This is a genomic window from Hydrogenivirga sp. 128-5-R1-1, from assembly GCF_000171895.1.
The window spans coordinates 1-109,183 of sequence record NZ_ABHJ01000002.1 but is presented as its reverse complement, the minus strand read 5'-3'; the positions used below and the strand labels follow the sequence as shown (position 1 = coordinate 109,183).

General features: G+C 51.5%; 125 protein-coding genes, 4 tRNA genes and 1 pseudogene (1 of these 130 cut by a window edge). 66 read left to right on the top strand and 64 right to left on the bottom strand.

Annotated features, from left to right (window positions below):
- On the top strand, window positions 1–1,692 hold the 3' portion of the coding sequence (gene recG / locus HG1285_RS18085; protein ID WP_008286340.1) for an ATP-dependent DNA helicase RecG. Its footprint begins 321 nt before the window's first position; the window shows 1,692 of its 2,013 coding nt (coding positions 322–2,013); the start codon falls outside the window, past its left edge; its stop codon occupies window positions 1,690–1,692.
- A gap of 30 nt (window positions 1,693–1,722) precedes the next feature.
- Here the strand turns inward: recG and HG1285_RS14480 are convergent, their stop codons facing one another.
- The 3 genes from HG1285_RS14480 to HG1285_RS14490 form a co-directional block, all read right to left on the bottom strand.
- Window positions 1,723–2,202: a TlpA disulfide reductase family protein gene (locus HG1285_RS14480; protein ID WP_008286339.1), complete on the bottom strand. Its 480-nt coding sequence runs from the start codon at window positions 2,200–2,202 to the stop codon at window positions 1,723–1,725.
- 13 nt (window positions 2,203–2,215) lie between these two features.
- On the bottom strand, window positions 2,216–2,863 hold the full coding sequence (thiE, locus tag HG1285_RS14485; RefSeq protein WP_008286338.1) for a thiamine phosphate synthase: 648 nt from the start codon (window positions 2,861–2,863) through the stop codon (window positions 2,216–2,218).
- A gap of 15 nt (window positions 2,864–2,878) precedes the next feature.
- Window positions 2,879–2,970 (bottom strand) — tRNA-Ser (locus HG1285_RS14490).
- Window positions 2,971–2,993: 23 nt separating this feature from the next.
- Here HG1285_RS14490 and HG1285_RS14495 point away from each other — a divergent pair.
- Window positions 2,994–4,067, top strand: coding sequence for an LptF/LptG family permease (locus HG1285_RS14495; protein WP_008286336.1), 1,074 nt, complete (start codon window positions 2,994–2,996; stop codon window positions 4,065–4,067).
- Here HG1285_RS14495 and tpiA read toward each other — a convergent pair.
- On the bottom strand, window positions 4,026–4,766 hold the full coding sequence (tpiA, locus tag HG1285_RS14500) for a triose-phosphate isomerase (protein ID WP_032496336.1): 741 nt from the start codon (window positions 4,764–4,766) through the stop codon (window positions 4,026–4,028). The genes HG1285_RS14495 and tpiA overlap by 42 nt on opposite strands.
- Before the next feature lie 28 nt (window positions 4,767–4,794).
- Between tpiA and HG1285_RS14505 the strand changes: the two genes are divergently transcribed.
- A complete protein-coding gene (locus HG1285_RS14505; RefSeq protein ID WP_008286334.1) occupies window positions 4,795–6,078 on the top strand; it encodes an APC family permease in 1,284 nt (427 codons plus the stop codon).
- 3 nt (window positions 6,079–6,081) lie between these two features.
- A complete protein-coding gene (locus tag HG1285_RS14510) occupies window positions 6,082–6,432 on the top strand; it encodes a hypothetical protein (RefSeq protein WP_008286333.1) in 351 nt (116 codons plus the stop codon).
- A 3-nt stretch (window positions 6,433–6,435) separates the two neighbouring features.
- On the opposite strand, the gene mog is transcribed toward HG1285_RS14510, so the two are convergent.
- The 7 genes from mog to HG1285_RS14540 are packed head-to-tail and all read right to left on the bottom strand — an operon-like array spanning window position 6,436 to window position 13,065.
- A complete protein-coding gene (gene mog, locus HG1285_RS14515) occupies window positions 6,436–6,966 on the bottom strand; it encodes a molybdopterin adenylyltransferase (RefSeq protein ID WP_008286332.1) in 531 nt (176 codons plus the stop codon).
- 14 nt (window positions 6,967–6,980) lie between these two features.
- Window positions 6,981–8,240 (bottom strand): pitrilysin family protein, encoded by a 1,260-nt coding sequence (locus HG1285_RS14520; RefSeq protein ID WP_008286331.1) that lies wholly within the window; start codon window positions 8,238–8,240, stop codon window positions 6,981–6,983.
- Window positions 8,237–8,404: a hypothetical protein gene (locus HG1285_RS19385; protein ID WP_008286330.1), complete on the bottom strand. Its 168-nt coding sequence runs from the start codon at window positions 8,402–8,404 to the stop codon at window positions 8,237–8,239. Before HG1285_RS19385 ends, HG1285_RS14520 begins: the two co-directional genes overlap by 4 nt.
- A 1-nt stretch (window position 8,405) precedes the next feature.
- On the bottom strand, window positions 8,406–9,716 hold the full coding sequence (locus tag HG1285_RS14525; protein ID WP_198005419.1) for a pitrilysin family protein: 1,311 nt from the start codon (window positions 9,714–9,716) through the stop codon (window positions 8,406–8,408).
- On the bottom strand, window positions 9,713–10,105 hold the full coding sequence (locus HG1285_RS14530; RefSeq protein ID WP_008286328.1) for a thioesterase family protein: 393 nt from the start codon (window positions 10,103–10,105) through the stop codon (window positions 9,713–9,715). The genes HG1285_RS14525 and HG1285_RS14530 overlap by 4 nt, the downstream gene beginning before the upstream one ends.
- A gap of 4 nt (window positions 10,106–10,109) precedes the next feature.
- The gene (locus HG1285_RS14535) at window positions 10,110–10,565 is read right to left on the bottom strand and encodes a Fur family transcriptional regulator (protein ID WP_008286327.1); all 456 of its coding nucleotides are present in this window, start codon (window positions 10,563–10,565) and stop codon (window positions 10,110–10,112) included.
- 37 nt (window positions 10,566–10,602) lie between these two features.
- On the bottom strand, window positions 10,603–13,065 hold the full coding sequence (locus HG1285_RS14540; protein WP_008286326.1) for an AMP-binding protein: 2,463 nt from the start codon (window positions 13,063–13,065) through the stop codon (window positions 10,603–10,605).
- Window positions 13,066–13,080: 15 nt separating this feature from the next.
- Here HG1285_RS14540 and HG1285_RS14545 point away from each other — a divergent pair, with 15 nt between their 5' ends.
- The 9 genes from HG1285_RS14545 to csx2 all read left to right on the top strand — a co-directional run bounded on the left by HG1285_RS14545 (window position 13,081) and on the right by csx2 (window position 22,960).
- Entirely contained in the window at window positions 13,081–13,536 is a 456-nt protein-coding gene (locus tag HG1285_RS14545; RefSeq protein WP_032496335.1) for a Mut7-C RNAse domain-containing protein, read from the top strand.
- Between the two features lie 10 nt (window positions 13,537–13,546).
- Complete coding sequence (locus HG1285_RS14550; RefSeq protein ID WP_008286324.1) at window positions 13,547–14,158, top strand: phosphoribosylanthranilate isomerase; 612 nt, start codon at window positions 13,547–13,549, stop codon at window positions 14,156–14,158.
- A complete protein-coding gene (era, locus tag HG1285_RS14555) occupies window positions 14,155–15,069 on the top strand; it encodes a GTPase Era (protein WP_008286323.1) in 915 nt (304 codons plus the stop codon). The genes HG1285_RS14550 and era overlap by 4 nt, the downstream gene beginning before the upstream one ends.
- A 68-nt stretch (window positions 15,070–15,137) precedes the next feature.
- Window positions 15,138–18,002 (top strand): type III-A CRISPR-associated protein Cas10/Csm1, encoded by a 2,865-nt coding sequence (gene cas10, locus HG1285_RS14560; RefSeq protein ID WP_008286322.1) that lies wholly within the window; start codon window positions 15,138–15,140, stop codon window positions 18,000–18,002.
- 1 nt (window position 18,003) lies between these two features.
- Window positions 18,004–18,579 (top strand): type III-A CRISPR-associated protein Csm2, encoded by a 576-nt coding sequence (csm2, locus tag HG1285_RS14565; RefSeq protein WP_008286321.1) that lies wholly within the window; start codon window positions 18,004–18,006, stop codon window positions 18,577–18,579.
- 14 nt (window positions 18,580–18,593) lie between these two features.
- Complete coding sequence (csm3, locus tag HG1285_RS14570) at window positions 18,594–19,418, top strand: type III-A CRISPR-associated RAMP protein Csm3 (protein WP_008286320.1); 825 nt, start codon at window positions 18,594–18,596, stop codon at window positions 19,416–19,418.
- Window positions 19,411–20,397, top strand: a complete 987-nt coding sequence (gene csm4, locus HG1285_RS14575) for a type III-A CRISPR-associated RAMP protein Csm4 (RefSeq protein ID WP_008286319.1) — start codon at window positions 19,411–19,413, stop codon at window positions 20,395–20,397. Before csm3 ends, csm4 begins: the two co-directional genes overlap by 8 nt.
- A complete protein-coding gene (gene csm5 / locus HG1285_RS14580; RefSeq protein WP_008286318.1) occupies window positions 20,397–21,758 on the top strand; it encodes a type III-A CRISPR-associated RAMP protein Csm5 in 1,362 nt (453 codons plus the stop codon). The genes csm4 and csm5 overlap by 1 nt, the downstream gene beginning before the upstream one ends.
- Entirely contained in the window at window positions 21,755–22,960 is a 1,206-nt protein-coding gene (csx2, locus tag HG1285_RS14585; RefSeq protein WP_008286317.1) for a TIGR02221 family CRISPR-associated protein, read from the top strand. Before csm5 ends, csx2 begins: the two co-directional genes overlap by 4 nt.
- Window positions 22,961–23,001: 41 nt before the next feature.
- Here the strand turns inward: csx2 and hypD are convergent, their stop codons facing one another.
- Both hypD and HG1285_RS14595 read right to left on the bottom strand, forming a co-directional pair.
- Entirely contained in the window at window positions 23,002–24,153 is a 1,152-nt protein-coding gene (gene hypD / locus HG1285_RS14590; protein ID WP_008286316.1) for a hydrogenase formation protein HypD, read from the bottom strand.
- Window positions 24,122–24,391, bottom strand: coding sequence for a HypC/HybG/HupF family hydrogenase formation chaperone (locus tag HG1285_RS14595; protein ID WP_008286315.1), 270 nt, complete (start codon window positions 24,389–24,391; stop codon window positions 24,122–24,124). The genes hypD and HG1285_RS14595 overlap by 32 nt, the downstream gene beginning before the upstream one ends.
- A gap of 148 nt (window positions 24,392–24,539) precedes the next feature.
- Between HG1285_RS14595 and HG1285_RS14600 the strand changes: the two genes are divergently transcribed.
- Together HG1285_RS14600 and HG1285_RS20190 are read left to right on the top strand one after the other, a co-directional pair.
- Window positions 24,540–24,616: transfer RNA gene (locus tag HG1285_RS14600), tRNA-Met, on the top strand.
- 134 nt (window positions 24,617–24,750) lie between these two features.
- The gene (locus HG1285_RS20190; RefSeq protein ID WP_232219443.1) at window positions 24,751–24,933 is read left to right on the top strand and encodes a hypothetical protein; all 183 of its coding nucleotides are present in this window, start codon (window positions 24,751–24,753) and stop codon (window positions 24,931–24,933) included.
- A gap of 326 nt (window positions 24,934–25,259) precedes the next feature.
- Here HG1285_RS20190 and HG1285_RS14605 read toward each other — a convergent pair whose 3' ends face one another.
- Window positions 25,260–26,345 (bottom strand): DEAD/DEAH box helicase, encoded by a 1,086-nt coding sequence (locus tag HG1285_RS14605; RefSeq protein ID WP_008286313.1) that lies wholly within the window; start codon window positions 26,343–26,345, stop codon window positions 25,260–25,262.
- A 90-nt stretch (window positions 26,346–26,435) separates the two neighbouring features.
- Between HG1285_RS14605 and HG1285_RS14610 the strand changes: the two genes are divergently transcribed.
- Window positions 26,436–26,990, top strand: coding sequence for a DUF996 domain-containing protein (locus HG1285_RS14610; RefSeq protein ID WP_008286312.1), 555 nt, complete (start codon window positions 26,436–26,438; stop codon window positions 26,988–26,990).
- Here the strand turns inward: HG1285_RS14610 and mqnE are convergent.
- Complete coding sequence (gene mqnE / locus HG1285_RS14615; protein WP_008286311.1) at window positions 26,981–28,096, bottom strand: aminofutalosine synthase MqnE; 1,116 nt, start codon at window positions 28,094–28,096, stop codon at window positions 26,981–26,983. The two genes, HG1285_RS14610 and mqnE, sit on opposite strands and share 10 nt — an antisense overlap.
- Before the next feature lie 87 nt (window positions 28,097–28,183).
- On the opposite strand from mqnE, the gene HG1285_RS14620 reads away from it, so the two are divergent.
- Complete coding sequence (locus tag HG1285_RS14620; protein ID WP_008286310.1) at window positions 28,184–29,170, top strand: ADP-ribosylglycohydrolase family protein; 987 nt, start codon at window positions 28,184–28,186, stop codon at window positions 29,168–29,170.
- Between the two features lie 5 nt (window positions 29,171–29,175).
- A complete protein-coding gene (hfq, locus tag HG1285_RS14625) occupies window positions 29,176–29,418 on the top strand; it encodes an RNA chaperone Hfq (protein WP_008286309.1) in 243 nt (80 codons plus the stop codon).
- Window positions 29,419–29,429: 11 nt separating this feature from the next.
- On the opposite strand, the gene HG1285_RS14630 is transcribed toward hfq, so the two are convergent.
- The 4 genes from HG1285_RS14630 to purE all read right to left on the bottom strand — a co-directional run bounded on the left by HG1285_RS14630 (window position 29,430) and on the right by purE (window position 32,088).
- Window positions 29,430–29,762, bottom strand: coding sequence for a (2Fe-2S) ferredoxin domain-containing protein (locus tag HG1285_RS14630; protein ID WP_008286308.1), 333 nt, complete (start codon window positions 29,760–29,762; stop codon window positions 29,430–29,432).
- A gap of 70 nt (window positions 29,763–29,832) precedes the next feature.
- The gene (locus tag HG1285_RS14635; protein WP_008286307.1) at window positions 29,833–30,513 is read right to left on the bottom strand and encodes an N-glycosylase/DNA lyase; all 681 of its coding nucleotides are present in this window, start codon (window positions 30,511–30,513) and stop codon (window positions 29,833–29,835) included.
- Window positions 30,510–31,604, bottom strand: a complete 1,095-nt coding sequence (locus tag HG1285_RS14640; RefSeq protein WP_008286306.1) for a 5-(carboxyamino)imidazole ribonucleotide synthase — start codon at window positions 31,602–31,604, stop codon at window positions 30,510–30,512. The genes HG1285_RS14635 and HG1285_RS14640 overlap by 4 nt, the downstream gene beginning before the upstream one ends.
- A gap of 1 nt (window position 31,605) precedes the next feature.
- Window positions 31,606–32,088, bottom strand: a complete 483-nt coding sequence (gene purE / locus HG1285_RS14645; protein ID WP_032496333.1) for a 5-(carboxyamino)imidazole ribonucleotide mutase — start codon at window positions 32,086–32,088, stop codon at window positions 31,606–31,608.
- A gap of 15 nt (window positions 32,089–32,103) precedes the next feature.
- Here purE and HG1285_RS14650 point away from each other — a divergent pair, with 15 nt between their 5' ends.
- The 12 genes from HG1285_RS14650 to HG1285_RS14705 all read left to right on the top strand — a co-directional run bounded on the left by HG1285_RS14650 (window position 32,104) and on the right by HG1285_RS14705 (window position 41,238).
- Window positions 32,104–32,682: a hypothetical protein gene (locus tag HG1285_RS14650; RefSeq protein ID WP_008286304.1), complete on the top strand. Its 579-nt coding sequence runs from the start codon at window positions 32,104–32,106 to the stop codon at window positions 32,680–32,682.
- 4 nt (window positions 32,683–32,686) lie between these two features.
- A complete protein-coding gene (gene murB / locus HG1285_RS14655) occupies window positions 32,687–33,574 on the top strand; it encodes a UDP-N-acetylmuramate dehydrogenase (protein WP_008286303.1) in 888 nt (295 codons plus the stop codon).
- A complete protein-coding gene (locus HG1285_RS14660; RefSeq protein WP_232219445.1) occupies window positions 33,546–34,403 on the top strand; it encodes a D-alanine--D-alanine ligase in 858 nt (285 codons plus the stop codon). Before murB ends, HG1285_RS14660 begins: the two co-directional genes overlap by 29 nt.
- Window positions 34,404–34,419: 16 nt before the next feature.
- Window positions 34,420–35,127 (top strand): hypothetical protein, encoded by a 708-nt coding sequence (locus HG1285_RS14665; protein WP_008286301.1) that lies wholly within the window; start codon window positions 34,420–34,422, stop codon window positions 35,125–35,127.
- 6 nt (window positions 35,128–35,133) lie between these two features.
- A complete protein-coding gene (gene ftsA / locus HG1285_RS14670) occupies window positions 35,134–36,387 on the top strand; it encodes a cell division protein FtsA (RefSeq protein WP_008286300.1) in 1,254 nt (417 codons plus the stop codon).
- Window positions 36,388–36,399: 12 nt separating this feature from the next.
- A complete protein-coding gene (gene ftsZ / locus HG1285_RS14675; RefSeq protein WP_008286299.1) occupies window positions 36,400–37,491 on the top strand; it encodes a cell division protein FtsZ in 1,092 nt (363 codons plus the stop codon).
- 9 nt (window positions 37,492–37,500) lie between these two features.
- On the top strand, window positions 37,501–37,767 hold the full coding sequence (locus HG1285_RS14680) for a hypothetical protein (protein ID WP_008286298.1): 267 nt from the start codon (window positions 37,501–37,503) through the stop codon (window positions 37,765–37,767).
- Window positions 37,764–38,705, top strand: a complete 942-nt coding sequence (hslO, locus tag HG1285_RS14685) for an Hsp33 family molecular chaperone HslO (RefSeq protein WP_008286296.1) — start codon at window positions 37,764–37,766, stop codon at window positions 38,703–38,705. Before HG1285_RS14680 ends, hslO begins: the two co-directional genes overlap by 4 nt.
- Window positions 38,706–38,802: 97 nt before the next feature.
- Window positions 38,803–39,375 (top strand): nucleotide exchange factor GrpE, encoded by a 573-nt coding sequence (locus HG1285_RS14690; protein WP_008286294.1) that lies wholly within the window; start codon window positions 38,803–38,805, stop codon window positions 39,373–39,375.
- Entirely contained in the window at window positions 39,375–39,575 is a 201-nt protein-coding gene (locus tag HG1285_RS14695) for a hypothetical protein (protein WP_008286293.1), read from the top strand. The genes HG1285_RS14690 and HG1285_RS14695 overlap by 1 nt, the downstream gene beginning before the upstream one ends.
- Window positions 39,572–40,069 (top strand): NYN domain-containing protein, encoded by a 498-nt coding sequence (locus tag HG1285_RS14700; protein WP_008286292.1) that lies wholly within the window; start codon window positions 39,572–39,574, stop codon window positions 40,067–40,069. Before HG1285_RS14695 ends, HG1285_RS14700 begins: the two co-directional genes overlap by 4 nt.
- A complete protein-coding gene (locus tag HG1285_RS14705; RefSeq protein WP_008286291.1) occupies window positions 40,066–41,238 on the top strand; it encodes an ATP phosphoribosyltransferase regulatory subunit in 1,173 nt (390 codons plus the stop codon). The genes HG1285_RS14700 and HG1285_RS14705 overlap by 4 nt, the downstream gene beginning before the upstream one ends.
- On the opposite strand, the gene metK is transcribed toward HG1285_RS14705, so the two are convergent.
- Genes metK through kdsA form a run of 4 tightly spaced genes read right to left on the bottom strand, consistent with a single transcriptional unit; the run spans window position 41,212 to window position 44,158 of the window.
- Window positions 41,212–42,339, bottom strand: a complete 1,128-nt coding sequence (metK, locus tag HG1285_RS14710) for a methionine adenosyltransferase (RefSeq protein WP_032496332.1) — start codon at window positions 42,337–42,339, stop codon at window positions 41,212–41,214. The two genes, HG1285_RS14705 and metK, sit on opposite strands and share 27 nt — an antisense overlap.
- Window positions 42,340–42,357: 18 nt before the next feature.
- A complete protein-coding gene (locus HG1285_RS19380) occupies window positions 42,358–42,498 on the bottom strand; it encodes a hypothetical protein (protein WP_008286289.1) in 141 nt (46 codons plus the stop codon).
- Between the two features lie 28 nt (window positions 42,499–42,526).
- Window positions 42,527–43,333 (bottom strand): hypothetical protein, encoded by an 807-nt coding sequence (locus tag HG1285_RS14715; protein WP_008286288.1) that lies wholly within the window; start codon window positions 43,331–43,333, stop codon window positions 42,527–42,529.
- Window positions 43,334–43,357: 24 nt separating this feature from the next.
- The gene (gene kdsA / locus HG1285_RS14720; protein ID WP_008286287.1) at window positions 43,358–44,158 is read right to left on the bottom strand and encodes a 3-deoxy-8-phosphooctulonate synthase; all 801 of its coding nucleotides are present in this window, start codon (window positions 44,156–44,158) and stop codon (window positions 43,358–43,360) included.
- A gap of 48 nt (window positions 44,159–44,206) precedes the next feature.
- On the opposite strand from kdsA, the gene HG1285_RS14725 reads away from it, so the two are divergent.
- The 7 genes from HG1285_RS14725 to HG1285_RS14755 are packed head-to-tail and all read left to right on the top strand — an operon-like array spanning window position 44,207 to window position 48,925.
- Window positions 44,207–44,512 carry a hypothetical protein gene (locus HG1285_RS14725; RefSeq protein ID WP_008286286.1) on the top strand — a complete coding sequence of 102 codons (306 nt, stop codon included), beginning with the start codon at window positions 44,207–44,209 and terminating at the stop codon, window positions 44,510–44,512.
- Window positions 44,509–45,294 carry a tetratricopeptide repeat protein gene (locus HG1285_RS14730; RefSeq protein WP_008286284.1) on the top strand — a complete coding sequence of 262 codons (786 nt, stop codon included), beginning with the start codon at window positions 44,509–44,511 and terminating at the stop codon, window positions 45,292–45,294. The genes HG1285_RS14725 and HG1285_RS14730 overlap by 4 nt, the downstream gene beginning before the upstream one ends.
- A gap of 5 nt (window positions 45,295–45,299) precedes the next feature.
- The gene (uppS, locus tag HG1285_RS14735) at window positions 45,300–45,989 is read left to right on the top strand and encodes a polyprenyl diphosphate synthase (RefSeq protein WP_032496331.1); all 690 of its coding nucleotides are present in this window, start codon (window positions 45,300–45,302) and stop codon (window positions 45,987–45,989) included.
- Complete coding sequence (locus HG1285_RS14740) at window positions 45,982–46,698, top strand: phosphatidate cytidylyltransferase (RefSeq protein WP_008286282.1); 717 nt, start codon at window positions 45,982–45,984, stop codon at window positions 46,696–46,698. Before uppS ends, HG1285_RS14740 begins: the two co-directional genes overlap by 8 nt.
- A 9-nt stretch (window positions 46,699–46,707) precedes the next feature.
- Window positions 46,708–47,616: a DUF4931 domain-containing protein gene (locus HG1285_RS14745; protein WP_008286281.1), complete on the top strand. Its 909-nt coding sequence runs from the start codon at window positions 46,708–46,710 to the stop codon at window positions 47,614–47,616.
- A 17-nt stretch (window positions 47,617–47,633) separates the two neighbouring features.
- Entirely contained in the window at window positions 47,634–48,251 is a 618-nt protein-coding gene (locus HG1285_RS14750; RefSeq protein WP_008286280.1) for a segregation/condensation protein A, read from the top strand.
- Between the two features lie 38 nt (window positions 48,252–48,289).
- Complete coding sequence (locus HG1285_RS14755; protein WP_008286279.1) at window positions 48,290–48,925, top strand: class I SAM-dependent methyltransferase; 636 nt, start codon at window positions 48,290–48,292, stop codon at window positions 48,923–48,925.
- Here the strand turns inward: HG1285_RS14755 and HG1285_RS14760 are convergent.
- The 4 genes from HG1285_RS14760 to ligA all read right to left on the bottom strand — a co-directional run bounded on the left by HG1285_RS14760 (window position 48,900) and on the right by ligA (window position 53,389).
- Window positions 48,900–49,655, bottom strand: a complete 756-nt coding sequence (locus HG1285_RS14760) for a DUF72 domain-containing protein (RefSeq protein ID WP_008286278.1) — start codon at window positions 49,653–49,655, stop codon at window positions 48,900–48,902. The genes HG1285_RS14755 and HG1285_RS14760 overlap by 26 nt on opposite strands.
- A complete protein-coding gene (locus HG1285_RS14765; protein ID WP_008286277.1) occupies window positions 49,639–49,917 on the bottom strand; it encodes a ubiquitin-like small modifier protein 1 in 279 nt (92 codons plus the stop codon). Before HG1285_RS14765 ends, HG1285_RS14760 begins: the two co-directional genes overlap by 17 nt.
- A 12-nt stretch (window positions 49,918–49,929) precedes the next feature.
- The gene (thrC, locus tag HG1285_RS14770; RefSeq protein ID WP_008286276.1) at window positions 49,930–51,159 is read right to left on the bottom strand and encodes a threonine synthase; all 1,230 of its coding nucleotides are present in this window, start codon (window positions 51,157–51,159) and stop codon (window positions 49,930–49,932) included.
- An 82-nt stretch (window positions 51,160–51,241) separates the two neighbouring features.
- The gene (gene ligA / locus HG1285_RS14775; protein ID WP_008286275.1) at window positions 51,242–53,389 is read right to left on the bottom strand and encodes an NAD-dependent DNA ligase LigA; all 2,148 of its coding nucleotides are present in this window, start codon (window positions 53,387–53,389) and stop codon (window positions 51,242–51,244) included.
- A 17-nt stretch (window positions 53,390–53,406) separates the two neighbouring features.
- Here ligA and HG1285_RS14780 point away from each other — a divergent pair, with 17 nt between their 5' ends.
- Both HG1285_RS14780 and HG1285_RS14785 read left to right on the top strand, forming a co-directional pair.
- The gene (locus HG1285_RS14780; RefSeq protein WP_008286274.1) at window positions 53,407–54,285 is read left to right on the top strand and encodes an FAD:protein FMN transferase; all 879 of its coding nucleotides are present in this window, start codon (window positions 53,407–53,409) and stop codon (window positions 54,283–54,285) included.
- 51 nt (window positions 54,286–54,336) lie between these two features.
- Entirely contained in the window at window positions 54,337–55,545 is a 1,209-nt protein-coding gene (locus HG1285_RS14785) for a class I SAM-dependent methyltransferase (protein WP_008286273.1), read from the top strand.
- Here the strand turns inward: HG1285_RS14785 and HG1285_RS14790 are convergent.
- Genes HG1285_RS14790 through HG1285_RS14810 form a run of 5 tightly spaced genes read right to left on the bottom strand, consistent with a single transcriptional unit; the run spans window position 55,519 to window position 60,251 of the window.
- Window positions 55,519–56,289, bottom strand: coding sequence for an ATP-binding cassette domain-containing protein (locus tag HG1285_RS14790; RefSeq protein ID WP_008286272.1), 771 nt, complete (start codon window positions 56,287–56,289; stop codon window positions 55,519–55,521). The two genes, HG1285_RS14785 and HG1285_RS14790, sit on opposite strands and share 27 nt — an antisense overlap.
- Entirely contained in the window at window positions 56,286–56,924 is a 639-nt protein-coding gene (locus tag HG1285_RS14795; RefSeq protein ID WP_008286271.1) for an MBL fold metallo-hydrolase, read from the bottom strand. Before HG1285_RS14795 ends, HG1285_RS14790 begins: the two co-directional genes overlap by 4 nt.
- Window positions 56,925–56,938: 14 nt before the next feature.
- On the bottom strand, window positions 56,939–59,212 hold the full coding sequence (locus HG1285_RS14800; RefSeq protein WP_008286270.1) for an endonuclease MutS2: 2,274 nt from the start codon (window positions 59,210–59,212) through the stop codon (window positions 56,939–56,941).
- The gene (dapB, locus tag HG1285_RS14805) at window positions 59,209–60,006 is read right to left on the bottom strand and encodes a 4-hydroxy-tetrahydrodipicolinate reductase (protein WP_008286269.1); all 798 of its coding nucleotides are present in this window, start codon (window positions 60,004–60,006) and stop codon (window positions 59,209–59,211) included. The genes HG1285_RS14800 and dapB overlap by 4 nt, the downstream gene beginning before the upstream one ends.
- Complete coding sequence (locus tag HG1285_RS14810; protein ID WP_008286268.1) at window positions 60,006–60,251, bottom strand: hypothetical protein; 246 nt, start codon at window positions 60,249–60,251, stop codon at window positions 60,006–60,008. The genes dapB and HG1285_RS14810 overlap by 1 nt, the downstream gene beginning before the upstream one ends.
- Before the next feature lie 46 nt (window positions 60,252–60,297).
- Between HG1285_RS14810 and HG1285_RS14815 the strand changes: the two genes are divergently transcribed.
- Window positions 60,298–60,942, top strand: a complete 645-nt coding sequence (locus tag HG1285_RS14815; RefSeq protein WP_008286267.1) for a lysophospholipid acyltransferase family protein — start codon at window positions 60,298–60,300, stop codon at window positions 60,940–60,942.
- Here the strand turns inward: HG1285_RS14815 and HG1285_RS14820 are convergent.
- From HG1285_RS14820 to dtd, 6 genes are read right to left on the bottom strand one after another with little or no spacing between them, the layout of a single operon-like run.
- Window positions 60,884–62,071 (bottom strand): cation:proton antiporter, encoded by a 1,188-nt coding sequence (locus tag HG1285_RS14820; protein WP_008286266.1) that lies wholly within the window; start codon window positions 62,069–62,071, stop codon window positions 60,884–60,886. The two genes, HG1285_RS14815 and HG1285_RS14820, sit on opposite strands and share 59 nt — an antisense overlap.
- 3 nt (window positions 62,072–62,074) lie before the next feature.
- Complete coding sequence (locus tag HG1285_RS14825) at window positions 62,075–62,566, bottom strand: cation:proton antiporter regulatory subunit (protein ID WP_008286265.1); 492 nt, start codon at window positions 62,564–62,566, stop codon at window positions 62,075–62,077.
- Window positions 62,567–62,570: 4 nt separating this feature from the next.
- Window positions 62,571–64,043, bottom strand: coding sequence for an IMP dehydrogenase (gene guaB / locus HG1285_RS14830; protein ID WP_008286264.1), 1,473 nt, complete (start codon window positions 64,041–64,043; stop codon window positions 62,571–62,573).
- 18 nt (window positions 64,044–64,061) lie between these two features.
- Complete coding sequence (locus tag HG1285_RS14835) at window positions 64,062–64,652, bottom strand: hypothetical protein (RefSeq protein WP_008286263.1); 591 nt, start codon at window positions 64,650–64,652, stop codon at window positions 64,062–64,064.
- Window positions 64,618–65,049: a hypothetical protein gene (locus HG1285_RS14840; RefSeq protein ID WP_008286262.1), complete on the bottom strand. Its 432-nt coding sequence runs from the start codon at window positions 65,047–65,049 to the stop codon at window positions 64,618–64,620. The genes HG1285_RS14835 and HG1285_RS14840 overlap by 35 nt, the downstream gene beginning before the upstream one ends.
- A gap of 27 nt (window positions 65,050–65,076) precedes the next feature.
- A complete protein-coding gene (gene dtd, locus HG1285_RS14845) occupies window positions 65,077–65,523 on the bottom strand; it encodes a D-aminoacyl-tRNA deacylase (protein ID WP_008286261.1) in 447 nt (148 codons plus the stop codon).
- Window positions 65,524–65,568: 45 nt separating this feature from the next.
- Between dtd and HG1285_RS14850 the strand changes: the two genes are divergently transcribed.
- Complete coding sequence (locus tag HG1285_RS14850; protein WP_008286260.1) at window positions 65,569–65,847, top strand: hypothetical protein; 279 nt, start codon at window positions 65,569–65,571, stop codon at window positions 65,845–65,847.
- A gap of 3 nt (window positions 65,848–65,850) precedes the next feature.
- On the opposite strand, the gene HG1285_RS14855 is transcribed toward HG1285_RS14850, so the two are convergent.
- Together HG1285_RS14855 and HG1285_RS14860 are read right to left on the bottom strand one after the other, a co-directional pair.
- Window positions 65,851–66,756 carry a WD40 repeat domain-containing protein gene (locus HG1285_RS14855; RefSeq protein ID WP_008286259.1) on the bottom strand — a complete coding sequence of 302 codons (906 nt, stop codon included), beginning with the start codon at window positions 66,754–66,756 and terminating at the stop codon, window positions 65,851–65,853.
- Between the two features lie 57 nt (window positions 66,757–66,813).
- Complete coding sequence (locus HG1285_RS14860; protein WP_008286258.1) at window positions 66,814–68,169, bottom strand: RNA-guided endonuclease TnpB family protein; 1,356 nt, start codon at window positions 68,167–68,169, stop codon at window positions 66,814–66,816.
- Window positions 68,170–68,298: 129 nt separating this feature from the next.
- Between HG1285_RS14860 and thrS the strand changes: the two genes are divergently transcribed.
- Together thrS and HG1285_RS14870 are read left to right on the top strand one after the other, a co-directional pair.
- Window positions 68,299–70,224: a threonine--tRNA ligase gene (gene thrS, locus HG1285_RS14865; protein ID WP_008286257.1), complete on the top strand. Its 1,926-nt coding sequence runs from the start codon at window positions 68,299–68,301 to the stop codon at window positions 70,222–70,224.
- Window positions 70,225–70,863: a lysophospholipid acyltransferase family protein gene (locus HG1285_RS14870; protein WP_008286255.1), complete on the top strand. Its 639-nt coding sequence runs from the start codon at window positions 70,225–70,227 to the stop codon at window positions 70,861–70,863. It begins immediately after the preceding gene.
- Here HG1285_RS14870 and cimA read toward each other — a convergent pair.
- The 5 genes from cimA to HG1285_RS17150 form a co-directional block, all read right to left on the bottom strand.
- On the bottom strand, window positions 70,832–72,415 hold the full coding sequence (cimA, locus tag HG1285_RS14875; RefSeq protein ID WP_008286254.1) for a citramalate synthase: 1,584 nt from the start codon (window positions 72,413–72,415) through the stop codon (window positions 70,832–70,834). The two genes, HG1285_RS14870 and cimA, sit on opposite strands and share 32 nt — an antisense overlap.
- Window positions 72,416–72,431: 16 nt before the next feature.
- Window positions 72,432–73,409, bottom strand: a complete 978-nt coding sequence (locus HG1285_RS14880; protein ID WP_008286253.1) for a hypothetical protein — start codon at window positions 73,407–73,409, stop codon at window positions 72,432–72,434.
- 1 nt (window position 73,410) lies between these two features.
- Window positions 73,411–73,860, bottom strand: coding sequence for a thioredoxin family protein (locus HG1285_RS14885; RefSeq protein WP_008286252.1), 450 nt, complete (start codon window positions 73,858–73,860; stop codon window positions 73,411–73,413).
- Window positions 73,861–73,917: 57 nt separating this feature from the next.
- Window positions 73,918–73,989 (bottom strand) — tRNA-Gly (locus HG1285_RS14890).
- Window positions 73,990–74,009: 20 nt separating this feature from the next.
- Window positions 74,010–74,672: a thermonuclease family protein gene (locus HG1285_RS17150; protein WP_050777661.1), complete on the bottom strand. Its 663-nt coding sequence runs from the start codon at window positions 74,670–74,672 to the stop codon at window positions 74,010–74,012.
- Here HG1285_RS17150 and rfaD point away from each other — a divergent pair.
- Window positions 74,671–75,591 (top strand): ADP-glyceromanno-heptose 6-epimerase, encoded by a 921-nt coding sequence (gene rfaD / locus HG1285_RS14895; RefSeq protein ID WP_008286249.1) that lies wholly within the window; start codon window positions 74,671–74,673, stop codon window positions 75,589–75,591. The two genes, HG1285_RS17150 and rfaD, sit on opposite strands and share 2 nt — an antisense overlap.
- Here the strand turns inward: rfaD and HG1285_RS14900 are convergent.
- Together HG1285_RS14900 and HG1285_RS18080 are read right to left on the bottom strand one after the other, a co-directional pair.
- On the bottom strand, window positions 75,588–77,297 hold the full coding sequence (locus tag HG1285_RS14900; protein ID WP_008286248.1) for an FAD-dependent oxidoreductase: 1,710 nt from the start codon (window positions 77,295–77,297) through the stop codon (window positions 75,588–75,590). The genes rfaD and HG1285_RS14900 overlap by 4 nt on opposite strands.
- A 54-nt stretch (window positions 77,298–77,351) precedes the next feature.
- The gene (locus HG1285_RS18080) at window positions 77,352–78,548 is read right to left on the bottom strand and encodes an RNA-guided endonuclease TnpB family protein (RefSeq protein ID WP_198005417.1); all 1,197 of its coding nucleotides are present in this window, start codon (window positions 78,546–78,548) and stop codon (window positions 77,352–77,354) included.
- An 86-nt stretch (window positions 78,549–78,634) separates the two neighbouring features.
- On the opposite strand from HG1285_RS18080, the gene gspC reads away from it, so the two are divergent.
- On the top strand, window positions 78,635–79,408 hold the full coding sequence (gene gspC / locus HG1285_RS18665; RefSeq protein ID WP_008286245.1) for a type II secretion system protein GspC: 774 nt from the start codon (window positions 78,635–78,637) through the stop codon (window positions 79,406–79,408).
- Here gspC and HG1285_RS18660 read toward each other — a convergent pair.
- The 5 genes from HG1285_RS18660 to HG1285_RS14920 all read right to left on the bottom strand — a co-directional run bounded on the left by HG1285_RS18660 (window position 79,395) and on the right by HG1285_RS14920 (window position 85,273).
- Window positions 79,395–81,404 (bottom strand): M6 family metalloprotease domain-containing protein, encoded by a 2,010-nt coding sequence (locus HG1285_RS18660; protein WP_008286244.1) that lies wholly within the window; start codon window positions 81,402–81,404, stop codon window positions 79,395–79,397. The genes gspC and HG1285_RS18660 overlap by 14 nt on opposite strands.
- A gap of 74 nt (window positions 81,405–81,478) precedes the next feature.
- Window positions 81,479–82,297: a ribonuclease HIII gene (gene rnhC, locus HG1285_RS14905; protein WP_008286243.1), complete on the bottom strand. Its 819-nt coding sequence runs from the start codon at window positions 82,295–82,297 to the stop codon at window positions 81,479–81,481.
- Window positions 82,257–83,150, bottom strand: coding sequence for an alpha/beta hydrolase (locus tag HG1285_RS14910; RefSeq protein ID WP_083793024.1), 894 nt, complete (start codon window positions 83,148–83,150; stop codon window positions 82,257–82,259). Before HG1285_RS14910 ends, rnhC begins: the two co-directional genes overlap by 41 nt.
- Window positions 83,077–84,837, bottom strand: a complete 1,761-nt coding sequence (locus HG1285_RS14915) for a DUF4105 domain-containing protein (RefSeq protein ID WP_008286241.1) — start codon at window positions 84,835–84,837, stop codon at window positions 83,077–83,079. Before HG1285_RS14915 ends, HG1285_RS14910 begins: the two co-directional genes overlap by 74 nt.
- The gene (locus HG1285_RS14920) at window positions 84,824–85,273 is read right to left on the bottom strand and encodes a DUF3015 family protein (RefSeq protein WP_032496327.1); all 450 of its coding nucleotides are present in this window, start codon (window positions 85,271–85,273) and stop codon (window positions 84,824–84,826) included. Before HG1285_RS14920 ends, HG1285_RS14915 begins: the two co-directional genes overlap by 14 nt.
- A gap of 75 nt (window positions 85,274–85,348) precedes the next feature.
- Between HG1285_RS14920 and mnmG the strand changes: the two genes are divergently transcribed.
- The 5 genes from mnmG to HG1285_RS14945 all read left to right on the top strand — a co-directional run bounded on the left by mnmG (window position 85,349) and on the right by HG1285_RS14945 (window position 90,099).
- Window positions 85,349–87,199: a tRNA uridine-5-carboxymethylaminomethyl(34) synthesis enzyme MnmG gene (gene mnmG / locus HG1285_RS14925; RefSeq protein ID WP_008286239.1), complete on the top strand. Its 1,851-nt coding sequence runs from the start codon at window positions 85,349–85,351 to the stop codon at window positions 87,197–87,199.
- On the top strand, window positions 87,196–87,810 hold the full coding sequence (locus HG1285_RS14930; protein WP_008286238.1) for a metallophosphoesterase family protein: 615 nt from the start codon (window positions 87,196–87,198) through the stop codon (window positions 87,808–87,810). The genes mnmG and HG1285_RS14930 overlap by 4 nt, the downstream gene beginning before the upstream one ends.
- Window positions 87,811–87,815: 5 nt before the next feature.
- On the top strand, window positions 87,816–89,084 hold the full coding sequence (locus HG1285_RS14935; protein WP_008286237.1) for a nicotinate phosphoribosyltransferase: 1,269 nt from the start codon (window positions 87,816–87,818) through the stop codon (window positions 89,082–89,084).
- A gap of 3 nt (window positions 89,085–89,087) precedes the next feature.
- A tRNA-Arg gene (locus HG1285_RS14940) sits at window positions 89,088–89,161 on the top strand.
- A gap of 11 nt (window positions 89,162–89,172) precedes the next feature.
- Window positions 89,173–90,099, top strand: coding sequence for a polyprenyl synthetase family protein (locus tag HG1285_RS14945; protein ID WP_008286236.1), 927 nt, complete (start codon window positions 89,173–89,175; stop codon window positions 90,097–90,099).
- Here the strand turns inward: HG1285_RS14945 and HG1285_RS14950 are convergent.
- On the bottom strand, window positions 90,086–90,841 hold the full coding sequence (locus HG1285_RS14950; RefSeq protein WP_008286235.1) for a protein phosphatase 2C domain-containing protein: 756 nt from the start codon (window positions 90,839–90,841) through the stop codon (window positions 90,086–90,088). The two genes, HG1285_RS14945 and HG1285_RS14950, sit on opposite strands and share 14 nt — an antisense overlap.
- Window positions 90,838–91,263, bottom strand: coding sequence for a hypothetical protein (locus HG1285_RS14955; RefSeq protein ID WP_008286234.1), 426 nt, complete (start codon window positions 91,261–91,263; stop codon window positions 90,838–90,840). The genes HG1285_RS14950 and HG1285_RS14955 overlap by 4 nt, the downstream gene beginning before the upstream one ends.
- A 17-nt stretch (window positions 91,264–91,280) precedes the next feature.
- Here HG1285_RS14955 and hisA point away from each other — a divergent pair, with 17 nt between their 5' ends.
- Window positions 91,281–91,997 carry a 1-(5-phosphoribosyl)-5-[(5-phosphoribosylamino)methylideneamino]imidazole-4-carboxamide isomerase gene (hisA, locus tag HG1285_RS14960; protein ID WP_008286233.1) on the top strand — a complete coding sequence of 239 codons (717 nt, stop codon included), beginning with the start codon at window positions 91,281–91,283 and terminating at the stop codon, window positions 91,995–91,997.
- A 17-nt stretch (window positions 91,998–92,014) separates the two neighbouring features.
- Complete coding sequence (locus HG1285_RS14965) at window positions 92,015–92,686, top strand: response regulator transcription factor (protein ID WP_008286232.1); 672 nt, start codon at window positions 92,015–92,017, stop codon at window positions 92,684–92,686.
- On the opposite strand, the gene HG1285_RS14970 is transcribed toward HG1285_RS14965, so the two are convergent.
- Window positions 92,683–93,621 carry a HAMP domain-containing sensor histidine kinase gene (locus HG1285_RS14970; RefSeq protein ID WP_008286231.1) on the bottom strand — a complete coding sequence of 313 codons (939 nt, stop codon included), beginning with the start codon at window positions 93,619–93,621 and terminating at the stop codon, window positions 92,683–92,685. The genes HG1285_RS14965 and HG1285_RS14970 overlap by 4 nt on opposite strands.
- 80 nt (window positions 93,622–93,701) lie before the next feature.
- On the opposite strand from HG1285_RS14970, the gene pstS reads away from it, so the two are divergent.
- From pstS to pstB, 5 genes are read left to right on the top strand one after another with little or no spacing between them, the layout of a single operon-like run.
- Window positions 93,702–94,691, top strand: a complete 990-nt coding sequence (pstS, locus tag HG1285_RS14975; RefSeq protein WP_008286230.1) for a phosphate ABC transporter substrate-binding protein PstS — start codon at window positions 93,702–93,704, stop codon at window positions 94,689–94,691.
- 22 nt (window positions 94,692–94,713) lie between these two features.
- The gene (gene pstC / locus HG1285_RS14980) at window positions 94,714–95,664 is read left to right on the top strand and encodes a phosphate ABC transporter permease subunit PstC (protein WP_008286229.1); all 951 of its coding nucleotides are present in this window, start codon (window positions 94,714–94,716) and stop codon (window positions 95,662–95,664) included.
- Window positions 95,643–96,506: a phosphate ABC transporter permease PstA gene (gene pstA, locus HG1285_RS14985; protein WP_008286228.1), complete on the top strand. Its 864-nt coding sequence runs from the start codon at window positions 95,643–95,645 to the stop codon at window positions 96,504–96,506. The genes pstC and pstA overlap by 22 nt, the downstream gene beginning before the upstream one ends.
- Window positions 96,506–96,970, top strand: coding sequence for a hypothetical protein (locus HG1285_RS14990; protein ID WP_008286227.1), 465 nt, complete (start codon window positions 96,506–96,508; stop codon window positions 96,968–96,970). The genes pstA and HG1285_RS14990 overlap by 1 nt, the downstream gene beginning before the upstream one ends.
- A gap of 21 nt (window positions 96,971–96,991) precedes the next feature.
- Entirely contained in the window at window positions 96,992–97,765 is a 774-nt protein-coding gene (pstB, locus tag HG1285_RS14995; protein WP_008286226.1) for a phosphate ABC transporter ATP-binding protein PstB, read from the top strand.
- On the opposite strand, the gene HG1285_RS15000 is transcribed toward pstB, so the two are convergent.
- Genes HG1285_RS15000 through HG1285_RS15010 form a run of 3 tightly spaced genes read right to left on the bottom strand, consistent with a single transcriptional unit; the run spans window position 97,762 to window position 100,172 of the window.
- Window positions 97,762–98,076 (bottom strand): hypothetical protein, encoded by a 315-nt coding sequence (locus HG1285_RS15000; protein ID WP_008286225.1) that lies wholly within the window; start codon window positions 98,074–98,076, stop codon window positions 97,762–97,764. The genes pstB and HG1285_RS15000 overlap by 4 nt on opposite strands.
- Window positions 98,073–99,476, bottom strand: coding sequence for a cbb3-type cytochrome c oxidase subunit I (locus tag HG1285_RS15005; protein ID WP_008286224.1), 1,404 nt, complete (start codon window positions 99,474–99,476; stop codon window positions 98,073–98,075). The genes HG1285_RS15000 and HG1285_RS15005 overlap by 4 nt, the downstream gene beginning before the upstream one ends.
- Window positions 99,477–99,491: 15 nt before the next feature.
- Complete coding sequence (locus tag HG1285_RS15010; protein WP_008286223.1) at window positions 99,492–100,172, bottom strand: cytochrome c; 681 nt, start codon at window positions 100,170–100,172, stop codon at window positions 99,492–99,494.
- Window positions 100,173–100,250: 78 nt separating this feature from the next.
- Between HG1285_RS15010 and fba the strand changes: the two genes are divergently transcribed.
- Entirely contained in the window at window positions 100,251–101,177 is a 927-nt protein-coding gene (gene fba, locus HG1285_RS15015) for a class II fructose-1,6-bisphosphate aldolase (protein ID WP_008286222.1), read from the top strand.
- Here fba and HG1285_RS15020 read toward each other — a convergent pair.
- Complete coding sequence (locus HG1285_RS15020; RefSeq protein ID WP_008286221.1) at window positions 101,166–101,687, bottom strand: c-type cytochrome; 522 nt, start codon at window positions 101,685–101,687, stop codon at window positions 101,166–101,168. The two genes, fba and HG1285_RS15020, sit on opposite strands and share 12 nt — an antisense overlap.
- Window positions 101,688–101,737: 50 nt before the next feature.
- On the opposite strand from HG1285_RS15020, the gene HG1285_RS15025 reads away from it, so the two are divergent.
- Window positions 101,738–102,259, top strand: coding sequence for an AAA family ATPase (locus HG1285_RS15025; protein WP_008286220.1), 522 nt, complete (start codon window positions 101,738–101,740; stop codon window positions 102,257–102,259).
- On the opposite strand, the gene murG is transcribed toward HG1285_RS15025, so the two are convergent.
- Window positions 102,230–103,282, bottom strand: coding sequence for an undecaprenyldiphospho-muramoylpentapeptide beta-N-acetylglucosaminyltransferase (gene murG, locus HG1285_RS15030; protein WP_008286219.1), 1,053 nt, complete (start codon window positions 103,280–103,282; stop codon window positions 102,230–102,232). The two genes, HG1285_RS15025 and murG, sit on opposite strands and share 30 nt — an antisense overlap.
- 29 nt (window positions 103,283–103,311) lie before the next feature.
- Between murG and HG1285_RS15035 the strand changes: the two genes are divergently transcribed.
- Genes HG1285_RS15035 through HG1285_RS15050 form a run of 4 tightly spaced genes read left to right on the top strand, consistent with a single transcriptional unit; the run spans window position 103,312 to window position 105,907 of the window.
- Window positions 103,312–103,566, top strand: coding sequence for a cytochrome c (locus HG1285_RS15035; RefSeq protein WP_008286218.1), 255 nt, complete (start codon window positions 103,312–103,314; stop codon window positions 103,564–103,566).
- Window positions 103,567–103,603: 37 nt separating this feature from the next.
- Entirely contained in the window at window positions 103,604–103,966 is a 363-nt protein-coding gene (gene dksA, locus HG1285_RS15040; protein ID WP_008286217.1) for an RNA polymerase-binding protein DksA, read from the top strand.
- Window positions 103,967–103,973: 7 nt separating this feature from the next.
- Window positions 103,974–105,179 (top strand): aminotransferase class I/II-fold pyridoxal phosphate-dependent enzyme, encoded by a 1,206-nt coding sequence (locus HG1285_RS15045; RefSeq protein ID WP_232219442.1) that lies wholly within the window; start codon window positions 103,974–103,976, stop codon window positions 105,177–105,179.
- Window positions 105,176–105,907, top strand: coding sequence for an aminotransferase class IV (locus HG1285_RS15050; RefSeq protein ID WP_008286215.1), 732 nt, complete (start codon window positions 105,176–105,178; stop codon window positions 105,905–105,907). Before HG1285_RS15045 ends, HG1285_RS15050 begins: the two co-directional genes overlap by 4 nt.
- 7 nt (window positions 105,908–105,914) lie before the next feature.
- Here the strand turns inward: HG1285_RS15050 and HG1285_RS15055 are convergent, their stop codons facing one another.
- The 3 genes from HG1285_RS15055 to HG1285_RS15065 are packed head-to-tail and all read right to left on the bottom strand — an operon-like array spanning window position 105,915 to window position 107,366.
- Window positions 105,915–106,577: a phosphoribosyltransferase gene (locus tag HG1285_RS15055; RefSeq protein ID WP_008286214.1), complete on the bottom strand. Its 663-nt coding sequence runs from the start codon at window positions 106,575–106,577 to the stop codon at window positions 105,915–105,917.
- Window positions 106,574–106,927 (bottom strand): hypothetical protein, encoded by a 354-nt coding sequence (locus HG1285_RS15060; protein WP_008286213.1) that lies wholly within the window; start codon window positions 106,925–106,927, stop codon window positions 106,574–106,576. Before HG1285_RS15060 ends, HG1285_RS15055 begins: the two co-directional genes overlap by 4 nt.
- On the bottom strand, window positions 106,902–107,366 hold the full coding sequence (locus HG1285_RS15065; RefSeq protein WP_008286212.1) for a TIGR00725 family protein: 465 nt from the start codon (window positions 107,364–107,366) through the stop codon (window positions 106,902–106,904). Before HG1285_RS15065 ends, HG1285_RS15060 begins: the two co-directional genes overlap by 26 nt.
- Before the next feature lie 47 nt (window positions 107,367–107,413).
- On the opposite strand from HG1285_RS15065, the gene HG1285_RS15070 reads away from it, so the two are divergent.
- Window positions 107,414–108,097, top strand: a complete 684-nt coding sequence (locus tag HG1285_RS15070) for a YggS family pyridoxal phosphate-dependent enzyme (RefSeq protein ID WP_008286211.1) — start codon at window positions 107,414–107,416, stop codon at window positions 108,095–108,097.
- Entirely contained in the window at window positions 108,094–108,414 is a 321-nt protein-coding gene (locus tag HG1285_RS15075; RefSeq protein WP_008286210.1) for a LysR family transcriptional regulator, read from the top strand. Before HG1285_RS15070 ends, HG1285_RS15075 begins: the two co-directional genes overlap by 4 nt.
- Here HG1285_RS15075 and HG1285_RS15080 read toward each other — a convergent pair.
- Window positions 108,382–108,744: a methylated-DNA--[protein]-cysteine S-methyltransferase gene (locus HG1285_RS15080; protein WP_008286209.1), complete on the bottom strand. Its 363-nt coding sequence runs from the start codon at window positions 108,742–108,744 to the stop codon at window positions 108,382–108,384. The two genes, HG1285_RS15075 and HG1285_RS15080, sit on opposite strands and share 33 nt — an antisense overlap.
- A gap of 152 nt (window positions 108,745–108,896) precedes the next feature.
- On the opposite strand from HG1285_RS15080, the pseudogene HG1285_RS15085 reads away from it, so the two are divergent.
- Window positions 108,897–109,183: pseudogene (locus HG1285_RS15085) on the top strand (hypothetical protein); the annotation flags it as partial.

Sequence of the window (109,183 nt, the reverse complement as noted above, 5' to 3'; positions counted from 1 at the left end):
ATATTTCCAATATATTATGTGAGGACGAAGGGGGAGGTCACGAGCATATCCTCAAAGACCAGACAGAACAGGATAAGGAATGCCCTGAGGAAGACCGTGCAGAAGACGGCACCCTACCTTCCCGAGTACCTCCCTGAGTCCCTGAGGAGGAAGTACGGCTTCCCTGAGGTGGACGAGACCGTTGAGCTACTGCACATACCAAAGGGAGTTGACCTTAAGAGTCTGAATAGCTTTTCGGATCCTTACCACAGGAGGGCTATATACGATGACCTCTTCCTGTTCCAGCTGTCCCTGCTGCTTAAGAAGAAGGAGACGGAGCTTGAGAACTCCCCGAAGATAGAGGTTCCTGTGGACAGGTTCATAGCAGAGTTTCAGAGTAAGCTGAGCTTCAAACTTACCGGCGCACAGCTCAGGGTTCTGAGGGAGATACTTACAGACATGGGGAGAGAACACCCCATGAACAGGCTCCTACAGGGGGACGTGGGGAGCGGAAAGACGGTCGTAGCTATAGGGGCTGCCCTCGCTGCGGTTAAGAAGGGCTATCAGGTGGCTGTGATGGTGCCCACCGAGATACTCGCCCACCAGCACTACAGGAAGTTTAAGGAGTTCTTTGAGAAGGAAGGCGTGGAGGTTGGGTTGCTCACGGGTAGCCTGACGCCTTCTCAGAAGAAGAGCGCTTACAGGCACATAAAGGAAGGGAACATTAAGGTGGTTGTGGGAACCCATGCCCTCATACAGGAGAGGCTTGAGTTCAACAGGCTGGGTCTCGTGGTAATAGACGAACAGCACAGATTCGGGGTCATGCAAAGGAAACTTCTCCTTGAAAAGGGAGGGGGTCTATACCCTCACTGTCTCGTAATGAGTGCCACACCCATACCGAGGACGCTCGCCCTTTCAGTTTATGGAGACCTTGACATATCAGTGATAGACGAGCTACCGCCGGGCAGGAAAGAGGTAAGAACCTTACTTCTCTACGAAAGCGAAAGGGACAAGCTCCTACAGGCTATAAACAGAGAGCTATCTTTAGGCAACAAGGTTTACGTAATATACCCCCTGATAGAGGAGTCTGACAGGGTTGAGCTTAAGGCTGCCACCGAAGAGTACGAGAAGTGGAAGAGCCTCCTTCCGGATAGAAACGTTCTCCTGTTGCACGGCAGGATGAGCGACGGCGAGAAACAGGAGGTTATGGAGAGGTTCAAGGAGGAAGGTGACGTTCTCGTGTCAACGACCGTTATAGAGGTTGGTATAGACGTGCCGGAGGCTACCCTCATGGTGATTGAGGACGCCCACAGGTTCGGTCTTTCCCAATTGCACCAGTTGAGGGGCAGGGTAGGCAGGTCTGATAGACCCTCCTACTGCTACCTCGTGGTTCCAGACGACCTTAAGAGGGGCGACATTGACGCCCTTAAGAGGCTCAAAGTTCTCGTGAGAACCAACGACGGCTTTGAGGTGGCTGAGATGGACATGAAGCTGAGAGGTCCCGGAGAGCTGCTCGGTGTATCCCAGTCTGGATACTTCGGATTCAACGTTGCCAACCTTGCCAGGTCTCACGACAGGGCTGTGCTGCAGAACGCGAGGGAAGACGCCCAATCACTCCTTGAGGAAGACCCCCGCCTTGACGGGCACCCAGACCTTAAAGAGCTCCTCCTGTACAGGTACGGGGACAAACTTGACCTGAGTTATATAGCCTGAGGCGTTAACCTAACGCCTGCTCTTGGAACCTCAGCCAGCCTTGAAGGGCGGCACACTTACATCTTCAAAGAGTGGGTTGACCTCCCTGCCCGCTATCCGGGAGAGTTCCTCGTTCAGACTCTCAAGGGAGCTCCTTACAAAGGACTCCTCCACGAAGGACACTTCACCCGAAGGGTCTATCAGGTAAAGGGTAGGTACGACCTGCACGTCGTACTCTATAGAGACCCTGTACTCGGGGTCATCGCTCACCTGGGTAAAGGACAAGCCATACTCCCTCATGAAGTTCAGCGTGTCGGCACAGTTGTCCTGAGAAACTCCCACAAAGCTAACAGCATCCCCGTAATACTTGTAAAGCTTTTCTATAAAGGGGAGCGTCAGCTGGCAGGTGGGACAGCTCACCTTATAGAACACCAGGAGCCTGTAACCTTCCATGGAAGCTGTGCTCAGGCTTCCCTCGGGACAGACCTTCAAACTGAAGTCCGGCGCTTTATCTCCAGCTTTCAGGGGCATGTCCTTCCCTCCTCTATATCCGACCCAGAAGCATAAGCTGCTTCAGGGTATTCTTGTAAGCTCTCTGGATCTCTTCCGCCGCCTTTTTAACGTCCTCAAAGCCAAGTATACCGGCGGATATGGCCAAGTTCCTGCACCCAGCCTTTACAACCTCCTCCACCCTGTAGGGCATTATTCCTCCTATGCAGACTATGGGCTTTTCGGATATACGCACAGCCTCTCTGAGGGCTTCAACTCCGACGAGCTCGTAGCTCTCTTTCGTAGTGGTCGGGTATATGGAACCGAACCCTATGTAATCCACGGGTAAGTTCTGGGCTTTTCTGAGCTCCTCCAGACTATTTGCGGTGTAGCCTATGTAGAGCTTGTCACCCACAACCTTCCTTACTGCCTCCGGAGGCAGGTCTTCCTTCCCAACGTGGACACCGTCGGCTTCCACGGCAAGTGCGAGGTCAGCCCTGTCGTTCACCACGAGGTCAGCCCCGTACTTCTTAGTGAGCTCTCTCAGCTTGAGAAGTTCCTCGTACATCTCTTTGGTGTTCTTATTCTTGAACCTGTACTGGACGGCGGTAACGCCTCCTTTGAGAGCTTCCTCAACGGTGGGCAGGAACTCCCTTCCTTTGAAGTACTTGTCGTCGGTTATCAAATATATGGTAAGGTTCATTTCTGCCTCCTTTTATGGCGGAGAGGGAGGGATTCGAACCCTCGGAGCGGGAGGACCCGCCCAACGCCTTAGCAGGGCGCCGCCTTAGGCCGCTCGGCCACCTCTCCTGAGTCTTAAAATTATATACCACATGAATATCTTTGACAGATACCTGCTTCTCAACTTCCTGAAGGTGTTTTCGGCGATCAGCTTCGTGTCCGTAGGACTCATCGTTCTTTACAGCCTGACCGACTTCCTCCTCGGTTTTAAGGAGACGAACTTGGAGGTGGGGTTGAAGTATACCCTCTACCTCATACCCCTTGGCTTTTATATACTCTCCTCTCTTCTCGTCAACATAGCCCTGATAGTTCTGTTCAGGAGGTTCTTCTCCAAGGGGGTTGACTTCACCGTCCAGAGTTTCGGCATATCGCCCCTGAGGTTCTCAGCGGTTTTCGTGGGCTTCACTCTGGTTCTATCCTCCCTCTTTCTGTTTTTGAACGAGAGCTTCCTGCCAGGTCTCTTCAAGAGGGTGTGGTATATAGAAAAAACTTACAAGAAGAAGCAGGAGATAGGTCGCCTCGTGGAGAGGCTCTGGTTCGTTAAGAAGACGAGCTTCGGAAAGTACTACGTTTACATAGGGAGCCTTGACGTGACGAGCGGAAAGTTCGCCGGGCTTTTCATGTTGAGGGTGTCCTCGGAGGGTAAGGTGAAGGAGGTTGTGGAAGGTAAGAGCGGGAGGTGGAGCGGGAACGTTATATACGTGGATAGGGGCTCAGCCTATAATTTCGGAGAGGGCTACTTCGTACGTGAGTTGAAGGAGTTTTCCCTGAGCGCCGAGATAGGTATATCGGAGATAGGTCTCTTTGCGGAGAAGATACAGCACGTCAAGTCCTCATCACTCATAAATCTGTATCTTAAGGGTGGCAAGCTCGGTCTGGACACCGACCGATACATATCGGAAGTCCTGTACAGGGGAGGCATGTCCATGCTTCCGTTGGTCGTTTTACTGCCTCTGCTCAGAGACCTGTTCAGGTACAGAAGCTTAAGGGCTGGCATGCTGTCCTTCCTCGTGCACCTCGTCGTTGGGTGGATGGTGGCTGTCAGCCCGAAGCTCCTGGCGGACAAAGCGAACCTGTCCCCGGGCTACGCCCTGATAGCTTACTCCCTCTTGGTACCCTACCTATTAAAAGGAGTATACGATCTTCGCAAAGGTTTCAGGCTCTAAGCTGGCGCCCCCTACGAGGAAGCCCTCTACCTCGGAGTGCTTCATGAACTCCCCAGCGTTCGTGGGCTTCACGCTTCCACCGTAGAGGATCCTCGTCTTTCCTCCGTTCTCTGGGTTTAACTTCTTCAGAAGTTCCTTTATGAACCTATGAACGCTAACAGCGTCTTCAGGCGTCGCAAGGACACCGGTTCCTATAGCCCACACGGGCTCGTAGGCTATGTCTAAGCTGTCTGTGTACTTTTCAATACCGGAGAGGGCAAGCTTTATCTGCGTTTCTATCACCTTGAAGGTCATACCCGCCTCTCTGTCCTCCAGCTTCTCTCCCACACAGAGGATAGGTCTTATACCTTCCTCAAGGCAGGCAACGAGCTTTCTGTTTATGAGCTCGTCGTCCTCACAGAATAGGTGCCTTCTCTCGGAGTGCCCCACTATCACATACTCGCACCCCACCTCCTTGAGCATGGGTATGGATACCTCCCCTGTGAAGGCGCCCTTCTCTTCGTGGTGGCAGTTCTGGGCACCCAGTTTGACCCCGCTGCCCTCAAGGAGCTTTCCCGCAACGTACAGCGATGTGAAGGGAGGACAGATAAGGATCTCTCTGCTCTCCGGGTGTTCAACGAGCCTTAGAAAAGCCCTGATGTACTCTTCTGTTTCGCTCACGGTCTTGTGCATCTTCCAGTTAGCCGCTATCAACCTCATGGGGAGAATTTTACTATGATAGACAGAGATGAGAAAGCTCGGGCTCCTGGAAGCTACCTCCATAGGCGTGGGGACTATGATAGGGGCGGGTATATTTTCAATCCTCGGCGTAGGAGCGCAGATATGCGGTAGGAACTTCCCCCTCGCCTTCTTCTTGGCGGCTCTCTTAGCCTACCTGATAGCCTACTCGTACGCTAAGCTGAGCTCAACCTTCGTCTCAAATGCGGGACCTATAGAGTTCGTGGTGAGGGGTATGGGGGACAACGTCCTGACCGGGAGCCTCGCCGTACTTTTGTGGTTCAGCTATGTGGTCTCTCTATCCCTGTTTGTGAAAGCCTTCGGAGGATACTTCTTAGCCCTGATCGGGGCTGATATAACCGGTGTAATACTTTCCCTTGTGGAGTTGGGTGTTATCTCCTTCTTTACAGCACTAAACTTCTTCGGTTCAAAGGCTGTGGGGAGAGCAGAGTTCTGGATAGTTATGGTAAAGGTTTCAATACTCCTGGTCTTCGTCCTGCTGGGTGTATGGAGTGTAAACCCTGAATATGTGACACCCTTGCTTGAGCCCGAAGCTGTAAAGAGCACGGTATACGCATCAACGGTGCTCTTTTTAACCTACATGGGGTTCGGACTCATAACGAACGCCTCTGAAAACATAGAAGACCCTGAGAGGAATGTTCCAAGGGCTATATACCTGAGCCTCGCTGTGGTAGCCTTCATATATATCTCCGTTTCCCTCACCGCTCTGGGCAATCTGGGTGCAGACGGGCTCATAGCGGCTAAGGAGTATGCCCTTGCTGAGGCGGCGAGACCATTTCTCGGGAGCTCTGGCTTCGTGCTCGTCTCTCTTGGAGCTTTGTTCTCTACAGCCTCGGCTATAAACGCCACCCTTTACGGCGGTGCCAACGTCTCCTACGCTCTAGCCAAGGAGGGGAAGCTACCCGACATATTTGAGAGAAAGGTCTGGTTCAGAGCTCCGGAGGGACTCTACATCACAGCAGCGCTAAGCTTTACCTTCGCTCTTCTCTTTGACCTCAGCGGTATAGCGAACATCATCAGCACAGTCTTTCTGGTAATTTACGTATTCGTTCTCCTATCCCATTACAGGCTTGCAGACCTCACGGGCGGAAACAGGCTCCTGATAATTTTCAGCCTCATGGTAATCCTTGCGGTTCTTGCGACGATAATGTTTTATCAGTGGGGCAGCAACAGAGCCTCTTTTTACACTATACTTGGGGTGGTAGCGGGGGCTATGCTTCTTGAAGCCTTTTACAGAAAGCTTAGCGGACGTGAGATTACGGAGAGGGGGTGAGCCATGGCTGTGGATAGCGCTGTCAGGGCACCGGAGGTAGAGATCGATGGAGTCCTCCTTGAGAGGGCGAGAAAGGAGGGTAAGGCGATAGTGCTCTATCCCACCCTGAAGTTCAGCTGTCTTATAGCGAAGAGGTTTAAGGCTGAGCTGAGGGAGAGCGTGGAGGACTACGATGTGAAGAAGAGCATAGGGGGCGTTCCCGTCTTTATTAAGTTTAGGGCTGTGGGATCAAGGTTCTGTGGCGGAGACAGGGGGTTTGAGGAGGTGGACTTCCCCGTCCTTGAGCCCGAGAGGTTCATGCCACGGTGGATAAGGGTGTATTCCGACCTGAGCGGCGAGTTCGGCTACAAATAGAGCCTACCTGCTTCCCGGTCTGAAGGACTTCACCTTGTCCTCGTGGGTATCTATGAAGGCTCCTCCTATAAGGTCTATGCAGTAGGGTATGGCGGGAAACACGGCGTTCAGGCAGAGCCTTATGGACTGGGGCTTTCCGGGAAGATTCACTATCAGGCAGCTGCCCCTGATGCCTGCCGTCTGCCTTGAGAGTATGGCTGTGGGTACCTGTTCAAGGGAGACCTTCCTCATGAGCTCTCCAAAGCCCGGCAGCATCTTTTCACAGACGGACTCCGTAGCCTCCGGTGTTACGTCCCTGGGTGCGGGTCCCGTTCCTCCTGTGGTGAGTATAAGGCTACACTTCAGCTCGTCTGCGAGCTCCCTAAAGGTCTTCTCTATGAGTTCCCTCTCGTCGGGCACCACCCTGTACTCAACCCTGAAGGGGGTCTTTATAACCTCCTTGAGGTAATCTATGATAGCCTTTCCGCTTATGTCCTCGTACTCTCCCCTGCTCGCTCTATCCGAAACCGTTACTACACCTATTACAGCTTCCATGAAGGATATTTTAATCAGGGTTCAACCACAACGCAGTGATATTTGTCTATGTATACCGGAATAGCGTCCTCCACTTCCTTAAGGGAGACAGCCTTTATCCTATCTGGGTACTCCTCATCGGTTCTCCAGCCAAGCCCCATAACCTCGTAGAAGCCCAGATACCAAGCCTGCCTTATCCTCGTCTGGTGGTCAAGGAGGAAGTCTCCCACTATCTTGTTCTTGGCTATCTCTACCTCTTCCTCTGTAAGTCCAGGTTCTTTCACTATGGCTATCAGGTCTCTGAGGGCGTTTTCTTTCTTCTGGGGAGAGGTGCCTATGTAAGCGAAGAGACGGGGTGCGGAGTGTCTCGTGGGGTAAAAGGCATAGGTTGCGTAAGCGTAGCCTTTTTTCTCCCTGAGCTCAACGAAGAGCTTTGAGGTCATGCCGTCCCCGAGGGCACTCGCGAGAACCTTGAAGGTGTAGTAGTCTTTGGTTCCCTTCTTAGGTGCGTTGAAGGCACAGAGTATCGTAGCCTGTGTGCCTTCCCTCTTGACCCTGAGCACCTTCTCCTCTTCTATGGGGAACTCTCTCTCCTCAATGTCAAGGGCACCCGGTTCTATATCACCGAAGGTTTCCTCCAGGAGCTTAAGGGCTCTACCTGCTGGCACGTCTCCAACGAAAGAGACAACGATGTTACCTCCCTTCCTTATCTCTTCCAACCTGCGGAGCAGGTTCTCTCTGGTTATAGATGAAACGTCTTCTTCCGTTCCGAGGGGTGTGGTCTCGTAGGGAGTCCCTCTGTAGGTAAGCCTCCTGAGGTGTTCCATGGCGAACTCCATGCCCATTTCCCGCTTGGAGCGGATAGCAACTATCGTATTCCCCTTTTCCCTTTCTAAGTCTTCTTCCTTCAGGAGGGGTCTCTTGAGCACGTCCCTGACCACTGCGAGAGCCTCCTCCAGGTTGTCAGTCTTCGTTGAAAAGCCCAGCTCAGAGAAGTCATCACCCGAGGAGGTGTATATGTAACCTCCGTAGCTCTCAAAGGGTAGGGATACCTCATAGGAGGAAGGGTAATTCTCCGATCCCTTGAGGAGGAGCGTGAAGAGTAGATGCGTCTCACCCTTCAACTTCTCCCCGTTCTGACCTCCCCTGAAGAAAACAACTAAGGAGGCTATGCCCTTTCCCTTGGTCTCTTTGACTATAAGTTTAACCCCGTTGGACAGACTCTTTTCAACCACCCTGAAACCTCCAGCGAAGGATACGGACGCTATCAGAACAGCTAAGAGTAGCTTAATCACTCCTTCTCCTTCTCAACCTTCACCTTGTAACCTTCTTTGCCGGCGTAGTAGCCTATGGCTCCTCCGGCGACGACACCTGCACCCACGAGGGCAAGCTCAACACAGGAGGTAATTAAAAGAGATGAACCCAATAGCAGAGCAAGAACGAGCTTTCTCACCCTCATCTCACTTCTCCTCCTTTTTGGCAGGTATCATGAGAACCTCAACGTAGTTGTCCTTACTGAGGAATCTCTCGTAAGCTCTCATAACGTCAACCTTCCTAACCTTGCTCACATTCTTATCAAAGAAGCGGTAAAAGTCAAGGTCGCGGACTACCGTGTAGGAGTAGCCTATGTCGTAGGCTTCTCCCTCAACCTTCTCCTCTTCAAATATCCTTGCGCTCAATATCTTTTTCTTCGCAGCCTCCACCTGCTCATCCGTCAGTTCCTCGTAAACCTTCTTTATAAGGCTTAGAACCCTCTCCTTGACCTCCTCGTACCTGTCCGGCTCAAAGGTCACGCTTATGACGTACATGTTGTCCCTCGGTCTCCCGAGGTCTCCTGTGAAGAAGGAGTAAACGAGCCCCTTCTCCCTGAGCTCTCTGTAAAAGACGGATGTTCTTCCGCTCCCCAGGATCTCGTCCAGAACCACGAGCCCGTAGTAGTCCGTTTTCCCTATGGAGGGTGCCCACCAGCCTATTATCCAGTAAGCCTTCTGCACCCGTGGGTCTTCAATCCTCTCAAACCTTGCACCCTGCTGCTCTGGCTCTGAAGGTATCTGAACCTTTGGAACCGGTCTTCCCTCCTCCCTGCCGAAGGTCTTCAGCACCTCCTCCTCAACTTCCTTAGGGTCAACGTTGCCCACGATCACGACAGCCATGTTCCTCGGCTGGTAGAAGTTCCTGTAAAACCTGAGTAACATCTCCCTAGTGAACTTTCTTATCGTGTTCTCAAAGCCTATGACAGGGAACCTGTAAGGTGAGACCTTGTAGGCTGTCTTCTCAAAGGTTTCCCACAGGACTGTGGAGGGGTTGTCCTTTCCCCTCCTGAGCTCCTCAATAACTATCTCCTTCTCCTTCTCTATCATCTTCTCGTCAAGGAGAGCCTTCATGGTTATCTGGTACAGAACATCAAGGGCTTCTCTCCAGTAGGGTGCGGCTATCTCTATGTGATAGTAAGTGAAGTCCTTGGATGTGCCGGCGTTTATGTTGCCCCCGAGACTTTCAACGATCCTGTCCACCTCGCCGTAGGGGTACTTCTCCGAGCCGTTAAAGAGCATGTGCTCCAGAAAATGAGCCATACCCTTCTCCTCGTAATTTTCGTAAACGGAACCTACCCTGAACCACACGTGGAGCGCTACCGCCGGCGTATCTTCCCTCGGCTTCACTATAAGCTTTGCCCCGTTCGGTAGGTCTCTTATATAGAGCTCCTGAGCGAGCGCCAGACCCATAACACATACCTCCAGAATAGCGAGCAGTGTAAGAATATAACCTCTCATACCTTCGTCTCCGAAGCGAGCTTCTCCCTTACCTCCCGGGGTATGGAGACTATCTTTCCATCTTTGACCATGCAGTGTTTAGTCTTTCCCTCAGCCCTCAGCTCCCCCTCCACGCTCACCCTGTATACGAAGCTGAAGGTGAACCTGTCCACACCTTCAAGGAGGAGCTCTATATCCACGACTTCGTCGTAGAAGAGGGGTTTTTTGAAGTTGCAGCAGGCTTCCAGAAGAACAACCTCGTAGCCCCTTTCCCTTATGGAACTGTACGGTAGTCCTATACCCCTGAGGAGTTCGCCCCTTGCCTCCTCAAAGTAACGGAAGTAGTTGGAGTGGTGAACTATCCCCTGTGCGTCCGTATCGTAGAACTGGACGCGCCTCGTGTAAAGCATGTATCTATGTTACTCCACTCTTGTTGCACTCGGAGCAAACTCCGAATATCTCAAGCCTGTGATGCATAGGTTGAAAGTCGTATTCCTCGCAGACCTCGTCCTGCAGCTTCTCTATGTCCTCGTTCACGAACTCTATTATCTTCCCGCACTCAACGCAGACGAGATGGTCGTGATGAGCCTTTCCAGCCACGAACTCGTATATGGTTCTGTTGCTCAGCTTTATGACTTCCTTTATTACCCCGAACTCCTGCAATAGCTTTATAGTCCTGTATATGGTTGAGCGGGACACGCTTCTGTCGGTCTGGGTGGCTATCCAGTTCACGAGCTCCTCTACCTCAAAGTGTTTGCCGTAGCTCGCTATCAGGTCTATGAGGTTCAACCTGCTCTGGGTTATCTTCATGTTCCTGCGTTTTAGGAACTTGGTGAACTCCCTCTTTATGTCGTTGAGATTGACACTCATTGCGAAATAATATAGTTAGTCTCATTTTCATCTGCAACTACTTTTCAGCTCCACCGACGAGCTCTGAAACCCTTTCCCTCAGCTCTTTCGTTATGTCTTCGTAGCTCTTTCCTTCCGGGTGTAGGGGTTCTCCTATAACGACCCTGACCTTTACCGGTTTGGGGAACCTGTCGTATATAGACCAGGCTTCGTAAGTCCCGATCAGCCCCACGGGGACTATGGGCACCTTGAGCTCTTTGCTGAGTATGGCAACGCCCTTCTTGAACTCCATGAGCCCGCCGTCCCTCGTTCGTGCACCCTCGGGGAATATGACCACCACCTTTCCCTCCCTGAGGGCATGGGCTACCTTCTGGAGGGACTCCTTAAGGTTTCTGTTTATGTCCACCGTTATGACGTGAGCTAACCTTCCGAAGAGCCTCGCTACGGGATTTCTGAAGTAGGTCTCCTCGCCTAAGAAGTAGGTGTCCTTCGCTACCCTCTCGGGGAGCACGGAGGCGAGCACGAAGGCGTCCATGTAACTGGCGTGGTTGGGAGCCAATATGAAGGGAGGCTCGGGCAGGTTCTCTGTGCCCTCCACCTCAACCCTGTTGTACAGCTTGAAGAACGCTTTCAGAACAGCCCTGCCGATTTTGAACAGGAATGGGTGATCGGGCAGTTCGTAGGAGGGTGTTCTCTTAAGTATGTCCTCCCAGTTGGTCTCCTTGGTCTCTATACGTTCCTTTCTGCTCCTGACCAGCTCTATGAGCTCCCTAACGGTGCTGTGCTCGGAGAGCTCCTCCTCCGTTATAACCACGCCGAAGGCGTTCTCCAGGAAACTCAGCAACTCCACCTTTCCCAGGGAGTCAAGTCCAAGATCAAGCTCTATGTGGTGGGAGGGTAAAACCTCCTTTCTGGTCTCTCTGAAGAGGTAGTTCCTTATAAGATCGCCCTCGGGGGTGTTGAAGATGCTCAGGTCTTCTTTCTCTTTTGGTCTTTCTAAAGCCCTCTCGTAGAGCTCGGGCAGCATGAAGCGTTTGAGTTTGCCCAGCCTCGTCTTGGGAAGCTCAACCGGCGATAGTCTGAAGCCAACGATCCTCTTCCAGTCGGGAAGTTCCCTGTTCACTGGGTCTATAGCCTCCCACTTCAGGGTCTCTTCAAGGTTGACAACCCTCCTCTCCTTAGCCTTTTCAAGGTCTGGGTATATGAGGGCGTATAGCTTGCCTTCTCTCTCAAGGACTCCCACCTCCTTTATGAGCTCTGTCCTGCGCAGAAAGAGGTTTTCAATCTCCTCGGGCTGAACGTTCTTACCCGTGCCGAGAACTATGAGCTCTTTCTTCCTGCCCTTTATGTAGAGGTAACCTTCCTCGTCAAACTCTCCCAGGTCTCCCGTGTAGAGCCAGCCGTTCCTCAGCACATCCTCCGTCTCCTTTGGTTTGTTCCAGTAGCCCTTCATGACGTTGGGACCCTTCACGAGGACTTCACCGTCGTTTGCGAGCCTGACCTGGACGCCCTTTATAGGCAGACCCACAGAACCCAGCTTTATACGGTCTGGAGGGTTGAAGGTAACTATGGGCGAGGTCTCTGTGAGTCCATATCCCTCTATTACTGTGAAGCCGAGGGTAGTAAAGTCCTTAGCAACCTCCGGGTCTAACTTGGCACCCCCGCTAACGAAGTACTTTACGTTCCCTCCGAAAGCCTCGTGAACCTTTGAGAAAACCTTCCTTCTGAGGGGTTGTACTTCCAGAGACTCCATCAACTTGAACAGAAGCTTGGCCACGGGGTTAGCCTCTATCCTTTCCATGACCCTCTTGTGAAAGAGTGTGTAGAGCCTTGGAACTCCAACAACTATGGATATCCTGTACCTCTTGAGCTTGTCCACTATGTCCTCGGGTGTGAGCTTGTCAAGGAAGACCACCGTAGCGCCTATATGTATGGGGACGAGTACGGTGACCATGAGAGGATAGGAGTGGTGGAAGGGAAGTATCGCCAGGGTTGAATCCTCTCTCGTGGCTATCCCCGTCTCAGCTATGCCCTCTATGTTGGAGAATATGTTTCTGAAGGTGAGCATGACCCCCTTAGGTTTTCCCGTTGTGCCGGAGGTATACAGCAGCAGAGCTAAGTCCTCTATCTCCCTGTGGAAGACCTTCTCGTAAGGCTTGGGCAGGGCTACCTCGTCGTAGTTTATGACTTCAAGCTCCACACCAGCAAGCTCTACGGCTTTCTTCAGAGTTTCCTCGGTCTGCTGAGAGCAGAGAGCTACCTTCGGTTTTGAATCCTCTATGACGTAGGCGACCTCTTCAGGCGTTGACATGAAGTCCACTGGAACGGCTATGGAGCCTCTCCTCCATGTGGCGTAGAGCGTGTAAACCCACTCTGGTCGGTTCTCGGAGATTATAAGAACCCTCTCATCGGGCAGGGTATCAAGGAGGTTGGCGAAGGAACCAATACTCTCTATCAGCTCCGAGTAGCTTATATCCCTACCCCTGTGAATGAGGGCTGTCTTCCCGTGGTCTCTGACCATTATCTTTAAAATAGCATGAAGTTCTTGCTGGAGAGCAACCTTGCAAAGCTCGCCAAGTGGCTGAGGTTTCTCGGGCACGACGTCAAGGTTCTTGAGGGTGAGATAAACAAGGAGGAGCTCGCCCAGAACCAGGACAGAGTGTTCATAACTACCTCCAAGAGGTGGGAGGATACCCTCAAGAGGGTGGACATGAGGTATCTTATAGTTCCCCGCCACGACTGGGAGCTTCAGCTCTGCATGGTTGTAAAACACTTCAACCTGAGCCCGGAGCTTGCATTAAACAGGTGCGCTTACTGCGGTGGTGAGCTCCTTCCCGTGAAGAAGGAGGAGGTTAAGGATAGAGTTCCCCCGAAGGCTTACGATACAGCCTACGACTTTACGCTCTGTCCGAGATGCGGAGCCCTATTCTGGAAGGGAACCCACTATGAGGGCATGGTCAGAATGCTTGAGAAAGCCCTCAACAGGTGTTAGATTACCCAGAATGGTGAAGGTCAAGGTGTGCGGTATAACGAGACCCGAAGACGCCGAGTTCGCCGTTGGCAGGGGAGCCGACTACGTGGGGGTCATACTCTACCCCAAGAGCCCTAGGTTCGTTCCACCGGGGCAGAGGAAGGCTATACTGGAGGCTGCCCGCGGAGTCCCCAAGGTGGCGGTCTTCGTGAACCCAACCCTTGATGAAGTTATCTCTGCCCTTGAGGAGGGCTTTGACCTCGTCCAGCTTCACGGTGAGGAGAGCCTTGAGTTTGCCCGCCACGTTGGTATAGATAAGGTGATAAAGGCTTTCAGGGTTAAGGAGAAAACACCTGAGATAGATGAGGGCTGGAAAGACGCCTTCGGCGTGCTTCTTGATACGTATTCAAAGAAAGCTTACGGGGGCACTGGTGAGAGCTTTAACTGGGACATAGCCCGCGCGGTTGCGGACAGAGGTTTCAGGCTATTCCTTTCTGGGGGGCTGAAGCCCGAGAATGTTAGGGAGGCGGTCTCTTACGTCAAGCCCTTCGCCGTTGATGTGTCCTCTGGCGTTGAAAGGGAACCGGGTATTAAGGATAAAATGAAGGTTGAGGGCTTCATAAAGGAGGCAAAGGTTTTATGAAGGTAGGTTACGTGACGATAGTCGGTAAGCCCAACGTGGGCAAGTCCACACTTCTCAACAACATTCTCGGCAGGAAGGTGTCCATAGTTACGCCGAAGCCGGGGACGACGAGGATAAGAGTTCTGGGTGTAAAGAACATATCCGGGGAAGCTCAGATAATCTTTCTTGACACTCCGGGCATATACCAGCCGAAGGGTGCGGACGTTCTCGGTAAGTCCATGCTCCAGATGGCGAGGCAGAGCCTTGAAGATGCGGACGTGATCCTATTCATGATAGACGCGGAGGAGGGCTGGAGAAAGAGGGACGAGGAGGTCTTCCAGAGCTATGTGAAACCCTACGCTGAGCAGAAACCTGTCATACTCGTGGTCAATAAGATAGACAAGCTCGGAGCAGCCAAAAACGTTCTTCCACTCATAGAGGAGATACACAAAAAACACCCGGAGTTCAAAGAGATAGTGCCCACGAGTGCCCTCAAGGGCGCTAACTTAGAGGAGCTGGAAAAAACTCTGCTCAAGTATCTACCCGAGGGAGAGCCTCTCTTTCCGGAGGATATGCTCACAGACTTACCCCTCAGGTTGCTCGCCGCGGAGATAATAAGGGAGAAGGTCATGCTCCTTACGAGGGAGGAGGTTCCTACGGCAGTTGCCGTGGTAGTAACAGATATAAAGCCGGGGGATGCAGACCCGAACGTGCTCGTGATAAGGGCGGAGATAGTGGTGGATAGGGAGAACCTCAAGCCCATAATAATAGGTAAGAAGGGGCAGAGACTTAAGCAGATAGGGAAGCTCGCGAGGGAGGAACTGGAGCTCATAACCCAGAGAAAGGTGTACCTTGAACTGTGGGTGAAGGTCAAACCCGACTGGCGCAGGAGACCTGAGCTCGTAAGAACCTTCGGTTACATGGTGGAGTGAACGTACCTGTCAGGAATTAGCACTTCGGAGCGTTAATAGTAAAATATGGAACGGGGAGGCAAGGCAGGGTGAGAGAAAGACTCCTTATAGCCCTCGGGGGGTTGCTTCATGATATTGGAAAGTTTTTGCAGAGGGCAAGGGATAATGGGTACAAGTTTGGAGATGAGTCCATTGATGAGAAACTGAACCAGAGAAGTAAAGAGGTTTACGAAAACGATTATAAGTATGAGCATGCTTACCTATCCACTATAGTCTTTGAGTGGCTCCAGCAGAAAGGAATTATTCAAGAAGAGGAAAAACTGAAGCTCATAAATTGGGGTGCCAAGCATCACAAGCCTACTAACGAACTTGAAAGTATCGTTTGTCAGATAGCGGACTGGTATTCTTCTTCGGAAAGGGAAGCTCGTTTAAGGAGCCATATAAACCTTTTACATTCCGTTTTCGAAAGAATATCTCTCGCTCCAAAGGAAGATAGAAAGATATTTGAAGAGTATGCTCCAGAGACGACTGATGATCTCGGAAAGGACATCACCAAAAGTTTTGGATTTTATGACCTTACCAAGCTTAAAGCAGGGACAGCTATCTTTCCCATAGTGTTCAAAGGGGGTTTTATAAGGCAAGGACAGGACTTAATTATCCAAGCAAAGTATTCTTTCAAAGACCATGAAGGAAACTATAAAGAACTCTTTGAGAACTTTTTAAAGGAATTTGAGTTATTGGAAAGTATTAAGAACAACTTTGAGCAATTATTTAACGCTATTTACTATCTACTATACAAATACACATGGTGCGTGCCCGCATCTACGTATGATACAGAAGCGGGAAGCAGACATTATCCTGATATCTCCCTCTTTGACCATTCAAGAGTTCTGTCTGCAATAGCCCTCTCCATTTATGATTGGGCTGTAGCAGATGATTTGAACGTTGAAAACATAAAACCTAAAAAAGTGGGAAGTGAACTAAAGACAGATGAGGAAGAGGTTTTCCTTTTAGTTGAAGGGGACATAGGAGGGATTCAGAAATTTATCTACAACATACACAAAGCGAGCGACTCCAGACTTTCAATAGCTAAGGCTCTAAGAGGACGCTCTTTCTTCCTTACCATGCTCCCGGAGGTAATAGCTCGTTATATCCTCAAAGAGCTTAATTACCCGATTACAAATGCTTTATTCATAGGAGGGGGTAAGTTTCAACTGCTTGTAGGAAATACTAAAAACAACCTTAGAAAGCTTGAAGAAATAGAAAAGGAAGTAAACAAATGGTTCTTTGAAGACTTCCATGGAGAGCTGAGTCTCTCAATAGCAACTGTTAAGATGCGCGGAGAGGTTTTCAGGGATATAGACAGAGAGGGAAAAGAAACCTTCCTTGATAAGGTTGAACAGCTCCAGCTTGAGCTTGACAGAAAAAAGAAAAGAAGATTCAGGAAGTTAATATGGGATGGAGAATTTGTAGGAGACCAAACGGAAGCGGAGTCTATCTGTAATTCATGTAGGAGTTTGCCCGTTGTGCAGGATAAACTTTGTGAATGGTGCAATAACTCACAGAAGTGGGGAGAGGTTCTCCCAAAGGTCAAGTATATAGCTTTTGATTTCGGTGAAGATAATATTGATGTTGAAAACAGGAAAGTAATGAGCTTTGGCGATTTTGGGAAAGTATATCTGCTGGAAGATAAAGACCTTCCGAAGGTGAAAGATCTACCGGAGGTTTTAAACATTGAAAATACAGATTTAGAAATTGAAAGTGATAAGGTTGTAAATGGTTTCAAATTTATAGGACATTCTGCTCCTAGGGTTAATGACCAAGGGTTAGCTAATTGGTTCAACGAGTTATGGAAAAGAAAAAAGGAAGAACTAAGATCTTCTGAGTTTCAAGATGAGCTAAAGAGTGGTCATATCCTTCCCTTTGAACTCTTAGCTGAGTTCGCAGAAGGAGACAAAAAACTCGGCTTTTTCCGTGCAGACGTTGATTATCTTGGACTTATTCTGAGTGATGGACTAAGGTTCAACGAATTTGGAACGGAGGAGATATACACCATATCTCGCATAGCAACATTAAGCAGAATGCTTGACCTATTTTTTGCAGGATACCTAAACAAACTTGCCGAAGAGGTGTCTTCCGAATATGTAAAAAGAGCGTTGGAAGAGTATAAGGACATTGAAAAAGATAGAGAACTGACGAGCGCTGAAAAAGAAAGAAAGGAACTATTAGAAAAGGTTTACGGTGGTGATAACGCAAAGTTGAAGGTGGGCTCTCTGATTTACACAGTTTATTCGGGAGGTGATGACCTGTTTGTAATAGCTCCTTATGACCTTGCGGTTGAATTCGCCTTAAGGCTTAGAGGAGAATTTAAAAGATTTACCTGCGAAAATCCTGACTTTGGAATCTCTGGAGGTATTTATATAGGCAGACATAACACACCTATACATCTTGTTGCCAGATTTGCGGAAGACCTTGAGGGAACGGCTAAAAACCAGAGGATAGAGAAAGATATGATAGCTATTTTTGACAAAGCTCTCTTGTGGAACGCAGAAAATGACTCTGAGCAAATGAAGGGAGTTTGGGCGTGCATGGAGGACAATAGTAAAAATAATGACTTTATCAATATAAAAGCTTTATGGGAGGAAAGAGGAATAGTTAATAAGATGGTAAGCTGGCTAAAAAACGGGAAGGTCGCAAGAGGACTTTACTATAAGCTCTTACAACTTCATAAAGACTTTGTTCACATGGAAGACGGCGATTATAAGATAGACCCGAGGATATATCCTAAAATTTACTACTATATCGGAAGGAATGTTAAAGATGAAAGTGTCAGAAATGAGCTTATAGATACGTTATTAAATGGTGTGGGAGGAAAACTTGGCGCGAAAGCAGTCATAAGCAATCTTGATGTTATTCTTTATCTGGTTTTGATGAAAACGAGAGGAGGTAGGTGATATGAGTGAGGTTGCGGTAAATAGTAAGCTCGAAGAAGTGTATAAACAAGCAAAGCAAATAGTGGAAGAAATATATCCACGCATAAAAGAGTTGCAAGATAAGCAGAGAAAAACAAAGGATAAAGAAACATTGCAAAGGATAAAGAATGAATTGAAAGATTTAAGAAAAGAGCAGAGCGATGGCTACGAGTCAATTGTTGATGGAACTTTAAAATCATGGGCAGATATTAAAATATATGAAGTCCAAAATTCAAACGATATGGACTTGTTCATAAGACCTTCAGGTATCGCAGAAGCTATAGCTTGCTCAATTGATTTCAAAACTACGCAACTTAGGAAGATATTCCATCAATTAAGGTCATTGCAGTACGAGGCGAAACAGGGTGGTTTTAAAACCTATAAAGTTAAGAAAGTGATAGCCTTACTTGCTTATTCGGCAGGTAGGAAATTGATAGATCACAATTTCTTTAATCTGTCCAAGGGACTTTTATCAAAGGTAGAGGACGCAAACGACTTGAATGTCGTCGTTGAGCTGTTAGAAGCGATTGTTGCCTATAGGAAGTACTACGAGTCATAAGGGAGGTATGAGCTATGAGCTTTAACAAACCACTTAAAGGAGTTCTAAAGCTTAAAGTTGTGATCACTGCTAAAACAGGTCTTCACATAGGCGGTGCTAAGGAGAACGTTGAGATCGGAGGGATTGATAACATAGTTGAGAAACTAAAGGTTTTCTTCACAAATACGGAGATAAACGGCAAGAGAAAGTTCTTAGATATTCCTTACATTCCCGGTTCTTCTTTGAAGGGTAAGATAAGGAGCCTAATTGAGTGGATAATGAAACCTAAAAATGATGAAGGAAGGGATCAGGGTTCAATAATAGCACTATCTTTTGATGGCGATCCTTGTAAATGTGGTAAGTGTATTGTTTGCCAACTCTTCGGTGCTCATCAAGCTCAGGGTCAGGAACCTGTTAGACTGAGATTTGATGACTTCTATCCCACTGAGGACACTATAAGGCTTTGGGAGAATACTCTTGATAGTGGATACGTTGAGGTAAAGGTGGAGAACATGATAAATAGGATAAAGGGCGTGGCTGAAAACCCACGCCATACGGAAAGGGTGATAGCAGGTTCAGAGTTTGAAGGTTATATAACCGTTCGGATATTTGAAAGCGACAACTTGAATACTATTCTTGAAACACTTAAGACAGGTTTTGAGATGCTTGAGGACGATTACCTCGGTGGATCTGGCTCAAGGGGCTATGGAAGGGTAAAGATAAGAATAGAAGGTTATGAGTATAAGAAGGTAGAAAACGGCAAGTATACAGTAGCTAACTCAGAAAATGACATAAGTAATGCTGTAGAGGATAAGTTAGGTGATTTTATAAAAAGGGTAGAGGAAGCTATAAATGCTTAAAGCGTATCGTCTTAAGTTCATTTCTAAAACCACGCCCGTGAGGGCGTACACACTCTTTGGTGCTATATGCTGGGCGTACAGATTGATGGGAGAGGACTTAGAGGGTCTATTAAATAAATTCAGAGACAACGAGCTGCCGTTTCTAATATCTTCTCCTTTCCCGATCGCCGAAAGCGGTTGTGGTTTTTCCCTGGTATTTCCAAAGCCTATTCTCACAATATCAGACACAGCTGAAAAGGAAGATAATATATGCAAGAAGATAAACCGCAAGCCGATAAAGAAAGCAAAGTATGTGTCCTTTGGTGTATTCACTCATATACTTGAAGGTAAGATAAAGAATGAAAAATCTTTGGGCGATATGGAAAGATTTGAAGAGATCAAAGGGGTTATAGTTCATAAAAGTGATAAAGCATGCTTTGAGGACCATACAGAGTTGTCTGTCAGGAATTCAATAAATAGAATCACTGTGAAGTCTAAGGATTTGTTTACTGAGGAATACCATTTGCTTTCTGACCGGTGGTTCATGGTGAAGTTTTACGACGAGGGTTTTATGTCTGTACTTGAGGAGTGTTTCAAGTTAATTGAGGATATAGGGCTTGGTGCTAACAAAAATCTCGGATGGGGAAGTGTAAGAATAGAACCTTTAGAGGGGTTTGATGAAGAAGTAGATTACTTAAACTCAAAGGTCAAACCTTCAGAGAAGTTTATAACCTTGTCTCCGGTTATACCCAAAGAGGATTCTCTTGACATTGATAACAGCACCTACGAGTATGAAATATACAAGTCACCGATAGATACTACCTTTGGGGAACTTCTGATATGGAAAAAGAAGGTCTTATATCTAAAAGAGGGTTCCGTTCTGAAATGTAATGATAATGCTAATTGGGTAGGACAGGCTAAATATGTGGGAACCGACGATCTTAGTATTAAAGCCTACCAATACGGATACGAGTTTCCTGTGGCTGTTGGAGGAGAGTGATGGGTGATGTGTTTAATATTGAAATACTATCGCCTACACATATAGGAAATGGTAACACTTTAAAGCCTATGGATATAGGAGAACATGACGGCTATGTATACATATTTAATTTAGACAAGGTTATTGAAAAGATTCCAGAAAATAGACTGGATGAATTCACTGAGTTAATAGCTGATTTTGGCAGCAAAAACAAGATAACTCTTGGAGATATGCTTTCAAACCGCTTTGGTATCAAACCTGATCAATGGGATAGCATAAGTTTATATAAGGTTAAGAAAACAGACAGCGGACGAATACATGATATATATGAGGAGATGAAATTTGGGAATAGAGTTTATATGCCCGGAAGTTCTATAAAAGGGGTTATAAGGACAGCTGTAATTTATCAATTTCTAAAAGAGGAAGGCTATAGGTTTAGTATAGAACAGCATAATAGAATTAAGTATCTTCAGATGGTTAAACCAAACGGACAAAATGTAGGAAGAGTTAAAAATAATAAGGCTGATCTATCTATAATAGAGAGTGAAATCAAGAAAGACATGTTAATGGATGACGCTACTAAGGACATATTCAAGTGTTTACAAGTGTCCGATTCCTTAGGTGTTTCAGCTGAACTGTGTTTAGAGGTAAGAAAGATTTATGTTGCAAATACTACTTCATTTACTAAACACCGTGGAGGAAGGCAAATTAGTATGCACCCATTATTTGTAGAATTAATTGAGACAGAACAGGTGTTCGGCAATGTAAAAATTAAAGTTAACAATAATGTGTTAGAGCCCCTGTATAAGATTCATAAGAGTAAAAGACATATATTTGAAAAAATCATAGACCTTATTCAGAACTGGAAAGCATGCCTTGTGAATTTCTCTCAGCGGTTAATTGAATCGGAAATTTTTTTCTGGGAGGAAAACCGGCAAATTATTGAAAATAATATAAAAAATGCATATAAGAATTCCCCTCATAAATACATATCGGATAAATTTAACTCAAGTGAAGTTGTAGATCATCTGAAGGCCATAGAGCAAGAAAATCAAATTTTAATAAGGCTCGGTAAATATTCTGGCTACCTTACCCATAGCATAGGTTTACTCCTTGCTGAGGATATATCAGGTGACCTATACAATTTACGTGAGTTCGGAGAGGTCCTTTCCAAATACAATCATCCTGATCTCTTCCCTCTTACCCGCCGTCTCACTCTGGATAACCAAACCCTCGGGTGGTGCAGGTTGGTGGAGAGTAATGGTGATAAGAACTTAGATCCTGAAATTACTAAGCAGGCAGAACCAAAGAGGAGCAAGAATCTTAACAAGGAAGATATGCTAAAAGCCTTCAAATCAAAAGGTTGGAGGATAGAAGAATGAAAGTCCTCATCTCCACCCTCGGCAGAGGTCAGTACGACAAGGAGAAGAACAGATATGACTACAAAGAGAGCACTTATGTCCTTTCCGACGGTAGCGAGGTTAAGACCAAACTTGTATCAAAGGCGCTGCTGGACTATGTAAAGCCCGACGAAGTTTATATCATTGGAACGAAAGAGTCTCTCTGGAACTTAGCGGACGAGCTAATAGGCAATTACAGAAAAGTTTTAATTCCCTATGGGAAAACGCGGGAAGAGTTCTGGGAGATGTTCAGGATAATCAACGATGAGATTGATGTGTCCGGCAAGGATATATACCTTGACATAACCCACGGATTCAGAGCCATCCCTCTCTTGGTCTCAACGGTGGCAAACCTGTTTAGTAAGGTTAAAGGTGCTAATGTAAAGGGGCTGTTTTATGGAATATTTGAGGCAAAGGACGAGAAAGGCAGGACTCCTGTGGTTGACCTCCTACCCATTCTTGAACTCAACGAGTGGATAGAGGGCTTTACGTTATTCAAAAACTACGGAGAGGGAGACTTCCTTGCCGAGCTGATAGACAGGAAGCTCTCCGAGCTTGGATCCGACGAGAGGAAGAAAGCGGGCAATTTAAATAAACTTCCAAAGCTCTTAAGGAAGTATTCCCAAGCGGTAGGTTTTACAGCCCTTGATTTCATGCCAACGTTCGCAAGGCAGGTTACCGATGCTATGAGTGGTGTAGGTGAGCAATCTCCAAGTTTTACCGCTGTTGATCTCTTGAAGGACTCCTTTAAAACCGCCTACGCCGAACTTGAAAAAGAACACGAGGAGGAGTGGTTAAATCAGTATAAGCTGGCAGAGTGGTTATTTAACAAGAGGAGGTATTCTCAGGCGACTATAGCCCTTGAGGAGTGTATATTCACCTACGTGATGGAGAATTTAGGGCTTGAACCTCTCCATGAGACAAGAAAGAAGCTCGGAGGGGCTTTCCACGAAGACAGGGATAAAAACGTATTCTTCTCGCCCGAGCTAAACGCCCTCTTTAGCAAGGTGCAGGACTTGAGGAACAAGACCGGTCATGCCTTCATGCAAAAAGATGTAAGCGAAAGGCATATAAAGGAAGCGGTTGAAAACCTGAAGAGGTACATAGATGGCGTACGCGAAGTCCTTACCCGTGGAAGGGTGAGAGATGAAGAGTCTCTGAAGAGCTATCTGGGAATACCTTAACCTAAGGCTTCCGTCTTCTGATTTACCGCTTGTCGTCAAGATCAGACATTTACAAGCTCTCTTCTGTACTTGAAGTAAGCAGCGCAGGCTCCTTCGGAGGAGACCATGCAGGAGCCCAGTGGGTTGGAAGGAGTACACACCTTCCCGAAGAGTTTGCAGTCCGTTGGCACGGCGACACCCCTTATAACCTTACCGCAGATACAGGCGGGGTGTTCCTTTGGTTCTGGAAGGGAGACCCTGAAGCGTTCTTCTGCGTCATACTCCTTATATCGCAAGTTTATCTTCAGGGCGCTGTAAGGTATGTTCCCAAGACCCCTCCACTCAAACTCCTTCCTGAGCTCAAAAACGTCCGCCACGAGCCTTTGAGCTTTCACATTACCTTCGTAGCTCACGAACCTTCCGTACTGGTTCTCAACCACCGCTCTGCGGTCTCTGATCTGTCTTACTATCATAAGAACTGACTGAAGGACGTCCACAGGTTCAAAGCCGGATATCACAACGGGCTTCTGGAACTCCTCGGCAAAGTAGTGGTAGGGCTTAGTTCCAATTATCACACTCACGTGACCGGGACCTATGAAGGCGTCTATCCTCACCTTACCTATCTCCCTTATCTCGGGGGCGTTCAGTATGTGCTGTATCGCCGCGGGGGTTATGACATGGTTGGATACAACCGATAGGTTCTTGAGTCCGAGCTCCTTCGCCTTCTTTATCAGAACCGCCGTTTGAGGAGTTGTTGTCTCAAAGCCTATGGCGAAGAATACCACCTTCCTGTCGGGATTTCCCCTGGCTATCTTCAGGCAGTCAAGGCAGGAGTAAACCATCCTCACGTCAGAGCCTTCAGCCCTGAGGTTTAGTAAGTTTTTCCTACCGGAACCGGGAACCCTCAGAAGGTCTCCGTAAGAGCAGAGGATCACCCTCGGGTCTTTCGCGAGCTCAAGGGCGAGGTCTATCCTTCCCATGGGCATCACGCACACGGGGCATCCCGGTCCGTGAACGAAACGCACGATCCCCTCAAGGAGCTGGTCTATGCCGAACTTCATTATGGAATGGGTGTGCCCACCACAGAACTCCATAACGTGTAGGGGAAGCTCAATACCCTTTGTTTCAGCCTTTATAGCCTCAACGAGGCTCCTTATCCTATCCGAGTTTCTATAATCTTTCCTAAGGTCTATCTCCCTCTGCGATGTCTCCATAGGATTCCTCCGCTTCAAGCTCGGACACTATCTCCTCAAAGAGCTCAAGACTTTTAAGGGCTTCCTCCTCGTTGAGCTTCTGAATGGCAAAGCCCACGTGTATGAGAACGTAATCCCCGGGGTTTACCTCCTCTCCCATCAGTTCAAGGGAGATCTTCCTCTTAACACCCATCGTGTCCACGGTTGCCGTTCCGTCCCCGTGGATCTCTATCACCTTAGAGGGTATAGCGAGACACATACCAACCTCCGGTGAATAATCATTCATCTTTAATATACCTGAACCCTTCACTTCATCAAGGTTTTTAAAGCATACCTGCGGTGCCTCGTTGGGGAGTTAAAACTCCTTGAAGGTTGTTCCTTTCAGGAGTATAATAACTACTTGGCTACGCGGGGTGGAGCAGCCTGGTAGCTCGCCGGGCTCATAACCCGGAGGTCGAGGGTTCAAATCCCTCCCCCGCAACCATAACAAAAACCTTTTTGATAGATTCAAGGAAGTCTTCTTCGCTTATTCCAAGCTCCCTCAGTGACACTATCCTGTCTCTTAAGAGCTCTTCGGGCACACCCAGCATCTCTGCCGCTTTCTTGTAATCAAAGTCAGTGTATACGCTCCCGTGCACGAGAAAACTCCTTCTCAGGGTCCGCATAGCCATGGATACGACCTTTCTGCCGTCAACGCTCAGTTCCCCCAGCGTGGGCACCCAGAAGCAGAAGAAGTTGTCAAGGTATCTGCCTCTGAAGCGTTCAAGTTTAACTTCAACGCCGAGTTCGGAGAAGACGTGACGGAAGAGTTCCGCCACCTTTCTGTATATCTTTGAGGTCTGCGTCCCCCATCTCTCTCTTGAATCAACTATGGAGAAGGATATGTCCCAACCGTGGAGCAATGCCCCCCCACCCGTAGGGCGGCGCACAGCCGGTATTGATAGGAAGGGTTTGTCCCTCTGGAAGTATCCGAGGCTGAGACAGACTCTATCCCACCTGTAGAGCCTTACCTTCGGTGTTTTTGTAGGATTTTTTTCAAAGGAGAGGAGGGCTTCTTCGTCCCTCCTCATGTTCTCTTCCGGGGAAAGTCTCTCTACCCCTATGACCTCCACAGGAGAAAGTTTACATCAGGCTGTCTTCTCTCTGTGCTTCTCTATCCTCCAGAGATTTCTCTTTTCGGAGGGTGAGACGAGACTTATAGCCGTTCCTTCACTTCCGAACCTTCCAGTCCTGCCTATCCTGTGGGTATAGACCCTCGGGTCTTCGGGAAGGTGGAAGTTTATTATCATGCTCACACCTTCAATGTCCAGTCCCCTTGATGCCACGTCCGTGGCTATCAGAACCTTTACTCTGTTGTTTCTGAAGAGCTTCATCACCGTTTCCCTTCTCTTCTGGGTCATGTCCCCGTGGAGAGCCTCAACGTTGTAGCCCTTCTTCCTGAGGGTGTAAGCGAGCTCCTTTGCGTTTCTCTTCATCTTCACGAACACGATTATCTTCTCATCGTCGTTCTCTCTGAGGATCCTCTCAAGCTCTTCCGTTTTGTGGATCTCCGAGCGTGTCCTGACGACTATCTCGTTTATCCTCGGCTTCAACTCCTCGGACTCAACGCTTATGTGCTCAAATCCGGGCTTCATGAACTTCCTGGCTATCTCCCTTATCTCTCTGGGAACGGTCGCCGATACGAAGAAGGTCTGTCTTTCCTCGGGCAGTTTAGATACTATCCACTCTATGTCTTCCCTGAAGCCCATGTCAAGCATTATGTCCACTTCGTCCAGGACGAGGTACTTGAAGGTATCAAGTTTGAGAGCACCCCTCTCTATTAAGTCTTTTATCCTGCCAGGGGTTCCAACCACTACGTCAGGTATCCTCCTCTCCAGTAGAGATAGGTCTCTTCCGACGGAAGTGCCACCGTAGAAGGAAAAGACGCTGATCTTTGAGAACCTTGCGAGGTCCCTGAGGTGGTCTCTTATCTGGATCGCAAGCTCTCTCGTCGGAGCCAGCACGAGGGCTCTTTCACCCCTTTTGAGCTTCTCAATTATGGGGATCCCAAAGGCTCCCGTCTTTCCCGTGCCCGTCCTCGCCTGAATTAGAAGGTCTTTACCCTCAAGGGCAACGGGGATCGCCGATTCCTGAATTGGCGTGGGTTTCGTGAACTCAATCTCCTCAAGTGCATTCTGTAGCCTGTTGCTGAGTTGGTTGAAATTGAACTGCATGTGTTCCTCCTTAGTTTTTATGGTGTTCTTGAATTTAATTGCTTTTATCTCTTTTGCAAGTTAGATTTAGGTTTGAAAGGAGGGGATACCATGAGTAAACAGACAAAGCAACTTGGAAGCTGGGGGCTGGTGGTGGCTCTCGTGGGTTCTTTGCTTGGCGTTGTAATTCCCTTCGTGGGCATACTCGTGCTTCTGGGGTGGATAGCCGTCGTGGTTGGTTACATAAAGGCTTCCGACGAGCTGGGAGATCCCCAGATAAAGAGCAACGTCATCAAGGCAGTGGTCTCCGGCATACTCGCTCTGGTCGTGTTCGTGGCTGGAGGGGGAGCCATGGCTTTCAGTATGGCTTCACAGATGCGTGGCGGTGACGGCATGAATATGGGTGCTCCAGTTATCGTGGTTATGGTAGCTGCCTGGCTCCTGGGTGTTCTTGCGTCCTGGTTCTGGTACAAGGCTAACTCTCACATGGCGGAGAGGACGGGTATCAACCTCTTCAAGACCGGAGGTCTGCTCATGTTTGCCGGTACGATCCTCGCTCTGATAATGATAGGCGGGCTCGTATCTCTTGTGGGTGAGATACTCCTTATCGTAGCCTGGTTCGGCGTGCAGGAAGAGAGAAGCGATGTGGAGGTGTCTCAGTCGTAAACCTTCACCACGTTGTAGAAGGTGTCCCTTTCAACGGGGGTCTTCCCCGCCTTCTTTATCAGCTTAACGAGCCTGTCAACGGAGTGCCCGTAAGCTGACCTGGTACCCGCAGAGTGGACGATCTTCTCCTCCTCAATCGTTCCGTCCAGGTCGTCGGCACCGAAGTTGAGGGCTATCTGGGCTACTTTCTCTCCAAGGGTTACCCAGTACGCCTTCACGTGATCAAAGTTGTCTAAGAATATCCTAGACACGGCTATCGTCTTCAGGTCATCAACGGAGGAGGTTCTCCTGCCGCCGAGCCTCGTCCCTTCGGGCCAGTAAGCCAGAGGTATGAATACCTGGAACCCTCCCGTCTCATCCTGAATCTCCCTCAGCTTGGACAGGTGTTCTACCCTCTCTTCAAGAGTCTCCACATGTCCGTAAAGCATGGTGGCGTTTGTGGGTATCCCGAGCCTGTGGGCTGTGCGGTGAACCTCAAGGTACTCCTCCGCATTCGCCTTGTTTGGTGCTATTATCTGTCTCGCCCTCTCGGAGAATATCTCCGCTCCACCGCCTGGGAGAGCCTCCAATCCCGCCTCCTTCAGCTCGGTCAGAACCTCTTCGTAGCTCTTTCTGGATATCTTAGCCATGTGGTGTATCTCTATGGCTGTCCAGGCTTTGACCACAACCTCCGGGAACCTGCTCTTTATCTCTCTAACGAGCTCCACGTACCTCTCGTATCCCCAGTGGGCTGGTATACCACCAACCATGTGTACTTCCCTTCCACCTGCTTCGCAGGTCTCTTCCACCTTTCTGAGGATCTCATCAAGGCTCATCTCGTAAGCCTTCGGGTCCGACTTCTTAACCCCGAAGGCACAGAAATCGCACTGGTAAACGCAGATGTTGGTGGGGTTTATCTGCCTGTTTACTATGAAGTAGGCGTTCATTCCGTTCTTCTTCCTGTTTATGAACTCGGCGAGATGCCCTATGGCTGTAAGGTCGTTGCTGTTGAACAGGTAGAGAACCTCATCCTCCGTTACCCTGTCACCCCCGAGCACCTTCTCTGCTATGTATGAAATCTTCTTATCGGAGATGACCTTAAAGAGGTCGTCTATGAGAAGTTCCATGTCTATCCTCCTTCAATCCTGAAAGACATTATATTACCCGGCTGGACTCGTCCGATGACCGAGGGCATAAAGTCCTAAATTATTAGTATGCAAATCCTGAGGGACAAGTTCAAAGGAACCATACTGGGAGCTGCTCTCGGAGACGCTTTGGGAAAGAGCGTTGAGGATATAGTGGAGGAGGAAGTTTACGAGTTCTACGGGGGTAGGGTAGAGGGTTTTGTCCCGCCTCACCCTTCAAGCCCCGCCCACGGACAGCTCCCGGAGGAAACTTCCGATGAGACGACCATAATGGTTTTACTCCTTGAGAGCCTTGTGTCCAAAAAGGAGATAGACCTTAAGGACTTTCTTAACAGGCTCGTTCTCTGGTACGAAGATGAGGCTTCCCACAGGTATCCAGACCCGGCATTGCTCACGGCTGTAGACCTGCTTTCAAGGGGTGTAAACCCTACGACCCATGGGCTCAGCTCAACCTCTATTGAGGGTATACTCAGGAGCGTGGTGGTCGGTCTATATCACTACCACAACCCCGAGCTCGCCGCGGAAGGTTCAAAGCTTGTATCCATGCTGACTCATCGTAGCGACGCAATTTCCGAAGGGGCTGCGGTGTTGGGAGCGCTCATATCCTACCTTGTGCTTGAGGAGTTTGACCTGAGGGACTTCAACGAGCGCATAAGGCTCGTTAACGCTCTGAAGCGATTTGTAAAGGAAAGGAAATATGAGAAGACCCTTGACCTCGTTCAAGAGTTGCTCTACGAACAGGCCGACCTCTCCATGGCTATAAGGAATATAGGTAACGGTTCTTACGTGTTTGAAGCCCTTCCCCTATCCCTGTTCATATTTCTCTCCAACATAGATAACCCTCTGGAAGGTCTCTGGTGGGCTGTAAACTCCTACGGAGACTTCGGGGGAGACACAGATTCAATAGGTTTTCTCGTGGGTTCCTTCCTCGGGGCGTACTTTGGCGAGTCAGTGTTCCCCAGACATCTGATTGAAGAGCTGGAAAACTCAAATAGGTATGAAGAGCTTGCCGAAAAACTGTATGATATTACAGAAAACATGATAATAAGGAGGTAAACATAATGCCCTACAAACTACAGGAGAGCTTCTTAAATACGGCGAGGAAGAGGAGAGTTAAGGTTTCAATTTACCTCGTTAACGGCGTTAGATTGCAGGGCAAAGTCAGGTCCTTTGACATGTTTACCATACTCCTGGAGGACGGAAGACAGCAGACCCTCGTATACAAGCACGCTATCACCACCATAATACCCCACGAGAGGCTTGAGATAGAGTTTGAAGAGGCGGGGGTGCCGGGACAGGCGTAGTCCCGACTTTCTTAGAACATTCCGGGTGGCTTTCCCTTTGATACTACGAGCCTATCAACGGGTTTGCCGCCCTTGAGGTGCTCCCTTATTATCTCCTCAACGTCTTCAACCTTGACGTTCCCGTACCATATCCCCTCCGGGTAAACCACCATCGTAGGTCCCATCATGCAGGGTCCCAAGCAGCCCGTAGGTGTAACTGCCGTTGACATGAAGAGCTCTGGGTCTTCCTGGAGCTTCTCCATAAAAGCCTGATAGACTTCCCTTGAGCCCTTCTCGGCACACGAACCCTGGGGATGTCCAGGCGGTCTCTGATTAACGCATATAAATACGTGTTTAAACTCCATATTTTTCACCTCCGGAATTTTTCCGTAATTTTAACAGCCTTTTGCCTTCCGTCCCTATGAGTTTAATCAATTACTTTAGAACCTTCCTCGTCTTTATGTAGAAGATGTACAGGTCAAGCTCAGCCTGGGTTATGCCGAGCTCCCCGCAGAGTTTTTCCAGAACTGCCTCCGCCTCAAGGTACCTCTTAGGGGTCATGGTCTTGACCTCGGGGAAGAGTCCGTTTTCTGTCAGGAACCTGTAAACGTGCCTGTCTATTATCGCGACGTTCTCTACCCCGATGTTCCTGAGGAAGTGGGACGCCTCTTTGTAGCCGAAACCCTTTATCTTGAACTCTGACTTCGGATCAGCCAGAAGACTGCGCACCTCTTTCTTATCCTCCTCCTTCAGGAGGGACTTTATGCTGTCCCACCTCTCCCTGACCATCACTATTCTCTCAGCCCTCTGCTCGGGAAATCTGTGTCCGTAGCTCCTTATAACTCGGGCGAGCTCTTCGTATTTCAATTTCATGAAGCCCTCGTCACCGAGCTCCGCCTGTATCTTTATACCCATGGAGGCTGATGAGTTTGCCGTGAGGACGCAGAAACAGAGCTCCGAGAAGATACCCGCCTCGTAATCAATATCAAGGAAGGGTCTAAAGTCGTAGTGGGTTTTCCCTTCACTGCCGAGCCTCTTGAACTCACCGATCCTCTGCTTCACATACCTATCTACCTGAGGGATCACATCAATTAGCTTGCTTAACGCTATCTTCATGACGGGGTGGGCTCTCTCTCGTAAAGTATCCTGAGGAGCTTATCCAGCTTGAGCTCCATGTCCGACACACTTCTGGAGACCACGTTCACGTGCCCCATCTTTCTCCTGATTTTTTTCGTCTTTCCGTACCAATAGACCTTTGTCCCCTCAATCTTTAGTATCTCTTCTGTGGGTAGCTCCTCCTTGGACATCCCGAGTATGTTCACCATACCGGAGGGTAGCTTTAATTTCGTGGAGCCGAGGGGGAGACCCGTTATAGCTCTCAGCAGGTTCTCAAACTGTGAGGTGTAAGCGCCGTCAAGGGTGTAGTGCCCCGTGTTGTGGGGTCTCGGTGCGAACTCATTTATTAGAACCTTTCCCTCTTTGGTCACAAAGAACTCCACAGCGAGCAGACCCACGATACCAAGGTCTTCTATCAGTTGAGAGACTATCCCCACCACCTCCCTCTCGTAGGGGAGCCTCTCCGCCGTCCTGTTGTATAGAAGTATTCCTTCCTCGTGGACGTTTTCAGTCAGGGGAAATACCTTCACCCTTCCCTCAGAGTCCCTGACGCCCACCGCCGAGACCTCGCTTTGGAAATCAACGAACTCCTCAACCACGAAGCTTTCTTTCTTGGAATGTCTGGATAATATCCCTTCAACCTCACCCTCTTCATATACCCTGTACTGTCCCTTTCCGTCGTACCCAAGTCTTTCGCTCTTTACCACTGCTGGCAGTCCCACCTCTTTGAGGAGCTCCCTGAGCTGACCGAGCTTACCTCTTCTGAAGCGGGCTACGGGATACCCATTCCTGTACAGGAAGCTTTTCTCCTCGCCCCTACTCTGCTTGAGCTCAAGGGCTGTAAGGTTTGGAACTACCTTGTCTTCAACCTTACTCAGTATCTCTTCCTCTATGTGCTCAAACTCGTAGGTTATAACGTCGCAGATCCTGTGGAACTCCTCAGCCTTTTCCGGCGGAAACCACCTGTCTGCCACTCCGCTGGCGGGCGCCTTTGGGTCTTTATCAAGGACGTAAAAGTTAAATCCGAGCTTCCTGCCCTCAATTATGGTCATCCAGCCAAGCTGACCGCCTCCGAGGATACCTATGTTCATACTAACCCTCTATTCTCATGTTGAGGACCTTTTCCTTCAGCTTTTCCCTGTATTCCTTGAGTTTCTCCGAGAGCTCGGGACATTTTACGGAGAGTATCCTCACCGCCAGGAGCCCTGCGTTGGTTGAGTTCCCTATGGCAACCGTTGCCACGGGTATTCCCGCAGGCATCTGGACTATTGAGTAGAGGGAGTCAAGACCAGACATGTGCTTCGTTGGAACCGGGACGCCTATCACCGGGAGCGTGGTCAGGGAGGCAACCATACCGGGAAGGTGAGCGGCACCACCAGCTCCAGCTATTATCACCTCAAGACCCCTATCCTCTGCAGACCTGGCGTATTCGTACATTAGATCGGGGGTGCGATGGGCGGAGACCACCTTCGCCTCGTGGGGAACATCAAACTCTTTGAGCACCTCCACCGCCCCCTTCATGTGATCCCAGTCGGATATACTCCCCATAATTACCGCTACCAGAGGTTTTTCCATAAGAAAATTATATCTGTGAAGTTTGAGGAGTTTAAGAAGGAGCTTGAGAACCTGAGGGAGTTTGCAGAGGGCTGGAGGGGGAAGATATACAGGGGAGAGTGGAAGGGTGTTCCCGTCAGTCTGAAGGTAGCCAAGAACGAGCACGTGATCAGGGCTATCCGCAAGGAGGCTGACATACTGGAGAGACTGAAAGGTATGGAGGAGTTCCCCCAGCTGATACTCAAGGGTGAAGACTTCTTCATGTACAGGTTTATAGAGGGGACGCCCTTGGGAAAGCTAAACCTCAGCCCTGAGGAGGAGAAGGGGGTGTTGCGTAAGCTCCTTGAGATAGCCTACAGGCTGGACAGGCTCGGTATAGCTAAGGAGGAGTTCGCTCACATATACAAGAACGTCCTGATGGACAAGAGAGGAAGGCTCTACGTCCTTGACTTTGAGAGGGGAAAGTTCACCAAAAGACCCACGAACGTGACCCAGTTTCTTCAGCTTCTCACAAGGAGGGGTTACATCAGCCGGGACGAAGCTATTGAGCTTGGCAGGAGGCACTTAAAGAACGGGGAAGAGGTGTTTGAGACTTTAAAGGCTAAGTTAGAATAGAGGGGTGGAGCTTCTCAGGGGCTACGAGCTTTCAAGGCTGACCACCATAAGGATAGGCGGAAGGTCTGATATGTTCGCCGAGCCCTCTACTCCAGAAGAGATAAAGGAGCTCGTCGTGATGTCCAGAGACATGGACGTTCCCCTGTTCGTTGTCGGCGGAGGCTCAAACGTCATATTCGGCGACTTTAAGGGGCTTGTGATCAGCACGAGGAGGTTGTCGGGCATTGAGGTGGAGCCTGAAAATGGCAGGTTGACGGTTAAAGCCCTCGCTGGCACTCCCCTTCGTGAGCTCATAGCCCTGTCGGTGAAAGAGAACCTTAAGGGTCTTTACAGGCTCGTAGGGTTTCCCGCAACCGTCGGGGGAGCGGTATCCATGAATGCGGGAGCCTTTGGGGTTGAGGTCTCCGACTTTTTGAAGAGGGTCGTGTTCCTCAATTGGGAGGGGGAAGTTGTTGAAGCTGAAGCTTCAGAGCTATCCTTCGGCTACCGGAGTTCTCCCTTTCCCAAGATAGGGCTTGTGCTGTCCTGCACCTTTGAGTTTGAGAAGAGTGAGCATCCAATTCAGGAGGAGTTCAACAGTATAAGGGTGAGGAGGAAGAGCACCCAGCCCATAGACAAGCCTACGAGCGGCTCCACCTTCAAGAACCCGTACCCTGAGTATGCGGGGAGGCTTCTGGAGGAGGTGGGTATGAAGTCCTGCAGAGTTGGCGGTGTAGCCTTCTCGGAGAAGCACTCCAACTTTATCATTAACCTTGGGGAGGGGAGCTTTAGTGACGTTGTAAAGCTTATAGGGGAAGCCAAGAGGAGGGTTTACGAGGAGTTCGGCATAGAGCTTGAGGAGGAGGTGAAGCTAATTGAAGATAGTGGTCTTGATGGGTGGAAAGTCCTCTGAGAGGGAGATATCCCTTAAGACGGGGAGGGCTGTATCCCGTGCACTCAAGGACATGGGACACGAGGTACACGAGCTTGACCTGACCCCTGAGATAGCCTGCGAGCTACTCCGCATAAAGCCCGATAAGGTATTTATAGCTCTGCATGGACCTTACGGTGAGGACGGCAGAATCCAGGGTCTCTTGGACATACTCGGCATACCATACACGGGAGCCGGAGTTCTCGGTAGCGCCGTAGCGATGGACAAGGAAATTACCAAGAGGCTGCTCTCTTCCGAGGGCATACCGACACCACCTTGGAGGTGTGTGCGCAGGGGTGAAGAGCCTGTCTGGAGAGACTTCCCCGCCGTTGTCAAACCTGCAGATCAGGGCTCAAGCGTTGGGCTGTCGGTAGTCCACAGCGAAGCTGAGCTCGGGAAAGCTGTTAAAGAACTCTTTGAACTGACCGATAAGGTGCTTGTAGAGTCTTTTATTGAGGGGAGAGACATGACTGTAGCCATACTCAAGGGGAAGGCGCTTCCCGTCATAGAGATAAAGCCGATAAAGGGCATATACGATTACGAGAGCAAGTACACCAGGGGAAAGACGGAGTACACTTTCCTGGAAGAAGGAGAACTATCAGAGAGACTTCAGGATACAGCCCTTAGGGTTAACGAGCTCCTCGGTCTTAAGGACATGGCTCGGGTGGACTTCAGGGTTGATGGTGAGGGTAACCCTTACGTCCTTGAGGTTAACACTGTTCCGGGCATGACGGAGCTCAGCCTCTTCCCTATGGCGTGTGAGAAGGCTGGTATGAGCTTTAAAGAGATGTTGTCTATAATACTTAGTTAGGCTTTTGGAGGGAGCTGTGAAAAAAAAACACAACACGGAAAGGAGGGCTCAGAAGCTCTTTTCAGTGCTCTTGTTCGTTGCGTGGATAAGTTTCATGGCTTTCGCAGGTTTCTTTGCTCCCTCCTTCTTTGCCCAGCTGCCCTTCTTTAAGGTCAAACAGATAGAGCTCAGCGGTAACGATAAGATAGCCTTTGAAGACATAAAGGAGCTCGTTGAAGAGCTCAGCACGAGCCTGACGAGTCTGAACGAGGAGAACCTCCTCTCGGAGCTCAACGCCCGTTTTGACGGCAGGGTCAAAAAGGTATACATGACGAGGGATATAGGTATAGGGGGAACCAGCCTAAAGCTGAGGGTTGTGGAGAGGAAGCCCGTTGCTAGACTTAGGTTCGGGCAGGGTTATCTCTTGCTTGATGAGGAGGGGGTTGCATTCGCTCCCTTTGAGGGAGAGGGGAAAGGACTCGTTGAAGTAGAAACCTACGATATAGACCTGCTCAGGGAACATTTCAGCAGGCTTTACGAAGGGGTTATCTCCCTGAACATACCTCTGAAACTCATAAGGGTGAGAAGGGACAGCGTGGTTCTAATATTGAACTCAAAGAAGGTCATACTCCCACCTCTGGAGCTGTTGCCTCCTAATGTATCTGAGCGTCTGAAAATGATTTATAATTTTCCCGAGGAAAAAGTTGATTTGAGGTACGGCAGGTTTATCTTAGTAAGAAATTGAGGTGGGATGAGAACAGTTGCTTCAATAGACATAGGGACTGATAAAATCGTCGCCCTTATAGGGGAGGTTGACACCTACGGAGACCTTCACATAGTAGGGGTCGGAGAGTCAAAGGCGAGGGGTGTAGATAAGGGCACTATAACGAGACTTGAGGTCGCCGCAAGGGCGATAGCTACCTCCGTCAGGGAAGCGGAGGAGATGTCCGGACAGAAGGTAACTGAGGTCGTAATAAACGTCTCCGGTTCCACAGTGAAGAGTCAGAACGAAAAGGACACCATAAACATATCCCCGAGTCCCGTGGAGGTTGAAGAGGAACACATTCACAGACTCGTTGAGAGGAGCGTTGCGAGGGGTAAAGAGGACGGGTACGACATAGTTCACGCCATTCCGAGAAGGTACATGCTTGACGACCAGGAGGGTATAGAAGACCCGGTGGGCCTTATAGGTTCTAAGCTGACAGCCCAGGTTCACATAGTCAAGGTCGGTACTACCGTCAGCAGAAATCTTGAGAAAGCGGTAGTCTCTGCGGGCTTCCAGCCCACGATGAGGGTCGTGAGCGCCATAGCGTCGGCTAACGCAGTGTTGAGCGAGGAAGAGAAGGACGAGGGAGTCCTCCTGATAGACATGGGTGCGAGCCTGACGGACTTCGTCCTTTACCTTGAGGGCTATCCGGTCGTTACAGGATGCATAACCCTTGCGGGAAACGTCATAACGAAGGACATAAGCTCTTACATGAAGATTGACCCTGAACACGCAGAAAAGATAAAGAGGGAAGAGGGCGTGGCACTCGTAGACCTGGTGAAGGAAGGGGAGATAATAAAGATAAAGCCCCGTGGTGAGGATAGAGAGATATCCATAGAGAAGTCAACCCTCGCCGAAGTTATACAGATAAGGCTTGAGGAGATAGTTGAGAAGATAGTTGAAAAGATAGAGGGCTCAGGCTACAAGCTGGACGGTGCTAACGCCGGTGTGGTTATAACGGGCGGGTGTGCAAACCTTACAGGTATAAAGGAGTTCCTTGAGAGGTTTACAGACCTGCCTGCACGGGTCGGTGTTCCCTCGGGGCTGATAGGTCTCAAGGAGAAGATAGAGGACTCCAAGTACTCAACCGCGGTGGGACTCCTCAAATTTCGCGTATCGCCCGAAGGGGTGGCACCCGCGGGTTCAAGGATAGAGGTTCAGTCCAACGGGCTCGGCAAGGGGCTGGACTTGAAAGGTCTTATAGAGAAGTTTAAGAACTTCTTAAGGGAAATTATGTAAGGAGGGACGGCTATGGAGAGTCTGAACCCGACAAGGATAAAGGTTGTGGGCGTAGGAGGTGGAGGATGCAACGCGGTGAACAGGATGTTCAACGATGGGATAGAGGACGTTGAGATATACGCAGTAAATACGGACGTTCAACACCTCAGCTCCCTGTCGGTTCCCCACAAGATACAGATAGGTGAGAAGGTAACAAGGGGTTTAGGCGCTGGAGCAAGACCTGAGATAGGCGAGCAGGCTGCCCTTGAGGACGTTGACAAGATAAAGGACATACTCAGGGACACCGATATGCTCTTCATAGCGGTCGGTCTCGGGGGAGGAACTGGAACGGGAGCAGCCCCCGTTATAGCCCAGACGGCGAGGGAGATGGGCATACTGACCGTGGCGGTGGCAACTCTGCCCTTCAAGTTTGAGGGTCCCCGCAGGATGGAGTCCGCGCTTGCAGGGCTTGACAGACTCAAGGACAACGTTGACACATACATAGTCATACATAACCAGAAGCTTCAGGACATAGCCAACAAGGTGCTCACGGTGAAGGACGCCTTTAAAGAGGTTGACAACATTCTCTCAAAGGCTGTCAGGGGTATAACGAACATAATCTCAACCTCGGCTGTGATAAACGTTGACTTTGCGGACGTAAGAACTGTTATGGAGAGCGGTGGTCTCGCCCTCATAGGCATGGGAGAAGGTAAAGGGGAAGGCAAGATAGAGGTCGCCGTTGAACAGGCTATAAGCAACCCACTCCTGGAAGGTAACACCATAGAGGGGGCGAAGAGGCTGCTGGTAACCCTTTGGGTGAGTGAGGACATACCCTTCAACGAGGTTGAGCAGGCTATAAACGACATGATGGACAGGACTAACAACGAGCCACTCATAATATTTGGAGCAGTTCTGGAAGAGGGAGTTGAGAACTTCATGAGGGTGGCGGTCGTTGCGACGGACTTTGAGAAGTCCCAGTCCGAAGGCGTAAAGGAAGAGGGCGTCTTCAGGGTTATAAAGAGGGAGCCCCAGCCCATGAAGAGGGCTGTCCCCGAGGAGAACATAAGCCCGGTGGAGCCTGAAGAGGAGGTTCCCGCATACCTGAGAAGGAAGAGAAGGATATAGTCTTAACAGGTGAAGCCTATAAACCCTAAAAAGAGCAAGGTCTTCTCCTTCCTGATAGGTCTTATATATGGATACAGAACAGCCGATATGGAGCTCAAGGTCATGCCCCTGGAGGAGTTTGACCCAAACAACCATGAAGGTTTTGATGTTTACTTCCTTGACAAGAAGAGCGACAGGGTCAGCAAGAACGAACCCATAGAGGAGCCTTCCCATATAGTAGCCATCTTTGAGGACTTTGAAGCCAAGAAGGTCAGGCTCTATATTTATAAGTCATGATACAGAAGGAACTTACCGACGAGACGAGAAAAGACTTAAAGGATTACTTTCAGAACAGAGACTACATGGTGATAGCGGTTCCCAAGAGGGAGCCAGCCCGTGTGTACGTGGTAAAGGCTACGGGGGCGGTTGAGACCGCCCGCAGAATTCACGGGCTTTCCCCTGGTGCTACTGTTGCCCTCGGTAGGGCGTTGATAGGAGCTGCCCTGCTCACATCCCTGGTGAAACACGCGACAGATCAGAAGGTTCTCCTGAAGATAGAGGGGAACGGTCCAATAGGAACTATCGTGGCTGAGGCTGATGGTAAGGGTAGGGTCAGGGGTTTCGTTGAAAACCCTCAAGTTGAAACCTTCACCAAGGAGGCTGAAGGCAGAACTAAGTTTGACGTCTCCCGTATAGTGGGCAGCGAGGGAACTCTGACCGTGGTTAAGGAGTTGAGACTGGGGACACCCTACACCAGCGTCGTGCCTCTCGTCTCCGGGGAGATAGCCCAGGACTTAGCCTATTACTTCTCCCAGTCGGAACAGATCCCCTCTGCGGTGGGCATAGGCGTTCTCGTGGGCGAGGACGGAAGCGTAAAGCAAGCAGGAGGCTTCCTCGTTCAGACCCTCGGAGGTATAAGCGACAAGGTGGTTGATCTCCTGGAGCACAGGGTTACGGAGTTACCACCTGTCACTCAACTTATGGAGGAGGGCAAACGCCCTGAGGACATAGCCACCATGATCCTGGATGGGCTCGAGCCCCAGTTGATAGGATTGAAGGAGGTTGAGTACTACTGTCCCTGCGATGAGGACGTGGCTAAGTCAAGCCTGCTTCTGCTGACGGAGAGTGAGCTCAACGAGCTCCTTGAGGAAGGTCCAGCGGAGGTGGTATGCAAGTTCTGTGGAAGGGTTTACAGGTTCACAAGGGAAGACCTTAAGAGCGGTAAACCTCAATAGTGGAGTAGGTCGGTTTAACTACCCCGGGCTCTTGTGTTTAGTGTGCCCTGGACTTATCCTTATATACTCTGGAGACAATTAAAAACGGAGGTTAAAGATGGAAGAGAGAGAGGAATTAAAGGAAGAGATTGAAGAAATGAAAGAGGAATTGAAAAAAGAAGAGGAAGAGGTTGAGGAGCTCCACAACAAGGTAAAGGAGCTTGAGGAGAAGGTCAGCAAGCTGGAATTAATTGCAAAGAACTCAAACATAAGGGCTTCGGAGCTTCAGAGAGAACTTGAATACCTGAAGGAGCGTTACAGGAGAGACCTGGAGGAGCAGAGGAAGTTCGGGTATGAGGGCTTCGCGATAGATATCCTCAACGTCATAGACAACTTTGAAAGAGCTCTCTCCGCTGCCTCTGCAACCCGGGACTTTGAGTCCCTCCTGAAGGGCGTGGAGATGATATACGCAGAGCTGAAGAAGGTGCTTGAGAAGCACAACATCCGCGAGATAGATATTGAGGGGAAAGAGTTTGACCCTTACCTTGCGGAGGCGGTAGAGAGGGTAGTCTCCTCGGAACATCCGCCCAACACTGTGGTCAGGGTTCTTCAGAAAGGATACAGACTGCACGAAAAGGTGATAAGACCAGCCAGGGTAGCCGTGTCTGTTTCTGAGGAGGAGATAACTTGATGGAGATAAGGTTTAAGGACTTCCACAGGAAGCTCGCCCCTTTCAAAGACGAGAGTATGGAGCAATTGCTTGAGGAGCAGGTGAACGAGTGGATAAGGCTGAACAAGGTTAAGGTCATAAACGTGGAGACCCTGTGGCAGAGGAGTGCCCACGTGTCCGTGGGCGTGAGGGTATGGTACGTAGTCGGTGATGGAGAATGAAGAGAGCGGGCATATTCATAGATGGAACTAACCTATACTTCGTACAGAAGAACTTTCTTCACAGGAAGATAGATATAGTCAAGCTGGTGGAGTACTTCAAGCGCTTCTATTCCATCTACAACGTCTTCTTCTACCTCGCTTACAGGGAGGAGGACGACAAGCAGGAGAAGTTTTACAGGATGCTCGCTTTCAGCGGCATAACTGTGGTGAGGAAACCGCTCAAGCACCTGCCTGACGGAAGCCTGAAGGGAAACCTTGACGTGGAGATAGTGATAGACATGCTCCTCACAAAGGACAACTACGATGTGGCAGTCCTGTGTTCGGGGGACAGCGACTTTGAGAAGCTCATAAACGTATTGCGCTCCTTCGGGAAGGAGGTAGTTTGTGTGTCCACGAGAGACAGTTCCTCTATAGAGGTCGTCAACGCCGCCGACAGATACATAGACCTGAGGGACATAATAGAGGAAATAAAGCTGGAGGAAGCGGTGAGATGACGAGACCTCAGATACTTCCCTTTGAGAGGATCCTCACCCAGGAGGAATCAAACCTGATAAAGAGAAGCATCAGAACCGCTACCGATGTCTTTGAGAGGTGGGGGTACAACTACATAAAGCTACCTGCCTTTGACCACTACGACGTCCACTCAAGGGCTCTCGGCAGCAGGGCTTCTGAGGTAATAGTTTTCAAGGACAGCGAGGGCGGAAGCCTGGTAAGTCTGAGGGCTGACTTCACCGCTCAGGTGGTAAGGAGCGTGAGTTTCTTCAAGGTCTGGCACTACCCGTTGAGGCTCTATTACTTCGGAACACTCTTCTCCTCGGGAGGGGATACCTGGGAAACCTTTCAGACAGGAATAGAGCTCATAGGCGTGGACAACGTGGAGGGAGATGCGGAGGTCGTCTCCGCGATCTGGGACTACCTGCGCGCCTTGGGGATAAAAGAGCTGGTGGTCAGCGTCGGACACGTGAACATAGTGAACAAGCTCCTGGATAGGGTTGAGGAAGGACTCAGGGACGAGGTCAGAAGAGCCTTTAAGGAGCGGAACCTGAGCCTTTTAAAGACCGCCTTCGGCGGTGGTTTGATACCGAAGCTACCCCTAATCCAGAGTCCTGAGGAAGCCCTCGCAGCCCTCTCAGAGCTTGGACTTGAGGAGGAGAGGAGGGAGCTTGAGCTTTTAGGTAGATACCTGCGGGAAGCGGGAGTGAGATTCACCTACGACCTTTCCGAGGTGAGGGACTTCCCCTACTACACGGGTGTGGTCTTTGAGTTCTTTCATCCGGGGCTGGGCTCACCCGTGGCTGGCGGTGGCAGGTACGACCGACTTTCGGAGGCTTACGGCGGTGAATTCCCTGCCACAGGGGGTAGCGTATACGTTGACAGGCTTATGAACCTCTTTGAGCCAGAACTGGAGCCAAAGGACTACTTCGTAATTGACCTTTCTAAGGATAAGAGGTTCGGTTTTAAGCTTGCCTCCACGCTGCGTTCAAAGGGATACAGGGTCGGCAGGGACATAGTGAGCAGGGCTACCGAGCACTCCCTTGACTACGCCTTCTCCGAAGGGTACAGAAAGGCTGTGGTTGTGCTTGACGAAAGGGACGTTAAGGTCTATACAACGGTCAAGGATTACACCCTCCTCACCCTAAAGGAGTTCCTTGAGCTTGTCTAAGTAGTCCAGCCTCTCCCACGGGAACCTCTCCCTGCCAAAGTGACCGTAGCAGGCTGTATCCCTGTATATGGGCTTCCTGAGGTCTAAGAACTCTATTATGTCGCAGGGTTTAAGGGGAAAGACCTTTTGAACGATCTCCTCAATTTTTTCCTTTTCCAGCTTTTCTGTTCCGAAGGTTTCTACATCAAAGGCTATTGGCTCCGTAAGCCCGAAGGCGTAACCTATCTGGACAACACACTTGTCAGCGAGCCCGGCTGCAACCACGTGCTTGGCTATCATCCTTGCCATGTAGGAACCCGACCTGTCAGTTTTGGAAGGGTCTTTCCCGGAGAATGCGCTTCCGCCGGAAAACCCTATGTCGCCGTATGCGTCTGAAACTATCTTCCTTCCTGTGAGACCCGTGTCGGCGACTGGACCTCCTATCACAAACCTCCCCGTGGGGTTAACCTTGACGTTGGTCTCGCTCTTCAGGAACTCCTCGGGGACTTCCTTCTTCAAAACCTCCTCAATAACGAGCTCCCTCAGGTTTTGAAGGGAGATGTCCGGGTCGTGGTGCACGTATGCCACTATGTCCTTAACGTACCTGGGCTTTCCATCCTCGTAAACCATGCTTACGAGGACTTTACCGTCCGGTCTTAGGAAGGGAAACCTGCCCGTCTTTCTCAGGTCGGATACTCTGCGGGTTATCCTGTGAGCCAAGGTTATAGACCAAGGCATAAGGTTGGGAGCCTCTTTGACCGCGTAGCCCACCACTATCGCCGTGTCTCCAGCACCCTCTCCCGACACGCCGAGGGCTATCTCCGGGCTCTGTTCGTCTATGGAGGTGACTACCGCACAGGTGTCCGCGTCAAACCCGAGCTCAGGCTTTGTGTAGCCTATCTCCTTTACCACTCCCCTCACGACCTTTGGTATATCAACGAAGCTCTCCGTGGACAGCTCACCCCCAACCATGACGAGCCCGGTGGTGACGAATATCTCCATAGAAACCTTACTGTAGGGGTCTTTTCTGAGGAACTCGTCCAGAAGGGCGTCCGCGATCTGATCTGCTATCTTGTCGGGGTGACCCTCCGTCACCGACTCCGCCATACGCAGGGAATACATGCCCAATATTTTAAAGCATCAGGGCTCTGTGGGTTCGTCGGGAACGGTGTGGTCTATCTTCTGGTCTGGGCAGAGTCTCCTCGGCTCCCACTCGGGGTGGACGTCTGGGTCTATGGGCTCAACGGGAACCGTAGGTTCAACCTGGGGCTTCTCTTCCATAGCTAAACCCTCCTACCTTCTAATATAATCACCAGGAGCCAAGGTTAAAGAGGAGTTCCACAGCCTCCTCCTCAAGGGTTCTGTCCAGACCGCCACTTCCCACGCTCGTCAGCTCAATGCCCTCTATCTCCCTTGGTGGTTCCGGTAGGGGCATGTCCTCCGCCTCGTAGGGGTTTGCCATGTACACAAGCCTGTCCCCTTCTCTCTTTATGGAAAGCCCGTACGCCTTCATGAAGGCGTTCCTCCACACAACTATGAAGAGTTTGAGGAAGAAAGAGAGGCTTGTGGGTCTGTAGGAAGGGTGGGGCTTGTACTTCTCGGGCTGTCTTATTCCCTCAAGCTCCATCTTCTTTATGATCCTCTCCACCTGATTGGGTGCGGGGTGTTTGACCTCAGGCCACCCGAACACCTCCGGGGCTTTCCTGCCCAGCTTGAAAACCCAAGAGGTCAGCCTCGTAAACTCCTCCGCGGGCGGAACGAGTATGTATCTGAACTCCCTCTGTCCAAACTCCACCTGCTCGGGCAGGTCTTCAACAACCCTGAGAAGAGCCCTCGGTCCCTCCTTTCTCAGTAGGTCTTCAACCTCGTAAAAACCCAGGTACTCGCTCTTCCACAGGGATATAAGGATGGGCTCCCTACCGAGACCGAAGGGCATCAACCTTATGCCTGACAGTATCAGTCTCTCCCTGCGGGTTCTGCCCCCGAGCCACAGGTACTTGTCCAGGTATATCTTGAACTCCCTCGGGCTTGATAAGAGCTTCTCCCAACCCTCTTTGCTGACCTCAAGGGGGTCAACCAGGTCTACGAAGTTGAAGGGAAGGGTAAAGGTACCCATTATGAGTTTTCAATATAGAACTTTTCAGCGGACGGGCACATCCCTGTACTTCAGAGAAACTTCTCTTATCTCAAGCATAGCCTCAACTATGAACTCAAGGTCTTTGAGAGGAACCTGATTAGGTCCGTCGGATAGGGCTTCGTCAGGGTTCGGATGGGTTTCCATGAACACTCCGTCGCACCCCACTGCCACGGCAGCCCTTATCAGGGGGAAGACGAACTCCCTCTGACCGCCCGACCTGTTGCCCATACCCCCAGGGAGTTGGACGCTGTGGGTAGCGTCAAAGATCACCTTCGCAAAGTTTGACATTATGGGCAGGCTCCTGAAGTCAACCACGAGGTTGTTGTATCCGAAGGATACTCCCCTCTCAGTCAGGAATATCTCCTTGGCACCGCCGACCTTCAGCTTCTCCACTATGTTCTTTGTATCCCACGGGGCTAAGAACTGACCCTTCTTCACGTTCACCGCCTTGCCCGTTTTGGCGGCGGCTATGAGCAGGTCGGTCTGCCTGCACAGGAAGGCTGGTATCTGGACTATATCAACGACCTCGCCCACAGGTTCAGCCTGCCAGCTCTCGTGTATATCGGTGGTGACCTTTAGCCCGAACTCCTCCTTTACACTTCTCAGAACCTTTAGACCGAACTCAAGTCCGTGTCCCCTGAAGGAGTTGATGGAAGACCTGTTTGCCTTGTCAAAGGAGGACTTGAACACAAAATCAACCTCGTCGTACTTTTCACTCAGTTCCTTTAACTTTTGGGCTACCGGGAGGACTACCGCCTCGCTCTCTATGACGCAGGGACCGGCTATTATGGTGAAGTTTTTCATTACTTCCCTCCGTATATAATACTATTCCGAATCCCCAGGGAGGGAAGGATGATACACGAGCACCAAATAGAAAAGCTCAAGGGCAGGTTCTTTACCGAGGAAGAGCTCAAGAGGGAGGTCAAGCTCCACAGTCTTGTGAGGGACATAAGAAAAGAGATAGAGGAGGCGGTGAGAGAGCACTTCAGCAAGACAGACCAGGAGTTCAACCACCTTCAGCAGGTCAGTGACAACTACGGGATACTCGTCCGTGTGGTCAGAGACAAAGACACTGGAAGGTTATACTACTTCTATTACTTTAAGCACAGGATACCCTACAGAGAGTATTATTTTTATAAGGAGGAAGAGGAGGAATGAGGATAATTCCTTTCTTGGCTACTGTTGCACTTCTCGCGGCGTGTGCACCTGTCTCCCAGAAGCCTGACAGGGTAGCGGAGATGGAGATAAAGCTCACGCGCCTGGAACAGAAGCAAGAGGACATAGAGAAGGACGTTGAGCGCACCAACGAGAGGATAGACAGGCTCACGGAGCTCATATCGGAACTCAGGCTTGAGATTGAAAGGCTCAAGCTGAAGCTCATAACAGGTGTCGGCGACGAAACGCCAAAGGCGGGTAAAGCTGACAAGGGCGAGAAGGGTGTCGCTTATACGGAGAAACTCCCCACCACAGAGAAGATACCCCTACCCGCGACAGGCTCTCTGAAGGAACCACAGGAGAAGGCTGAGGAGGAGAAAGAGCCTGAGGTTGAAGATGCGGAAACCGCTTACAAGAAGGCTATAGAGCTTTACAGCGTCAAAAAGCTCTACGAGGCTAGGGACGCCTTCCTGAACTTCATAAAGAAGTTCCCTGAGAACAAGTACACCGACAACGCCTTCTTCTGGATAGGCAAGATATACCAAGAGCTCGGAGACCTAAAGAGGGCTGAGGAGATATACAAGAGTCTCGTGGACAAGTGCGAGAGGGGAAGGCTGCCCGACTGCAACAAGCTCCCCGACGCATACTTCCAGCTTATGAGGATAAACGTTGACAGGGGTAACGTTGAGGAAGCCAACAGGTACTACTCAATACTTATAGACAGGTTTCCCACCTCTGACGCTGCCGTCAGGGCTCGCGAGCAGAAAGTCCTCTTAGGAGAGTAATAGGTATGAGTATCCCGAGGCACGTGGCTATCATAATGGACGGGAACGGGCGCTGGGCTCGTCGTCAAGGTATGCCCAGAATAATGGGGCACTACCGGGGGGCTGAGGTTGCAGAGGAGATAACGAAAGCCTGCATAGATATTGGGGTTGAGTACCTTACTCTGTTCGCCTTCTCCACGGAGAACTGGAACAGACCCAAGGAGGAGGTTGAGCTCCTATTTGATCTCCTGAGGAACTACCTGACCGGAAAGAAGGAAGAGCTGATAGATCTCGGCGTGAGACTCAAGTTCATAGGTAGAAGGGACAGGATAGGTAAAGACCTCAGACTGCTTATGGAGGAATTGGAGAGGGACACTTCCAAAGACTACCGGATAACCGTCGTGCTCGCGGTGGACTACGGGGGCAGGGACGACATACTCAGGGCTGTGAACAAGCTCATAAGGCTTGAGTTTGACCACATAGACGAGGATACCTTCTCCCACTTCCTTGACCTTGGAGACATACCCGACCCCGACCTTCTCATAAGGACAGCCGGGGAGAGAAGGATATCCAACTTCCTTCTCTGGAACCTCGCTTACACGGAACTGTACTTCACGGAGGTGTGCTGGCCTGAGTTCACCGTGGAGGAGCTTCAGAGGGCTATAGAGGACTTCTCTAACAGGAAGAGGAAGTTCGGAAGAGTGCTTGATGAATAGAGAGCTCTACGGTGCCATCATAGGCGCACTCACCCTCCTGTCCCTGCTCCTGCCCGTACAACTGTTCGCGCTCGTTGTTGCCCTTCTCGCTCTGGCTATGGGAAGGGAGCTGTCTCAGGCTCTCGGAGTTAAAGAGTTCTCTCCTGCCGCCTTCTTCTCTCCCCTCCTGTTCGCCGTTCACCCCGCCCTGGGCGGGGTCTATGCGGGGCTAATGTCCCTCGCTTACGGCTACCGCACCTGGAGTCTTGAAGCCTTCTTTCACACCTTCTTTATCCTCTTCTACACGGGCTTTTTCACCTCCTTCCTCGTGCTTCTCAGGGAGGAGGGTGTTTACATGATCGTTGTGTTCTTCCTGAGCGTGTGGGCTAACGACGTCTTTGCCTATTACACCGGCAAGAAGTTCGGGAGGACGCCCTTCTTCCTCAAGCTCTCTCCAAAGAAGACCCTTGAAGGGTTCGCGGGAGGTCTCGTAGCGGGAACGCTCGTCTTTACATTGCTGTCGGGACTTCCACCGCTGAAGGCTCTTATTATCGGTATTCTCTTCCTTTCGGTGGGCGTGGCTGGTGATTACTTTAAGAGCTTCATAAAGAGGCAGCTCGGTATAAAGGACTTTTCCAGCGTATTGAAGGGGCACGGTGGTTTCGTTGACAGGTTTGATGCGGTCGTTTTCTCCGCCCCTGTATTCTACTGGCTTCTGTTCCGAATATAGAATATAGCCATGGACTTCTTTATACGGGAAGACCCCCTGACCGACGACAGGAAGATAATAGCCTCCGTGAGGAGCAGGAGACCACACATCCTCAAAGAGGTCACCGAGGAGGAGCCTATTCAGTGTCCCTTCTGCCGGGGCAACGAGGCGCTCACACCGAGAGAGCTGTTCGTGGTGAAAGGGGAGAAGGGGTGGTTGGTCAGGGTAATACCCAACAAGTTTCCAGCCATACCCCACATGCACGATGTAGTGATTGACTCTCCGGGGCACGAGGACGATCTGGACACGATAGAACACCTTGATAGACTGCTCTGGACGTACAAGGAGAGGCTCGTTTACTACTACAACAGGGAGGGTGTGAAGTACGTTGCCGTTTTCAGGAACAGGGGCAAGAACGCTGGAGCCTCCATACCCCACCCCCACTCCCAGGTGCTCGCCACACCCTTTTACCCGCGCAGGTTCCTTAAGGAGAAGGAGAAGTACGAGAGGGAGAACAGAGACGTCTTAGGGGACTTCCTCAGGAGGGAGACTGAGTTTCAGGAGAGGGTTCTGTCCGTGTCCAAAAACTTCGTGGTTCTCATGTCCTACGCCCCTACTACGCCCTACGAGGTGTGGATAGCCCCCAAGGAGAAGTTGAGCTCTTTCGTCTTTGAGACGAGGTTTGAGGAGCTTGCGGAGCTTATAAGGGACTCGGTAAGACTCTTGAAGAGCTATCTGGGAGAGGGTTTATCCTATAACCTGACCTTCCAGTCCGCTCCTCCCTGGGATATGGACTACCACTACTACGTCAGAGTCCTGCCGAGGGTTTCCGTCTTCGGAGGCTTTGAGCTTGAGACGGAGAACATAATAGTGAGCGTGGCGCCCGAGGAGGCTGTCATGGAGCTGAGGGCTGTAAAGTATTCCCAGAGAACCGAATAGAGTATTGGAGGTGTTTTATGGGGAGCTTTGTGTTTGAGGAGGATCACCCCTTTGCACTCGTGGTGCCTATGATAGAGGAGGGCAAGCTTGACCCCTGGAAGGTAGATATAGTTGAACTCGCCAACCTGTACATAGAGGAGCTCAGGAAGAGGGAGACCCTTGATCTGAGAGTCCCGGCGAGGGCTGTTGTGGCTGCGTCTTTCCTCCTCAGGAAGAAGGTTGAGGTGATATTCCCAAAGCCCGAGAGAAAGCCCAGACAGAGGAGAGACTATACCCTTGAAGAGATAGTGGAGATGTTTGAGGAGGAGAGCAAGGAGGTTGAAGAGAACCTCGCTGATAACCTTGAGAAGGTGAGAAAGACCCTGAAGGGCAGCTCAAAGGTGAAGAGACGCAGGAGAAAGAGGGGCAGGGTTATACCCCTCCACATCTCAAGGTTTGAGGACGTCCTGAAGGAGATGTGGGAGTTCTTCAGCGGCATGGACGTGGGTAAGAGGATAGAGTTCTTCACTTTCCTTGACAGGGTGAACTTCGTCCCTCAGTTTATGGCTCTCATGTACCTTTACTACGAGGGGAAGGTTGAGCTTTACCAGGACGAACCTTACGGTGACATTATGGTTGAGGTCAGGGAAGCGTAAACTCCTTCGTGGTATCCTCCTAACTCAGGAGGTTTCTTATGGCTCACAAGTTCAATCCGGAGAACATTAGCAGGCTTGAAGACCCATCAAGGCTTGAGCTCTTTGACCCTGAAAAGGTGCTCAAAGAGTTCGGTATAAGGGAGGGCATGACAGTTCTTGACGTGGGGACAGGTCCCGGTTTTTATCTGCCCTACCTCTCAAAGCTGGTGGGTGATAAGGGGAAGGTTGTTGCCGTTGACGTCCAGGAGGAGATGGTAAAGAGGGCTAAGGAGAAGGTTGAAAGGGAAGGTCTTAAGAATGTTGAGGTTCTCAAGTCCGAGGAGAACAAACTGCCCCTTGAGGACAGCTCCGTAGACTTTGTCTTCATGGCTTTCACCTTTCACGAGCTTGAAGACCCCAAGGCTTTCGTTGAAGAGCTCAAGAGGGTTGCGAAGCCCTTCGCCTACCTTGCAGTTGTGGACTGGAAGAAGGAGGAGAGGGACAAGGGACCACCTCCAGAGGAGGTTCTCTCCGAGTGGGAGATAGGTCTCATACTTGACGACTCCGGCGTTCGTGTGGGTAGGGTGGTTGAGATAGGTAAGTACTGCTTTGGAGTTTACGCGGTTTTTCCCCAGGAAGAGGAGGAGAACCCCCTTATGAACGTTCCCTTCAGGATACCCCCCGGTATGGTTTGACGCCGAGGAACTCCATTAACCTGAGGCAGTTGTTGGGTGCGTATGCGTTGAAGTCGTTGTTGAAGTAGGCGTAAACCTCCCCGGAAGAAACTCCCTTCAGTCTCTCAGCCCACTCCCGGAGCTCTTCGTCGCTGTAGTTGTATCTGTACCATCCCTCTTTTCCGTGAAAGCGGACATACAGAAAATCTGCAGTCTCCACGAGCCTCTCGGGCAGTTTTGGAGAGCTGACCGAGCAGAAAGCCACTCCGGACTTCCTCAGGCGGCTGAACACCTCCTCCCTCCACCAGCTCTCATGTCTGAACTCAAGGACGTTCTTGAAGTCTCCATCAAGCTGGGAGAGGATCCTATCAAGGGTCTTCTCTGAGTAGTGGAGGGAGGGCGGTAGCTGGAACAGAATACAGCCGAGCTTCTCCTTCAGGGCTTCCCTGACCACCGAGTAAAACTCCCTTAAGAGTTCCTCTGTACCCTTTAACTTCTTCATGTGGGTTATGGAGCGGTTTGCCTTCACGGAAAAGATGAACCCCGGAGGGGTCTCTCTATAAAACCTCCTGAGGTTCCCCTTCTTTGGGAAGTTGTAAAAGGTTGAGTTTATCTCAACGGTGTTGAAGAACCTGGCATAGTACCCGAGCCACTCCTTAGGCTTTAGGCTCTCCGGATAGAACCTGCCCTTCCAGCTCCAGTAGAAGTAGCCGGAGCACCCTAAGAAGTAAGCTTTATCTTCCTCCAGCAATTGCCGGAACTATGGAGAGGACGTCCCCGTCCTTGAGCTCTGTATCAGCACCCTTGAGGAACCTTATGTCCTCGTCGTTGAGGTAAAGGTTCACAAATCTCCTGAGCTCGCCCTTCTCGTCCAGAAGACGCTCCCTGAAGCCGGGGTACTGCTCCTCAAGCTTCTCTATCGCCTCTCTGACGGTACTCGCTTCAACTTCAACCTCACCCTGCCCGTCGGTGAGCCTTCTCAGGGGGGTGGGAACTCTAACTGTTACAGCCATCTTCTCACCTCCTCAAACTTTGGCAAGAACCTTCTCCTTGAAATCTTTTAGGGTTGCCTGTATCCTGACAGGCTCGGAGAGGTGCCCGTCAAGGACTTCAAGGGTCTTGTATCCGTTTCCGGTTATGTAGGCGACGACAACTTCGTCGGCGTCAAAGGCGCCCCTCTGGGCGAGCTTCTTTAGGACGGCTATCGTGGTTCCCCCAGCCGTCTCGGTGAATATACCCTCAGTCTCGGCGAGCAGTTTCATAGCCTCAATTATCTCCTGGTCGGTTGCGGTCTCCCAGTCTCCGCCGCTCTCCTTCGTGGTCTGCAGGGCGTATATGCCGTCCGCAGGGTTTCCTATAGCTATGGACTTGGCTATCGTGTCCGGTCTCACGGGCTTTATGAAGTCCCTTCCCTCCTTCCAAGCCTGGGCTATGGGCGAGCATCCTTCAGCCTGCGCTCCGTACATCCTCGTGCTGACCGAGTCTATCAGTCCTACCTCTTTGAGCTCTTTCAGACCCTTCCATATCTTCGTGTAAAGCGAACCTGAGGCGGCGGGTGCCACTACCGCATCGGGGGCTCTCCACCCGAGCTGCTCAACCACTTCGTAGGCGAGGGTCTTTGAACCCTCTGCGTAGTAAGGTCTTATGTTTATGTTGACGAAAGCCCAGCCCTGGTCGTTGGCTATCTCTGAGCAAAGCCTGTTCACGTCATCGTAGGTTCCCTCAACCGCCACTACCGTGGGGTTGAAGACGAGACTTCCGTATATCTTCTGGGTCTCCAGGTTAGCCGGTATGAAGACGAAGCAGTTAAGCCCAGCCTGAGCGCAGTGGGCTGCCACCGAGTTGGCGAGGTTTCCCGTGGAGGCACAGGCGGCGGTGTCAAAGCCGAACTCTCTCGCCTTGGATATAGCCACGGAGACTACCCTGTCCTTAAAGGAGAGCGTGGGGTGGTTTACCGAATCGTCCTTTATGTATAGGTTCCTGAGTCCGAGGAGCTCTCCCAGCTTCTCAGCCTTCTTCAGGGGCGTGAAACCGGCGGTCAGACCTACGGTGGGGTTCTCCACGGGAAGGAGGTCAACGTAACGCCAGAGACTCTTGGGTCCCTGCTCCACCTTCTCACGAGAGATATTACCCTTTATCTCATCGTAGTCGTAGACTACCTCAAGAGGTCCAAAACAGAACTCACAGACGTGGATAGGCTCCACGGGATAGTCCCTTCCGCACTCTCTACACTTGAGCCCCTTAACCTTTGCCAACTGTCCTCCTCCAGGGAAATTAAGTATTTTACATTATAAGCTAATGTCCCGACGGCTTCAGCCCTTACAGACCTGTTGGTCTTCAGAAGAGGTAGCCCTCTCTCTTCTCCTCCCTCCTGAGCTCTTCCAGATCAACGTAGTCCTTGACCATGTTCAGGAAGTCCTCCTCATTTAAGAGCTTGATGCCCAGCTGCTCTGCCCTTCTGAGCTTTGTTCTGCCGGGCTCTTCCCCAACTACGAGGTAGGTGGTCTTTGAGGTTACGCTGTTGGAAAAGGTGCCTCCAAGACTCTCCACGAGCTCGCCCGCCCTCTCTCTGGAACAGCACCTCAGCGTCCCCGTGAACACGAAGACCATACCCTTAAGGGGTCCCTCCTTCTCAAGCTTTGTTCTCCTGAGCTTCACGCCGGCTCTGTCCAGTTTCTCTATGACCTTTACGTTCTCTTCCCTTGAGAAGAACTCCTTTATACTCCTGGCGACCACGTCGCCTATCCCTTCTATAGCCTCAAGCTTCTCCACAGGCATATCCCTCAAGTCCCAGATGCTGTCTATCACCTGAGAGAGCTTCTTTGCGGTGGTTAGCCCCACGTACCTTATGCCGAGCCCGTAGAGAACCCTGTCAAGTCCCCTGTTCTTGGACTCCTGAATGGCGTTGTAAAGGTTCATTGCCGACTTCTCCGCGAAGCCCGGTAGCTTCATTAAGTCCACCACCTTCAGGTAGTACAGGTCTCCCACGTCCTTAACCAGACCCTTCTCGTAGAGCGCTTTAGAGGTGGCTTCTCCGAGACCTCTTATGTCCATCGCCTCCCTTGAGCCCCAGTGCTTTAGCCTGAGAACCACCTGGGCTGGGCAGGATATGTTTATACACCTCCAGGCGACCTCACCGGGCAACTTTACGAGCTTTGAGCCACAGGAGGGGCACCTGTCGGGAAACTCTATGGGGACCTCGTCTCCGTCCCGAGCCTCCTTTATAACCTCAACCACGTAGGGTATAACGTCCCCAGCCCTCTCAACGAGCACGAGGTCGCCTATCCTTATGTCCTTCTCCCTTATGAAGTCTTCGTTGAACAGCGAGACCGAGGAAACTACCACGCCTCCTATCTCAACGGGTTCAAGCTTGCCTACGGGGGTTATCGTTCCGACCCTTCCCACCTGAAACACCACGTCTATGAGCTTCGTCGTAGCCTGCTTTGGCTTGAACTTGAAGGCTATAGCCCATCTCGGGTGGTGAGAGGTAAAGCCCAGAACCTCATAGTACTCCTTCCTGTTGACCTTTACGACCATTCCGTCTATCTCGTAAGGATACTCCTCCCTCTTTTCCTCCCATTCCCGGCAGTACTCTATGACCTCATCTATGCCTTTGCAGAGCTTCATGTCGGGGAAGGGTGTCTTAAAGCCGAGCAGGTGAAGCATCTCTATGGCTTCGTAGTGGGTGTTCGGGTGTCTGGACTCCGGCTCAACGTAGGACACCTGGTATACAACGGCGTCAAGCTTTCTCTTCGCAACCTCGGCGGGGTTCTGGAGCCTTATGGAGCCGGCTGCGGCGTTCCTGGGGTTGGCGAAGGGAGGTAAGCCCTCCTCAAGCCTCTCCTCGTTCATCTTCCTGAACTCTTCCCTGTTTATGAGGACTTCCCCCCTCAGCTCTATGAGCCTTATGCCGAACCTGCTGAACTCAGCCTTCAGAGGTATAGTCCTTACAGTCCTCAGGTTGTTGGTTATGTCCTCTCCCGTTTCGCCGTCTCCCCTCGTTGCGCCCCTGACGAAGAGGTCGTCCCTGTAAAGGAGGGCTATGCCCGCACCGTCGTACTTGGGTTCAACGCTGTACTCCACAACGTCAAGTCCCGTTAGCTCCCTCACCCTCCTGTCAAAGTCTCTGAGCTCCTCCTCCGTGTAGGCGTTGTCCAAGGATAGCATAGGCGTGTAGTGTCTTACAGTGGGAAAGGCACCCGTTATCTCGCTGGCAACCCTCTGGGTAGGTGAGTCCGGGGTTATTAGCTCTGGATACTTCTTCTCCAGGTCTCTGAGAGCTCTGAATAGCTGGTCGTACTCGTAGTCCGATATGACGGGGGAAGCCTGGACGTAGTACTTGTAGTCGTGGTAGTTTATGACCTCCCTGAGCTCCTGGACATACTCCTGTGCCTCTTCCTTTCCAGCCTTCCTTATCCTCTCAAGCTCCGACAGGAGCTTCCTCGTTAACTCTATGAGCTCCCTTTCCCTCTCCTGGGTGTACATAATTAAAATTTTAAGCTGTGATAGTTCTCCTGTGCCTCCTGCTCGCCTTTTCCTCGGCTCTTTCCCTTGAAAGGATGTTTTACGTGATGGGCACATACGCTTACGTAGATCTGCCCTCCGAGGAGGAAGCCTATAGAGCTTACAAACTGATGCGCTCCCTTGAGGGAAAGATATCCGACTACATAGACAGCTCCGAGGTGTCCCTGATAAACAGGAACGCAGGTAGGAGGGCGGTCAGGGTCTCCGAAGAGACTATGAAGGTTCTGCGTCTTGCCCTATCAGCCTCCGAGAAAACCTACGGCTACTTTGACGTAACCGTTGGGGCTCTGACGATAAACCATAAGCGACACGGCAGACTTACCCGGGAGGAGGCTGAGGAGCTCGTGAACTTCAGGAACTTGGTGCTGGAAGACGGCTCAGCCTTCCTGAAGGAGGAGGGTATGGCTGTTGACCTCGGTGGTATAGGGAAGGGGTACGCCCTTGATCTCGTCAGGGAAAAGCTCAGCTCCCCGTGGGGCTTCGTGAGTATAGCCGGAGACATGAGCGTGTGGGGAACTGAGAGGGTCATAGCTGTGAAAGACCCCCTTTCAGGGGGTAGCCTCCTTCAGGGTGTAAATGCCGGAGACCTCTGTATATCTACCTCCGGCAACTACATAAGACAGCACATAGAACAGCGGGACGAGGACCTCCTTCAGGTGACGGTGGTTCATAGAGCCTGTGCTTTAGCGGACGCCTACGCCACAGCCCTCCTGTCCATGCCCCTGCACCTCCGCAGGAAGTTCATGGCTGAGAACCCCGATGTGGGAGTCCTTGAGCTTTACAGAGACGGCTCCCTTCACATGAACCCAGCCTTCAGAAGGAGTTTCAGGTTAATAATTTTCAAGGATAGGGAGTAACACCTACGGCGGAGCTGGATAAATTTAGATCAATAAGGAGGTCGGGGAAGAATGAGGGAGAGGATGCTAAGAAGGTTCCTTGAAGAGATCAACGCTGTGGGTGAGGAGAGTATAGGTGTCCGTCTGCCCGACGGGAGGGAAATACCAGAGGGAAGGGTTGACCATAGGGTCTCCTTTAAGAGCTGGAGCTCCCTGAGGAGAGTCCTCGCAGACCCTGAGATGGGCTTCGGAGAGGCTTACACGAGGGGAGAGGTAGAGGTTGAGGGTGAGCTTGAGAAGGTTCTCTTGGCGGGCAACAGGTACGTAAACAGGCTGGAGGGAAACAGGAACTTCTCCGCGTTCTTCTTCAAGGTTATAAATGGGGTGAGCTTTATAAACAAGCTTAAGGAGAGGGAAAACGTCAGGAGACACTACGACCTTGGCAACGAGTTCTATAGCCTCTGGCTTGATAGGTCAATGACATACTCCTGCGCCTTCTTTAGCTCGCCTGACATGAGCCTTGAGGACGCCCAGAGGGAGAAGAGGAGGATAATCTACGAGAAGTTGCAGCTCCAGGACGGAGACAGGCTTCTGGATATAGGTTGTGGCTGGGGCTCAATAATTCTGGAAGGCGCGGAGACCTACGATATTGAGTGTGTGGGTATAACCCTCTCGGAGAATCAGTACAGACATGTAGAGGAGGAGATAGATCGTAGGGGACTGAAGGGTAAGGTGAAGGTCTATCTTATGCACTACGCAGACCTTCCCGAGCTGGGAGAGAAGTTCAACAAGGTGGTGTCCGTGGGTATGTTTGAACACGTCGGTAGGGAACATTACAGAGCCTTCTTCAGGACGGTGAGTGAGGTCATGGATGAGGGAGGTCTCTTCCTTCTCCACACCATAGGTAAAGTCCATCCCGGCGTCCAGAGCAGGTGGATAAGGAAGTACATATTCCCGGGGGGGTACCTCCCCGGAATACCGGAGGTCATCTGCGCCTTTGAGGGTATGGACTTCTGTCTGATAGACATAGACGACTGGAGACTTCACTACTACCTAACCTTGAAGGAGTGGAGAAAGCGCTTCTGGGATAAGGTTGACGTTATATGGGAGCTCTACGGAGGGAAATTCGTAAGGATGTGGGATCTCTACCTTGCAGCCTCCGCGGTCTCCTTCCTAACGGGAAGCAACCACCTCTTCCAGTTCCTTCTCTCCAAGGGTGTCAAGAACGACTACCCGGTTATAAAGAGGAGCTTCTTAAGAGCTCCCGCCCTGCTTGGCTAAGCAGTCCTTCATGTCGCCTATGAACTCCTGTATGAAAGGGTCGGGCGAGTTCAGAACCTCCTCCGGCTCACCCATAGCCACCACGTTGCCCTTCTTCACAACCATCAGCCTGTCCGATATTGTGAAGGCGGATATCATGTCGTGGGTAACGACTATGGCGGTGGTTCCCGTCCTCTCTCTGAGCTGAAGTACGAGCCTGTCTATGACCCTGCTCGTTATAGGATCCAGCCCCGACGTGGGTTCGTCGTATATTATCAGCTTCGGGTCGGTGGCTATAGCCCTCGCTATGGATACCCTCTTTCTCATTCCTCCTGAGAGCTCAGAGGGCATGAGCTCCATAACGTCCTCGTCCAGGTCAACGAGCCTCAGCTTCTCAAGGGCGAGCTCCCTTATCTCTTTCCTACCCATGTTGGTGTGCTCAAGGAAGTAAAACCCAACGTTCTCCCAGACCTTAAGGCTGTCAAAGAGGGCACCCTCCTGGAAGACGTAACCTATGTTGCTCCTCAGCTCGTCCAGTTCCTGGAGGGAAAGTTTAGAGACGTCCTTCCCAAAGACGAGCACCCTACCGGAAGTCGGTTTCCAGAGACCTATTATGTGTTTCGTTATTGAGGTCTTCCCGCTACCGCTGCCGCCTATTATTGAGAATATCTCCCTCTCTCTAACCTCAAAGGACACGCCCTTGAGTATCTCCCTGCCCTCTATCTCCTTGTACAGGTTCTCAACCCGGACGACCACGTCCTTCACATCAGCCCCCCTCTCAGGTAGGGGTTAAACTTTCTCTCGTGTCCTATGGTGGTTTCCTCGTAATGCCCGCATATAACGAGTGTCTCGTCGGGAAGCTCAGTGAACACCCTCTCCAGCGACCTCCTCATCTTCTCAGGGTCTCCGCCGGGGAGGTCTGTTCTCCCTACGCTTCCTTTAAAGAGCAGGTCTCCCGCTATGAGGACACTCTCTTCCTCTATGTAGAAACAGCAGAGCCCCGGTGTGTGCCCCGGCGTGTGAAGAACCCTCATTTTAAGGTCTCCCACCTCTATCTCTATACCATCTTCCAAGAATTCGTCGGGTTCAGGGCAAGGTTCGGCGTTTATGTAGGCGGAAAATCCGCTCCATATCTCGTCCTTTATAAGGTAGACATCCTCCCTGTGAAGGTAAAAGGGCACGTCAAAGAACTCTTTAACCCTCTTCACCTGTCCCACGTGGTCTATGTGCCCGTGGGTGTTGACTATGCCTACGACCTCAAACTCCCTCGCGACCTCTATTATCCTTTCGGCGTCCGCCCCGGGATCTATTATCACCGCCTTTCCTGTGTTATCGTCAGCTACCACGGAGCAGTTCACGGCGAGAGGACCCACCGGTATGACCTCAATTACCGCACCCATGACTTCTTATCATACTACTCCTGAAGGTTGAGGTATACCACCGTCACCCCGGCGCCGCCCTCCTTTGGGTAGGCTTCCCTGTAGAACCTGACCCTGTCCGACTTAGACAGGAACTCGTGGACTACCCTCTTCAGCACCCCCTTGCCTATGCCGTGAACCACCTTAACGCTCTTGTGCCCAGCGGCGTAAGCCTCCTCCAGGAACTTCTCAAGCTCAAGGAGGGCTGTGTTCGCGTCCATACCTATAAGGTTAAGCTCTGTCTTTGAGATAGACCCCTTCGGGGTGCTGAGCTCCCTCTTTGGCGGGGGTTCCTTTACCTTCTTTAAGGAGTCAACGTCCACCCAGAGCTTCATGCCTTCAAGGTTCACGTAAGCTCGCCCCTCCTTTATCTGGGATACCCTGCCTCTCTTCCCCATGAACTCCACGAGGTCTCCGACCCTTATCTCCTCTTTCTTCTCTTTGGGTATGAACAGCTTTAGCTGTTTCTCCTGCTCCCTTATAAATTCCTCAAGCTCCTCCTTCGTCTTAGCCTTCTTGAGAACCTCCTGTCCCTCGGATACGAGCTTTCTCAGGTAGTCCTTTGCCTCCCTGTAGGCTTCCTTCCAGCCCCTCTTCTTGAACTCCATGTACTCCCTGTATAGCTCCTCGTACTTCTCCTTCTCCCTCGTGAGCTCTTCCCTCAACCTTTCCAGCTCGGACAGCTTCTCTTCGTACTCCCTCGTGTAGTCGGAGAGCTTCTCCATAGCGCTCATGTACTCCCTTCCAGCACTCTCTATGCTTGACCGAGCAACCTCTATAACCTCATCCGGTATTCCGCACCTCCTTGCTACCTCAAAAGCCATGCTCTCGCCTATGGTGTTGTAGGCTATCCTGTAGAGGGGCTTCAGGCTCTCCCTGTCAAAGAGGACGCTCGCCGGCACGAAGTAGTCGGAGTTTACCGCATAAACCTTTATGGGGGTGTGGTGTGTGTTGGCAAAGACCCACGCTTTGCGTTTTTTCAGGTACTCAAGTATTCCTATCCCTAAGGCTGAGCCTTCAACGGGGTCTGTCCCCGCACCCAGCTCATCCAGAAGGACGAGGGTGTTTCCATCGCTCCTGGGAAGGAACTCGGCTATGTTTGTCATGTGGGAGGAGAAGGTTGATAGGTTCTGCTCTATGCTCTGCTCGTCGCCTATGTCCACGAAGACCTTGTCAAACACCCTTATGGTGCTCTCCTCCGAGAGGGGAACCGGTATGGCACTCTGAACCATGAGAGCCACGAGACCGAGCGTTTTCAGGGCTACCGTCTTGCCGCCCGTGTTTGGACCCGTGAGTATGAGCCCCTTCTTCTCCTTCAGGACTATGTCCACGGGAACGGTTTCGGGGTCTATCAGACTCAGGAGGGGGTGCTTCACCTCAAGGAGCTCTACGTGCTCTCCAAGACGGGGAAAACTGCCATCGTAAGCCTCCGAGAGCTTCCTCTTAGCCTGAAGCAGGTCTACCCTTAAAAGGGCATCAAAGCTCTCCTCTATCTTCTGAGAGAAGTCACCGACGTAGGAGGTTATCCTCCTGAGTATCTTCCTGACCTCTTCCTCTTCCTTCGCCTTCAGCTCCGTGAGCTTGTTGTTCAGCTGTATTACGAACTGAGGCTCCACGTAGGTCGTGTATCCCGAGGAGGAGGTTCCGTGAACTATCCCGAAGACCTTCTTCACCTGAGAGCTCTTCACAGGTACGACATAGCGGTTGTTCCTGAGGGTTATTATTTTGTCCGCGAAGACCTTCTCGGCGTCGGGCCTCTTAAAGAGGCTCTCAAGCCTGTCCATAACCTCCTTCTCTATGCCCCTTATACCCCTGCGAACCTTCAGGAGTTCTTCGCTCGCTTCGTCCTTCACAAAGCCTCTCCTGTCAACGCTGGACTCTATGAGGTTTTCCAGGGACGAGAAGAGGTGTAACCTCCGGGATAGCCTCCTCAGGGGAGCTTCGCTCTCCGCAGCTTTACCCACCACCTTCCTTACTTCCCTAATGAGCTTCAGTGTGTTCAGGAGGGTGAGCAGCTCCTCCACGCTCACCACAGCGCCCTCTATACGGGCTCTCTTGAGGGTCTCTCTGATATCTTCAAAGCTATACAGCGTAAGGTCTTCTATACTTTTGAAGGACTTGAAGAGCTCTATCTCGGCGCTCAGCTCCTCTCTATCGGTTATGGGTTTGATCGCATCTATGACTTCCCGGGTCGCTGTAGAGTGGGTGAATTCCTTTAGCTTCTCCTTTACCTTGTGGAACTCAAGCTTCTGTAAATCCTGCTCTCTCATAGATTGAGAACGTCAAACATGGTGTACATACCCGGTTCTTTGCCCTTTATCCACTTGGCAGCCTCCACCGAGCCCTTGGCGAAGGTATCCCTTGATGTCGCCCTGTGCGTGAGCTCTATCCTCTCCCCGAAGCCGAGGAAGTAAACGGTGTGGTCTCCCACAACGTCTCCCCCTCTGACCGCGAACACACCAAGCTCTCCCTGCTCTCTGGGTGCTTCTCCCTCCCTTCCGTGCACCACCTTCTTCAGGTCTGCTGTCTCCTTCAGTATTTCGGTGAGCTTGACCGCCGTCCCGCTGGGCGCATCCTTCTTGAACCTGTGGTGTACCTCCACAACTTCCATGTCAAAGTTCTTATCCTTGAGAACCCGTGCGGCGGTCTCAACGAGCTTGAACAGGAGGTTGACACCCAGGCTCATGTTGGGTGAGAGCAGAACCGGGGCGTTCTTGGAGCACTCCTCTATGTCCTTTACCTCTCCCTCGGTAAAGCCCGTCGTTCCTATAACCACAGCCTTCCCGTCAAGGGTCGCCAGCTTTGTATGTCCCACAGCCGCGGTGGTATTTCCTGAGAACTCTATAACCACATTGCAGGATGGGAGGAGCTCCTCAAGCCGGCTCGTCAGGAGAACCCCTCTGAGCTCCTCCTTGGATAGAGCCTCACCTAAGTCAAGGGAGGGTATGCAGTCCGGGTGTTCAACACCCCCGACCACCTCAACCTCAGGGTCTTGAAGGGAAAGCTCTATTATCCGCCTGCCCATACGACCGAGAGCACCACAGACAACCACCCTCGTGCTCATCACTCCTCCTCGCCGAATATCATGTTCTCAAGCTCTTTCACAGCCTCATCAGCCTGTTCTGGAGGCACGACCGAAGGATAGAGGGCTACCCTTACCCCCTCTTTGAAGAGGAACTTGGCTATGAGATCCTGAAGTTTTTCCAGCTCCTCGGGGGTGAGGTCATCCCTTATACTCTCCTCAACCTCCTTGTCGGTAACGAAGAAACCCACAAGGGCAAAGGGAACTGCAACATACTGTTCTTCCATAACCCACCTCGCAAAGCGTTTTTAGTAATAATATCATCTACAGGATATGGGAAAAAGGTTTAAATCGCTTAAGTTCAGGATAATTCTTGCTCTCATGCCCCTGGCGGTTCTGCTTACGAGGGTTCTCGCAAGGACTATACGCTGGAGAAAGAGGTACGACTTCAGCAGGGACAGGAAGACCATATACGCGGTCTGGCACGGACAGGCTTTAGCCCTCGCCATGTTCAGCATGGACAGAGGTATATACGGGCTCGCAAGCAGGTTCAGGGACGGTGAGATCGCGGCTATTCTCCTTAGGGGTCTTGGCTTCAACGTGGTCAGGGGATCTACGGAGGAGGGTAAGGCTGAGAAGGGTGGCAGGACTGGAGCTCTTCAGCTCATAGAGGTTCTAAAGAGGGGCGAGAACGTGGCGATAACCGTTGACGGTCCTAAGGGTCCTCCCTTCAAGGTCAAGAAAGGCGTGGTTTTCCTTGCCCAGAAGACGGGGGCTAAGATAGTTCCCGCGGTGGTCAGGTTTGAGCGTGCCAAGGTTCTGAACTCCTGGGACAGGTTCACGGTGCCCTACCCCTTTACTCGCGGAGAGGTGCTGACGGGCGAACCCATAACCGTGAGCGAGGAGGACAGCCTTGAGGCTAAGAGGCTTGAGCTGGAGAAAGCCCTTTACGAACTCTCTTCGGAGGTTTCCTCTTAGGAGGGTAAACCCAGTCGGCCACCTTAGGTGCCAACACGAACAGGAAGCTACCTAACAGGGCTGTTGCAAATATGAAGGGTATGGAGAGTAGCTTCACGGTGGGCTCTAAGGAGGCTATTATCACCGAGAACTCCCCTCTGGGAACGAAGGACAGGGATGTCCTGAGCCTCGCCTTCCTCTTCATGCCGTAAAGGTACGCTGCCATATACGTGGATATAACCTTGAGGAGCACTCCCAGAGCTATGAGCAGGAGAAGGAAATGGATCTGTTCGGGCACGACCAGTTCACTCTCGTAGGCGAAGAAGAAGAAAAAGACCCCTATAGATAGCTCCTTGAAGGCGGAGAGGTGGTGCTCTATGTTCTCCATTACACGGGTCTCCGGGATGAGAACGCCGAGCAGGAAGGCTCCCAGAGCCTCCGACAGACCCGCCTCCTTGAAGAGTATTCCCACGGCGAGAACGCCACCGAGGAGGAAGAATACGAAGTTGTCGTCCTCGGAAACCCTGTCAAGCCAGCTCCTTATCTTCGGCAGCAGGAATGTGTAGAGGAGATAGAAGAGGGCGAGAACGAGCAGGATCTTGAAGAGGCTTATGGGGATCGTCTTGGGCTCTAAGGAGCCGAACTCGCTCATGGGTATGAGAACCGAGAGCAGTATTATCGCGACGAGGTCTTCAAATATCAGTATCCCTATAAGGAGCTCCGCTTCGGGTGAGGCGAGCCTCTTGAAGTCCATGAGGAGCTTGGCAACTATTGAGGTGCTGGAGGGATAGAAAACACCTGCTATTATCAGGGACGTTATAGGGCTGAAGCCAAAGAGCATAGCGAGAAAGAATACGGGAAAGAAGTTGAAGAGGAGGTCAACCATACCGGGCTTCCACACGGAGACCATACCCTTCAACCTCTCAAAGGAGTACTCAAGCCCTATGAAGAAGAAGAGGAGTATGATTCCAGCCTCTTTGAAGAGTTCAAGGGGCTCGGTGCTTTCGTGGGGCAACCACAGCTTGGCGAGAAAGCCAACGAGGAGGAAGGATATTATCGGCGGTATCTGGATCTTGCGTAATACGTAGGAGGATAAGAACATCAGTATAAAGAGAAGGTTTATCTGAAGCAGGGAGAGGGAGTGTTCCATCGTTCAGGTTGAGCAGTCTCCGCAGTACTCAAGGAAGTTCTTGATCTGTTTTCTCGTTCCTGCGACGACAAGTATATCTCCGCTGACTATCCTTGTATCGTTGGGGTCAGGATTCACGAGCATGTCCCCGTCCCTTATTATCGCGACTATGGAAGCACCCGTCTTCTTCCTTATCTGAGCCTCAGCTATCGTCTTATTTATGAGGTTAGACCCACCTCCCACCTTTACCCACTCCATTACCATCTCTTTCATGATGAGCTCCATCTTCTCTGGAGCTACGGGCTGGTAGGTTGTCCCTGCGAGAAGGAAGCCGAGCTCCTTCGCCTCGTCCTCGGTAAGGGATATCACGCAGGTGGGCTCTTCCTCCTCGTCCTCAATTATGTATATCTCCCTCCTTCCCGTGTTGTGGATTATTAGGGTGAGTTCCCCTCCGTCCTCCAGCTCAAGGGTGTACCTCTTACCAACGCCGGGAAGGTCTGTCTCTCTGAAATGCATATCCTCACTCCACCCAGTAGTTGGGAGCCTCCCTCGTTATCTGGACATCGTGGACGTGAGACTCCCTGTAGCCTGCCCACGTTATCCTCACGAACTTAGCTTTCTCCTGCAGTTCCTTCACCGTCCTGCAACCCGTGTAGCCCATGCCAGACCTGAGCCCTCCGACGAGCTGGTATATTATCTCACTGAGCCTGCCTTTGTAAGGGACTCTTCCCTCAATTCCTTCGGGAACGAACTTCTCAAGCTTATCCTGCCCGTACCTGTCGGAGGAGTGCCTTGATACCATGGCGCCGAGGGAACCCATGCCCCTGTACACCTTGTAAGCCCTTCCCTGGTAGTATATAGTCTCTCCGGGAGCTTCCTCCGTTCCCGCCAGCAGGTTGCCCAACATGACAACGTTAGCCCCGGCGGCGAGCGCCTTAACTATGTCTCCCGAGTACCTTATGCCGCCGTCCGCTATAACGGGTATGTCTTCCTCCCTCGCCACGCTGTAAGCGTCCATTATCGCACTTATCTGGGGAACTCCTACGCCGGCAACTATGCGGGTCGTACAGATAGACCCGGGACCGACCCCTATCTTTACAGCGTCCGCACCCGCCTCTATGAGCGCCTTCGTTCCCTCGGCGGTGGCTACGTTCCCGGCGACGACCTGCAACTCCGGGAACCTGGCTTTGACCTTGCTGACCGTTTCCAGAACCCTCTTGGAGTGCCCGTGGGCGGTGTCAACCACTATGAGGTCAACCCCGGCTTCAACGAGGGCTGAGACCCTGTCAAGGGCGTCCTCGCCCGTTCCCACGGCGGCGCCCACCCTGAGCCTGCCTATCTCATCCTTGCAGGCGTTGGGGTACTGCTTTCTCTTAACTATATCCTTTATGGTTATGAGCCCCTTTATCCTGCCCTCGCTGTCAACTATGGGGAGCTTCTCCACCTTAAACTTCTGGAGGAGCTCGGTTGCTTCGTCAAGACCTATCCCCTCCTCCGCCGTTACGAGGTTTTCCTTGGTCATGAACTGGGTTACGGGCTTGTCGTAGTCCGAGGGTTTTATGAACCTCAGGTCTCTGTTGGTGAGTATCCCCACGAGTTTCTCCTCTTCGTCAACGACCGGGACACCCGATATCTTGTACCTCTCCATTATCTCAAGGGCTTCCCTGACGGAGGCTTCCGGACGCACCGTAACGGGGTTCAGTATCATCCCGCTCTCCGACTTCTTTACCTTTTCAACCTCCCGAGCCTGCTCCCCTATCGGCATGTTCCTGTGGATCACGCCCAGCCCACCCTCTCGGGCTAAGGCTATCGCAAGGCGTGCCTCCGTGACCGTGTCCATCGCCGCTGAGACTATAGGTATGTTGAGCCTTATCTTCCGGGTTATGTATGTGGAAACGTCCACCTCGTGGGGCAGGACTTCGGAGTAGTCGGGAACGAGAAGAACATCGTCAAAGGTCAAGCCTTCCTTTAAAAACTTATCAACCTCTACCATACATATATTATACAGAGCTCAGGGCTTTCTTATAAGCCACTTTCCGTCCCTGTTCCAGAGCTCGGCTCTCCTCTCCACCTCACGACCGTCGGGCAGTGTCAGCACGTAATAGACAAAGGCTCTATCTCCGAGCATCTCCGTCTCAAGTATCTCTATCTCCGTGTTCTCAAAGGCTATCCTGTCAGCGTTCACCATGAGTCTGTGCAGGTAGGTGGTCAGGAAGAAGTAAATACCTCCGGCTGTAAGTATGAATAGGACGCCTACGGCGTAAAGGACGTACTTCCTGTTCTCTGGGGAGACAAAGTTCTCTATCAGCCAGCAGTTTAGCATGGTGCTGAAGGGGTTCAATCCCGTGAGTCTTATAACAACACTCATCAGGGCAAGGACTACCGCAGCTCCGAGAGCTTCCTTCATGTAACCCCACTCCCCGGCAGGGTTGTATCTGAGCCCGGCGGCTGACTTCACATCACCGGAGGACAGGAGGGAGTGATACAGCTTAACAACCTCTTCGGGTGACGATCCTCCAACGTATGAAGTGCACCCCGCCACAAAGAGTGCCCCAAGAAAAAGTAGACTAACAAGCGCCTTTGAGCTCAAGTAGTATTTCATATACAAGCCTTCCCGGTATGTTTAGAGCCTGCTCTATATGCTGGTCTGAGAGCTCCTCAAGGGTTCTGAAGTAGTGGTAAAGCTCAAAGAGCTCAAAGATACAGCAGAAGAGTTCCCTTTCAAGGTCTTCAAGGTCTTGCTTGACCTCCTCCTTCTGTTCTCCTGTACTGAGGCTTTCGTACACCTCCCTGTTCGCCTTTATCTCTTCAACGAGCTCCTTTATGTAGCTCTTCATCTTCTGGTGGTAGTCCTCTATCTTTTCGGGCAGTATCTCCGATACCTTCTTCTCCTCCTTCTCCGCGAGCTTCTTGTAGAGCTCCTTCAGCTCCTCGTGCTCTTTGATCTTCTGTATGCAGGGTCCGATGCACTCAAGTATCGTTCTCTTCTTCTCTTCCATGACCACCCTCCAGAATTTAAGATAGGTTTACAGCTCCTCAGAATCCACAACAATGGTTACAGGTCCCCAGTTTCTTATGAAGACATCCATCATAGCCCCAAAGACACCAGTTTCAACCCTAACCCCCTCTTTCCTGAACCTCTCAACGAAGTTGTTGTACAGCTCCTCAGCCCTGCCAGGTTCCTCAGCGAGTTCAAAGCTCGGTCTTCTCCCCTTCTTGACGCTCGCATAGAGGGTGAACTGGGAGATTACGAGAACCTCCCCTCCTATGTCCAGAAGCGAGTGCTGAAACTTTCCCCTCTCGTCCTCAAATATCCTGAGGTTTGCTATCTTTCGCACGAGCTTGTCAATGTCCTCTTCCGTATCGCCCTTCTTAACACCGAGGAGTACGTTCAGCCCCCTGCCTATCCTTCCCACAACCTTTCCATCAACCTTTACGTAAGACTCCTCCACCCTTTGAACTACCGCTCTCATGAAAGAAGATTATATTTTGACCTAAAAGACAACGGGAGGGAAGCTATGGAGGAGCAAGGTCTCAAGTTAGAGGAACTATACCAGCTCATGGAGGAGGTAGACTCCCTCCAGAGCCCCGGGAGAAAGGAGGTTGAGGAGATAAACTACAGGCTCAGGAAGTTCCTTGAAAGCCTCCTGATAGCCTCCAACTATGACTACGAGCTCCTTGACCTCTACTACAGGGTGGGAGAGAACTACGAGGAGATAAGGGGAAACCCAAAGAGAGGAATTGAAAGGATAAGAGAACTCCTTATAGCGGTTGCAGCCAAGCTTGAGAGGGGGTAGAGGCTACCTGATGTCCCATATTATCACCCTGCCCCTGTCATCTCCCGATATGAGCCTCCTGCCGTCAGGAGAGAACCTGAGCCTGAGCACAGCACCCTTGTGTCCCCTCAGCGTGCCCACGAGGGAGAAGTCCTTGGCATTCCACAGCTTTATGACGGGATCGAACCCGGCGGTGGCTATGAGTCCACCTTTTGGCGAGTAGTGGACGGTGTATATAGCACCCTCGTGAGCTTTCACCTTGAACAGCCCACGCTTTGCGGACACGTCCCAGACTATAAGGTAACCGTCGTTCCCAACGGAGACGAGGCGCTTCCCGTCTGGTGAGAATGAGAGATCGTACACGTAGTCCTCATGCCCTTCAAGGACTACCGATGAGCCGTCGGGGTACCACAGCCTCACCGTGGTGTCCTTGCTGGCGGAGGCAAAAATGTCCTCGGCTGGAGAGAAGTCTATTGAGAACACCCAGCCGCTGTGTCCCTCAAACTTGTTTATGAGCTTCCAGTCGGTAGCGTTCCAGAGCCTTATCTCCCAGAGGTCGTCTCCCGAAGCGAGCCGTCTGCCGTGCCGCGAGAAGGCGAGAGCCCTGACGTACTCCTCGTGATCCTTTAAAACCTTTACGAGCTTACCCGTAGGAAGCCTCCAGACCTTTATGAGCATGTCATCGCCGGCGGAGGCTATAAATCCTCTCTTGTTTATAGCCACGGACAGAACCTGTCCGTTGTGGCTCTTGATGTCTAGGATTTTCTTTCCCTGCAGAGTCCATACCCTAACGAAGCCGTCGTCTCCGCATGTGACGAAGAACTTGCCCGCGAGGTCAACGTCCCTCACAGCACCCTTGTGGGCTTCTATAACCGTCTGAGAAAAGGAAACTATCACCGCGAATAGTAGAGCTAATAAGCCTGCACCCATATCTACCCCCCTTTAATGTATATTCGGTTTCTAAAAGGTCTGTGAACCTCTCCGCCCTTACGGACGGAGCTTCGTGTGGGTTTGGACACTCATAGTGTCCCTTACCACAACGGGCAGGTTCACTATGCCCCTACTCCTGCCCATACCTACATACAAAGGTATGGTGGAGCTACTTCCCTTAAGCTTGCAAAATACCCTCAATCTCACGGGCTTCCCCAGAGCAGTCGTCAGGTCAAACCTCCCAAGCCTATTGAGCATATTCCTTACCGCATTCGCATCTGCGTTAAGAAGACCAAGTGAGCTTCTAAAAAGCCCTCTCTCTATTCTCGCTTCAGGAGTGTAGTTATCTTTGCTAACTCCACAGCTCAATGTAGAGTCCACTCCTGAAGTGTATGCCTCTGACACATACTCAACCTCTATCCCATATTCCTCTCCCTTGTATTCTAGATACTCCTTCACCTTCCCATGTGGTAGCAAACTCCATATCTGGTCTGCTACTGAGCTTAAGTCGCTTTCCCTGTTCTTGTTCTTTACCGCATCTCCTACGTAGATTTCCCTGACTCCGTATTTGAGTGCAAGTTCAAGTATGAGATTGGATACCGTGTGTGCATAGTGTCTTAGTAATCTCTTTATTTTTATCCATAGCTTGTTTATCCTTTCCTCTACCCTGTGGTGTGGTAGCCCTTTACTCTTGAGATTGTCTCTTCTGCCTTGGAGCTTTGCTATCTTCTTTAAGTATTTCCTAAGCAAAAACTTTAGCCCTCTTCCATCTATTATGTAGGGAGTTTTTACTCCTTCTATACCTACAACCATGAAGTTCCCTGAGTTAGGGTATATGGTCATTACCTTGTTACCCTCATGCTCTTTTATCTCTACTTCATTCTCATAGATTACGTGAAGCTCAAACTCTTGTCCTTTAGGGACTATCTGGACGTTCCTTATGAGTTTCTCTTCCAGCTCAAGCCCTGTTTCTAACCACAGATACTTGACGTGTATGTCGTGCTTTTCTTTGAGCCACGTTATTAGTGCTTTGGAAATGGAGAGCCTTATCTTGGTTCCTACTATCTTAAATCCTGTCCTGTCGTATGTAAGGGTTCTATGCGGTCTCTTCTTGTGTCTGAATTTGGGAGGTTTTATCTCCTGTCCTTTGAACCTCTGAGGGTCTTTGAGGTAGTCAAACCAATTCTTGTATGCCCTTACGAGTTCGTCAAGGACTATCTGGGCTGAGCGGGATTGGAGGGATTTTAGGTGGATTGAGGAACCTAATTTATTGTAGAGGTCAAACATATTCACTTTGGCGAGCTTGTTTTTGAGAAGATACAGAGCTTGGTTGTAGAGCTTACCTGAATGGTAGGTGAGGTGACCTAAGACTACTTTGTATTCTGGAGGTAGGTCGTTTAACGTTATTACCAAGCATCTTAGACTTTTTACAGCCGTCATATCTATATTTTAACGCCCTTGCGGGCGACACTCCGTATCTCCTCCCTTACGGAAGGAGTCTTGGAGTGTTTTTCTTGAGATAAATAGTAAAATATGGAAACTATGAAGGTTAAGGATAAAGTCAGGGTTGTTATAGAAGGCAAGGAGGTTGAGGTTGAAAAGGGCACGACCCTCGGAGAGATCTTTGAGAAAGCGGGTATAAAGGACGCCCTTGGAGGAAAGCTGGGGGACAGGATAATAGACCTCCAGACACCCATAAATGAAGGTGGAGAGATAAAGCCCATATATAAGAACGACCCAGAGAGCCTTGAGATCATGAGGCACTCCCTCGCCCATATAATGGCACAGGCGCTCAAGGAGCTTTACGGCGCGGAGGTGGTTCACCTGGGTGTGGGACCCACCACGGAAGAGGGCTTTTACTACGATGTTGAAGTGGAAGGGCACAGGATAACGGAGGAAGACCTGCCCAAGATAGAGGAGAAGATGAGGGAGATAATCAAGAGGGACTACCCCATACTCCGCAAGGAGCTGGAGAGAGACGAGGCTATAAAGCTCTTTAACGATCTCAAGGAGAAGTACAAGATAGACATAATCCAGAGGATATCTCCCGAGGACGTTATATCCGTCTATCAACAGGGAGATTTCATAGACCTGTGCAGAGGACCCCACCTGCCTTCTACAGGAAAGGCTGGATCTTTCAAGCTCACCTCCATATCGGGAGCCTACTGGCTCGGGAAGGCAGACCAGCCCCAGCTCACCAGAATCTACGGAATGGCTTTCTGGTCGGACAAGGAGCTGAGGCAGAGGCTCAGGTTCTACGAGGAGGCTAAGAAGAGAGATCACCGAAAGCTGGGTAGGGATCTTGAGTTCTTCATGATAGACGAAAACGTGGGAGCAGGACTCGTTCTCTGGCTACCGAGAGGTTCTATCTACCGCAAGGTTCTTGAAGACTACTGGAAGGAAGAGCACATAAAGAGAGGGTACCAGTTCGTCTATACCCCACACGTGGGTAAGTCCAAGCTCTGGGAGATAAGCGGACACTTGGAATGTTACAAACCCAACATGTTCCCAGCCATGGAGATGGAGGGAGAGGAGTACTACGTGAAGCCTATGAACTGCCCCTTCCACATAGCCATATACAAGAGCAAGGTAAGGAGCTACAAGGATCTCCCCGTGAAACTCGCGGAGCTGGGCACCGTTTATAGATACGAGATGTCGGGAGTCCTTCACGGACTTCTGAGGGTGAGAGGCTTCACTCAGGACGACGCCCACATAATCTGCACACCCGAACAGGTTGACGAGGTGATAAGGGATACCCTTGACCTCGCCCTTTCAATGCTCAAGGACTTCGGCTTTGATGACTTCAAGATATACGTCTCCACAAGACCCGAGGACGCCATAGGTTCGGACGAGCAGTGGGAGGTCTCGGAGAACGCCCTCAAGAAGGCGGTGGAAGATCTCGGGTACACCTACGAGATAGACGAGGGCGGCGGAGCCTTTTACGGACCCAAGATAGACGTGAAGATAAGGGACGCCATAGGTAGGCTCTGGCAGTGTTCCACCATTCAGTTTGACTTCAACCTCCCCGAACGCTTTGACATGACCTACGTGGGACCCGACAACAAGAAACACAGACCCTACATGATCCACAGGGCGTTCTTGGGATCCATAGAGAGGTTCACGGGCATACTCCTTGAACATTACGCAGGGCTATTACCGGTTTGGCTCTCACCCACTCAGGCGAGGATAGTCCCCATAGCGGACAGGCACCTTGAGTACGGAAGGAAGGTTCTCTCAAGGCTCCAGGAAGAGGGCTTCCGGGTGGATATGGACGAACGGGACGAGAGGATGAACGCCAAGATAAGGGAAGCGGAGCTCATGAAGATACCCTATGTCCTCGTTGTGGGTGATAGGGAGGTGGAAGCTGGAACCGTGTCCGTCCGTAGCAAGAAGGAGGGCAATCTGGGAAGCATGAGCCTTGAGGAGTTTATAGAGCACCTCAGGGAAAAGGTTGAGAGGAAGGAGTAGGTGAGCTGCCCGAGCACGCCGGTGGGGGAGTTCCTGATAAAGCCCCTCTGCCCGGTAGCCAAGCCCCTCTTCAAAAAGGTGTTCAAGGTAAAGGTCTTTGGTGACGAGAACCTACCCCGAAGGGGTTCATACATAGTCGCTTCCAATCACAGGAGTCATCTTGACCCTCCCGTTCTTAACTCAGCCTTTCCTGAGCCTCTCGTCTTCCTCGCCAAGGAGGAGCTCTTCAAACCACCTTTAGGCTGGATCATAAGACACATGAGGGCTGTTCCCATAAAGAGGGGTTCGGGCGATGTGGACACTCTGGAGATGACCCTTGAGCTCCTTCACAGAGGTTGTAAGGTTGCCATATTCCCCGAGGGGACGAGGGCGAGACCCGGGGAGTTCCTGAGACCGAAGCCTGGCGTTGGCTTGCTGGCTGTGAAAAGCGGGGTTCCGGTTGTGCCCGTCCTGATTGAGGGAACCGACAGGGTATTCCCCAGAGGGGAGAGGTTTCCAAAACCGGGACACCCCATAGAGGTCTACATAGGAAGACCTAAACTCTACGCCGGGTATGAGGACAACCTGAAGGGCTACAGGAGGGCGGCTTTGGAGATCATGGAGAGCATCAAGAACCTGCGCCCTCCTCGTCCTTCATGAGTTTGTAAACGAAGGCGTCCCTGAGGGCTATCCAGGAAGCCTCTATAACGTTTTCTGAAACGCCCACAGTTCCCCACTTCCTCCTGTCATCTCCGGACTCTATCAGCACCCTCACCCTTGCCGATGTGCCGGATGACTCGTTTATTATCCTGACCTTGTAGTCTATCAGCTGCATGTCCCTGAGATTCGGGTAGAACTCCTCAAGGGCTTTCCTGAGGGCTCTGTCCAGGGCGCTTACGGGACCGTTCCCGAGGGCTGCGGTGTGCTCGTCCACACCACCCACGCCGAGCCTGACGGTCGCCTCGGAGGTCGGTATATCGTCGTTTCTCCTCTTGGCTATCAGAACCCTGTAGGCGTCAAAGTCAAAGTAGTCCTTCACCAGTCCAAAGTGCCTCTTGCAGAGGAGCTCCAGAGAAGCCTCCGCAGCCTCAAAGTGGTAGCCCTCACTCTCTAACTCCTTTATCTTCTCTATGAGCTTGAGTAACTCGGGTGACCTCTCGTCCACCTCTATACCGAACTCCCTTAGCTTGTACAGGAGGTTGCTCCTGCCTGCAAGGTCTGAAACTGTTATCCTCCTCCTGTTGCCCACGAGTTCAGGGTCTATGTGTTCGTAGGTCATAGACTTCTTCATTACCGCGGAGGCGTGGACACCACCCTTATGGGCAAAGGCACTCTCACCCACGTAGGGCATGTTCCTCGGCAGTGGCATGTTGGAGAGCTCAGCAACGAACCTCGCCAGCTCGGTAAGCCTCCTCAGGCTATCTTCGGGAACCGCTTTAAAGCCCAGCTTGAGCTGAAGGTTGGGTATTATGGAGCAGAGGTTGGCGTTCCCAGTCCTCTCGCCTATGCCATTTATAGTCCCGTGAACCTGCCTCGCACCGGCAAGGACAGCCATGAGGGAATTGGCAACGGCGGTCTCCGAGTCGTTGTGGGCGTGTATCCCCACCTTAGCCCCGGGGAACCTCTTCACCACCTCGGTGGTTATCTCATGAACCTCGTGGGGTAGCCTGCCTCCGTTGGTGTCACATAGGACGACCCAGTCCGCCCCTCCTCTGAGCGCAGAGTCCAGGACGGCGAGGGCGTAGTCGGGGTTAGCCCTGTATCCGTCAAAGAAGTGCTCGGCGTCAAATATCACCTCTTCCACGTACTTCTTCAGGAACTCCACAGACTCGTAAACCATCTCCAGGTTCTCGTCAAGGGTGGTCTTGAGGGCGTCCGTCACGTGTAAGTCCCAGCTTTTCCCGAAGATGGTTATGACCGGAACCTCAGCCTTTATGAGAGCCTCTATCTGCTTGTCCTCTTTCACAGACTTATTAGGTCTCCTCGTTGAACCGAAAGCCACGGGCTTTGCATGGTTGAGCTTCACGTCCTTTATCTTCTGGAAGAAGAGGTTATCCTTGGGGTTGGCGTAGGGCCACCCTCCCTCTATGTAGTCTATACCGAACTCGTCAAGCTTCTGGGCTATACGCAACTTATCCTCAAGGGAGAAGTTCACACCCTCAGCCTGCGAGCCGTCTCTAAGCGTTGTGTCGTATATATATACCTTTTCCATGTTTGATAATAATAGACTATATCTCGTCCCTTTCAATCAGATTTTCAAGAACCTTGAGCAGGAAGACCATGTCGTCGGGGTTCTGGTAGGAGAGGACTACATCCGTCCCCTCCAGAAGTCTGCGAGCCCTTTCCCTATCAAGGTTGGAAAGGACATAGGCTACCATGGAGCAATAGACCCAGTCCTCGTGGGAAGGCTTCATATCAAGGACTTTCAGCAGTGTCTCTCTGTAAGAGGGCTCCTCCTTTGATAGCCTGAGTAAGGCTATGGCAAACCAGCCTATATCCCTTCCCATGTTTAACAGCCCCCTCTTCCCGTTCTCAACGTCAAGGTATCTGTAAAGCCCTTCAGGGGTAAGCAGGTTATCTGTGATATACTCTGCACAGCCGAAGGCTGTCCTCTTAAAACTCTCTTTACCGGTTATCCTGTAGAGTTCAAGGAGGGCTAAGATGGCTTTGGCGTTGTCCTCCACGATTAGGGCAGTGTCCGTGGGTGGTGGTTTCCTCCTGCGTCTCCTCTCCGGCGAGAGGTTGTAGTAGTCCGGGTCGGACACCTGAGCGTTCAGAAAGCAACCGCTACCGCGGTGATATAAAAAGGAGATCAAGTATCTGTGGGTGCCCAGTGCGGTTTTGAGGAACTCCTCTTCGCCGGTTTTCTCGTACGCCCTTAGGAGAGCTGTGACCATGAGCGCGTTTACCCTGAGGGACTTGGAGGTCTCAAAGTAGAACTCGTAGGCTCGTGTCCTGTCGTAGAAGTTGAAGAAGCCACCGTCCACCGGATCGTATAAGAACTCTATGTCCTTCTTCAGGGAGAAGAGAACCTCTTCCTCCATCGTCCCTATGTCCAGAAGGTAAGCGTACGTCAGAGGCGTGCTCCACTTGAACAGGCTCCCTCCCTCCGAGGGCGAAGAGAATCCTCCAAAGGACGGGTCGTACCTGCTCTCAAGATCTCTCAGGTATAAATTGAGCAAGAGGTTGTAGGTCTTCTCGTCCACCCTATTTAGGGTGAAGACCTCCTTCCTCTCCGTGGGCTGGACACTTCCCTGAAGGGCTTAAGGAGAGAATGTCCTTGAGGTCTTCCGCTCTGACGGAACCGTGGAAGCTGAGCAGCACCCTGCCCCTCGGGCTAAGGACTACGGTGAAGGGCGTTCCCCTCCCCCCAAAGCTCAGGAATAGGTCTCTGTCCCTGTCGCTGTCCAGAAGGAGGGGGATAAAGTTGCCTGATATGTAAGGTGCCACTCTGGAGAGCTCCTTCTCGTACTCCCTGCACCAGCTACACCACAGGGCTGAGAAGTACAGGAATACAGGTCTGCCTCTTTTTTCAGACTCCCTAAGAGCGCTATGGTACTCTTTCCTCCACTCTATCCCGGAGACGTTCCTCTCGGGCAGCTTCCGGTCGCAACCTAAGGTCAGGAGTAAAACCAGAAGGGGTAAGAGTACCTTCACCTTACGTTATGAATTTAAGGCTCTGGGTAATTCCTTCTACAGGGTTGGGGTAAGTAAAGCGGGCGACGGGACTTGAACCCGCGACCTCCTGCTTGGGAAGCAGGCGTTCTACCACTGAACTACGCCCGCTTATGAATAAAATTATAAGCTCATCTACCGCAGAGTCGTTCGCAGGGGATACCGTCTCCGTCGCCGTCAAGTCTTTTCAGCCCGCAGCTACGCAGGTAGAAGAGGGCTTCCTCGCAGGAGCTCATCTGGGAGCAGTAAAGCTTGCGACCGCACCTGTATCTATCTTCAACACGCCTCTCGTGCCTTGGTTTAGCCCACACTCCCCTACCTTCTCTCACCGCGAAGCGGTAGGCTCTTCTGAGACGTTCCGCGTGCTTGACGTTCGGTGGAATGGTCAGCAGACTTCCGTATCCGTTCATCAGTATGACTTCGTTCAACATCCTGCCGTCGGGCAGGTAAACGTAAGCCAGCAGACGACTGTACCTGTCCCTTCTCTCTATGTCAAACTCAAGCCTGACCCTCGTCCCCGGAGGAATGAGCCTGACCACGAAAGCCTTTGCCCTTGCACCCAGACTGAGCACCTCTATGGGTGTGCCGAACTCTCTCTGTTTGAAAGCCCGCCTGTTCAGTGAACTCTCCGGGGTGTCCACACCTATAAGCCTCACCCTCTCCCCCGAGCACAGGAAGGTGTCTCCGTCTATCACCCTCTCAACCACGCAGTCGTATGCAAAGACCGAGAGAGAAAACAGCAAAAGTGAAAGGAGCAGCCCCATTGAAGAAAATATAAGATAATATTCACCCATGCGTGTCCTGATAACGGGAGGAGCAGGTTTTATAGGCTCAAACATAGCCTTCGCCCTTCAGGAGAAATACCCCCAGGCTAAGGTGTATCTGCTTGACGACTTCTCTTCTGGACACTTCAAGAACCTGATAGGCTTCAGGGGTGAGGTCATAACCGGGGACATAAGGGACAGGGAACTCTGGGAGGAACTAAGGAGACGCCACGCCTTTGACGTCATATACCACGAGGCGGCGATAACGGACACGACGGTAACCGACCAGAAGCTCATGATGGAGACCAACGCCGACAGCTTCAGGTACATCCTTGACTCAGCCCTTGAGTGGGGAGCAAAGGTCATATACGCTTCCTCGGCGGGCGTTTACGGAAATACGGTGCCTCCGATGAGGGAGGACTCTGGGCTTGAGCCCGAGAACGTTTACGGCTTCTCAAAGCTGATGATGGACTATATAGCCCGTGATTACCTGGAACGCTACCCAGAGCTAAAGGTCGTGGGGTTCAGATACTTCAACGTTTACGGACCCAGGGAGAGCTACAAGGGCAAGACCGCCAGCATGATATACCAGCTTGCTGTGAAGATGATGCACGGACAGAAGCCGAGAATATTCAAGTGGGGTGAGCAACGGAGGGATTTCGTTTACATAAAGGACGTGGTTAAAGCGAACCTACTCGCCCTTGAGAGGGACGTGTCCGGTGTGTTTAATGTAGCCACGGGCGTAGCCCGTAGTTTCAACGAAATAATAGAGATACTTAACAGAGAGCTCGGAACCGACCTTGAGACCGAGTACTTTGACTGCCCCTACGACTTCTACCAGGAGCATACGGAGGCTGATATAAGCAGGGCAAAGAGCGAGCTGGGCTACGACCCCGAATACACCCTTGAGGAGGGTATAAAGGACTACCTCCGCCACATAAAGGCTTAGTACTTCCTCTCCGCCGGCTGATACTTGGTTATCCTGACCGGCGCGTAGTCTATCTTCAGCTCGCCGTTCTCGTAGTATATGAGGGAGTGCTTCAGGAAGTTCTCGTCGTCTCTGTCCGGGTAGTCCTCTCTGCTGTGTCCACCCCTTGACTCCTTGCGGTGGAGCGCACCGAAGGCAACAGCCCTCGCCAGCTCAAGCATGTTCCTGAGCTCCAAGAGCTCTACGAGGTTAGTATTGAACACCCTTGACTTGTCAACCACTGGCACCTCTTCCCATCTCTCAAGGAGCTCAGAGAGCTCATCGTAAGCCTCCTTGAGGGACTTCTCGTCCCTGAATATGCCCATCTTAGCCCACGTTACCTCTCCCATCTGACTCCTGAGCTCTGCGAGGCTTTCCTTACCCTCCCTGCCCATGAGCTCCTCTATAAACTTGCTGGCTGAACTTTCCTCACCTTCGGATATATCAAGGTGATCGTTTTCCTTGACGAAATCTCTGACGTGGACACCGCAGAACTTACCGAAGACGAGGAGCTCTATGAGGGAATTCCCACCGAGCCTGTTAGCCCCGTGGACGGAGACGCAGGCACACTCCCCGATCGCGTACAGACCCTTCAGGGGTGTTTCGGAACTCCTGTAGTCGGTTACGTGTATGCCACCCATGCAGTAGTGGGCGGTTGGCCTTATGGGTACAGGGTCTTTGACGGGGTCTACGCCTTCAAAGTCTATGGCGAGCTGTCTCACCTGGGGTAGCCGCTCGTTTATCTTCTCTTCACCCAGGTGCCTAAGGTCAAGGTAGATATATGCTTTCGCACCCTCTCCTATGCCCCTTCCTTCCATTATCTCGTACTCAATAGCCCTTGACACCATGTCCCTGGGGGCGAGCTCCATCTTTTCGGGGGCGTACCTCTTCATGAACCTTTCGCCCAGTTTGTTTATAAGGTATCCTCCCTCTCCCCTGCACGCCTCGGAGAGGAGTATTCCCGTCTTTGCAAGACCCGTAGGGTGGAACTGGATAAACTCAACGTCCTTCAGGGGAACTCCGGTTCTTAGGGCTACAGCCTGCCCGTCCCCTGTATTGCCTATGGCGTTGGTGCTTCTGAACCAGTATATCCTTGCGAACCCACCCGTAGCCAGAACCACCGCCTTAGTCTGGAGAACCACCACGTCTCCGTTCTTTATGTCGTACAGGGACACTCCTTTGACCCTCTCGCCGTCGTGTATAAGGTCAAGGAGAAAGAACTCGTTGTAAAAGTCTATGTTGTCTTTGGATAGAGCTTGCTCGTATAGGGTGTGCAGGAGAACGTGACCCGTCTTGTCCGCAGCGTAAACCGTCCTGGGAAAGCTCGCGCCACCGAAGGGTCTCTGGGCTATCCTGCCGTCCTCAAGCCTTGAGAAGGGAACACCCCACCTGTCAAGCTCGTAGACTATCTCGGGGGCGTTCTCGGTCATGAAGAATACGGCATCCTGGTCGGCGAGGAAGTCGGAACCCTTTATGGTATCGTAGGCGTGGGCTTCTGGGTTGTCGTCGGGTACAACATTTCCAAGGGCGGCGTTCATGCCCCCCTGTGCAGCTCCAGTGTGGGAGCGTGTGGGGTAGACCTTTGATACGAGGGCTACCTTTATATCGGGGTCTCTGGCTATCTCTATGGCGGCACGGAGTCCGGCTCCACCGCCTCCGATCACTACGGCTTCGTATCTCTTTGGCATAAGATAATAATATAGTCAACTGCTCCTTACTGATGAAGGAGCTTGCAGGTAAGGTTAGCCATGCATAGCACAGCCAACACTTCCTACATCGGCACGGTTGACAGCGTCCCACACGGAGGGACTTGCCTCTCCGTGCCCCGACTTCCCTTCAAGGGAAGCCAGATAGTTCTTAACTATGTTCCTGCCGGCGTTGAGGTCGGCATTAAGCTGATAGCCACTCCTCTCACATACAAAGTGTGCTTGACCTTTCCTGTTCTTTTTGGATATATGCCCACACTTGCTACACTTCTGAGAGGTATATCTCGCATCCACATAGACTACCTTTATTCCTTTTGCCTTAGCCTTGTACTCTATAAACCTCTGAAGTTGGGCAAAGTTCCAGCTGTGTATCCATCGTCTGTTTTGTTTACCGACTTTTACTCTCTTCCTTATCCCCTTGAGCTTCTCAAGAACTATTACCCCGCCAGCAGGAACAAGCTCTACTACCTCCTTAGCCACTTTGTGGTTTATCGCAGTCCTGAACCGTTTCTCCCTCTGCGAGAGCTTTTTAAGGTGTCTCTTAGCAGAAGGAGTGCCTTTGGACTGCAGGCGCTTCCTGAGGGCTTGATACTTCTCAGATACGGCTCTTACATATCCTCCATCAAAGAACTTGTTTATCCTTCCATCAGAAGTAGAAACCACGGCAAGCTTACGGAGTCCAAGATCAACACCCACGAAGAATTCCGCGGTTCCCACATCAGAGATATCCCTTTCTACGGTTACATTGAGAAAGAACTTTTTAAGCTTTTTGTCATATTTGAGGTTTGCAGAAGCAACCTTCCAGTCAAGGTATTGTTTGAAGTAGTCGGGAACTTTTATCTTGAACCTTTGCCTACCTCTGATAGTGGCAAGGGAAACTTCCTCTCTATCCAGCCAGGCGCTGTAAGAGCGTTTACCGTAGCGGATAGCTGGGTTGTTGCTTTGAGGACATCTACTTTTAAGACCTTTCTTTTCTCTCTTAATGGCAGATTTAAGGCTTTCTGTAGTTACGACTCTTGCAGAGATAACGAGCTGGGAAGGGAGGGATGTTTTATCTCTTACGGTGTAGTAGGTAAGGTTGTGGAGTTGAACACCGTTCCAGGTTTGGGCTTCCCATCCTATCTTGCAGGCGTAGTTGTAGGCAAGCTTATATTGTTCAATAGTTTCAAGGAGTATTTGTTTCTGGTCTTCGGTAGGTTTGATGACGAGTTTAAGGGTTCGTTGAAGTCTCATGTTCGTATATTGTCTCAATATATGCAGGTTTTCAAGAGCGATCTCTTACCTTATAAAGGGATTTTACAACTGCAAGGAGAAGAAGAATGAACTGGCTCCTTCTTTCCCTGCCTCTTGTCGCTTCTCTCTCAACGCTGTTGGCGACCGCAGGTCTTTATGTAGTATTCAAGGAAGCCTTCAGAGAGGTGAAGGTTCCCCACCTTAGGAGGGAAGAGCCGAGCGAACTTCCTATAAAGGAGGCTTTCAGCAGGGTTTTCCCTCAGCCCAAGATTGAGGAGGTTTCCTCTCGTCCCGAGGGGAACACGGCTCCGGAAAACGTAAAGCTCTTGGGAACCGCCGTGGGTATAAAGAGCCTCGCCCTTATAGAGGTAGATGGCAAGAGCCTGATAATTGAGGAGGGAAAGGAGAAGAAGGGTGTTAGGCTCAAGAGCGTGTCCAGAAACTCTGCAACGGTGGTTGTGGGTGGAAGGGTGTTCAGACTGAAGGTTGAGAGGCAGAGGGGAAGTATATCCGTGGGAACTCACCCTGTATCCTACGGAGATTCGGGGTTGAGGATATCCAGGAGGGAGATAGAGAGGATAACGAAGGACCCGGGTGTGATGTTCAGAGAGATAAGGCTCGTGCCCTACGTTAAGAACGGCAGAACGGAAGGCTTCATCTTTGAGTGGATAAAGCCCGGAAGCCTGTTCTACAAGGCTGGTCTAAGAAAGGGAGATATCCTCGTTTCTATAAACAACATGACCATAAAGAGTGGGGAGGACGCCTTCAGGATACTTCAGGTGTTGAGGAACGAGCCCAGCCTCCGGGTTGTGGTGCTCCGGGGCGGGCAGAGGAAAGAGATAAACGTCAGGATTGAGTAAGCCTGAGCAGGAACCTTCTCAGTAGCCACACAACTACGACCAGTATATAGGTGTGTCCTGGAAGTGAGTTGCACCCACCACCACTCTCAACGGGCAGGGCTGAACTGCGCAGAGCCACGCCCACGGAGGGCTCATCGGGGTCGTCAGTTTCTATGGTTAGAGTTCCCCTCTGGGCTCCAAGGTTGTTCCTGTTCTGGGCTTTCACCTCAACGATACAGCTTTCCCCGGGAGCAAGGAACTTTCCTACAAAACAGGTTGAGGTGTAGTTGTTCTCAAAGATACTTGAACCGGATATTCTTATGCCACTGATTTTCATCTTGTAGTTCCCGTCGTTCCTCACGGTTACCGACAGGTACTCGTCATCAATTCCTACCACGCCAAAATCAAGCTCCAGAGGGGATACGGCTATGTCGGGGTAGTTCCCCGGACTTATCACGTCCATAACTATGTTGTCCCCGTCGCGTCTTATGTTCCTTATGTCCACACCTGAAGAGCTCCCGTCGTAGAACTTACTGGATGGAGTGGTACTACTTCTAAAAGAGTCAATAGTAAATCCCTGAACGTTCGCAGGAAATACGTCTTCCGGATTCCCCATATTGTTCTTTTTCTCAAGGTCAAAGGCTCCGTCCGCCTGTTCAAGGGCTATTTTGTAATGGCTTGTGCTGCAGGATGAACTGCCATGGTTGAATTCGCACTCGCTTCTGTTATTTGATACGCTCTCGTCTATATGCCATATAAGGAGCCCCTCTTCAGGCAACCCTTCATCAAATCCTATCTTCTGCCTGTTTTCCACCAGAAAGTACTCCCCGTACTCGTTTACCTTCCCAACGATAAACTGAAATACGTGGTTCTTGTTATTTTTCACAGGTTCTATAACCATACTTGACGCAGCCGTGTATACAAGCTGGGGTGTAATCCAGCCGAGCTTCGCCTTGCTCCACGCGGAGGGATGGGCAGGACTTGATCCTATAAGTCCAGAAGGCTTGGCGTTCCATGAGCCGTAGCCCATCAGTCCCCATCTTCCTATACCCCTTGACGTGTCGTCCGTATCGTACAGGTCTGGAAGTCCGAGAGCGTGCCCGTATTCATGAGCAAATATTCCTATGGTTGTAATATCGTTGTTGTTGCCGAGGGTCTCAGGCATTATTATGTAGTCTCTTACCTTTATGTAACCCCCAGAAGGACAGCTGTCCGAAGTCTCGTATTCAGGAGACAGTCCACTCTTATGAGACCATATATCGTTGGTGTTATTGGACTCTTCCTGTCCTCTACCCTGGTGTATCACAGCAAACATGTCCACGTAGCAGTCTCCGTCCGTATCGTACTGGGCGAAGTTAATGTCCGGGTCTGAAAGCTGTGCAGCTTCCCTTATAAGCTCCTTGACTCTTAAGTCTTTGTTATCCGGGTTACTTTGAGAGTCCGCACCGTAGTCATCGTGGTTCTGTAGAGCTGTGTACCAGCCGAACACTTCTCCATCAAGGGTAAAGGCGTTGTAGGAAGCCTCTCGGTAGTAATCTTTCAAGGAGTTACCGCTATTACCAAATATAAGGTCCGTGAAGTCGGATGACTGGTAGATTGCCTGAGTATATTTAAAGTTGATCAGTACCACGGGAAGTTTACCCGTGCCCGCTGGGTTGACCACCTGGGCGTATATCTGGCTTCTCAGGGACTTTATACTCAGCACGGTAGCCTCGTTTGTGGGTCTGAGGTGTTTTTTAACGTTGGGAGGCGGGTCAATCCCCACCCTGTTCTGGGAAGGGACTATATACCCGTTCGCATTTAGCACGGCGTAAACGTAGTATCCGTTCGCGTCCTTTACCACCGTGTAGCCACCCTCCGTCTCAAATCCATGTATGAACTCGTCACCCCACTGTATCAAGGTTATCTGCGTCCCGTCTGGCTGGACTTCTACGTGTTTGAGGTCTGGAGGTGCGGGCACGGCAAATACTACGGTTAAGAACCCTAAAATCGCTATGGAATGAAAAAGAGACCTCATATCTACCCCCCTTTGGACAGGTTCTATACGCAAAACTTAATCTGTGGAAACTAAGCAGACAATAAAAGGTACTTTTACCCACCATTAAAGGAGCTTTTTATCAGGGTGTTGGCGAGCTCTGGGTCTTCTCTTTTAAGTTTCTGGGCAAGACGTTTAGCCTCGGAGCTCGCCCCCTTCGGTAGCTTTAATCCGTAATTATCCTCAAGCTCCCTGAGCTTCTCAAGGAACTTGGCCCGCGCGAGCATACTCGCCACGCTGACAACAACGTCCCTCTCACCTTTCTCAAGGAAGTCAACAACACCCATGTCTTGAAAAGGGTTTCTGAAAGAGTATCTGTCTATGACTACCCTGACGGGTCTGAAATCCCTGACGATAGACTGGACAAGTTTCCTGTAGGCGTCGTCCATCAGGCGGTTTATGTTTCCGTATTCCCTGTATAACTCGTTAAACCTTTCGGGCATCAGGACTATGCACCTGCGGTTAACGTACTTCTTTAACTTCTCGGCTCTCTTTAAGAGCTCATCGTCTTTCATGCTCTTGGAGTCCTTCGGGCTCAGGCTCAGAACCTTCTTGAAGTTCTCCGGGTTCACAACGGCGCAGCACAGGACGAGGGGTCCGAACAGGTCTCCCTTACCTACCTCATCACACCCCGCAAGGGGTCCTTCCGGAGCCTCTATCCTTTCAAGGATTCTGTCCGCCCAAGCCTCCGCACCCTTCCCCTGTATCAGGAGTGTACCGGAAGGGTACATGTTCAGGTATACCCCTTCTCCCTCATAGCTCCAAAGGGTGTTCTTAACCTCCCTCTCCCTTAAGCCTTCACTCTCAAGGAGCTCCTTTACCCTATCCACCTGCTCAAGGGGAACTCTCAGAGAGACGTTCTTTCTCTTCGTCATGCTCCAGCACTTCCTCTATGATATCAAGAACTTTTCTGCGCACCTGTGGGTCCGCGAGGGATAGCGTGTGTCCTGCCTCCGTGAGGATCAGCCACCTGCGCCAGCTTATCCTCTCCGATAGGAGCAGGCTGTGATGGTGCCCTATGATCCTGTCAGCCCTGCCGTGTAGGAGAACTACGGGAACGGGTTTCACCCCTGCGACCCACCTCAAGGGGCTGTATCTGCCGTCTATCAACAGTCCCGTGAAGAAGGAGAGAGGGTACAGGATCAACGAAGCCCTCAGCTTTTCTTTGAGTATGAGCTCGTAGCCTGCGAAGGGGCTGTCTAACACCAAAAGTTTGATCTTATCTTTCACTGGAGAGACTGCTACGCAGTAAACGGATACGGACGCCCCGAGGCTCTGCCCGAACACCACGAGCCTTGTGCTCCTGCCCCTCCTGTAGGCGGTTTCTAAGGCTGAGAGCCCGTCAAGGTGGACGCCCTCCAGAGTGGGTTCTCCCCCAGAGAGCCCGTAGCCCCTGTAATCAAATACGAAAACGTCGTACCCGACTTTAACGAGCCACAGAGTTGCGTTCAGGTGGGTGCTCAGGTTCTCGGCGTTTCCGTGGAAGAAGACCACAGTAGCCTTTGGCTCTCCCTCGGTGTATATAAAGAGCCCGTGTAGCCTTATTCCGTCGCGGGACTCAAAGAACACGCTCTCGTGTTCAAAGAGCTTGAGGTAGGGGTTTTCTTTCAGTTCCTTCTCAGGATAGAAGAAGAAACCAGCACAGGAAAGGAGGCTAAAAGTAAAGAAGAGCAGAGATAGAGACCTCGCTGCTCTCAACCCGACCGACCTTATCGTAAAGACCCTCACCCCTTAAGGATACCCTCTCGGACAGGTGGAGGTTCAGTCCTCCCTTCACCTGGAGGTACTCTTCCCTCTCAAAGTTATACAGGTACTTACCCCCCGTAGCTGTCAGGAGCAGGGATAGGGTGTTCCCCTGAAGGAGCGTTCCCGCCTGAACGCCTGCCCCTACCACAGCCCTGTCCCTGAAGAAAGCCCTCGCCTCGGGGAGTATGAACAGAGATAAACTTCCCAGAGGGAAGGTGTATCCACCGCCGCTGTTCAGATATATATGGGCTCTCCTCTCGCCCTCGGGGTCTGTTATGCGGTAAACCCCGAAGTCAACCTTCCAGGACAGGGGTCTGTAAAAGGTAAGGAGGGGTTCAACGGAGGTGATCCTTATTAATCTCCACCTCTCCAGGTAAGCCTTCCGCCTGTCGGGGAAGAACCTAAGAGCCACTTCGGAGAACACTATCTCCGCGTTTCTCTTGTAGCCGCCCGGAGGATCCAAGAGGTCGTGATAGACGGGTCTGTAGGCAACCTCCAGGAAGCCATCTCCCTCCCGAAAACCGGCGGAAAGGTAGAACCTCTGGGAGCCGTGGGAGCTGTGGGGAGGCTCTCCCCTGAACTCTATATCCTCTGCCTTTCCTACCCTGCTCCTCAGCCTGAGCGCTTCAAGGAACTTTCTTCTGTAAGCGTTCTTGTCCATCGCCCTCCCGTAGTAGAGGAAACGCACGTAGTCGGAGGCGAACTCGTAGAGATGGTGGTCACCGTCTTCTGGTAATCTTTCGTTTCCCGTCGCCCATTTCAGCACGACCCTCAACTCTTCCTCAGAGAGGAACTTAACTCTGGACTTAAGCCTGCTCAGCAGGGAGGGCTCGTAGCTGATCCTCTTCACCGTGCCCGCAGCGAACAGAGCCTTAACCGTGTCCACGGGGACAGTCCAGGGTGTCTTCAGCCCGAGTTCTTCCTCGGGTCTCGCGAAGTTGAGAAGGTAAAACACCTCCGTTGAACAGTTCTCGTGAAAGAAGTAGTAGTAAGAGTAAGTGTTCTTGAGCTCCCAAAGGTGGAGCTTGAACAGTTTGAGCTCCCTTTCTCCGATTTCAACCTCATACTCCCACAGGTCTCTGCCCTCTATACCCGAGTACTCGCGTATCTTTGCGTAGAAGGGCGCAACGGAGTAAACGCCTCTGTAGTAGCCGAACAATCCTTTGAAGGCGTACAGCAGGGCGTTTGAGTCATCCACCTTGGCTGCGTAGTTGACTATGTAAGAGAAGAGGTCACCCTCCTTTTCGTATATCCTCAGAAAGGTGTGCCCAAACATGGAAGCGGGGCTATTTATGTGGGAGTCAGCAAAGACCAGGCTCAGACGACTCCCCTTCAGCTCCGAGAGGAACTGACGGAGCTCCGGGCACTCCATCTCCGGTAGCGACATACCCAGATAGTTTTCTAAGAAAAAGGCACGGGCTGGAAACCTGCACCTCAGGGCGGGATTCTCTTTGAGCGCCCTGACGGTTGTCTCAAGCTCCTTCCAGGGATCACGCTTCCCCTGGGGATCAAGGAAGAATTCGGGGTCGTCTATGGAGCTCTCCCCGTCTCTGAAGTGGAGCAGTAGTTTCCAGACTTTCCCTTCGTATTCTGAGAGACCCCCTCCGTAGGAGGGGGTGATTATGAGAAGTACGAGTAATAGATTTAGGAGTTTCTTACAGGGTAGCAATAGCGTCTATGACGTGGGCTGAGCTTACACTCTCAGAGGGGAATATCCTCTCAAAGTTCTGCTGGAGCTTGGTGTAGAACTCGGGTCTCTGCTCGGCTGGGACTTCCATCAGGTCTGCGAGGGTTTCAACGTACCTTCCCTCACCTCTCGCTATGTCCTGGGCGAGCTCGTCCATGTTCTCGGAGACGAACCTGTGAAGCTTCTCGTTCCCGACGAACTTGGCGGGCTTCTCGCACTCAAGGGTTCCGAAGGTTATGCCGAAGGTCTGGTTGAAGGAAGTTCCGTTGGTGGTTACGGCGAGAACCTCAAATACGACGCCCTCCTGATCCTTCATAGCCACGTATCCAAGACCGCAACCCGTATTGCTCTTGTTTACGGCAAAGGACGCCCCTGAAAGCATTACCGCTCCTGCTATGAACATTAAAAACTTTCTCATGTCTCCACCTCCCTTTTTAGTGGTTCTTTAAAGTGTATCACACCACATACAGCGGCATATATTTTTAACCTTGGTATGCTGGTGGAAGAGTTTGAAGTCGCCGTTATAGGGGCTGGTCACGCGGGCATAGAGGCTGCCCTTGCCTCCGCGAGGATGGGGGCTAAAACGCTCCTCTTCACCCTGAACGCGGACAGCATAGGTCAGATGTCCTGTAATCCGGCGATAGGTGGCATAGCCAAGGGCATAGTTGTAAGGGAGATAGATGCCCTCGGAGGTGAGATGGGCAGGGCGATAGACAACACGGGGATTCAGTTCAAGATGCTCAACACCCGTAAGGGTAAGGCTGTCCAATCACCAAGGGCACAGGCTGATAAGAAGAGGTACAGGGAGTACATGAAGAAGGTTTGCGAGGATCAGGAAAACCTTCACATAAAGCAGGACGAGGTGGTTGATATACTCCTGAACGCAAGAAACGAGGTCGTAGCGGTAAAGACCAAGCTGGGAATAGAGTACAGAGTGAAGGCTGTGGTGGTAACCACGGGCACATTTCTGAACGGGCTGATATACATAGGTGATAAGACCTTCCCTGCGGGGAGAGCCTGGGAGCCACGTTCCGAGAGCCTGGCTGAGTTTTACAAAAGGCACGACTTCCCACTCCTGAGGTTCAAGACGGGCACACCTGCGAGGCTTGATGGGAGAACTATAGATTACTCAGCCTTGGAGAGAGCACCGGGAGACGACCCACCACCCAAGTTCTCCTTCTGGACGGAGCCGGTAGGTTCTTACTGGTTTGAAGCGGGGAAGAAACAGGTGGACTGCTGGATGACTTACACGACGGAGAAGACCCACGAGATAATAAGAAAAAACCTTGACAAAACCGCTCTCTACGGGGGACTCATAAAGGGCGTGGGTCCGAGGTACTGCCCCTCCATAGAGGACAAGGTCGTAAAGTTCCCTGACAAGCCGAGGCACACCGTATTCCTTGAGCCCGAGGGTCTGGATACCATAGAGGTCTATCCCAACGGGCTATCTACCTCCCTGCCCGAAGAAGTCCAATGGGAGCTGTACCGCTCTATACCGGGACTTGAGAAGGTGGAGCTCGTCCGCCCCGCGTACGCCATAGAGTACGATGTCGTTCCACCTACGGAGCTGTTCCCGACCCTTGAGACGAAGAAGATCAGAGGACTCTTCCATGCGGGGAACTTCAACGGAACCACCGGCTACGAAGAGGCAGCGGGGCAGGGGATAGTGGCTGGGATAAACGCAGCCCTGAGGGCGTTAGGCAGAGAACCCATATACCTCAGGAGGGACGAGAGCTACATAGGGGTAATGATAGACGACCTTACCACCAAGGGAGTCCTTGAGCCCTACAGACTCTTCACCTCAAGGTCTGAATTCAGACTATACCTCAGGCAGGACAACGCCATTCTCAGGCTCGCCGAGATAGGTCATCGTCTTGGACTGCTCAACGACGAGCAGTTCAAACTCGTGAGGGAACTTCAGGAGGAGATAGAACGCTGGAAGGAGTTTTACAGGAGGGAAAGGGTCTCCGTGGCTGTGGGCGAGGATACGAGGAGCTATACGGTGGCAACCCTCTTCACAGCCAACCATACCGTAGAGGACGTAAGAGAGAAGCTGGGCTACGAAATCCCCGAGCACCCCTACGTGCGTGAGGAGGTGGAGATAGAGCTCAAGTACGAGCCTTACATAGAGAGGGAGAGAAAGCTCAACGAGAAGCTCAAGAGGCTTGAAGACATACGGATACCGGAAGATATAGACTACGACAGCGTTCACGGACTCACCAACGAGGCGAGGGAGAAGTTGAAGAAGATGAAGCCCCTTACCGTCGGACAGGCTGCGAGGATAGACGGCATAACGCCTGCCTCAATAACAGCTCTTCTCATACACTTGGGCAAGCTGGAATGATCTACTTCATCTCGGACACGCACCTCTACCACACCAATATAATCAAGCTGAACCCCCTCGTAAGGAAGCCACACTTTGAGGAGCTTATACTGGAGGAGCTTGAAAGGACCCTCTCCGATGGGGATATCCTTTACCACCTTGGGGACTTCACCTGGCAGCTTTACGATCCGGAGGGCTTCCTTGAACGCTGGAAGGAGCTCAGGGGGAAGAAGGTTCTCCTCATGGGAAACCACGACCACAGGTTCGGTGATGCCATACTCGGAGAGTTCTTTGACGAGGTTCATGAGTTCTCCCTCGTCCTTGAGGCTGGAGGGCTGAAGGTGCTTCTCTCCCACTACCCAGCCCTGGACTTGAGAACGGAGCGCTTCCCGGAAAGACAGAGGAGGGTTGAAGAGGAGTTCTTTGAGAGAGGGTGCGACCTTCTGATACACGGACACGTTCACTACAACGGCGGAGCACCCATGTGTGGGTGTGATCGGAAGGGCATACCCTGCCTTAACGTGAACGTTGAACTGCACGGGTTCAAACCCGTCAGTCTCAGGGAGGCGGTTGAAAGTTTAGGTGTGTCCACACCTGTGCGAACACGCAGGGCTCCGGAGGACATAAAATAACTAACATGCAAAACCTCGGGCTCTGCACAGACCTGTATGAGCTCACCATGGCTCAGAGCTACCTTGAACACAACAAAATAGGAAACGCTGTGTTCAGCCTCTTCGTCAGAAAGCTACCTCCCCAGAGAAACTTCCTCGTTGCGTGTGGGCTGGAAACGCTCCTTGAGCTGATAGAGGACTTCCGATTCGGCGACGAGGAGCTGAAGTACCTGAAGAGCCTGGGCAGGTTTTCCGACAGCTTCCTTGAATACCTGAGCGAGTATGAGTTCAGGGGAAATCTCTACGCTATACCTGAAGGCAGGGTGGTCTTCCAGAACGAGCCCATAGTTCAGGTTGAGGGTTCCCTCCCCGAAGTTCAGATACTTGAGACGCTCGTCATAAACGCCGTTCATCTCCAGACGGTCATAGCCTCCAAGGCTGTCAGGAGTTTCGTAGTTTCCAGGGGCAGGAGTCTTGTGGACTTCGGGTTCAGGAGGGCGCACGGACTGGAGGCCGGCATATACGCGGCGAGGGCTTCCTACATAGCTGGGTTCGCCGGCACCTCCAACCTTGAGGCGGGCAGGAGGTTCTCAATACCCGTCTTCGGAACGGTAGCCCACTCCTACATAATGGTCTTTGACAAAGAAGAGGAAGCCTTCAAAGCCTTCGCCGAGAGCTTTCCCCAGAACGCCGTGTTCCTGCTGGATACCTACGACACCATTGATGCGGCGAGGAAGACCGTGGAGCTGGCTAAGAAAGGTGTGCCCGTAGTGGGTGTCAGGCTTGACAGCGGAGACATAGAGAGCCTATCAAGGGAGGTCAGGAGGATACTTGACAAGGGAGGATTAAAGGACGTGAGGATAATAGTGAGCGGAGGGGTTGACGAGTACAGGATAGAGGAGTGGCTCTCCAAGGGGTGTCCCATAGACGCCTTCGGCGTGGGTACGAAGTTCATAACCTCCGCCGACGCCCCTTACCTGGACATGGCTTACAAGCTCGTGGAGTACGAGGGGAAGCCGAAGGTAAAGACGAGCCCAGGAAAGGCTACCTTCCCCTTTAAGAGACAGGTCTGCAGATTTTACAGGGATGGTGTTATGGAGCACGACGAGGTTGTGGTTTACGGTGAGGAATCCGAGGGGGAAAGGCTCGTGAAGAAGGTTCTTGAGGGTGGCAGACTCGTGGACAAGCTACCTTCTCTGGAAGAGGTCAGGGAAACGCTGCTCGCTGACCTGGACAGGCTACCTGACAGACTCAAGTCTTTGGATAAGAGCGAGTATGAAGTTATCATAAAATAGTCAGTGCCCGTAGCTCAGATGGATAGAGCACGGGGCTCCGGACCCCGGGGTCGCGGGTTCAAGTCCCGCCGGGCACGCATTCAGGAAGATGGTTCTGCTGGAAGCTATTGAGAGACGACTTCTTGAGGAGCTCAACCCGAAGGTAAAGCTCGTCCTTGAGACGGGCAGGTACCTTATAGATGGAGGGGGTAAGAGGCTCAGACCTTTGATCACGATGCTCTCCTGTGGAATGTGCGGTGGGGAGCCTGAGGATGCCCTGCCCCTCGGCGTTGGGCTGGAGTACATACACGCCGCCTCCTTACTCCACGACGACGTGGTTGATGGAGCCAAGAAGAGGAGAGGAAGGGAGTCCGCCAACCTGATATTCGGCAACGAGGTGGCAGTTCTGACGGGAGACTACATGTACGCCAAGGCGCTCCACCTCTTCGCAACCCACGGAACGATAGATATGATAAGGATAGTCAGCCGAGCGGTCATGGATATGGCAGAGGCACAGGTGCTTGAACTAAGCAGGGTGGGTGAGCTCATAACCGAGGAGGAGTACTTCCAGATAATTGATGGGAAGACAGCCGTTCTCTTTGGAGCCTGCGTGTCCGTCGGTGGGCTTGCGGGCGGCTGCGATGAGGAGGGTAGGCTCTACGAGGTGGGGCTCCGTATGGGTAGAGCCTTCCAGCTCATAGACGACCTCCTTGATTACGCCGGGAACTCTGAAAAGACGGGCAAGCCCGTGGGAAACGACCTGAGGGAGGGCAAGACCACCTATCCCCTTCTATCGGTGCTTGACAGCCTTGACAGGGTACGGGTTGAGAGTTTGCTCAAGGAGATCAACCCATCAGCGGAGGAGATTGAGAGCCTCAGGAGGGAGGTGCTCAGCCTCGGTGGGGACGTGAAGACCAAGGAGAGGGCTGTAGAGGAGTTAAGTAGAGCCAAGGAGTTGTTGAGCGTCTTCCCCGAGAACCAATACAAGGAAGAGATACTCAAGCTGATGGACTTCGTAGCCTTCAGGGAACTTTAAGGAGTATGAAGCTTATGTTGTCCCTTCCACCTCTGTAAGCCCTTTCAAACAGGCACCTGCTTCCTTCCTCCACACCGAGGGTCATGCACTCTCTTATCTCCTCGTCGGAGAGCTCGTCCCACAACCCATCTGAGCATAACAGGTATGTGTCTCCCTCAAGGAGATTCTCTTCTCTGACGAAAACTTCAAACTCCTCGGGGAGACCTCCCATGATCGCCGAGGTCAGGAGATTTCTGTAAGGGCTTCTCCTAAGCTCCCCACCGTCTATTAGACCCTTCAGGTAGAGCTGATATGCCTCCGTATGATCTCTCGTCAGCTGCTCCAGCTTATCCTCCCTCAGGAGATAAACCCTGCAGTCTCCCACGTTGAACACCGTAGCCCTGTCTGGCTTTAAGTAAGCTCCGGCCAAGGCGGTTCCCATGCCGTAGCATCTCTTGTGGGTCTCAACGTAGTGGTCAAGGTAGAGCTTTGCCTTCCTGAGGACTTCCAGGAGCTCCCCCTTTCCCTCAGCTGAGGAGTCCCTTATGTAATCCAACGTTAGTCTGCTGGCTACCTCTCCACAGGGGAGACCTCCCATGCCGTCCGCAACGGCGAACAGGGTCGGATCGGAGAGCTCAAGGCTTCTTAAAAGGGGTGAGCTTATTGATGTCTCTGCCAAAAGCTCTCCAGCAACCAGCAGCGCATCTTCGTTCTTCTCCCTGAACTTTCCCCTGTTGGTTATGTAAGAGACTTTCAGTCTCACTGCTGTAGCTCAAAGAGCCTGACCACCACTATGTCCTTAAGCCTCTGGAACTGCTCCGGGGTCAGGGTGCTCTTCAAAAACCTCACGCTCTTGGCGTTCAGCAGTGACATCTCCATCTTCACGGAGGCTATGTCCGCTAAAACTTCCCTTATCTCCTTCTCCTCACTCCCGTCCAGTATCATCAGCTTAGCCTTGCGGTTAAGGTACTCAAGTATCTTTCGGTTCCTCTCAACTTCCTTTTCGTTCTTCTTTACGAACTCCTTTATCTTCTTCATTTGCTCGCTGTCCAGACCGAGCTCATCGGCGTACTTGAACACGAAGGGCATCAGGAAGACCCTCTCAACCAGGTAGTACCTGCCTATGCCCTCCTGAGCTAAGGAAAGGCTCCCCAACAGCATGAGCGCAAGTATTATCTTCTTCATAGCGTAGAATATTATAGATGGAGCTGACCGAGTTCATCGTCCCAGCTGTTGATATAAAGGAAGGGAAGGTAGTAAGGCTCTTCAGAGGCGAGTTTGATAAGTCCAAGGTCTACCCTTACTCCCCCGAGGATTTAGCCCGCATATACGAGGAGGCCCGCTTTAAGAGGATTCACGTGGTTGACCTTGACGGCGCTGAGGGTGGAGTTCCCAAAAACCTGATGCACATAAGGAAGGTTCGTTCCGTTTTCGGGGGAGAGATTGAGTTTGGAGGTGGGGTCAGGAGTTACGAGCTCGCGCGGAACCTCTTTGAAGAGGGCATAGACTACATCGTGGTGGGGACTCTCGCCGTTAGGAACCCCGATGAGCTTGAGAGGATACTCGCGGACTTCCCCGGCAGGGTGATCCTCTCCATAGACTCCAAGGGCGGAAGGGTCGCGATAGGAGGCTGGAAGGAGGAGAGCTCAATAACACCCGAAGAGCTCGCAAAGAAGTACGATCCAAAACCTATCTGGGGCTACCTTTACACGATAATAGAGAGGGACGGCAGCCTTGAAGGCGTTGATGTTGAACCTTACAGGGAGATAAAGTCCTCCGTGGGAAAACCTGTTCTCGCCTCAGGTGGGGTGTCCTCTCTGGAGGACGTGGAGAAGCTCTACAGGGTAGTTGACGGCGTGGTGGTGGGCAAAGCTATATACGAGGGGAGGATACCCGTTGAGGGGTTGAAGGTAACTTGATGATAGCCGTGTGAACCATGCTCGTGTACATCCTTGAGGACGACGAGGACATAGCCCTCGTGGTTGAGGCAGCTCTGAAGAGGGAAGGGTTTGAGGTTAAATCCTTTCAAAGAGCCCTTGAGTTCTTTCCCGCGCTGGAGGAGAAAACTCCAGACCTCGTGATAGTAGACGTCATGCTGCCTGATCTTGATGGCTTCAGGGTTGCGAGGGTTATGAAGAACAGACCAGACCTTGAGGACGTTCCGATCGTATTCCTGACAGCGAGGGCTACGGAGGTGGACAGACTTAAGGGCTTCCACCTGGGAGCGGACGATTACATAACCAAGCCCTTCTCCATCAGGGAATTGACCGCACGCGTCAGAGCCGTCCTTAGGAGAGTGAAGAGAGGCAGGGAGGGCAGGGTTTTCAGGGTTGGCTCCCTTGAGGTTGACGTGGAGAGGGTGAAGGTCTCCATAGGGGGCTCAGAGGTTAAACTGACTCCTTCGGAGTTCAACATACTCAGGTGTCTCCTTGAGAACTACGGCAGACCGGTAAACAGGAGCAGGATAATTGAGGAGGTGTGGGGTCACGACCACGAGGCTACGGACAGGACGGTGGACGTTCACATAAAGCACCTGAGGGACAAGCTCGGAGCCTACGGGAAATGTATAAAGACGGTGAGGGGCTTCGGTTACAAGTTTGAGGCTTAACCCATGAAGATAACCCTCACGGTCGTTCCCTTGCCCTCTTCGCTGCTTATCTCAAGCTCCGCGCCCAGCAGCTCCGCAACCCTCTTCGCTATGGCGAGACCGAGACCCATACCCTTCTTGCCCTTGCCTCTGTAAAAGGGCTGGAACACGAGCGGCAGCTCTTCCCTCGCTATGCCTTCACCCGTATCCTTTACCCTTATCTCAACCCTGTCAGGGGTTCTTTCACACTCAATACGCACCTTCCCTCCTCTCCTGTTGTGTTTCACCGCATTTTCCACTATGTTCCTGAGAAGGATGTACGCCCTGTCCCTGTCAGTCCTTAACTCAACACCTTCGCACGCCAGCTCAACCTTTATCTCTAAGAGCTCCATTTCACCCTTAAGGTCTTGGATCACGTCTTCCAGCAGTTCCTTCGCAGAGAAGAGGTCGCTGGACGTTTGGTGGTCTCCCTCAAGGGAGACCATATACCTCAGGGCTTTTATGAGCCCTTCAAGCTCTCTTACCCTCTTTAGCGCCCTCTCCAGTAACTCTCTATCTGGCTTATTCCCGGAGAGAGCGGTCTCCAGGAGCCCTTTAACCGCAGTTATGGGCGTGCTGAGCTCGTGGCTCACCGAGGCGGAGAACTCCCGCTGGAGTCTTTCAAGTTTTACGAGCTCCGTTATGTCCTCAATCTGAACTGCGAGCCCTCCCTTGAGGAAGGTAGCTCTGTAAACCCTGCCGGAGTGCTCAAACCTGAGCTCCTTGCTCCTTCCTTCAAGACCCTCTCCTACGAAGCTCATGAGCTCAAGGCTCCGGAATACCTCGTAGTACCTTTTTCCAGCGTAGTCATCAGGCACTATGCCTCTCTCCCTGCAGAACCTGTTGGCGTACTCTACCTGCCCTTCTTCGTTTAAAAGCACAAGACCGAGGGAGAGTCCGTCAACCACCTCTCTCATATCCGCAGGAGGATAAAGATAAAACCTTAATCTTTTCTTAACAATTGGGAGGTTATACTTCCTATCAAGGAGGTGAGAGGATGAGAAGACTGATGGCGGGTATGGGCATGCTGAGCGCAACCCTCTTCGCCGGGGAGACCATAAACGGAGCCGGTGCCACCTTTCCCTACCCCCTTTACGCCAAGTGGGCGTATCTCTACTACAAGGAAACGGGTGTCAGGCTCAACTACCAGTCCATAGGTTCCGGAGGCGGTGTCAGACAGATAATTAACAGGACGGTTGACTTCGGTGCCTCCGATGCACCTCTCAAACCGGAGGAAACCAAGAAGCACAAGCTCGCCCAGTTCCCCACTGTGGTTGGAGGTGTGGTTATCTCCTACAACCTGCCCATCAAGGAGCTCAAGCTCAGCACCGAGGCTGTGTGCGGCATCTTTCTGGGTAAAGTGAAGTACTGGGACGACCCCCTTGTGAAGAAGCATAATCCGAAGGCGAAACTACCCCACAGGAAGATAACCGTCATAAGGAGGTCTGATGGTTCGGGAACGACCTGGATATTCACCAACTACCTTGCGAAGGCATGCCCTGAATGGAAGAAGAAGGTCGGGTACGGCAAGGCTGTGAACTGGCCCACAGGTATAGGTGCCAAGGGAAACGAAGGGGTGGCTAATTACCTCAGGAGGGTCAGAGGAGGTATAGGCTACGTAGAGTTCGCCTACGCCCTTGAGAACAGGCTGAAGGTTGCAACCCTTCAGAACAGAGAGGGAAGTTTCGTCAAGCCCTCCATAGAGACCTTTCAGGCGGCAGCTGCAGGAGCGAAGTGGGATCCCAAGAGGGACTTTTACGAGGTTCTCACCTGGCAGAAGGGGAAGAGGGCTTACCCGATAGCTGGTGCCACATTCATACTCCTCGCAAAGGACTACCCTAAGGATAGGAACAGGAAGGTCGTAAAGTTCTTTGACTGGGCTTTCAAGAAGGGCGATAAGATCGCCACCGAGCTCCACTACGTTCCACTGCCGAAGAAGGTTAAGGAGAGCATAAGGGACTACTGGCGGGCTAACGGTTGGTATTGAAGGTATAATCTAAACTGCAGCGGTGAAAAAGAGAGAGGAGTTAATAGAGGCTCTCACCGGGTCAACCCTGGGGCTCTTCGCCCTTTCGGTTGGCTTCCTGTTTCCCCTCCTAACCCTCGGTGTTCTCGTTTACGAGTCCCTTCCTGCGATAGAGAAGTTCGGACTCTGGAGGTTTATCACCGGGACGACATGGGATCCCGTGGCTGAGGTGTTCGGTGCTCTGCCAGCTCTCTTTGGCACTCTGCTGGTCACATTCCTCGCCTCTATCGTGGCACTCCCGGTGAGCATAGGGATAGCGGTATTTATATCCGAGCTCTCTCCAAAGAGGCTAAAGCCCGTGTTCTCAACAGCCGTGGAGCTCCTCGGTGCCATACCCAGCATCATCTACGGTATGTGGGGACTTTTCGTCATAGCTCCCCTCATGGCTGACTACGTGGAGCCCTTCCTGCAGGAAACCCTCGGGCGTATCCCCCTTTTGGGAAGGCTCTTTGAAGGAGCCCCTACGGGTGTGGACGCTCTGACCTCAAGCTTTGTGCTCTCAATAATGATAATTCCCTTCATGAGCGCCATAGTTAAGGACAGCTTTGAGATGACCCCACCGCTGCTCAAGGAGGCAGGCTACGGACTCGGCGCTACCAAGTGGGAGGTGGTCAAGAACATAGTCATACCCTACGCGTTACCGGGCATAGTGGGTGGAATGGTTCTCTCCGTTGGCAGGGCTCTCGGTGAGACCATGGCGGTGGCTTTCCTGACGGGAAACGTCCACCAGATACCCTTCAGTCTCCTTGAACCCCTGACGACGATAACCGTATCCATAGCCAACGAGTTTACCGAAGCGGACTCGGACATATACCTGTCCTCACTTTACTATCTCGCTCTCATACTGTTCGTCCTTTCCTTCGGTCTTCTGATGCTCGCAAAATTTTTGATACTTGAGAGGTTGGGCAAGAGATGGGGCACCAAGAACATCTGAAGAGGGTGATCCTTAGGAGGAAGCTCGTAAATCTGGTCATGCTGTCCCTCTCCACGCTGACGGCGCTCTACGGTCTCGTGTGGCTCTTCTGGATACTGGCGGACGTCGTTCTGAACGGCTTTCGCTTTCTCAGCCCTGAGCTCTTTCTTAACGACCCAACACCGCCGGGTATAGAGGGCGGCGGTCTGCGTCACGCCTTCGTCGGGCACTTCATAATAACAACGCTCGCCACCCTCATAGGTGTTCCTCTGGGCATAGGCACGGGCATATTCTTTGCGGAGTACGGAAGACACTCAAGGGTAGTAAAGACATTCAGGAACATAACGGACGTTCTCGTCAGCTTCCCTTCCATAGTCGTAGGCACCTTCGTTTACGCCTTGATGGTTAAGCCGGTCGGGCACTTCATGGGTGTGTCCGGCTCCGTGGCGTTAGCCCTTCTCATGGTTCCTGTGATAGCTATAACCACCGACGAGATACTGAAGCTCGTTCCCAACTCCCTCAGAGAAGCTGGATACGCCCTCGGGGCTCACCGCTGGCAGGTAATAAAGGACATATCCCTCTCGGCTGCCAGAAGGGGCATCCTCACGGGCGTTATCCTCGGCATAGCACGAATATCCGGTGAGACGGCACCTCTCCTCTTTACAGCTTTCAACAACAACTTCCTGACCACAGACCCGACCCAACCCATGGCTTCTCTGACGGTGACCATATTCCAGTACGCCATGGGTCCCTATGAGGAGTGGCACGGACAGGCTTGGGCTGCTGCCCTGATCTTAACCTTTGGCACGTTACTCTTCTTTATATCGGCGAAAGCTCTTGTGCACGGAATGAGGAGGTTCTGATGGGTAAAGAGGACGCGGAAAAGATCAGGAGTCTCTGGAGCTCCCTCAATATGGTGTGGTTCGCCATGTTCTTTTCAGTTCTCATATACGCTGTTCTGGGGCTTTTCCTTAAGGGCTACATAGGATTCACCTTCGGTGAGGAGGGGCTAAAGAAGGTCAGGACTATCTTCTACCTGCTCACCATAGGCACGATAACCTACTCAGTTTACGCACGGAGGAGCTACCTTGCGAAGGCTTCCGCCGAGAGTTCCTTTGACGGAGCTCTGAACACTTACAGGATAGCTGTGATAGTTTCCAACGCCATAGCCGAGTTCATAGGGGTTTTCGGCTTCCTCCTCCTGATAATGGGAGACAGGTTCTACGGCTTTCCCCTGCTTATAACCTCCGGTCTCGCCATGCTTTACCACAGACCCAGAAGGTCTGAGATTCTTGCCCTTCAAGAGAAAAAGCCTGTGGTTAAATAGTAGTATCGGGAAACGGCGGAGATGAACGGCGAATCGTCCCTAAAGATAGAGGTAAAGAACTTCAACTTTTACTACGGACAGAATCACGCCCTCAAGGACATAAACCTCAACATATACGAAAATAAAGTCACAGCCATAATAGGACCCTCCGGGTGCGGCAAGACGACCCTCTTGAGAAGTTTTAACCGTATGCACGACCTCTATCCGGGTAACCGCTACGAGGGAGAGATAGTCCTTTACCCCGACGGGGTCAACATAGTCAGCAGGGACATAGACCCCATAATGATACGGATGAGGATAGGTATGGTCTTTCAGAAGCCCAACCCCTTTCCCAAGAGCATATACGAGAACGTGGCTTACGGGCTGAAGCTTAAGGGTATAAAGAAAAAGAGCATTCTTGACGAGAAGGTGGAGGAGGCTCTCCGTGCAGCCGCTCTGTGGGAGGAGGTCAGGGACAGGCTGAACGAGAACGCTTACTCCCTCTCAGGGGGTCAGCAGCAGAGGCTCTGTATAGCAAGGGCTGTAGCCCCGGAACCGGAGGTTCTCCTCTTTGACGAGCCCACCTCAGCCCTTGACCCCATATCTACAGCCAAGATAGAGGAGCTCGTGGTTGAGCTCAAGAAGCGTCTTACCATAGTCATAGTCACCCACAACATGCAGCAGGCTGCGAGGATATCCGACTACACCTCTTTCATGTTTATGGGCGAGCTCGTTGAGTTCGGACCCACCGAGAAGATATTCACGAAACCGGACAAGGAGCTCACCGAGCAGTACATAACCGGCAGGTTCGGTTAGAAGGTTCTCTGCCTTTCCTCTTCCTCAGTCCTGTGGATCCTAACCACGACCCACCACATACCGTGGGGGATGAATATGTAAGCCACCGTAGCGAAGGAGAGTAGCCCCTTCCAGAAGCTGCTGAAGACGGGGCTTGATATCATCACGTAGGCGCTGTACAGCATTATGCCCATGAAGACGAAGGATGCGTACTTGTACTTCTCGTCGTTCCTGAGCCTGCCGTAGGTGTACATGAAGGCGTACCCACCCGCGCTGAGTATGTAAAAGAAGCCGGCGGCGAGGAGCGCCACCACCTCGTAAGGACTCGTCATGCCGGTTTCACCTCCACAGCCGTTGCCTTCTTACCTATTGTAAGCAGGTCGTAAACGAGAACTATGTATGACAGGAAGAACAGAACGCCGAAGCCGAGCCTCCACATGTAGGGTATGCTTACCCACGGGTGCATCTGGGTGACTATGAAATCCTGCCATGTGGCACCACCGACAGCCCTCTCAAAGAAGGTCTGGGCGAACCCTGCCACGAGCAGCGCTCCAACCATACCCACCATGGAGATTATCATCCCTATGTAGGCGACCTTCCATGTCCTGCTGTCCAGTATGGGACCTTCGGGAGCCCTTATGTGCTGGAGTATTATGTAAAGCAGGGCTAAGTTCGTCGCCACGTAGGCTCCGAAGAAGGCGAGGTGTCCGTGGGACGCCGCCATCTGAGTACCGTGAGAGTAAAGATTTATCTGGGGAAGGGTGTGCATGAATCCCCACACACCTGCACCGAAGAAGTTTCCAAAGGCTTGTAGGAATATCCAGAAGAGAGCCGGTCTGTTGACCGTCTGGAGCTTATGGACGCCTGCGTCGTAAACGGCGTGCACTATCATAGCAACGAGGGGCAACGGTTCAAGAGACGAGAAGAACCCACCTATCCCGAGCCAGTATTCGGGGGTTCCTATCCAGTAGTAGTGGTGTCCGAGACCAAGTATGCCCGTTCCAAACACGAGCAGAACCTCAAGGTAGAGCCAGCCCTCTATTATCCTGCGGGGTGTTCCCAAGACCGTCATAAGGGCGTATCCCATAAGGACACCCACGAGTACTTCCCAGGTAGCCTCAACCCAGAGGTGGACGACCCACCACCACCAGAACTGGTCGTGGGTTATGTTCGGAGTAAAGAACATACCTGCCACGTACAGCCCCGCAAGGGCGAGGAGGTCTATAAGGAGAACTCCCATCAGACCCGTGAGCCTCCCAGCCTTTATGACGGTAGCAGCCACGTTGAAGTAAATGATCAGCATGACCGCAACTATGCCTATATCAGCCCATCGGGGAGCCTCTATGTACTCTCTGCCTTCGGTTATGAACCAGAGCGTAAAGAAGTCTCCCTTTCCGAACTGCTTGAATATGTAAACGAGAACTACTACTCCGACCGCCGCTGTTAACAGAAACCAGGCGAGCTTTCCGAGTTTGGCACCGACCACATCTCTGCCGGTCTCGGAGGGTAGCAGCCAGTATATTCCACCTATGAAACCCATGATGAGCCAGACGACCATGGCGTTTATGTGGAGCATCCTCGTTATGGAGAAGGGAAGAACGTTGTGCAGGAACTCTGGATTTACGAACTGGTAGGCGGCTATCAAACCGAAGAGAAGCTGTGCACCGAAGAGAACTATCGCAACGGAAAAGTATAGGAGAGCTATCTTCTGACTCTCGTAGAGCTTGCTCATATCCAAACCTCCCTTTTAATCAAGCTTAACGAGCTTTGAACGACCGAAGTGGTCTGGAAAGCCGTTCGTGTTTATAGCTGCCATCCACTTCAGGTAGGCGACCACAGCCTTAGCCTCTTCCTCGGTTATGTGCAGGTTTGGCATCCTCCTCGTCCAGGTGGCGTACTTGTCGGGGTGCATCAGGAACTTGACCATCGCCTCCTCTTTGGTCTTCGCACCAGTCATGGGCATCATTATCTTCTCCCACTTGGGGTCTAACCATGCCTTTGTGAGGTCAGGAGCGTAGTATGCCCCGTTACCCAGCAGGGTGTGGCAGTCCATACAGTTCCTGCTCTGGATTACGAGCTTGCCCTTGACGAGAAGCTGGGTTGCCTCCTCCTCCGTGTAGGTCTTTCCGAAGAGGGGTTCGTCTCCCAGTATGACGGGCATAAAGTACCCCTTCTCCGCGTCCATCTCGTAGCCTATCTTTTTGTTGATCACGGTCGGGTTGGGCACCCTGTCCGTTCCCACGGAAGTCTTGCTGAGGGTGTCAAAGGTCAGTATCCATAGGAATACGAACATGACGAGGGAGCCGACTATGGCGAAGCGCTTCCAGAACACGGGGTCTAACCAGCTCCTGCCCCGGGTGAGAATGGTTCCCCCAACGAGGGTGATTAACAGGGACGCTACAACGACTTCAAGCCATCCAAAGCTCATGACCATCCCTCCTTTGCTATTTAAAGTAAGTGTTTACTTGCTCCATGTCAAGATGTTTTTGAGATTAAAATTAAGCTCATGCCCCTGATCTCAGGAAAGCTAATACTTGATAAGGCTAACGAGTTCGGCTTTGCGGTTGGGGCTTTCAACTTCAACAATATGGAGTTCCTCAAAGCCATACTGGAGGCGGCAGAGGAAGAGGAAGCTCCTGTGTTCGTCCAGACCACGGAGAGCGCAATAAAGTACGCCGGGATAGAGTATCTCTCGGGTATGGTTAACAGTGTTAAGGACAGCTACAGGGTTCCCTTCGCCCTTCACCTTGACCACGGCAGGCGCATAGAGACCGTCCTTCTCGCCCTGAGACACGGTTACACTTCCGTGATGATAGATTACTCCCACAGACCTTACGATGAGAACCTTGAGGTGACCCGCAGGGTCGTATCTCTGTGTGCTCCCCTCGGCGTTGCGGTTGAGGCTGAGCTCGGCAGGCTGGTGGGTGCTGAGGACAACGTGGAGAGCCGTGAGGAGGTTCTCGTTGACCCCGTGCAGGCTAAGGAGTTCGCCCTTAGGACGGGGATAGACTCCCTCGCCCCGGCTGTAGGAACAGCCCACGGCGTGTTCAAGTTCAAAGAAGAGGCTGATATTGATTTTGAGAGGCTTAGGAAGGTTAAGGAGTTGACCAACATGCCCCTTGTTCTCCATGGGGCTTCAGGAGTTTACTACGAGTATGTGGCTGAGATAAACCGCCACGGCGGTGATATAAAGAAGGCAAAAGGCGTGCCCGATGAGGATATAAGGAAGGCTGTGGAGCTTGGTATAAACAAGGTGAACACTGACACAGACCTGAGACTTGCATTCATGGCAACACTCAGGAGGCTTTTAGAGGAAGAGAAAGGTTCGGTGGACCCGAGGAAGTTTTTTAAGCCCGCCATGGAAGAGGTAAAGGAGGTAGTTAAGAGGAGGATAAGGCTCTACGGCAGCTCCAGGAAGGCATCACTTTTCTGACTTAACACTCTTCTGGAGCTCCTTTACCCTTTTGAAGACGTCATGCCATATATCGCTGTACCTGTAATACATCCATAGGGCAACGGCCTCTTTATCCTCCTCAGCCATGCCCTGTCCTATGGGAGGCATCGTGCCAAAGAAGGCGTAGGCTGCGGGTTGACACACGCCCTTCTGCTTTGAAGGGCTGGTTATGTAATCCTTTACGAACTCAACGAAGTCAAGTTCATGGGGATAGAACTCCTTTATCCTCGCTGAGACGAGATTCATGGGAGGGGCGTCTATGTTTTCGGGTCTGCGCCCGCTGAGGACGTTTAGACGGGCTTTCAAGAACTCCCACAGGCTCGCCTTTTCCATGTGGCATATAGAGCAGTTCTCCTGGAACACTCTGTATCCCCTCTCAAGCACCTTAGGGTCTACGCCTTCCTCAGTTGCAGAGGATAAACCGAGCGCCACGTAAGGAAGGAAAGCCAGCCAGACAAGCCTTCGGGCAAGGCTTTTTAGAATATTCATATATTCTAATTTATGAAAAGAAGAGCCTGAAGTCAATTAAAATTGGTAACATGCGCCCATTGGTCGTTGTATTTGGTCTCTCGGGCTCCGGCAAGTCATTTTTATCAAGACTCCTTCACGAAGAGCTCGGCTACGAGTGGCTGAGGAGCGATGTGATCAGAAAGGAGCTAATGGGACTTTTACCTCAGGAGGAAGCCAAAGCCCCCTTCGGGGAGGGTATATACAGGGAGGAAATAACTAAGAGGGTTTACGAGGAGCTCGTTAGGAGAGCCAGAAGGCTCCTTGAGGAGGGCAAGAGGGTCGTTATGGACGCTACCTTCCTTAAGAGCTGGCAGAGGAAGCTCGTCAAGGACAGCTTTGAAGACGTTCTCTTCCTGCTTGCCACAGCCAGCGAGGAGGAGATCAAAAAGAGACTTTCTCGGAGGAAGGACGTCTCAGATGCGGACTTTGGTGTTTACCTGAAGCAGAAGGAGTTTTTCGAGTACCCTGAGGACGTGGACTTTGTGGAGGTAAATACTGAAAAAAGCAGCGAGGAGCTCCTATCAGTCCTCAAGAACCTCGTTGAGGATTAGCTCCGACGCCGTCGGGTTGGCGAAGCTCTTTATGCTCGCCTTCATGGACTTTATGTTTTTGAAGACCCTGTCAACGAGGGCTACCACCCTATCAAGGTTTACCTCCTCCTGTCTGAGCGTGAAGGCGCCTCCAAGCTCCTCAATCTCTCTGGCGTTGTAAAACTGGTGGTCTCCGGAGGCGTAGGGGTAAGGTATGAGGACGGCTGGTACTTCAAAGTAGGAGAGCTCGGATATAGTCCCGGCTCCAGCCCTGCAGACGGCAACCTCCGAGGCGGAGTACACGAGCCCCATGTCCGTTCTGAAGGGAAACACCTTGAGGTTTTCCATCCCTTGTGCAAGCTCGCTCACCCTCTCAAAGTCAGATTCTCCAGACAAGAGCAGAACCGGTGCGCCGGTCTTCTTGGCGAAGTCTACCGCGAGGTTGTTTATAAATCTTGCCCCCTGACTGCCGCCCATGAAGAGCACCAGGGGTGCCTCAGGTTTGAAGCCGAGCGCTTCCTTGGCGTTGGACTTGTCAAGCTTGGTGTTTATGAGCTCTTCCCTTATCGGCAGTCCTGTCCTTACCACCTTCATGCCCCTGAAGAACTTCCGTGAGTGCTCAAAGGTTATAAAGACCTTCCTGCCGAAATGGGAGAGGAGTCTGTTGGTCATGCTCGGCACTGAGTTCTGTTCGTGCAGGTAGAGGGGCTTTCTCTTGAGGACCGTGTGAACACCGGCTGGAACACTCGGATAACCTCCGAATACGAGCGTCCTGAAATCCCCCTGCGTATGGCTCCTCAAATGGGAAATACCTCTCCAGAAGCTCAGTAGGGCTTTCACCCGTTTTCCAACGGATACCCCCCTGAAGGGGTAAAGCTCAAGGAAGAGCTTCTCACCGGGTATGGCGTGCTCAAAGCCCCTCTCTATGCCTCTCTGGGCGCCTACGTAGAGGGTAGGTATGCCCTTCTCCTTGGCTCTCTTGAGAACCTCAAGAGCTGGGAAGAAGTGTCCTCCTGTTCCTCCTCCTGATACGAGAAGCCTCATTCGCATAAATTCTAATACGGAGGTGGGTCATGGGAAAGCTTACTTTCTTACTTCTTGCCGTAACATACATGTCCTTTTCCTCGCCCGAGGGCAGAACGCTCTTTGAGAACCACTGTATAAGGTGTCACGCCCCCGGCAGTCCCAAGCCCCTCAAGTTTCTGAGGGAAAAGTACAGAGATAACGCCGAAGGCGTCCTTGAACTCGCAAAGAGGTGTCCGTGGGGTAAGGGTTTATCGGATATGGAGATGAGGCTCATAGCGGAGTGGTTATCGGGCAAAAAGTAAACTATACTAATCTTATTAGCCAGAACGAGGTAAGAGATTGAAACATCTGACGGAAGAGCAACTGAAGGAGATAAAGGAACTGCTGGTGAACATGAGGGAGAGACTGCTTGAATCCGCCCAGGAGCAGATCAGAGACCCTTCCAACGTCACCTTTGAGGGCGGCGATGAGATAGACCGGGCAGACCTGGAGGAGGAGAGGTACCTGACCTTCAGGATAAAGGGAAGGGAAGCCAAGCTCATTCACAAGATAGACTATGCCCTGATGAAGATAGAGTCGGGGACGTACGGTGTGTGCGAGAACTGCGGTGCTGAGATACCCTTTGAGAGGCTCAAGGCTCGCCCCGTAACGACCATGTGCTTTGAGTGTAAAGAGCTGGAAGAGGAGCACGAGAATGACTGAGGAAAGTATGGAGTGGGCGTTTCCCCGTATAAAGAGGCTTCCCCCTTATGTTTTTGCGGTCGTGAACGAGCTCAAGCACAAGCTCAGGAGAGAGGGTGAGGACATAATAGACCTCGGGATGGGAAACCCCACCAACCCTCCAGCCCCCCACATAATAGACAAGCTCTGCGAGGTGGCGAGGAGACCGAACGTCCACGGTTACTCTGCCTCCAAGGGTATACCGAGACTCAGGAAGGCTATATGTGATTTCTACGAGAGACGCTTCGGGGTGGAGCTAAACCCGGAAACAGAAGCCATAATGACCATAGGCGCCAAGGAAGGGTACTCCCACCTTATGCTCGCCATGGTGACCCCAGGCAACTCCGTCATAGTTCCCAATCCCACCTACCCCATACACTACTACGCACCCATAATAGCAGGCGGTGAGGTTAGGTCTATACCCTTACTCTTCAACGACGATGAGGACCCTCAGGAGGGCTTCCTCAGGAAGCTTTACCAGACCGTTAAGGAGTCCATGCCCTCCCCCCAGGTGATAGTCGTTAGCTTTCCCCACAACCCCACGACCCTGTGCGTTGAGATGGACTTCTTCAAGGAGCTCGTAAACTTCGCTAAGGAGAAGGGGATATGGATAATCCACGACTTTGCATACGCGGACATATCCTTTGACGGCTACAGACCCCCTTCAATCCTTCAGGTAGAGGGTGCTAAGGACGTGGCTGTTGAACTCTACTCCATGTCCAAGGGCTTCTCAATGGCCGGATGGAGGATAGCCTTCGCTGTGGGCAACGAAAGGGTGATAAAGAACCTCGCCCACCTGAAGAGCTACCTGGACTACGGAGTCTTTACGCCCATACAGGTAGCAGCGGTCATAGCCCTGGACAGTCCCTACGAGATAGTTGAGGAAAACGCACGCATGTACGAAAGGAGGAGGGACGTCCTCGTTGAGGGTCTGAGGAGCATGGGTTGGAACGTGGAAAAGCCCAAAGGCTCCATGTTCGTGTGGGCTAAGGTGCCGGAGTGGGTCGGTATGAAATCCCTTGACTTCTCCATGTTCCTGCTGAGGGAGGCGAAGGTCGCCGTCTCGCCGGGTGTAGGCTTCGGGGAGTACGGGGAGGGTTACGTCAGGTTCGCTCTCGTGGAGAACGAGCTCAGGATAAAGCAAGCTGTAAGAGGCATAAGGAGAGCTTTCAGAAAGCTACAGGCGACCGTATGAACAGGACTACCTACTTCGGAGAGGGACTCTTTGAGAGTATAAGGTGGATCGGTGAGAGCCCCAAGCTTGAGCTCCACTACAGAAGGCTCAAGAGCTCCGCAGAGTTCTTTGGAATCCCCTGCCCCTCCTACGAAGAGTTTTTAGAGTTCATAAAGACCGCCGTAGGCGGTGACTCTAACCTCTACGTGAAGTTTCTTCTCATGTCCAGCGGGAGCGGTTACTACGCAGACTACCCAGAAGACTACGAGGTCAGAGTTCTCGTGAAGGCTCTTCCCCAGCCACCTGCCGAAGTTTCCCTCGTCCTGTCCGATCTCCGGAGGCACTCCCTAAACCCCCTCTTCCGCCACAAGACTACCTCTTACATGTTTAGCGTCCTCGTTAAGAGGGAGGCTAACGCCAGGGGCTTCTTTGACGGAGTGGTTCTCAACGAGAAGGAAGAGGTGACGGAGTGTTCGGCGTCAAACCTAATACTCCTCAAAGGGGATAGGCTCTTTACACCGACCCGTGAGAGCGGACTCCTGTGGGGGACAACCCTGGACTACATACTCGCCAATGGAGTGAACCTTGAGGAAAGAGTTATAAAGCTGAGAGACCTGGAGGAGGCGGACACCCTATTCATAACCAACTCACTCATGGGCGTTGTCCCGGTCAGGCGGTTCGGCGACACAGAGTACAGGACGTATGAAGATGTCCTTGAAGAGCTCCGCAGGGCTGCCGGTGTGGTTTAGTTTTTTATCAAACGGGCTCCCACAGACCTTCCCTTTTGGCTCTCTCTATGTATCCGAGGGCTTCCTCATCTGAGAGCTGGTGAAAGTCCCTGTAAAACATGCCCACGGAAAAGCTCATCTCCGAGGAGGGATGGTAACACACGAACTCGTCCGCATACCCTTTGAACCTTCTGGCTGTGTCCTTGGGACAGACCGGGACAGCAACTATAACCCTCTTTGCCCCCCTCTTTTTCGCAAAGCCGGCACTGGCAACGGCTGTGTAACCCGTAGCTACTCCGTCATCAACGACTATGACCTCCCGCCCTGAGAGGTTCGGATACCCCGAGGGTAGGAACTTCTTCTCCCTGTTCCTCAGTTCTCTCAGTTCCCTCTCAGCTATCTCGGCTATGGTGTCCGCATCAAGCTTGGCGTAATTTACCAGCTCCTCGTCCAGATAGGTGGCTCCGTCAGAGTCTATAGCTCCGAACCCGGCCTCCTCGTTCCAGGGTAGACCGAGCTTTCTAACGACCACCACGCTCATGGGAATGTTCAGCTCCCGTGCCACCACGTACGCCACCGGTATGCCTCCCCTCGGTATGGCGAGGACTATGGGGTTGTCTTCTGGATGTATTCTGTCCCTGAGTGCCTCAGCTAAGAGACTTCCCGCCTCCTCTCTATCCTGAAAGATCATACCAGCTTTTCAAAGAGGGAGTTTATGCTGTCCAGCTTCCTGTAAGCCTGTATTACCACGTAGCTGAGCTGGTCTCCCTCCGCTATGGACAGGTCGTAGAGGATTGAGCTAACGTCCTTTAACACCTGATAGAGCGTGGTGTAGAGCTCCTCCCCCAACTTCTTGCCGGGGTTAGGTATCTCTTTGACCACCTCACCCACCATGTCACTTATGCCTTTCATGTGCTGGGCTAAGGACAGGATCTCGTAATCGTTCCTGTATATGTCAACAACGTCGTTGTATCTTTCCTCTATTTCCGAAAACATAGTGTTGAAGAGCATCTCCTCAAGCAGATTGATCTCCTGACCCATAGAATTCCTCCACCTTTCTAATAATTTCGTCGGGGGTGTTTACTTTTTCAATCCCATCTATATCATGGGTTTTATACCCAATAACGTACTTACCAAGTATGAGGGCGTAAGCTATCTCCGAGAGGGTGCCGTAGTGACCTCCTATCGCTATGACCATGTCCCCGCTTGCCACTACTATGGGGTTTCTGTTCCAGCTCATTCCCGTGTTTATTCTGATCTCAACGTAAGGGTTGGCTTCATACCCGTCGTAGGAGGGCATTATCCCTATCGTCAGCCCTCCCCCTTCCTTTGCTCCCCTGCAGACCGCTTCCATCACACCCGTCCTGCCACCGCACACCACCCCTATACCTCTGCGAGCCAGCTCCCTGCCAACCTCGTAGGCAACGCTGAACTCCTCTTCCGTTGAGTTAGAAGAGCCTATGACGGATACGAGCCTCATGACACCTCCTCAAGAAAGTATACAAAGTCAGGTTTAATATATCTTTTATGACCGCTTGCGGTAATTTACAGCATGTAAGGGAGCTTATTGAGAAAGCCTGCGCCAGGTCTGGCAGGTCTCCCGCGGAGGTGATACTGCTCGGCGCTTCCAAAACGGTTCCCCCTGAGAGAATTAAGGAATTTTATGAATGTGGTCTCAAGACCTTCGGTGAAAACAGGGTTCAGGAGTTCACCACGAAGTACGAAGCCCTAAGGAGGCTTGATATAGACTGGCACTTCATAGGCAGACTACAGACCAACAAGGTTAAGTACCTGATGGGTAAAGTTTCCCTGATACACTCGGTAGACAGGAAGTCCCTCGCCGACGAGATAGAGAAGAGGGCTCAGAGGGCTGGGCTAATCCAGAGGGTTCTCCTTGAGGTCAATGTGGGGGGTGAGGAGACGAAAGGAGGTGTTGCGCCGGGGGAGCTTCCCGAACTCTTCAGCTACGTCAAGGGTCTGCCCAGTCTTAAAGTGGAGGGGCTTATGACCATACCTCCGTACAGGGAAGACCCTGAGGAGGTAAGACCCTTTTTCTCAGAGCTAAGGGAGCTGAAGCGGAGGCTTGAGGAAGAGTTTGGGACAACCTTAAAACACCTTTCCATGGGTATGTCCCACGATTTTGAGGTTGCGATTGAAGAGGGTGCTACGATAGTCCGTGTGGGCACCTTGCTCTTTGGAGAGAGGGCTTGAAAGTTCGCTACAAGGTCTGGCTTGAGAAGGATGGAGAGCCGATAATAAGTGAAGGTAAGTACAGGCTGCTGAAAGCTATTGAAAGGGAGGGTTCCATAGTGAAAGCCGCTGAGTCCCTCGGCATAAGCTACAAGAGGGCACACAGCCAGATAAAGGCGATAGAGGAGAGGCTCGGCAGGGTGATCATAGAGCGCCGAAGGAGGCGGGGAGCCTGCTTAACAGAAGAGGGTAAAAGGCTCATTAACGAGTACGAAGCGGTTGCGAAAGAGTTTGATAGGCTCGCCTCACGCCTCAACACCCTCCAGTCTGAGAAGTAACCTCTTTATATCAATCCCGTAGGAGTATCCTCCCAAACCCGTTTTTGCCATGACCCTGTGGCAGGGTATTATCAATGGAAACCTGTTTACGCTCATGCAGTAGCCCACAAACCTTGGGTGCGTTCCCGTAGCCCTTGCCAGCTCACCGTAGGTTATCGTCTTCCCAAAGGGGACTTTTTCTTTCAGTGCTCTGTAAACTTCAATCACCTTGCTTCTGTAAGGGTTAAGGTCAAGCTCCTCCAGACTTATCTTTACATCGCCTTCGCCCTTAAGGTAAGGCTCAAACTTCTTTGCAAGGTAATCAAGAGAAGAAATGCCATCTCTTCTCACAAACCTGCAATTCCTGATAAGGTTTCCCTCTTTAGTGATCTCCAGGCACAGATTCCGGGTAATTTTCACACAAAAGTTTTCCACTTTGAAATTGAATATAAACTGTAGGGGGCTTAAAATGAAAGGCAAGAAAACTTTATAGGAGGGGTAGCATGAATCGTAAAAAAATTTCGTTGGTTTTCGCTGGAGTGGTACCCGCTATTCTCGCCTGTGGTACAAAGGCACCGTCCATAGACCCAACCGCTTACCAGATAACCCCCGCTGACAGGGTGAGGGTGGAAGTGCCCGATGCCTGCAGGATAGCTTACGAAAACGTCATACCGAGGATAGCTGTTATTGATTTTGCAAACAACACCACCTTTGACCTTGCCAAGGTCGTTCAGTCCCAGGCTTCCGGAACAGTTAAAAGGAAAGAAGTTCACGGTGGTGTTTGGGGTGT

Bases quoted from the DNA above. Each gene is read 5' to 3' on its own strand.
- HG1285_RS14705 (WP_008286291.1), top strand. From the start codon at position 40,066: ATGACGAGACCTCAGATACTTCCCTTTGAGAGGATCCTCACCCAGGAG.
- hypD (WP_008286316.1), bottom strand. From the start codon at position 24,153: ATGGAGACATCGCAGAGGGAGATAGACCTTAGGAAAGATTATAGAAAC.
- HG1285_RS14990 (WP_008286227.1), top strand. From the start codon at position 96,506: ATGGGTAAAGAGGACGCGGAAAAGATCAGGAGTCTCTGGAGCTCCCTC.
- HG1285_RS17150 (WP_050777661.1), bottom strand. From the start codon at position 74,672: ATGGGTGAATATTATCTTATATTTTCTTCAATGGGGCTGCTCCTTTCA.
- HG1285_RS15065 (WP_008286212.1), bottom strand. From the start codon at position 107,366: ATGAGGCTCGTATCCGTCATAGGCTCTTCTAACTCAACGGAAGAGGAG.
- csm2 (WP_008286321.1), top strand. From the start codon at position 18,004: ATGAGTGAGGTTGCGGTAAATAGTAAGCTCGAAGAAGTGTATAAACAA.
- hfq (WP_008286309.1), top strand. From the start codon at position 29,176: ATGCCCTACAAACTACAGGAGAGCTTCTTAAATACGGCGAGGAAGAGG.
- HG1285_RS14825 (WP_008286265.1), bottom strand. From the start codon at position 62,566: ATGCATTTCAGAGAGACAGACCTTCCCGGCGTTGGTAAGAGGTACACC.
- csm4 (WP_008286319.1), top strand. From the start codon at position 19,411: ATGCTTAAAGCGTATCGTCTTAAGTTCATTTCTAAAACCACGCCCGTG.
- csm5 (WP_008286318.1), top strand. From the start codon at position 20,397: ATGGGTGATGTGTTTAATATTGAAATACTATCGCCTACACATATAGGA.
- HG1285_RS15045 (WP_232219442.1), top strand. From the start codon at position 103,974: ATGGAGTGGGCGTTTCCCCGTATAAAGAGGCTTCCCCCTTATGTTTTT.
- mqnE (WP_008286311.1), bottom strand. From the start codon at position 28,096: ATGGAACTTCTCATAGACGACCTCTTTAAGGTCATCTCCGATAAGAAG.
- HG1285_RS14930 (WP_008286238.1), top strand. From the start codon at position 87,196: ATGATCTACTTCATCTCGGACACGCACCTCTACCACACCAATATAATC.
- HG1285_RS14495 (WP_008286336.1), top strand. From the start codon at position 2,994: ATGAATATCTTTGACAGATACCTGCTTCTCAACTTCCTGAAGGTGTTT.
- thrS (WP_008286257.1), top strand. From the start codon at position 68,299: ATGAAGGTTAAGGATAAAGTCAGGGTTGTTATAGAAGGCAAGGAGGTT.
- HG1285_RS14935 (WP_008286237.1), top strand. From the start codon at position 87,816: ATGCAAAACCTCGGGCTCTGCACAGACCTGTATGAGCTCACCATGGCT.
- HG1285_RS14690 (WP_008286294.1), top strand. From the start codon at position 38,803: ATGGAAGAGAGAGAGGAATTAAAGGAAGAGATTGAAGAAATGAAAGAG.
- kdsA (WP_008286287.1), bottom strand. From the start codon at position 44,158: ATGAAAAACTTCACCATAATAGCCGGTCCCTGCGTCATAGAGAGCGAG.
- dtd (WP_008286261.1), bottom strand. From the start codon at position 65,523: ATGAGAGCGGTAGTTCAAAGGGTGGAGGAGTCTTACGTAAAGGTTGAT.
- HG1285_RS15025 (WP_008286220.1), top strand. From the start codon at position 101,738: ATGCGCCCATTGGTCGTTGTATTTGGTCTCTCGGGCTCCGGCAAGTCA.
- murG (WP_008286219.1), bottom strand. From the start codon at position 103,282: ATGAGGCTTCTCGTATCAGGAGGAGGAACAGGAGGACACTTCTTCCCA.
- HG1285_RS14525 (WP_198005419.1), bottom strand. From the start codon at position 9,716: ATGAGAGGTTATATTCTTACACTGCTCGCTATTCTGGAGGTATGTGTT.
- thiE (WP_008286338.1), bottom strand. From the start codon at position 2,863: ATGAACCTTACCATATATTTGATAACCGACGACAAGTACTTCAAAGGA.
- HG1285_RS14610 (WP_008286312.1), top strand. From the start codon at position 26,436: ATGAGTAAACAGACAAAGCAACTTGGAAGCTGGGGGCTGGTGGTGGCT.
- rfaD (WP_008286249.1), top strand. From the start codon at position 74,671: ATGCGTGTCCTGATAACGGGAGGAGCAGGTTTTATAGGCTCAAACATA.
- HG1285_RS14540 (WP_008286326.1), bottom strand. From the start codon at position 13,065: ATGGTCAGAGACCACGGGAAGACAGCCCTCATTCACAGGGGTAGGGAT.
- pstA (WP_008286228.1), top strand. From the start codon at position 95,643: ATGGGGCACCAAGAACATCTGAAGAGGGTGATCCTTAGGAGGAAGCTC.
- HG1285_RS14505 (WP_008286334.1), top strand. From the start codon at position 4,795: ATGAGAAAGCTCGGGCTCCTGGAAGCTACCTCCATAGGCGTGGGGACT.
- hisA (WP_008286233.1), top strand. From the start codon at position 91,281: ATGGAGCTGACCGAGTTCATCGTCCCAGCTGTTGATATAAAGGAAGGG.
- HG1285_RS14545 (WP_032496335.1), top strand. From the start codon at position 13,081: ATGAAGTTCTTGCTGGAGAGCAACCTTGCAAAGCTCGCCAAGTGGCTG.
- HG1285_RS14510 (WP_008286333.1), top strand. From the start codon at position 6,082: ATGGCTGTGGATAGCGCTGTCAGGGCACCGGAGGTAGAGATCGATGGA.
- HG1285_RS14945 (WP_008286236.1), top strand. From the start codon at position 89,173: ATGGTTCTGCTGGAAGCTATTGAGAGACGACTTCTTGAGGAGCTCAAC.
- HG1285_RS14700 (WP_008286292.1), top strand. From the start codon at position 39,572: ATGAAGAGAGCGGGCATATTCATAGATGGAACTAACCTATACTTCGTA.
- ligA (WP_008286275.1), bottom strand. From the start codon at position 53,389: ATGTACACCCAGGAGAGGGAAAGGGAGCTCATAGAGTTAACGAGGAAG.
- metK (WP_032496332.1), bottom strand. From the start codon at position 42,339: ATGTATTCCCTGCGTATGGCGGAGTCGGTGACGGAGGGTCACCCCGAC.
- HG1285_RS15035 (WP_008286218.1), top strand. From the start codon at position 103,312: ATGGGAAAGCTTACTTTCTTACTTCTTGCCGTAACATACATGTCCTTT.
- HG1285_RS14900 (WP_008286248.1), bottom strand. From the start codon at position 77,297: ATGCCAAAGAGATACGAAGCCGTAGTGATCGGAGGCGGTGGAGCCGGA.
- HG1285_RS14715 (WP_008286288.1), bottom strand. From the start codon at position 43,333: ATGGGTACCTTTACCCTTCCCTTCAACTTCGTAGACCTGGTTGACCCC.
- HG1285_RS14535 (WP_008286327.1), bottom strand. From the start codon at position 10,565: ATGAGTGTCAATCTCAACGACATAAAGAGGGAGTTCACCAAGTTCCTA.
- HG1285_RS14835 (WP_008286263.1), bottom strand. From the start codon at position 64,652: ATGAAATACTACTTGAGCTCAAAGGCGCTTGTTAGTCTACTTTTTCTT.
- HG1285_RS14820 (WP_008286266.1), bottom strand. From the start codon at position 62,071: ATGGAACACTCCCTCTCCCTGCTTCAGATAAACCTTCTCTTTATACTG.
- fba (WP_008286222.1), top strand. From the start codon at position 100,251: ATGCCCCTGATCTCAGGAAAGCTAATACTTGATAAGGCTAACGAGTTC.
- HG1285_RS14815 (WP_008286267.1), top strand. From the start codon at position 60,298: ATGGGAAAAAGGTTTAAATCGCTTAAGTTCAGGATAATTCTTGCTCTC.
- HG1285_RS14955 (WP_008286234.1), bottom strand. From the start codon at position 91,263: ATGAAGAAGATAATACTTGCGCTCATGCTGTTGGGGAGCCTTTCCTTA.
- hslO (WP_008286296.1), top strand. From the start codon at position 37,764: ATGATACAGAAGGAACTTACCGACGAGACGAGAAAAGACTTAAAGGAT.
- HG1285_RS14970 (WP_008286231.1), bottom strand. From the start codon at position 93,621: ATGAGAGAGGTGGTTGACGGACTCTCCCTCGGTCTTGTGCTTTTAAAC.
- HG1285_RS19380 (WP_008286289.1), bottom strand. From the start codon at position 42,498: ATGGAAGAGAAGCCCCAGGTTGAACCTACGGTTCCCGTTGAGCCCATA.
- HG1285_RS14635 (WP_008286307.1), bottom strand. From the start codon at position 30,513: ATGAAGATAGCGTTAAGCAAGCTAATTGATGTGATCCCTCAGGTAGAT.
- HG1285_RS15005 (WP_008286224.1), bottom strand. From the start codon at position 99,476: ATGAGCAAGCTCTACGAGAGTCAGAAGATAGCTCTCCTATACTTTTCC.
- mnmG (WP_008286239.1), top strand. From the start codon at position 85,349: ATGCTGGTGGAAGAGTTTGAAGTCGCCGTTATAGGGGCTGGTCACGCG.
- HG1285_RS14730 (WP_008286284.1), top strand. From the start codon at position 44,509: ATGAGGATAATTCCTTTCTTGGCTACTGTTGCACTTCTCGCGGCGTGT.
- HG1285_RS15000 (WP_008286225.1), bottom strand. From the start codon at position 98,076: ATGACGAGTCCTTACGAGGTGGTGGCGCTCCTCGCCGCCGGCTTCTTT.
- rnhC (WP_008286243.1), bottom strand. From the start codon at position 82,297: ATGACGAAGAGAAAGAACGTCTCTCTGAGAGTTCCCCTTGAGCAGGTG.
- HG1285_RS14725 (WP_008286286.1), top strand. From the start codon at position 44,207: ATGATACACGAGCACCAAATAGAAAAGCTCAAGGGCAGGTTCTTTACC.
- ftsA (WP_008286300.1), top strand. From the start codon at position 35,134: ATGAGAACAGTTGCTTCAATAGACATAGGGACTGATAAAATCGTCGCC.
- HG1285_RS14795 (WP_008286271.1), bottom strand. From the start codon at position 56,924: ATGGGTGCGGTAATTGAGGTCATACCGGTGGGTCCTCTCGCCGTGAAC.
- HG1285_RS15020 (WP_008286221.1), bottom strand. From the start codon at position 101,687: ATGAATATTCTAAAAAGCCTTGCCCGAAGGCTTGTCTGGCTGGCTTTC.
- gspC (WP_008286245.1), top strand. From the start codon at position 78,635: ATGAACTGGCTCCTTCTTTCCCTGCCTCTTGTCGCTTCTCTCTCAACG.
- HG1285_RS18660 (WP_008286244.1), bottom strand. From the start codon at position 81,404: ATGAGGTCTCTTTTTCATTCCATAGCGATTTTAGGGTTCTTAACCGTA.
- uppS (WP_032496331.1), top strand. From the start codon at position 45,300: ATGAGTATCCCGAGGCACGTGGCTATCATAATGGACGGGAACGGGCGC.
- tpiA (WP_032496336.1), bottom strand. From the start codon at position 4,766: ATGAGGTTGATAGCGGCTAACTGGAAGATGCACAAGACCGTGAGCGAA.
- HG1285_RS14605 (WP_008286313.1), bottom strand. From the start codon at position 26,345: ATGCAGTTCAATTTCAACCAACTCAGCAACAGGCTACAGAATGCACTT.
- era (WP_008286323.1), top strand. From the start codon at position 14,155: ATGAAGGTAGGTTACGTGACGATAGTCGGTAAGCCCAACGTGGGCAAG.
- mog (WP_008286332.1), bottom strand. From the start codon at position 6,966: ATGGAAGCTGTAATAGGTGTAGTAACGGTTTCGGATAGAGCGAGCAGG.
- HG1285_RS14810 (WP_008286268.1), bottom strand. From the start codon at position 60,251: ATGGAAGAACAGTATGTTGCAGTTCCCTTTGCCCTTGTGGGTTTCTTC.
- guaB (WP_008286264.1), bottom strand. From the start codon at position 64,043: ATGGTAGAGGTTGATAAGTTTTTAAAGGAAGGCTTGACCTTTGACGAT.
- HG1285_RS14750 (WP_008286280.1), top strand. From the start codon at position 47,634: ATGGGGAGCTTTGTGTTTGAGGAGGATCACCCCTTTGCACTCGTGGTG.
- HG1285_RS14785 (WP_008286273.1), top strand. From the start codon at position 54,337: ATGAGGGAGAGGATGCTAAGAAGGTTCCTTGAAGAGATCAACGCTGTG.
- ftsZ (WP_008286299.1), top strand. From the start codon at position 36,400: ATGGAGAGTCTGAACCCGACAAGGATAAAGGTTGTGGGCGTAGGAGGT.
- HG1285_RS14640 (WP_008286306.1), bottom strand. From the start codon at position 31,604: ATGAACATAGGTATCCTCGGAGGCGGTCAGCTTGGCTGGATGACCATA.
- HG1285_RS15055 (WP_008286214.1), bottom strand. From the start codon at position 106,577: ATGATCTTTCAGGATAGAGAGGAGGCGGGAAGTCTCTTAGCTGAGGCA.
- HG1285_RS15010 (WP_008286223.1), bottom strand. From the start codon at position 100,172: ATGAGCTTTGGATGGCTTGAAGTCGTTGTAGCGTCCCTGTTAATCACC.
- HG1285_RS14550 (WP_008286324.1), top strand. From the start codon at position 13,547: ATGGTGAAGGTCAAGGTGTGCGGTATAACGAGACCCGAAGACGCCGAG.
- HG1285_RS14920 (WP_032496327.1), bottom strand. From the start codon at position 85,273: ATGAGAAAGTTTTTAATGTTCATAGCAGGAGCGGTAATGCTTTCAGGG.
- HG1285_RS14755 (WP_008286279.1), top strand. From the start codon at position 48,290: ATGGCTCACAAGTTCAATCCGGAGAACATTAGCAGGCTTGAAGACCCA.
- HG1285_RS14595 (WP_008286315.1), bottom strand. From the start codon at position 24,391: ATGTGTCTCGCTATACCCTCTAAGGTGATAGAGATCCACGGGGACGGA.
- HG1285_RS14745 (WP_008286281.1), top strand. From the start codon at position 46,708: ATGGACTTCTTTATACGGGAAGACCCCCTGACCGACGACAGGAAGATA.
- csm3 (WP_008286320.1), top strand. From the start codon at position 18,594: ATGAGCTTTAACAAACCACTTAAAGGAGTTCTAAAGCTTAAAGTTGTG.
- pstS (WP_008286230.1), top strand. From the start codon at position 93,702: ATGAGAAGACTGATGGCGGGTATGGGCATGCTGAGCGCAACCCTCTTC.
- HG1285_RS14965 (WP_008286232.1), top strand. From the start codon at position 92,015: ATGCTCGTGTACATCCTTGAGGACGACGAGGACATAGCCCTCGTGGTT.
- csx2 (WP_008286317.1), top strand. From the start codon at position 21,755: ATGAAAGTCCTCATCTCCACCCTCGGCAGAGGTCAGTACGACAAGGAG.
- HG1285_RS14850 (WP_008286260.1), top strand. From the start codon at position 65,569: ATGGAGGAGCAAGGTCTCAAGTTAGAGGAACTATACCAGCTCATGGAG.
- HG1285_RS14855 (WP_008286259.1), bottom strand. From the start codon at position 66,756: ATGGGTGCAGGCTTATTAGCTCTACTATTCGCGGTGATAGTTTCCTTT.
- HG1285_RS14620 (WP_008286310.1), top strand. From the start codon at position 28,184: ATGCAAATCCTGAGGGACAAGTTCAAAGGAACCATACTGGGAGCTGCT.
- HG1285_RS14800 (WP_008286270.1), bottom strand. From the start codon at position 59,212: ATGAGAGAGCAGGATTTACAGAAGCTTGAGTTCCACAAGGTAAAGGAG.
- HG1285_RS14630 (WP_008286308.1), bottom strand. From the start codon at position 29,762: ATGGAGTTTAAACACGTATTTATATGCGTTAATCAGAGACCGCCTGGA.
- HG1285_RS18080 (WP_198005417.1), bottom strand. From the start codon at position 78,548: ATGAGACTTCAACGAACCCTTAAACTCGTCATCAAACCTACCGAAGAC.
- HG1285_RS15070 (WP_008286211.1), top strand. From the start codon at position 107,414: ATGACCGCTTGCGGTAATTTACAGCATGTAAGGGAGCTTATTGAGAAA.
- HG1285_RS14740 (WP_008286282.1), top strand. From the start codon at position 45,982: ATGAATAGAGAGCTCTACGGTGCCATCATAGGCGCACTCACCCTCCTG.
- HG1285_RS14765 (WP_008286277.1), bottom strand. From the start codon at position 49,917: ATGGCTGTAACAGTTAGAGTTCCCACCCCCCTGAGAAGGCTCACCGAC.
- HG1285_RS15050 (WP_008286215.1), top strand. From the start codon at position 105,176: ATGAACAGGACTACCTACTTCGGAGAGGGACTCTTTGAGAGTATAAGG.
- HG1285_RS19385 (WP_008286330.1), bottom strand. From the start codon at position 8,404: ATGAGGGTGAGAAAGCTCGTTCTTGCTCTGCTATTGGGTTCATCTCTT.
- HG1285_RS14695 (WP_008286293.1), top strand. From the start codon at position 39,375: ATGGAGATAAGGTTTAAGGACTTCCACAGGAAGCTCGCCCCTTTCAAA.
- HG1285_RS15060 (WP_008286213.1), bottom strand. From the start codon at position 106,927: ATGGGTCAGGAGATCAATCTGCTTGAGGAGATGCTCTTCAACACTATG.
- purE (WP_032496333.1), bottom strand. From the start codon at position 32,088: ATGGAAAAACCTCTGGTAGCGGTAATTATGGGGAGTATATCCGACTGG.
- pstB (WP_008286226.1), top strand. From the start codon at position 96,992: ATGAACGGCGAATCGTCCCTAAAGATAGAGGTAAAGAACTTCAACTTT.
- dapB (WP_008286269.1), bottom strand. From the start codon at position 60,006: ATGAGCACGAGGGTGGTTGTCTGTGGTGCTCTCGGTCGTATGGGCAGG.
- cimA (WP_008286254.1), bottom strand. From the start codon at position 72,415: ATGGAAAAGGTATATATATACGACACAACGCTTAGAGACGGCTCGCAG.
- HG1285_RS14530 (WP_008286328.1), bottom strand. From the start codon at position 10,105: ATGCTTTACACGAGGCGCGTCCAGTTCTACGATACGGACGCACAGGGG.
- HG1285_RS14480 (WP_008286339.1), bottom strand. From the start codon at position 2,202: ATGCCCCTGAAAGCTGGAGATAAAGCGCCGGACTTCAGTTTGAAGGTC.
- HG1285_RS14840 (WP_008286262.1), bottom strand. From the start codon at position 65,049: ATGGAAGAGAAGAAGAGAACGATACTTGAGTGCATCGGACCCTGCATA.